At 73.6% G+C, this 112,433-nt stretch carries 109 protein-coding genes (1 of these 109 cut by a window edge); 37 read left to right on the forward strand and 72 right to left on the reverse strand.

Annotated elements, in window-relative coordinates:
- The 16 genes from DFJ68_RS11630 to DFJ68_RS11705 all read right to left on the reverse strand — a co-directional run.
- Positions 1–247 carry the 5' portion of an NADH-quinone oxidoreductase subunit M gene (locus tag DFJ68_RS11630; RefSeq protein WP_121035317.1) on the reverse strand. 1,367 nt of this gene lie to the left of the window's left edge, so 247 of the gene's 1,614 nt are visible here — the first part of the coding sequence; its start codon is at positions 245–247; its stop codon lies off the left edge, out of view.
- A gap of 20 nt (positions 248–267) precedes the next feature.
- Entirely contained in the window at positions 268–2,268 is a 2,001-nt protein-coding gene (gene nuoL / locus DFJ68_RS11635) for an NADH-quinone oxidoreductase subunit L (RefSeq protein ID WP_121033376.1), read from the reverse strand.
- A 16-nt stretch (positions 2,269–2,284) separates the two neighbouring features.
- Complete coding sequence (gene nuoK / locus DFJ68_RS11640; RefSeq protein ID WP_121033378.1) at positions 2,285–2,584, reverse strand: NADH-quinone oxidoreductase subunit NuoK; 300 nt, start codon at positions 2,582–2,584, stop codon at positions 2,285–2,287.
- Complete coding sequence (locus DFJ68_RS11645; protein ID WP_121033380.1) at positions 2,581–3,369, reverse strand: NADH-quinone oxidoreductase subunit J; 789 nt, start codon at positions 3,367–3,369, stop codon at positions 2,581–2,583. The genes nuoK and DFJ68_RS11645 overlap by 4 nt, the downstream gene beginning before the upstream one ends.
- Positions 3,366–4,145: an NADH-quinone oxidoreductase subunit NuoI gene (nuoI, locus tag DFJ68_RS11650; RefSeq protein WP_121033382.1), complete on the reverse strand. Its 780-nt coding sequence runs from the start codon at positions 4,143–4,145 to the stop codon at positions 3,366–3,368. The genes DFJ68_RS11645 and nuoI overlap by 4 nt, the downstream gene beginning before the upstream one ends.
- Positions 4,138–5,592: an NADH-quinone oxidoreductase subunit NuoH gene (nuoH, locus tag DFJ68_RS11655; RefSeq protein ID WP_121033384.1), complete on the reverse strand. Its 1,455-nt coding sequence runs from the start codon at positions 5,590–5,592 to the stop codon at positions 4,138–4,140. Before nuoH ends, nuoI begins: the two co-directional genes overlap by 8 nt.
- Positions 5,589–8,078 carry an NADH-quinone oxidoreductase subunit G gene (locus tag DFJ68_RS11660; RefSeq protein ID WP_121033386.1) on the reverse strand — a complete coding sequence of 830 codons (2,490 nt, stop codon included), beginning with the start codon at positions 8,076–8,078 and terminating at the stop codon, positions 5,589–5,591. The genes nuoH and DFJ68_RS11660 overlap by 4 nt, the downstream gene beginning before the upstream one ends.
- Entirely contained in the window at positions 8,075–9,433 is a 1,359-nt protein-coding gene (gene nuoF / locus DFJ68_RS11665) for an NADH-quinone oxidoreductase subunit NuoF (RefSeq protein ID WP_121033388.1), read from the reverse strand. The genes DFJ68_RS11660 and nuoF overlap by 4 nt, the downstream gene beginning before the upstream one ends.
- Positions 9,430–10,386, reverse strand: coding sequence for an NADH-quinone oxidoreductase subunit NuoE (nuoE, locus tag DFJ68_RS11670; protein WP_121033390.1), 957 nt, complete (start codon positions 10,384–10,386; stop codon positions 9,430–9,432). Before nuoE ends, nuoF begins: the two co-directional genes overlap by 4 nt.
- Complete coding sequence (locus DFJ68_RS11675; protein ID WP_121033393.1) at positions 10,383–11,762, reverse strand: NADH-quinone oxidoreductase subunit D; 1,380 nt, start codon at positions 11,760–11,762, stop codon at positions 10,383–10,385. Before DFJ68_RS11675 ends, nuoE begins: the two co-directional genes overlap by 4 nt.
- Entirely contained in the window at positions 11,762–12,535 is a 774-nt protein-coding gene (locus DFJ68_RS11680) for an NADH-quinone oxidoreductase subunit C (protein WP_121033395.1), read from the reverse strand. The genes DFJ68_RS11675 and DFJ68_RS11680 overlap by 1 nt, the downstream gene beginning before the upstream one ends.
- Positions 12,532–13,086, reverse strand: coding sequence for a NuoB/complex I 20 kDa subunit family protein (locus tag DFJ68_RS11685; protein WP_121033397.1), 555 nt, complete (start codon positions 13,084–13,086; stop codon positions 12,532–12,534). Before DFJ68_RS11685 ends, DFJ68_RS11680 begins: the two co-directional genes overlap by 4 nt.
- A gap of 97 nt (positions 13,087–13,183) precedes the next feature.
- Entirely contained in the window at positions 13,184–13,546 is a 363-nt protein-coding gene (locus DFJ68_RS11690) for an NADH-quinone oxidoreductase subunit A (protein WP_121033399.1), read from the reverse strand.
- A gap of 79 nt (positions 13,547–13,625) precedes the next feature.
- Complete coding sequence (locus DFJ68_RS11695; protein ID WP_121033401.1) at positions 13,626–14,924, reverse strand: geranylgeranyl reductase family protein; 1,299 nt, start codon at positions 14,922–14,924, stop codon at positions 13,626–13,628.
- Positions 14,925–15,137: 213 nt separating this feature from the next.
- Positions 15,138–15,830, reverse strand: a complete 693-nt coding sequence (locus DFJ68_RS11700; protein ID WP_121035318.1) for a demethylmenaquinone methyltransferase — start codon at positions 15,828–15,830, stop codon at positions 15,138–15,140.
- Between the two features lie 63 nt (positions 15,831–15,893).
- Positions 15,894–17,186 (reverse strand): endo-1,4-beta-xylanase, encoded by a 1,293-nt coding sequence (locus tag DFJ68_RS11705; protein WP_211333351.1) that lies wholly within the window; start codon positions 17,184–17,186, stop codon positions 15,894–15,896.
- A gap of 142 nt (positions 17,187–17,328) precedes the next feature.
- On the opposite strand from DFJ68_RS11705, the gene DFJ68_RS11710 reads away from it, so the two are divergent.
- Together DFJ68_RS11710 and menD are read left to right on the forward strand one after the other, a co-directional pair.
- Positions 17,329–18,621, forward strand: a complete 1,293-nt coding sequence (locus tag DFJ68_RS11710; RefSeq protein WP_121033405.1) for an isochorismate synthase — start codon at positions 17,329–17,331, stop codon at positions 18,619–18,621.
- Between the two features lies 1 nt (position 18,622).
- Positions 18,623–20,341: a 2-succinyl-5-enolpyruvyl-6-hydroxy-3-cyclohexene-1-carboxylic-acid synthase gene (gene menD, locus DFJ68_RS11715; protein WP_245963607.1), complete on the forward strand. Its 1,719-nt coding sequence runs from the start codon at positions 18,623–18,625 to the stop codon at positions 20,339–20,341.
- Between the two features lie 4 nt (positions 20,342–20,345).
- Here menD and DFJ68_RS11720 read toward each other — a convergent pair whose 3' ends face one another.
- From DFJ68_RS11720 to DFJ68_RS11735, 4 genes are read right to left on the reverse strand one after another with little or no spacing between them, the layout of a single operon-like run.
- Positions 20,346–21,098 (reverse strand): 3-keto-5-aminohexanoate cleavage protein, encoded by a 753-nt coding sequence (locus DFJ68_RS11720; protein ID WP_121033407.1) that lies wholly within the window; start codon positions 21,096–21,098, stop codon positions 20,346–20,348.
- Positions 21,095–22,120 (reverse strand): o-succinylbenzoate synthase, encoded by a 1,026-nt coding sequence (locus DFJ68_RS11725; protein ID WP_121033409.1) that lies wholly within the window; start codon positions 22,118–22,120, stop codon positions 21,095–21,097. Before DFJ68_RS11725 ends, DFJ68_RS11720 begins: the two co-directional genes overlap by 4 nt.
- A gap of 13 nt (positions 22,121–22,133) precedes the next feature.
- Entirely contained in the window at positions 22,134–22,610 is a 477-nt protein-coding gene (locus DFJ68_RS11730; protein WP_121033412.1) for an NUDIX hydrolase, read from the reverse strand.
- 9 nt (positions 22,611–22,619) lie between these two features.
- Positions 22,620–24,581 (reverse strand): HNH endonuclease, encoded by a 1,962-nt coding sequence (locus tag DFJ68_RS11735; protein WP_121033414.1) that lies wholly within the window; start codon positions 24,579–24,581, stop codon positions 22,620–22,622.
- Between the two features lie 259 nt (positions 24,582–24,840).
- On the opposite strand from DFJ68_RS11735, the gene DFJ68_RS11740 reads away from it, so the two are divergent.
- The gene (locus tag DFJ68_RS11740; protein ID WP_121033416.1) at positions 24,841–25,788 is read left to right on the forward strand and encodes a 1,4-dihydroxy-2-naphthoyl-CoA synthase; all 948 of its coding nucleotides are present in this window, start codon (positions 24,841–24,843) and stop codon (positions 25,786–25,788) included.
- Between the two features lie 75 nt (positions 25,789–25,863).
- Here DFJ68_RS11740 and DFJ68_RS11745 read toward each other — a convergent pair whose 3' ends face one another.
- Positions 25,864–26,841, reverse strand: a complete 978-nt coding sequence (locus DFJ68_RS11745) for an alpha/beta hydrolase (protein ID WP_147431575.1) — start codon at positions 26,839–26,841, stop codon at positions 25,864–25,866.
- 97 nt (positions 26,842–26,938) lie between these two features.
- Between DFJ68_RS11745 and DFJ68_RS11750 the strand changes: the two genes are divergently transcribed.
- The 4 genes from DFJ68_RS11750 (at position 26,939) to DFJ68_RS11765 (ending at position 30,965) form a co-directional block, all read left to right on the forward strand.
- Complete coding sequence (locus DFJ68_RS11750) at positions 26,939–28,531, forward strand: MFS transporter (protein ID WP_245963608.1); 1,593 nt, start codon at positions 26,939–26,941, stop codon at positions 28,529–28,531.
- Complete coding sequence (gene menE / locus DFJ68_RS11755; protein ID WP_121033422.1) at positions 28,528–29,715, forward strand: o-succinylbenzoate--CoA ligase; 1,188 nt, start codon at positions 28,528–28,530, stop codon at positions 29,713–29,715. The genes DFJ68_RS11750 and menE overlap by 4 nt, the downstream gene beginning before the upstream one ends.
- Before the next feature lie 63 nt (positions 29,716–29,778).
- Positions 29,779–30,057, forward strand: a complete 279-nt coding sequence (locus DFJ68_RS11760; protein WP_121033424.1) for a PLD nuclease N-terminal domain-containing protein — start codon at positions 29,779–29,781, stop codon at positions 30,055–30,057.
- A 32-nt stretch (positions 30,058–30,089) separates the two neighbouring features.
- The gene (locus tag DFJ68_RS11765; RefSeq protein ID WP_121033426.1) at positions 30,090–30,965 is read left to right on the forward strand and encodes a 1,4-dihydroxy-2-naphthoate polyprenyltransferase; all 876 of its coding nucleotides are present in this window, start codon (positions 30,090–30,092) and stop codon (positions 30,963–30,965) included.
- Between the two features lie 33 nt (positions 30,966–30,998).
- On the opposite strand, the gene DFJ68_RS11770 is transcribed toward DFJ68_RS11765, so the two are convergent.
- From DFJ68_RS11770 to DFJ68_RS11875, 22 genes are all read right to left on the reverse strand, one after another.
- On the reverse strand, positions 30,999–32,222 hold the full coding sequence (locus tag DFJ68_RS11770; RefSeq protein ID WP_121033428.1) for a flavin-containing monooxygenase: 1,224 nt from the start codon (positions 32,220–32,222) through the stop codon (positions 30,999–31,001).
- Positions 32,223–32,244: 22 nt separating this feature from the next.
- On the reverse strand, positions 32,245–32,523 hold the full coding sequence (locus DFJ68_RS11775) for a DUF4229 domain-containing protein (RefSeq protein WP_121033430.1): 279 nt from the start codon (positions 32,521–32,523) through the stop codon (positions 32,245–32,247).
- 7 nt (positions 32,524–32,530) lie between these two features.
- Positions 32,531–33,565: a c-type cytochrome biogenesis protein CcsB gene (gene ccsB / locus DFJ68_RS11780; protein ID WP_121033431.1), complete on the reverse strand. Its 1,035-nt coding sequence runs from the start codon at positions 33,563–33,565 to the stop codon at positions 32,531–32,533.
- Positions 33,562–35,244 (reverse strand): cytochrome c biogenesis protein ResB, encoded by a 1,683-nt coding sequence (gene resB / locus DFJ68_RS11785; RefSeq protein WP_121033433.1) that lies wholly within the window; start codon positions 35,242–35,244, stop codon positions 33,562–33,564. The genes ccsB and resB overlap by 4 nt, the downstream gene beginning before the upstream one ends.
- A gap of 1 nt (position 35,245) precedes the next feature.
- Positions 35,246–35,998, reverse strand: a complete 753-nt coding sequence (locus tag DFJ68_RS11790; protein WP_121033435.1) for a cytochrome c biogenesis CcdA family protein — start codon at positions 35,996–35,998, stop codon at positions 35,246–35,248.
- Between the two features lie 6 nt (positions 35,999–36,004).
- Positions 36,005–36,619 (reverse strand): TlpA family protein disulfide reductase, encoded by a 615-nt coding sequence (locus DFJ68_RS11795; RefSeq protein ID WP_121033438.1) that lies wholly within the window; start codon positions 36,617–36,619, stop codon positions 36,005–36,007.
- Positions 36,619–37,278, reverse strand: coding sequence for a histidine phosphatase family protein (locus tag DFJ68_RS11800; RefSeq protein WP_121033440.1), 660 nt, complete (start codon positions 37,276–37,278; stop codon positions 36,619–36,621). The genes DFJ68_RS11795 and DFJ68_RS11800 overlap by 1 nt, the downstream gene beginning before the upstream one ends.
- Before the next feature lie 123 nt (positions 37,279–37,401).
- Positions 37,402–38,193 (reverse strand): DinB family protein, encoded by a 792-nt coding sequence (locus tag DFJ68_RS11805; RefSeq protein ID WP_121033442.1) that lies wholly within the window; start codon positions 38,191–38,193, stop codon positions 37,402–37,404.
- 86 nt (positions 38,194–38,279) lie between these two features.
- Positions 38,280–39,614, reverse strand: coding sequence for a glutamate-1-semialdehyde 2,1-aminomutase (gene hemL / locus DFJ68_RS11810; protein ID WP_121033444.1), 1,335 nt, complete (start codon positions 39,612–39,614; stop codon positions 38,280–38,282).
- Positions 39,615–39,666: 52 nt separating this feature from the next.
- Positions 39,667–40,155 carry a MarR family winged helix-turn-helix transcriptional regulator gene (locus DFJ68_RS11815; RefSeq protein ID WP_121033446.1) on the reverse strand — a complete coding sequence of 163 codons (489 nt, stop codon included), beginning with the start codon at positions 40,153–40,155 and terminating at the stop codon, positions 39,667–39,669.
- Between the two features lie 29 nt (positions 40,156–40,184).
- On the reverse strand, positions 40,185–41,171 hold the full coding sequence (gene hemB / locus DFJ68_RS11820) for a porphobilinogen synthase (protein ID WP_121033448.1): 987 nt from the start codon (positions 41,169–41,171) through the stop codon (positions 40,185–40,187).
- Between the two features lie 10 nt (positions 41,172–41,181).
- Entirely contained in the window at positions 41,182–42,828 is a 1,647-nt protein-coding gene (locus DFJ68_RS11825; RefSeq protein WP_121033450.1) for a bifunctional uroporphyrinogen-III C-methyltransferase/uroporphyrinogen-III synthase, read from the reverse strand.
- Positions 42,825–43,775, reverse strand: a complete 951-nt coding sequence (gene hemC, locus DFJ68_RS11830) for a hydroxymethylbilane synthase (protein ID WP_121033452.1) — start codon at positions 43,773–43,775, stop codon at positions 42,825–42,827. Before hemC ends, DFJ68_RS11825 begins: the two co-directional genes overlap by 4 nt.
- Complete coding sequence (gene hemA, locus DFJ68_RS11835) at positions 43,772–45,163, reverse strand: glutamyl-tRNA reductase (protein WP_121033454.1); 1,392 nt, start codon at positions 45,161–45,163, stop codon at positions 43,772–43,774. The genes hemC and hemA overlap by 4 nt, the downstream gene beginning before the upstream one ends.
- A complete protein-coding gene (locus DFJ68_RS11840; RefSeq protein WP_121033456.1) occupies positions 45,160–45,840 on the reverse strand; it encodes a redox-sensing transcriptional repressor Rex in 681 nt (226 codons plus the stop codon). Before DFJ68_RS11840 ends, hemA begins: the two co-directional genes overlap by 4 nt.
- A 157-nt stretch (positions 45,841–45,997) precedes the next feature.
- Positions 45,998–46,255, reverse strand: coding sequence for a glutaredoxin family protein (locus DFJ68_RS11845; RefSeq protein WP_121033459.1), 258 nt, complete (start codon positions 46,253–46,255; stop codon positions 45,998–46,000).
- On the reverse strand, positions 46,255–48,075 hold the full coding sequence (locus DFJ68_RS11850) for a lysophospholipid acyltransferase family protein (RefSeq protein ID WP_245963609.1): 1,821 nt from the start codon (positions 48,073–48,075) through the stop codon (positions 46,255–46,257). The genes DFJ68_RS11845 and DFJ68_RS11850 overlap by 1 nt, the downstream gene beginning before the upstream one ends.
- Positions 48,072–49,118, reverse strand: coding sequence for an NAD-dependent epimerase/dehydratase family protein (locus DFJ68_RS11855; protein WP_121033461.1), 1,047 nt, complete (start codon positions 49,116–49,118; stop codon positions 48,072–48,074). Before DFJ68_RS11855 ends, DFJ68_RS11850 begins: the two co-directional genes overlap by 4 nt.
- A 146-nt stretch (positions 49,119–49,264) precedes the next feature.
- Complete coding sequence (locus tag DFJ68_RS11860; RefSeq protein ID WP_003792170.1) at positions 49,265–49,363, reverse strand: 30S ribosomal protein bS22; 99 nt, start codon at positions 49,361–49,363, stop codon at positions 49,265–49,267.
- 210 nt (positions 49,364–49,573) lie between these two features.
- Positions 49,574–49,774: a helix-turn-helix domain-containing protein gene (locus DFJ68_RS11865; protein ID WP_121033463.1), complete on the reverse strand. Its 201-nt coding sequence runs from the start codon at positions 49,772–49,774 to the stop codon at positions 49,574–49,576.
- Between the two features lie 215 nt (positions 49,775–49,989).
- On the reverse strand, positions 49,990–51,336 hold the full coding sequence (gene aspS, locus DFJ68_RS11870) for an aspartate--tRNA(Asn) ligase (RefSeq protein ID WP_121033465.1): 1,347 nt from the start codon (positions 51,334–51,336) through the stop codon (positions 49,990–49,992).
- Between the two features lie 242 nt (positions 51,337–51,578).
- Positions 51,579–52,775: an acetoin utilization protein AcuC gene (locus DFJ68_RS11875; protein WP_121033467.1), complete on the reverse strand. Its 1,197-nt coding sequence runs from the start codon at positions 52,773–52,775 to the stop codon at positions 51,579–51,581.
- An 85-nt stretch (positions 52,776–52,860) separates the two neighbouring features.
- On the opposite strand from DFJ68_RS11875, the gene DFJ68_RS11880 reads away from it, so the two are divergent.
- Positions 52,861–53,529, forward strand: a complete 669-nt coding sequence (locus DFJ68_RS11880; RefSeq protein WP_121035321.1) for a potassium channel family protein — start codon at positions 52,861–52,863, stop codon at positions 53,527–53,529.
- Positions 53,530–53,576: 47 nt separating this feature from the next.
- Here the strand turns inward: DFJ68_RS11880 and DFJ68_RS11885 are convergent, their stop codons facing one another.
- The 3 genes from DFJ68_RS11885 to DFJ68_RS11895 form a co-directional block, all read right to left on the reverse strand.
- A complete protein-coding gene (locus DFJ68_RS11885) occupies positions 53,577–54,182 on the reverse strand; it encodes a GNAT family N-acetyltransferase (RefSeq protein WP_121033469.1) in 606 nt (201 codons plus the stop codon).
- A 112-nt stretch (positions 54,183–54,294) separates the two neighbouring features.
- On the reverse strand, positions 54,295–55,101 hold the full coding sequence (gene proC / locus DFJ68_RS11890) for a pyrroline-5-carboxylate reductase (protein WP_121033471.1): 807 nt from the start codon (positions 55,099–55,101) through the stop codon (positions 54,295–54,297).
- 3 nt (positions 55,102–55,104) lie between these two features.
- A complete protein-coding gene (locus DFJ68_RS11895; protein ID WP_121033473.1) occupies positions 55,105–56,055 on the reverse strand; it encodes a proline dehydrogenase family protein in 951 nt (316 codons plus the stop codon).
- Positions 56,056–56,138: 83 nt separating this feature from the next.
- Between DFJ68_RS11895 and DFJ68_RS11900 the strand changes: the two genes are divergently transcribed.
- The 5 genes from DFJ68_RS11900 to DFJ68_RS11920 are packed head-to-tail and all read left to right on the forward strand — an operon-like array spanning position 56,139 to position 61,347.
- Positions 56,139–56,972, forward strand: a complete 834-nt coding sequence (locus DFJ68_RS11900) for a maleylpyruvate isomerase N-terminal domain-containing protein (RefSeq protein WP_170165756.1) — start codon at positions 56,139–56,141, stop codon at positions 56,970–56,972.
- Entirely contained in the window at positions 56,969–58,285 is a 1,317-nt protein-coding gene (locus DFJ68_RS11905) for an alpha-hydroxy-acid oxidizing protein (RefSeq protein WP_121033477.1), read from the forward strand. Before DFJ68_RS11900 ends, DFJ68_RS11905 begins: the two co-directional genes overlap by 4 nt.
- Positions 58,275–58,634, forward strand: coding sequence for a TIGR04076 family protein (locus tag DFJ68_RS11910; RefSeq protein ID WP_121033479.1), 360 nt, complete (start codon positions 58,275–58,277; stop codon positions 58,632–58,634). The genes DFJ68_RS11905 and DFJ68_RS11910 overlap by 11 nt, the downstream gene beginning before the upstream one ends.
- A complete protein-coding gene (locus tag DFJ68_RS11915) occupies positions 58,631–59,608 on the forward strand; it encodes an LLM class flavin-dependent oxidoreductase (RefSeq protein ID WP_121033480.1) in 978 nt (325 codons plus the stop codon). Before DFJ68_RS11910 ends, DFJ68_RS11915 begins: the two co-directional genes overlap by 4 nt.
- Entirely contained in the window at positions 59,605–61,347 is a 1,743-nt protein-coding gene (locus DFJ68_RS11920; protein ID WP_245963610.1) for a DUF885 domain-containing protein, read from the forward strand. The genes DFJ68_RS11915 and DFJ68_RS11920 overlap by 4 nt, the downstream gene beginning before the upstream one ends.
- 90 nt (positions 61,348–61,437) lie before the next feature.
- On the opposite strand, the gene DFJ68_RS11925 is transcribed toward DFJ68_RS11920, so the two are convergent.
- Genes DFJ68_RS11925 through DFJ68_RS11955 form a run of 7 tightly spaced genes read right to left on the reverse strand, consistent with a single transcriptional unit; the run spans position 61,438 to position 68,878 of the window.
- Positions 61,438–61,929 (reverse strand): YybH family protein, encoded by a 492-nt coding sequence (locus DFJ68_RS11925; protein ID WP_121033482.1) that lies wholly within the window; start codon positions 61,927–61,929, stop codon positions 61,438–61,440.
- Positions 61,926–63,179 (reverse strand): metal-dependent hydrolase family protein, encoded by a 1,254-nt coding sequence (locus DFJ68_RS11930; RefSeq protein ID WP_121033484.1) that lies wholly within the window; start codon positions 63,177–63,179, stop codon positions 61,926–61,928. The genes DFJ68_RS11925 and DFJ68_RS11930 overlap by 4 nt, the downstream gene beginning before the upstream one ends.
- Positions 63,176–64,171 (reverse strand): oligopeptide/dipeptide ABC transporter ATP-binding protein, encoded by a 996-nt coding sequence (locus tag DFJ68_RS11935; protein WP_121033486.1) that lies wholly within the window; start codon positions 64,169–64,171, stop codon positions 63,176–63,178. The genes DFJ68_RS11930 and DFJ68_RS11935 overlap by 4 nt, the downstream gene beginning before the upstream one ends.
- Positions 64,168–65,283: an ABC transporter ATP-binding protein gene (locus DFJ68_RS11940; protein ID WP_245963611.1), complete on the reverse strand. Its 1,116-nt coding sequence runs from the start codon at positions 65,281–65,283 to the stop codon at positions 64,168–64,170. Before DFJ68_RS11940 ends, DFJ68_RS11935 begins: the two co-directional genes overlap by 4 nt.
- Positions 65,280–66,155 (reverse strand): ABC transporter permease, encoded by an 876-nt coding sequence (locus DFJ68_RS11945; protein ID WP_121033488.1) that lies wholly within the window; start codon positions 66,153–66,155, stop codon positions 65,280–65,282. The genes DFJ68_RS11940 and DFJ68_RS11945 overlap by 4 nt, the downstream gene beginning before the upstream one ends.
- Positions 66,152–67,237: an ABC transporter permease gene (locus DFJ68_RS11950; RefSeq protein WP_211333352.1), complete on the reverse strand. Its 1,086-nt coding sequence runs from the start codon at positions 67,235–67,237 to the stop codon at positions 66,152–66,154. The genes DFJ68_RS11945 and DFJ68_RS11950 overlap by 4 nt, the downstream gene beginning before the upstream one ends.
- Positions 67,238–67,279: 42 nt before the next feature.
- Positions 67,280–68,878: an ABC transporter substrate-binding protein gene (locus DFJ68_RS11955; protein WP_170165757.1), complete on the reverse strand. Its 1,599-nt coding sequence runs from the start codon at positions 68,876–68,878 to the stop codon at positions 67,280–67,282.
- Between the two features lie 193 nt (positions 68,879–69,071).
- Here DFJ68_RS11955 and DFJ68_RS11960 point away from each other — a divergent pair, with 193 nt between their 5' ends.
- The 9 genes from DFJ68_RS11960 to DFJ68_RS12000 all read left to right on the forward strand — a co-directional run bounded on the left by DFJ68_RS11960 (position 69,072) and on the right by DFJ68_RS12000 (position 80,257).
- Positions 69,072–69,824 (forward strand): SAM-dependent methyltransferase, encoded by a 753-nt coding sequence (locus tag DFJ68_RS11960; protein ID WP_121033492.1) that lies wholly within the window; start codon positions 69,072–69,074, stop codon positions 69,822–69,824.
- Entirely contained in the window at positions 69,821–70,312 is a 492-nt protein-coding gene (locus DFJ68_RS11965) for a nucleoside deaminase (protein WP_121033494.1), read from the forward strand. The genes DFJ68_RS11960 and DFJ68_RS11965 overlap by 4 nt, the downstream gene beginning before the upstream one ends.
- Before the next feature lie 353 nt (positions 70,313–70,665).
- Positions 70,666–71,592, forward strand: a complete 927-nt coding sequence (locus tag DFJ68_RS11970) for a hypothetical protein (protein WP_245963612.1) — start codon at positions 70,666–70,668, stop codon at positions 71,590–71,592.
- A gap of 605 nt (positions 71,593–72,197) precedes the next feature.
- On the forward strand, positions 72,198–74,810 hold the full coding sequence (locus DFJ68_RS11975; RefSeq protein ID WP_121033496.1) for an ATP-dependent Clp protease ATP-binding subunit: 2,613 nt from the start codon (positions 72,198–72,200) through the stop codon (positions 74,808–74,810).
- A 136-nt stretch (positions 74,811–74,946) separates the two neighbouring features.
- Positions 74,947–75,825 carry an ABC transporter ATP-binding protein gene (locus DFJ68_RS11980; protein ID WP_372498844.1) on the forward strand — a complete coding sequence of 293 codons (879 nt, stop codon included), beginning with the start codon at positions 74,947–74,949 and terminating at the stop codon, positions 75,823–75,825.
- Positions 75,822–77,207: an FtsX-like permease family protein gene (locus tag DFJ68_RS11985; RefSeq protein ID WP_121033498.1), complete on the forward strand. Its 1,386-nt coding sequence runs from the start codon at positions 75,822–75,824 to the stop codon at positions 77,205–77,207. Before DFJ68_RS11980 ends, DFJ68_RS11985 begins: the two co-directional genes overlap by 4 nt.
- A gap of 22 nt (positions 77,208–77,229) precedes the next feature.
- Positions 77,230–78,537, forward strand: coding sequence for an LCP family protein (locus DFJ68_RS11990; protein ID WP_121033500.1), 1,308 nt, complete (start codon positions 77,230–77,232; stop codon positions 78,535–78,537).
- Positions 78,534–79,037, forward strand: a complete 504-nt coding sequence (locus DFJ68_RS11995) for an amino-acid N-acetyltransferase (protein ID WP_121033502.1) — start codon at positions 78,534–78,536, stop codon at positions 79,035–79,037. Before DFJ68_RS11990 ends, DFJ68_RS11995 begins: the two co-directional genes overlap by 4 nt.
- Positions 79,034–80,257 (forward strand): MFS transporter, encoded by a 1,224-nt coding sequence (locus DFJ68_RS12000; RefSeq protein WP_121033504.1) that lies wholly within the window; start codon positions 79,034–79,036, stop codon positions 80,255–80,257. Before DFJ68_RS11995 ends, DFJ68_RS12000 begins: the two co-directional genes overlap by 4 nt.
- 12 nt (positions 80,258–80,269) lie before the next feature.
- Here DFJ68_RS12000 and DFJ68_RS12005 read toward each other — a convergent pair whose 3' ends face one another.
- The 3 genes from DFJ68_RS12005 to DFJ68_RS12015 are packed head-to-tail and all read right to left on the reverse strand — an operon-like array spanning position 80,270 to position 82,930.
- Positions 80,270–81,247: an ABC transporter ATP-binding protein gene (locus tag DFJ68_RS12005; RefSeq protein ID WP_121033506.1), complete on the reverse strand. Its 978-nt coding sequence runs from the start codon at positions 81,245–81,247 to the stop codon at positions 80,270–80,272.
- Positions 81,244–82,104, reverse strand: a complete 861-nt coding sequence (locus tag DFJ68_RS12010; RefSeq protein ID WP_245963613.1) for an ABC transporter permease — start codon at positions 82,102–82,104, stop codon at positions 81,244–81,246. The genes DFJ68_RS12005 and DFJ68_RS12010 overlap by 4 nt, the downstream gene beginning before the upstream one ends.
- Entirely contained in the window at positions 82,097–82,930 is an 834-nt protein-coding gene (locus tag DFJ68_RS12015; protein ID WP_245963614.1) for an ABC transporter permease, read from the reverse strand. Before DFJ68_RS12015 ends, DFJ68_RS12010 begins: the two co-directional genes overlap by 8 nt.
- Positions 82,931–82,985: 55 nt before the next feature.
- Here DFJ68_RS12015 and DFJ68_RS12020 point away from each other — a divergent pair, with 55 nt between their 5' ends.
- The 3 genes from DFJ68_RS12020 to DFJ68_RS12030 are packed head-to-tail and all read left to right on the forward strand — an operon-like array spanning position 82,986 to position 85,476.
- Complete coding sequence (locus DFJ68_RS12020; protein WP_121033510.1) at positions 82,986–83,534, forward strand: gluconokinase; 549 nt, start codon at positions 82,986–82,988, stop codon at positions 83,532–83,534.
- The gene (locus DFJ68_RS12025; RefSeq protein ID WP_121033512.1) at positions 83,531–85,078 is read left to right on the forward strand and encodes a GntT/GntP/DsdX family permease; all 1,548 of its coding nucleotides are present in this window, start codon (positions 83,531–83,533) and stop codon (positions 85,076–85,078) included. Before DFJ68_RS12020 ends, DFJ68_RS12025 begins: the two co-directional genes overlap by 4 nt.
- Positions 85,075–85,476, forward strand: a complete 402-nt coding sequence (locus DFJ68_RS12030; protein ID WP_276330701.1) for a pyridoxamine 5'-phosphate oxidase family protein — start codon at positions 85,075–85,077, stop codon at positions 85,474–85,476. The genes DFJ68_RS12025 and DFJ68_RS12030 overlap by 4 nt, the downstream gene beginning before the upstream one ends.
- Positions 85,477–85,712: 236 nt before the next feature.
- Here the strand turns inward: DFJ68_RS12030 and DFJ68_RS12035 are convergent, their stop codons facing one another.
- From DFJ68_RS12035 to radA, 3 genes are read right to left on the reverse strand one after another with little or no spacing between them, the layout of a single operon-like run.
- Positions 85,713–86,612, reverse strand: a complete 900-nt coding sequence (locus tag DFJ68_RS12035; RefSeq protein ID WP_276330702.1) for an HhH-GPD family protein — start codon at positions 86,610–86,612, stop codon at positions 85,713–85,715.
- 4 nt (positions 86,613–86,616) lie between these two features.
- A complete protein-coding gene (disA, locus tag DFJ68_RS12040; protein WP_121035330.1) occupies positions 86,617–87,693 on the reverse strand; it encodes a DNA integrity scanning diadenylate cyclase DisA in 1,077 nt (358 codons plus the stop codon).
- Positions 87,694–87,749: 56 nt separating this feature from the next.
- Positions 87,750–89,165: a DNA repair protein RadA gene (gene radA, locus DFJ68_RS12045; RefSeq protein ID WP_121033514.1), complete on the reverse strand. Its 1,416-nt coding sequence runs from the start codon at positions 89,163–89,165 to the stop codon at positions 87,750–87,752.
- Positions 89,166–89,308: 143 nt separating this feature from the next.
- Between radA and DFJ68_RS12050 the strand changes: the two genes are divergently transcribed.
- The 3 genes from DFJ68_RS12050 to DFJ68_RS12060 all read left to right on the forward strand — a co-directional run bounded on the left by DFJ68_RS12050 (position 89,309) and on the right by DFJ68_RS12060 (position 91,160).
- Complete coding sequence (locus DFJ68_RS12050; protein WP_121033516.1) at positions 89,309–89,554, forward strand: hypothetical protein; 246 nt, start codon at positions 89,309–89,311, stop codon at positions 89,552–89,554.
- Between the two features lie 165 nt (positions 89,555–89,719).
- A complete protein-coding gene (locus DFJ68_RS12055) occupies positions 89,720–90,052 on the forward strand; it encodes a histone-like nucleoid-structuring protein Lsr2 (RefSeq protein WP_121033517.1) in 333 nt (110 codons plus the stop codon).
- A 331-nt stretch (positions 90,053–90,383) separates the two neighbouring features.
- Entirely contained in the window at positions 90,384–91,160 is a 777-nt protein-coding gene (locus DFJ68_RS12060; protein WP_147431576.1) for a VldE C-terminal domain-containing protein, read from the forward strand.
- 52 nt (positions 91,161–91,212) lie between these two features.
- On the opposite strand, the gene ligD (DFJ68_RS12065) is transcribed toward DFJ68_RS12060, so the two are convergent.
- Entirely contained in the window at positions 91,213–92,097 is an 885-nt protein-coding gene (gene ligD / locus DFJ68_RS12065; RefSeq protein WP_121033521.1) for a non-homologous end-joining DNA ligase, read from the reverse strand.
- Positions 92,097–93,041 carry a non-homologous end-joining DNA ligase gene (gene ligD, locus DFJ68_RS12070; protein WP_170165758.1) on the reverse strand — a complete coding sequence of 315 codons (945 nt, stop codon included), beginning with the start codon at positions 93,039–93,041 and terminating at the stop codon, positions 92,097–92,099. The genes ligD (DFJ68_RS12065) and ligD (DFJ68_RS12070) overlap by 1 nt, the downstream gene beginning before the upstream one ends.
- An 18-nt stretch (positions 93,042–93,059) precedes the next feature.
- Here ligD (DFJ68_RS12070) and ku point away from each other — a divergent pair, with 18 nt between their 5' ends.
- Positions 93,060–94,049: a non-homologous end joining protein Ku gene (ku, locus tag DFJ68_RS12075; protein WP_121033523.1), complete on the forward strand. Its 990-nt coding sequence runs from the start codon at positions 93,060–93,062 to the stop codon at positions 94,047–94,049.
- A 47-nt stretch (positions 94,050–94,096) separates the two neighbouring features.
- On the forward strand, positions 94,097–94,828 hold the full coding sequence (locus tag DFJ68_RS12080; RefSeq protein ID WP_121033525.1) for an SDR family oxidoreductase: 732 nt from the start codon (positions 94,097–94,099) through the stop codon (positions 94,826–94,828).
- Between the two features lie 32 nt (positions 94,829–94,860).
- Here the strand turns inward: DFJ68_RS12080 and DFJ68_RS12085 are convergent, their stop codons facing one another.
- The 3 genes from DFJ68_RS12085 to DFJ68_RS12095 all read right to left on the reverse strand — a co-directional run bounded on the left by DFJ68_RS12085 (position 94,861) and on the right by DFJ68_RS12095 (position 99,213).
- On the reverse strand, positions 94,861–97,353 hold the full coding sequence (locus DFJ68_RS12085; RefSeq protein ID WP_121033527.1) for an MMPL family transporter: 2,493 nt from the start codon (positions 97,351–97,353) through the stop codon (positions 94,861–94,863).
- 83 nt (positions 97,354–97,436) lie between these two features.
- Entirely contained in the window at positions 97,437–98,234 is a 798-nt protein-coding gene (locus DFJ68_RS12090) for a sugar phosphate isomerase/epimerase family protein (RefSeq protein ID WP_121035332.1), read from the reverse strand.
- 46 nt (positions 98,235–98,280) lie between these two features.
- A complete protein-coding gene (locus tag DFJ68_RS12095) occupies positions 98,281–99,213 on the reverse strand; it encodes a Ppx/GppA family phosphatase (RefSeq protein WP_121033529.1) in 933 nt (310 codons plus the stop codon).
- Between the two features lie 169 nt (positions 99,214–99,382).
- Between DFJ68_RS12095 and DFJ68_RS12100 the strand changes: the two genes are divergently transcribed.
- Both DFJ68_RS12100 and DFJ68_RS12105 read left to right on the forward strand, forming a co-directional pair.
- Positions 99,383–100,204 (forward strand): DUF3109 family protein, encoded by an 822-nt coding sequence (locus DFJ68_RS12100; RefSeq protein WP_121033531.1) that lies wholly within the window; start codon positions 99,383–99,385, stop codon positions 100,202–100,204.
- Positions 100,205–100,208: 4 nt separating this feature from the next.
- Complete coding sequence (locus DFJ68_RS12105; protein WP_121033533.1) at positions 100,209–100,898, forward strand: class I SAM-dependent methyltransferase; 690 nt, start codon at positions 100,209–100,211, stop codon at positions 100,896–100,898.
- Positions 100,899–100,927: 29 nt separating this feature from the next.
- On the opposite strand, the gene nadC is transcribed toward DFJ68_RS12105, so the two are convergent.
- From nadC to DFJ68_RS12120, 3 genes are read right to left on the reverse strand one after another with little or no spacing between them, the layout of a single operon-like run.
- Positions 100,928–101,848: a carboxylating nicotinate-nucleotide diphosphorylase gene (nadC, locus tag DFJ68_RS12110; protein ID WP_121033535.1), complete on the reverse strand. Its 921-nt coding sequence runs from the start codon at positions 101,846–101,848 to the stop codon at positions 100,928–100,930.
- Entirely contained in the window at positions 101,845–103,584 is a 1,740-nt protein-coding gene (locus DFJ68_RS12115) for an L-aspartate oxidase (RefSeq protein WP_121033537.1), read from the reverse strand. Before DFJ68_RS12115 ends, nadC begins: the two co-directional genes overlap by 4 nt.
- Before the next feature lie 31 nt (positions 103,585–103,615).
- Complete coding sequence (locus DFJ68_RS12120; RefSeq protein WP_121033539.1) at positions 103,616–104,524, reverse strand: Rossmann-like and DUF2520 domain-containing protein; 909 nt, start codon at positions 104,522–104,524, stop codon at positions 103,616–103,618.
- Between the two features lie 89 nt (positions 104,525–104,613).
- Here DFJ68_RS12120 and DFJ68_RS12125 point away from each other — a divergent pair, with 89 nt between their 5' ends.
- Positions 104,614–105,618, forward strand: a complete 1,005-nt coding sequence (locus DFJ68_RS12125) for an SAM-dependent methyltransferase (RefSeq protein WP_121033541.1) — start codon at positions 104,614–104,616, stop codon at positions 105,616–105,618.
- Between the two features lie 4 nt (positions 105,619–105,622).
- On the forward strand, positions 105,623–106,156 hold the full coding sequence (locus DFJ68_RS12130; RefSeq protein ID WP_121033543.1) for a copper resistance CopC family protein: 534 nt from the start codon (positions 105,623–105,625) through the stop codon (positions 106,154–106,156).
- Between the two features lie 17 nt (positions 106,157–106,173).
- Here DFJ68_RS12130 and DFJ68_RS12135 read toward each other — a convergent pair whose 3' ends face one another.
- From DFJ68_RS12135 to DFJ68_RS12150, 4 genes are all read right to left on the reverse strand, one after another.
- Positions 106,174–107,412 carry a cytochrome P450 gene (locus tag DFJ68_RS12135; protein ID WP_121035333.1) on the reverse strand — a complete coding sequence of 413 codons (1,239 nt, stop codon included), beginning with the start codon at positions 107,410–107,412 and terminating at the stop codon, positions 106,174–106,176.
- Positions 107,409–107,624: a hypothetical protein gene (locus tag DFJ68_RS12140; protein ID WP_121033545.1), complete on the reverse strand. Its 216-nt coding sequence runs from the start codon at positions 107,622–107,624 to the stop codon at positions 107,409–107,411. The genes DFJ68_RS12135 and DFJ68_RS12140 overlap by 4 nt, the downstream gene beginning before the upstream one ends.
- Before the next feature lie 15 nt (positions 107,625–107,639).
- On the reverse strand, positions 107,640–107,921 hold the full coding sequence (locus DFJ68_RS12145; RefSeq protein WP_121033547.1) for a three-helix bundle dimerization domain-containing protein: 282 nt from the start codon (positions 107,919–107,921) through the stop codon (positions 107,640–107,642).
- Positions 107,922–108,087: 166 nt separating this feature from the next.
- Positions 108,088–108,744, reverse strand: coding sequence for a hypothetical protein (locus tag DFJ68_RS12150; protein ID WP_121033549.1), 657 nt, complete (start codon positions 108,742–108,744; stop codon positions 108,088–108,090).
- Between the two features lie 60 nt (positions 108,745–108,804).
- Here DFJ68_RS12150 and DFJ68_RS12155 point away from each other — a divergent pair, with 60 nt between their 5' ends.
- Genes DFJ68_RS12155 through DFJ68_RS12165 form a run of 3 tightly spaced genes read left to right on the forward strand, consistent with a single transcriptional unit; the run spans position 108,805 to position 111,475 of the window.
- Positions 108,805–110,082 carry a lanthionine synthetase LanC family protein gene (locus DFJ68_RS12155; RefSeq protein WP_121033551.1) on the forward strand — a complete coding sequence of 426 codons (1,278 nt, stop codon included), beginning with the start codon at positions 108,805–108,807 and terminating at the stop codon, positions 110,080–110,082.
- Positions 110,079–111,266, forward strand: a complete 1,188-nt coding sequence (locus DFJ68_RS12160; protein ID WP_121033553.1) for an NADH-quinone oxidoreductase subunit D — start codon at positions 110,079–110,081, stop codon at positions 111,264–111,266. Before DFJ68_RS12155 ends, DFJ68_RS12160 begins: the two co-directional genes overlap by 4 nt.
- On the forward strand, positions 111,263–111,475 hold the full coding sequence (locus DFJ68_RS12165; RefSeq protein ID WP_121033555.1) for a hypothetical protein: 213 nt from the start codon (positions 111,263–111,265) through the stop codon (positions 111,473–111,475). Before DFJ68_RS12160 ends, DFJ68_RS12165 begins: the two co-directional genes overlap by 4 nt.
- 98 nt (positions 111,476–111,573) lie before the next feature.
- On the opposite strand, the gene DFJ68_RS12170 is transcribed toward DFJ68_RS12165, so the two are convergent.
- Complete coding sequence (locus DFJ68_RS12170) at positions 111,574–112,392, reverse strand: hypothetical protein (RefSeq protein WP_211333353.1); 819 nt, start codon at positions 112,390–112,392, stop codon at positions 111,574–111,576.
- Positions 112,393–112,433 lie beyond the last annotated feature (41 nt).

A 112,433-nucleotide genomic window follows, 5' to 3' on the forward strand; every position in this document is an offset into this window, starting at 1 on the left:
CGTCGACGCCCAGGGCGTAGCTGACCCCGAACTGCGGGATCCACGAGTACTGCTCCCCCAGCTGGAACTGGGCGCTCGAGCCGCGGTCGAACTGCAGCGCGGCCACGACGCCGACCACGAGGGTCAGCAGGGAGACGCCGAGCGCGAGCCGCTTGGCCATGAGGGCCGAGCCGGGGACGAAGGCGACCAGCAGCGACCCCACGAGGGGGATGACACCGAGGATGGTCAGCCACGGCACGCTGGACATGATGGTCGTCGAGGTCGTCATCAGGACATCACCCACAGGGCTCCGAGAATGGCGACGACACCGGCGAGCATCGTCAGGGCGTACGAGCGAGCGAAACCGTTCTGCAGCCGGCGCAGGCGCGACGACGTGCCCCCGACGAGGGCGGCGAGACCGCCGGCGGCGCCGTCGATCCCCTTGCCGTCGAGGAAGACGAGCGAACGGGTCAGGTGGATGCCGGGGCGCATGAGCAGCGCCTCGTTGACGGCGTCCTGGTAGAGGTCACGGCGGGCGACCTGCGTGGCGAGGCTGCCGGCGGGCTGCGCGACGGGGACGTCCTCGCGGACGTAGCGCAGGAAGGCCAGACCCGCCCCGGCGGCGACGAGCACGAGGGTGGCGACGGTGATGACCGGGATCGGCAGCACCGGGTGCACCCCCTCCGGCTCGGCGCCGGTGACCGGCTCGAGCCATGAGGTGAAGGCCCCGGTCGGGCCGAGCACGAGGCCGAGCAGGGCGGAGCCGACGGCCAGGACCATCATCGGGACGAGCATGAGCATGCCCGACTCGTGCGGGTGCTTGTTGTCGTCGGTCCAGCGGCGCTTGCCGTGGAAGGTCATGAAGAACAAGCGCGACATGTAGAAGGCGGTGACGCCGGCGGCCAGCATCGCGGTGAGGCCGAAGACCCACGGCCGCCAGCCCTCGCCGATGAACGCGGCCTCGATGATCTTGTCCTTGCTCCAGAAGCCGGACAGCAGCGGGAAGCCGATGATGGCGAGGTAGCCGAGGCCGAACGTGACCCACGTGATCTTCATGACCGCCGAGAGGCCGCCGAAGCGGCGCATGTCGACCTGGTCGTTCATGCCGTGCATGACCGAGCCGGCACCGAGGAACATGCCGGCCTTGAAGAAGCCGTGCGTCAGCAGGTGGAAGATCGCGAAGGCGGCACCGACCGGGCCGAGCCCGGCGGCGAGCATCATGTAGCCGATCTGGCTCATCGTCGACGCGGCGAGGGCCTTCTTCAGGTCGTCCTTGGCGCAGCCGACGATGGCACCGAAGACGAGGGTGATCGCACCGACGATGACGACGACGAGCTGCGCGTTCGGCGTGGCCGTGAAGATCGGGGCCGAGCGCACGACGAGGTAGACGCCCGCGGTGACCATGGTCGCGGCGTGGATGAGCGCCGACACGGGGGTCGGGCCGGCCATGGCGTCACCGAGCCAGCTCTGCAGCGGGAACTGCGCCGACTTGCCGCAGGCCCCGAGCAGGAGCATGAGGCCGATGGCGGTCATGAAGCCCTGGTTGACGCCGTTGACAGCCTCCGCCCCGGCGAAGACGGTCGTGAAGTCGACCCCGCCGAACTGGAAGAACATGATGAACAGGGCGATCGACAGCCCGAGGTCACCGACGCGGTTCGCGACGAACGCCTTGTTCGCGGCGCTCGCGTAGGCCGGGTTCCAGTTCCAGAACCCGATGAGCAGGTAGCTCGCGAGGCCGACGCCCTCCCAGCCGACGTAGAGCAGCAGGTAGCTGTCCGCCAGGACGAGCAGGAGCATCGCCGCGACGAAGAGGTTGAGGTAGGCGAAGAAGCGTCGCTTGTCGGGGTCGTGCTCCATGTACCCGAGCGAGTACACGTGGATGAGCGAGCCGACGAAGGTGATGAGCAGCACGAAGACGAGCGAGAGCTGGTCGACGAGCAGGCCCGCGCTCAGCTTGAAGGTGCCGGCGGTGACCCAGTCGAAGAGCTGCACGTGCTGGGCCCGCTGCTCGCCGTCGCGCCCGAGCATGGCGAGGAAGACGACGGCGCCGACGACGAAGGCGCCCCACGACAGGGCGGTGGCGAGCACGGGGCCGAAGCGGTCGGTGCGCCGGCCGCCGAGCAGCAGCACGGCGGCGCCGACGAGCGGCAGCACCACGAGCAGCCACGCGAGCGAGGTGGCGCCGGTCGCGGCGGCCACCTCACCGTCGGCCGCGGCCCGGGCGGCGTGGGCGGCGTGCGCACCGACGCTGCTCGGCGCGGTCGCGAGCGTCTGGACGAGTGATGTCATGGAAGGCCTGTGCTCCTTACAGCTTCAGCAGGTTGGCGTCGTCGACCGAGGCCGACCTGCGGGCACGGAAGATGGCCATGATGATCGCGAGCCCGACGACGACCTCGGCGGCGGCCACGACCATGACGAAGAGGGCCATGACCTGGCCGTCGAGCTGGCCGTACATGCGCGAGAAGGTGACGAGGGCGAGGTTCGTGCCGTTGAGCATGAGCTCGACGCCCATGAAGACGATGATCGCGTTGCGTCGCAGCAGCACCGTGGCGGCGCCGACGGCGAACAGCAGCACCGAGAGGTAGACGTAGTTCATCGGGCTCATCGCTCGCTCCCCTCCTCGATCTCGCGGTCAAGGTGACGCTCGACGTCGCGGTAGCCGTCGGCCGTCGCGACCTGGTCACGGGCCACGAGCACGCGCGAGACCGACAGGTCGCTCGGCGTGCCGTCGGGCAGCAGGGCCGGGGTGTCGACCGCGTTGTGGCGCGCGTAGACACCGGGCGCGGGCAGGCCGGCGACGTTGGCGTTCTCGCGCACGCGGCGGGCGGCCCACTGTGCTTGCGTGACCTTCGGCGAGAGGCGCTCGCGGTGGGCGAGCACCATCGCGCCGAGGGCGGCGGTGATGAGCAGGGCCGAGGTGACCTCGAAGACCCACACGTACTGGCCGAAGATCAGCTCGGCCAGACCGGTGATGTTGCCCGTCTCGCGGTTGGTCGTCACGACCTTGTCGAGGCCCGTCTGCACGGTCGACTCGTCGAAGACGGCCGAGCCGATGGTCGAGAGCAGCACCCCGGCGAGGCCGAGGACGAGCACGAGCGAGGCCCAGCGCTGCCCCTTGATCGTCTCGACGATCGAGTCGCTGCTGTCGACGCCGACGAGCATGAGCACGAAGAGGAAGAGCATCATGACGGCGCCGGTGTAGACGAACACCTGCACGATGCCGAGGAAGTCGGCCTTCTGCATGATGTACATGACGCCGAGCAGCACCATGACGAGGGCCATGGCGAGGGCGGCGTGCACGGCCTTGCGGGCGAACAAGAGCCCCAGCGACGCGACGAACGCGAGCGGGGCCATGATCCAGAAGCCGACGGCTTCCGCGGTCGATGTCACGGGTTGGCCCCTTCCCTGGTCTCGGCGGCGGTCGGGTGCAGCGTGTGGCCCACGTCGTGCTGGCCCGGGACGCGCGCGCCGACGTTACCGGGTGCCTCGGCGTCACCGTCGGACGCCCCGCCGTCGTCGGGGTCACCGGCGCTGTCGCGCGCGTCGACGTAGGCCTCCTGGGCCGTCGTCGCCCCGGAGACCTTGCCCTGGTAGTAGTCGCGCTCCTCCATGCCGTCGGCCATGGGGAACGGCGGGGGCAGCATGCCGCCCTGCAGCGGCGCGAGCAGCTGGTCCTTGGTGAAGATGAGCTTGCTGCGGTCGTTGTCGGCCAGCTCGTAGAAGTTCGTCATCGTCAGGGCGCGCGTCGGGCAGGCCTCGATGCACAGCCCGCAGAAGATGCAGCGCAGGTAGTTGATCTGGTAGACGCGGCCGTAGCGCTCACCGGGGCTGAAGCGCCCCGCGCCACCCGGCGAGTCGTCGTTGTCGGCGCCCTCGACGAGGATCGCGTCGGCCGGGCAGGCCCACGCGCACAGCTCGCAGCCGACGCACTTCTCGAGCCCGTCCGGATGCCGGTTCAGCTGGTGGCGTCCGTGGAAGCGCGGCGCCGTGGGGCGCGGCTTCTCGGGGTACTCCTCGGTGGCGACCTTGCGGAACATCGTCGAGAACGAGACGCCGAACCCGGCGACCGCGTCGAAGAGCCCGGGCGTCCGGTCCGACGCCCTGCCGTCACCGCTGCTGCCGCGCTGGACGTCCTTGCCGGGCCTGCCGGCGGTGTCGTCAGCCATGGTCATCCTCCTTGACGACGGTGGTGCCACCGCCGGTCGAACGGGTGGTCGGGCGGGAGCCGCCCGAGCCGGAGCCGGACAGCACCGGCTCTCGGTCGTCGCCGGTGCCGGAGCCGATCATCGGGCCGGGCTCGACGAGGCGCTGGCCGGGCAGCGGCGGGACCGGGTAGCCGCCCGCGAACGGGTCGACCTCCTCCGGCGGGGGCTCCTCGGCGGCGGCGAGCCTGGCCGCGCGGCGGTCGTCCCAGATCCACGCGGCCGCGAGGGCGATGACGGCCACGACGCCGACGATGGTGAGGGTGGCGAGGCTGAGGTCGCGGCCGGCCACGGTGATCGTCGTGCTGCCGAGGAAGCCGAGCTGGGCGCCGCGGATGAAGGCGACGGCCACGACCCAGGCGAGCGTGATCGGGATGAGGAACTTCCAGCCGAAGCGCATGAACTGGTCGTAGCGCACGCGCGGCAGCGACCCGCGCAGCCACACGAAGACGAAGATGAAGCTCCACATCTTGAGCGTGAACCAGATCAGGCCCCACCAGCCGCCGTCGAACATGTTGTCGTTGATGAGCGACACGATCGGGGGCGCCGCCGGACCGCCGAGGAACATCGTCGTGGCCAGCGCCGAGACGGTGAACATGTTGACGTACTCGCCGAGGAAGAACATGGCGAAGCGCATCGAGCTGTACTCGGTGTGGAAGCCACCGGTGAGCTCGCCCTCACCCTCGGCGAGGTCGAACGGCAGGCGGTTGGTCTCGCCGACCATGGTGATGACGTAGACGGCGAAGGAGAAGAAGGCCGGCAGGATGTACCAGAGCGAGCTCTGGGAGCTGACGATCTGCGAGGTCGACATCGAGCCGCTGTAGAGGAAGATCGCGACGAGCGAGAGGCCCATGGCGATCTCGTAGCTGATGACCTGCGCGGTCGAGCGCAGCCCGCCGAGCAGCGGGTAGGTCGAGCCCGAGCTCCAGCCGGCGAGCACGACGCCGTAGACGCCGACCGACGCCACGGCGAGCACGAGCAGCACGGCGACGGGGACGTCGGTGACCTGCAGCGGCGTCGTGTGGCCGAAGATCGTGACCGTCCCGCCGAGCGGGATGATCGAGAAGGCGACGAAGGCCATCGTGGCGGTGATGAGCGGCGCCAGCGTGTAGATGAACTTGTCGGCCTTGGCCGGGGTGATGTCCTCCTTGAGCATCGACTTCGCACCGTCGGCGAGCGTCTGCAGGAGGCCGAAGGGGCCGTTGCGGTTCGGGCCCGGTCGCTGCTGCATGCGTCCGATGACGCGGCGCTCGAACCAGATGACGAGCAGCGTCGAGACGAGCAGGTAGACGAAGACGACGACGGCCTTGAGCAGCGCGAGCCACCACGGGGTGTCGCTGAAGTCGGCCGTCGGGTTGTCGGCGGCGGGCAGGGCGGCGGGCACCGCCGCCGCCAGCGTGAGCAGGCTCATGCGGCCCCTCCCTTGGTGACGGTCACGTGGTGACCGGAGTCGGCGCCGAGGCCGGTGCGCACGGCGCACCCGCGGGCGTTCGTGGGCAGCCACACGACACCGTCGAGCATGCCCTCGGTGACGGCGACGGGCAGCGTGGCCGCGCCGCGGGGTCCGCTGACGGTGACGAGGTCGCCGTCGGCGACCGCGAGGGCGGATGCCGACGTGGCCGAGAGGCGTGCGACGGGCGCGGGGGCGGTGCCGGCGAGGAACGGCTCGCCGTCCTGCATGCGGCCGGCGTCGAGCAGCGTGGCCCAGGTGGCGAGGACGAACCGCCCCTCCCCCTCGCCGGTGGTCGCCGCCCGGACCGTGGCCTCGTCGATGGTCACGTGGTGCTCGCCCTCCCAGGCGCCGAGCGCCTCGAGCTGGGCGTGGATCTCGCGGCGCGTGCGCGTCTCGAGGAAGAAGCCCATCTCGGCGGCGAGCATGTCGAGCGCCCGGTGGTCGCTGACGGCGTTGCTGTCGAGCGCCTGCTCGAAGGTGCGCACGCGCCCCTCCCAGTCGACGAACGAGCCGCCCTTCTCGGCGTGGGCCGCGACGGGCAGCACGACGTCGGCCAGCTCGGTGACCGGCGACTCACGCAGCTCGAGCGAGACGACGAACGCCTGCTCGAGGGCCGTGCGGGCGTGCTCCGAGCCGATGTCGGCCGGGTCGACGCCACCGACGACGAGCGCGTCGATCTCGCCCCGCGGGACCGCGACGAGGATGCCCTCGGTGTCGCGGGCCGGGGTGTCGGGCAGGTGCTCGACCTCCCACACGCCGGCGACCTCACCGCGGGCGGCACGGTCGGCGACGGGACGGCCGCCGGGCAGCAGCGAGCCGAGCGCGCCGACCTCGAGGGCCCCGCGCTCCCCCGCCCGACGCGGCACCCACGCGAGGCGTGCCCCGGTCGAGGTCGCGAGCTCCGCCGCGGCGCGCAGGGCCCCGGGCGAGGTGGCGAGGCGCTCGCCGACGAGCACGACCGCACCCTGGCCGAGGGCCTCGCGAGCCAGCCGACCGGCATCCGACGAACCGAGGTCACGCAGCACGTCGGCCTCGTGCCCGGGGACGGCGGGCACGAGCCTGCCGCCCGTCTTCTCGAGGCCGCGGGTGGGCACGGCGCCCACGGAGAACACCTTGGTCTTGTTGTGACGCCACGCCTTGCGCAGGCGCAGGAACACGATCGGGCTCTCGTCCTCGGGCTCGAGGCCGACGAGCACGACGGCCGGCGCGTGCTCGAGGTCGGTGTACGTGACCGAGCCCCCATCGGGGCCGGTGCCGACGACGTGCTCGGCGAGGAAGTCGACCTCCTCGACCGAGTGCGGGCGCGAGCGGAAGTCGACGTCGTTCGTGCCGAGCACGACGCGGGCGAACTTGCCGTAGGCGTAGGCGTCCTCGCTCGACACGCGACCGCCGACGAGCACGCCGGCGCCGCGCGAGCGGGCGAGGCCGGCGGCGGCGAACTCGAGCGCCTCGGGCCAGCCGACGACGCGCAGCTCGCCACCCTTGGTGTCGCGCACCATCGGCAGGGTGATGCGGTCGGGCTGGGTGGCGTAGGTGAAGGCCCACCGGCCCTTGTCGCAGTTCCACTCCTCGTTGACCTCGGGGTCGAGGGCGGCGAGGCGACGCAGCACGACGCCGCGGCGGTGGTCGGTGCGGGTGGCGCAGCCGCTCGCACAGTGCTCGCACACCGACGGGGTCGACACGAGGTCGAACGGGCGCGAGCGGAAGCGGTAGGCCGCGCCGGTGAGCGCGCCGACCGGGCAGATCTGCACCGTGTTGCCCGAGAAGTAGCTCTCGAACGGCTTGTCCTCGTAGATGCCGATCTGCTGCAGCGCACCACGCTCGACGAGGGCGATGAAGGGGTCGCCGGCGATCTGGTCGCTGAACCGGGTGCAGCGGGCGCAGAGCACGCAGCGCTCACGGTCGAGCAGCACCTGCGAGCTGATGTTGACCGGCTTGGGGTAGGTGCGCTTGACGTCCTCGAAGCGCGACACCGACCGACCGCTGCTCATGGCCTGGTTCTGCAGGGGGCACTCGCCGCCCTTGTCGCAGACCGGGCAGTCGAGCGGGTGGTTGATGAGCAGCAGCTCCATGACGCCGTGCTGGGCCTTCTCGGCCACCTTCGAGGTCTGCTGCGTGTTGACGACCATGCCGGGGCTGACCGCCATCGTGCACGAGGCCTGCGGCTTCGGCATGGGACGCACGTTGCCCTCGCGGTCGGGCATGGCGACGTCGACGAGGCACTGGCGGCACGCGCCGACCGGGTCGAGCAGCGGGTGGTCGCAGAAGCGCGGGATCTCGATCCCGACGGTCTCGGCGGCGCGGATGACGAGCGTGCCCTTGGGCACGCTCACCTCGACGCCGTCGATCGTCAGCGTGACGTCGTCGGCCTTCTTCGGCGGCGTGGCGTCGCCACCCGAGTCGACGGCGTTGCCGCCGGCGCTGGGTGAGGTGGTCACGGTCATGCGGTCACCATCCCGGTGGGTTCCTTGGGGCCGGTGCCCGGGGCGGATGCCGGGTCGCTCGTCGCGAACAGCACCGACCTCTCGGGCGGGAAGAGGACGTGGGCCGGGGTGTGCATGCCGGCCTCGAACTCCTCGCGGAAGTACTGCACCGCGGACGTGATCGGGCTCGTCGCGGCGTCACCCAGGGCGCAGAAGCTGCGGCCGAGGATGTTGTCGCAGATGTCGACGAGCTTGTCGATGTCGTCCTGCGTGCCCTCGCCGTTCTCGATGCGGTTCATGATCTGGCGCAGCCACCACGTGCCCTCGCGGCACGGGGTGCACTTGCCGCACGACTCGTGGGCGTAGAAGTCGGTCCAGCGGGCGACGGCGCGCACGACCGAGACGGTCTCGTCGAACACCTGCAGGGCGCGGGTGCCGAGCATCGAGCCCGCTGCGGCCACCGAGTCGAAGTCGAGGGGCACGTCGAGGTGCTCGTCGGTGAAGATCGGGGTCGAGCTGCCGCCCGGGGTCCAGAACTTGAGGCGGTGGCCCTGGCGCATGCCACCGGCGAGGTCGATGAGCTCGCGCATCGTGATGCCGAGCGGCGCCTCGAACTGGCCGGGGTTGGCGACGTGGCCCGACAGGCTGAAGATGCCGAAACCGGTCGACTTCTCGGTGCCCATGCCCTTGAACCAGTCGGAGCCCTCGAGGATGATCCCGGGCACCGAGGCGATGGACTCGACGTTGTTGACCGACGTCGGGCGGGCGTAGAGCCCGGCCGCGCCGGGGAACGGCGGCTTGAGGCGCGGCTGGCCGCGGCGGCCCTCGAGCGAGTCGAGCAGCGCCGTCTCCTCACCGCAGATGTACGCGCCGGCGCCGGCGTGCACGGTGATGTCGATCGTGACGCCCTTGCCGCCGACGTCCGTGCCGAGCAGCCCGGCCTCGCGGGCCTCCTCGACCGCCCGCAGCAGGCGGCGGTAGACGTGCAGCAGCTCGCCGCGCAGGTAGATGAAGGCGTGCTCGCAGCCGATGGCGTACGAGCTGATGGCGACGCCCTCGATGAGGGCGTGCGGGTTGGCCATCATGAGCGGGGTGTCCTTGCACGTCCCGGGCTCGGACTCGTCGGCGTTGACGACGAGGTAGCGCGGGCCGCCGTCGGGCGGGCTCATGAACGACCACTTCATGCCGGTCGGGAAGCCGGCGCCGCCGCGGCCGCGGATGCTGGAGTCCTTGACGGCGTCGATGATGGCCTGCGGCTCCATGGCGAGGGCCTTCTCGAGCGCCTCGTAGCCACGGTGGCGGCGGTAGGTCTCGAGGGTCCAGGAGCGAGGGTCGTCCCAGAACTTCGTCAGGATCGGGGTGAGTGTGTCGGTCATCGCGACTCGTCCTTCCCATCGGTGGCCGCCGTGCCGGTGCTGCCCGTCGTGCCCGTGCCCCCCGTCGAACCGGGGGTCCTGCCCTTGCTCTCCTCGGCCGCCGTGGGGCCGGCGTCCTCGGCACCCGCGGGCGAGCCGTCGGGCGAGGCCGCCGGGACGTCCTGGGCGCCGCTCGCGCCACCGGCGGTGCCGGCGTCCGCGTCGCGCTCCTCCGGGGCGTGGCTGCCGTCGGGGCGCTGGTCGCCGGGGGCGACCCAGCCGCGGTCGTGCGCGATGCGCAGCCCGAGCAGGGAGGCCGGCCCGGCGCCGACGCCCTCGTCGGCGCGGCCGTCGCTGAAGCCGGCGAGCACCCGAGACATCTGCTTGAAGCTGCAGACGCTGTCGGCGCCCCGCGTCGGCGTGACGGTCCGTCCGGCCCGCAGGTCGTCGACGAGCGCCACGGTGCTCTCAGGAGTCTGGTTGTCGAAGAACTCCCAGTTCGTCATGACGACGGGCGCGTAGTCGCAGGCGGCGTTGCACTCGACGCGCTCGAGCGTGATGCGACCGTCGTCGGTCGTCTCGTCGTGCCCGATGCCGAGGTGCTCGGAGACCCGGTCGAAGATCGCGTCGCCGCCCATGATGGCGCAGAGGGTGTTCGTGCAGACCCCGACGGTGTACTCACCGTTGGGGTGGCGCTTGTACTGCGTGTAGAACGTCGCGACGCCGCTGACCTCGGCCTCGGTGAGGTCGAGCACGTCGGCGCAGAAGCTCACGCCACGGCCGCTGACGTAGCCGTCGACCGACTGCACGAGGTGCAGCAACGGCAGCAGCGCGGAACGCTTCTGCGGGTAGCGCGCGACGACCTGGGCGGCGTCCTCGTGCAGCCTCGCCAGCACGTCGTCGGCGTAGGGCGCCTTCGACTCGGGGCTGACGTGCAGGAACCCGGAGGCCGCTGCGGTGTCGTGTCCGCTCAACGGTCCACTCCTCCCATGACGGGGTCGATCGAGGCGACGGCGACGATGACGTCGGCGATCTGGCCGCCCTCGCACATCGCGGCCACGGCCTGCAGGTTGTTGAAGCTCGGGTCGCGGAAGTGCGCGCGGTAGGGGCGCGTGCCGCCGTCGGAGACGAGGTGGCAGCCGAGCTCGCCCTTGGCCGACTCGACGGCCTGGTAGGCCTGGCCGGGCGGGACCCGGAAGCCCTCGGTCACGAGCTTGAAGTGGTGGATGAGCGACTCCATCGAGGTGCCCATGATCTCGCGGATGTGGTCGAGGCTGTTGCCGAGGCCGTCGCCGCCGAGGGCCAGCTGCGCCGGCCACGCGATCTTCTTGTCGGCGACCATGACCGGGCCCTCGCCCGCCTGCAGCCGCTCGGTGCACTGCTCGACGATCTTGAGCGACTCGTACATCTCGTCGATGCGGATGCGCAGGCGGCCGTAGGCGTCCTGGCTCGTGCGGGTGATGACGTCGAAGTCGTAGGTCTCGTAGCCGCAGTACGGGTCGACCTTGCGCAGGTCGTGCGGCAGCCCGGTCGAGCGCAGCACCGGGCCGGTGATGCCGAGGGCCATGCAGCCGGCGAGGTCGAGCACGCCGACGTCGACGGTGCGGCCCTTGAGGATGGGGTTCTCGTTGAGCAGCGCCTCGAGCTCACCGAGGCCGCGACGCAGCTCGGGCACCATCTCGCGCAGGGCGTCGATCGAGCCGGGCGGGAGGTCCTGGGCGACGCCACCGGGGCGGATGTACGCGTTGTTCATGCGCAGGCCGGTGATCATCTCGATGACGCGCAGCAACCGCTCGCGCTCGCGGAAGCCGACGGTCATGACCGTCGTCGCACCCATCTCCATGCCACCGGTGCCGAGGCAGATGAGGTGGCTGCTGATGCGGGTCATCTCCATCATGAGCACCCGGATGACGCTCGCGCGCTCGGGGATCTCGTCGGTGATGCCGAGCAGCTTCTCCATGGCGAGGCAGTAGGCCGTCTCCTGGAACATGGGCGTGAGGTAGTCCATGCGCGTGCAGAACGTGACGCCCTGCACCCAGGTGCGGTATTCCATGTTCTTCTCGATGCCGGTGTGCAGGTAGCCGATGCCCGCGCGGGCCTCGGTCACCGTCTCGCCGTCGAGCTCGAGGATGAGGCGGAGCACGCCGTGCGTCGACGGGTGCTGCGGACCCATGTTGACGACGATGCGCTCCTCGTGGAGGGCGCTCGCCTCGTCGACGAGGTCGTCCCAGTCGCCGCCGGTCGCGTTGAAGACGTGCGAGGTGTCGCTCACCGCGTCGTCGGCCAGCGAGCTGGCGTAGGGGTCGTGCTCGGCGCCCGTGGGCGTTCCGGTGCTGGTCTGGGTGCTCATCAGTTGTACGACCTCCGCTGGTCGGGCGGTGGGACCGTCGCGCCCTTGTACTCGACGTCGATGCCACCGAGGGGGTAGTCCTTGCGCTGCGGGTGACCCGGCCAGTCGTCGGGCATGAGGATGCGGGTCAGGGCCGGGTGTCCGTCGAACTCGATGCCGAACATGTCCCAGGTCTCGCGCTCGTGCCAGTCGTTGGCCGGGTAGGTCGACACGATCGACGGGATGTGACGGTCGTCGTCGGGGCAGCTGACCTCGACCCGGACCCGCTTGCCGCCGTTGGTGATCGACAGGAAGTGGTAGACGGCGTGCAGCTCCTCGCCGGTGCGCTCGGGGTAGTTGACCCCCGACACGCCGGTGCAGATCTCGAAGCGCAGCGCCGGGTCGTCGCGCAGGGCGCGGGCGACGGCCGGCAGGTGCTGACGGCGCACGTTGAGCGTCATCTCGCCACGGTCGACGACGACGCTCTCGACCGCCTCGGCGAACGAGGCGGTGCCGCCGACGAGCGCCCGCTCGAGGTCGTCGGCGAGGGCGTCGAAGTAGCTGCCGTAGGGGCGGCTGGCCGCGCCCGCGACGAGGACGGGGCGACGGATGCCGGCGTAGCCGGACGTGTCGCCGCCCTGGGTGGCGCCGAACATGCCCTGGCGCATCCCGACGACGCGCGGCTCGCTGCCGCTGCCCTCGCGGCGCAGGTCGACCTCGCCCGGCGTCAGGCCGGTCGTCTGGTCACCCGCGCTGCCGGCCTCGGGGCCGGACTTCTTCTCGGCGTCGCTCATGCGAGCAGACCCTTCATCTGGTGCGTCGGGGTCGCGCTCAACGCTGCCGCCTCGGCGGCCTCGGCCGCCTTCTTGCGGTTGACGCCGAGCGGCGTCGACTCGATCTGGTGGTGCAGCTCGATGATGGCGTTGAGCAGCATCTGCGGGCGGGGCGGGCAGCCCGGCAGGTAGATGTCGACCGGGATGATGTGGTCGACGCCCTGCACGATGGCGTAGTTGTTGAACATGCCACCCGAGCTGGCGCAGACACCCATCGAGATGACCCACTTGGGGTTGGGCATCTGGTCGTAGACCTGGCGCACGACGGGGGCCATCTTCTGGCTGACCCGGCCGGCGACGATCATGAGGTCGGCCTGGCGCGGGGTCGCGGCGAAGCGCTCCATGCCGAAGCGGGCGATGTCGTAGTCGGGGGTGCCGACGGCCATCATCTCGATGGCGCAGCAGGCCAGCCCGAAGGTCGCGGGCCAGATCGAGGCCTTGCGCATGTAGCCGGCCAGGCCCTCGACGGTCGAGAGCATGAAGCCTGCCGGCAGCTTCTCTTCGAGACCCATTTCTTCTCCTCGTTGGTGCGTGCTGCCCCGTCGGCGCCGGCGTGGTGGGCCGGTGCGGTCGGCGGGAAGTCGGTGGGGTGGACCGGAGCCGGTGGGCTCAGTCCCAGTCGAGACCGCCGCGCCGCCACACGTAGGCGTAGGCGACGAAGACGGTGAGGATGAACAGGACCATCTCGACGAGCGCGAACAGGCCCAGCTTGTTGAAGGCGACGGCGAACGGATAGAGGAAGATCGACTCGATGTCGAAGATGATGAAGAGCATCGCCGTCAGGTAGTACTTGATCGGCACGCGGCCGCCGCCGGCCGCCTGGGGCGTGGGCTGGATGCCGCACTCGTAGGCCTCGAGCTTGGCGCGGTTGTAGCGCTTCGGGCCGACGACGAGCGAGGTGCCCACCGAGCCCGCGGCGAAGACGAGCCCGAGGGCCGCCATGAACAAGATCGGGACGTAGGGCTCGTTCATCCTTCGTCACTTCCCTTCCGCTCCGGGCGCCTCCGCGGCGCTTTCATCCTATGGGCCACCACCGACGGCGTGCTGGGCGTCATGCGCTCGGCGCGATCCGTGTGACGGCGTTCATGAGCCGGTCGCCGGCGCCGCGACCCGCGGGGTCGGGCAGGTTGGCCATGATCTTGAGCAGGAACCGCATGAGCGTCGTGCGCGGCAGCCCGTAGCGGGTGGCGAGGCGCATGACGTCCGGGTTGCCGATGGCGTGGGCGAACCAGCGCCCGAGGGTGAAGTAGCCGCCGAGCTCGTGCTTCATGACGGCGGGGTAGCGCGCGAGCACCCGCTCGCGCCCGGCGTCGGTGGGGCGTGCCATCGCCTGGGCGACGAGCTCGGCCCCGAGGCGGGCGGCCTCGAGGGCGTAGTCGATGCCCTCGCCGTTGAACGGGTTGACCATGCCGCCGGCGTCGCCGACGAGCAGCAGACCGTCGGCGTAGAGTGGGGTGCGGTTGAAGCCCATCGGCAGCGCCGCGCCGCGGATCGGCCCGGCCGACTCGTCGTGCTCGAGCTGCCAGTCGGCGTCGATGTCGGCCACCCAGCGCCGCATGACGTCCTTGAAGTCCGTCTTCTGGAAGGCCGAGGTCGTGTCGAGCGTGCCGAGGCCGACGTTGGTGCGGCCGTCCTCGAGCGGGAAGAGCCAGCCGTACCCGGGCATGAGGATGCGGTTGCCGCGGTCGTCGCGGGTCCACAGCTCGAGGTGGCTCTCGAGGTAGTCGTCGCGGCGCGGCGTGCGGTAGTAGGCCCGCACCGCCACCCCCATGACGCGGTCGTCACGACGCGGGCGGCCGACGCTCGTGGCCAGGCGCGAGGAGACCCCGTCGCTCGCGATGACGACCGGCGCGCGGTAGGTGACGGTCTCGCCCGTGGCCCGCCCCGCGTCGTCGAGACGCTTGGCCGTGACGCCGGTGACCCGGCCCGAGCCGTCGCGCACCGGCGCGGTGACGCTCGTGCGTTCGTGCAGCAGGGCGCCCCGCGACTCGGCGTGGCGCGCGAGGGCCTCGTCGAGCTGGGCGCGGGTGCGCACCATGCCGTAGCCCGGGAAGGCCGGGCTCTCGGGCCAGTCGAGCTGCAGCGTGTGGCCGCCGCCCTTGATGCGCAGCCCCTTGGTGCGCTGCCACCCCGTCGTGTCGACGCCGAGGGAGATGAGCTCCTTGGTCGCGCGCGGGGTCAGGCCGTCGCCGCAGATCTTGTCGCGGGGGAACGCCGCCTTCTCGACCATGACCACGTCGAGCCCGTGGTCGGCGAGGTAGGCCGCCGTGGCCGCCCCACCCGGACCGGCCCCGACGACCACGACGTCGGCGCGGTGCGCATCCGTCCCGATGGTCTCGGCGCTCGACATGGTCGTGCTCCCTGCTGCTCTGCGATGGGACCCGTCGCGCGTGGCGGGACGGGAGGTGCCGGGTCCGTGCGCGCCTGCTTGTGAACCGCTTCACGAACTCTGTGACGAGTGTATTCCCGGGTTTTCCGGCTTGTCAGATAAGGCGGACCTAACCCGAGGGTGCCGAGCGGCCCGCACGGACCGCCGGGACCGTGCGGACCGGCATCCGGTGGCTCAGCGGCGCGTGGCCGTGTGCAGCGCGACGATGCCGCCCGTGAGGTTGGTCCAGCCCACCTGCGACCACCCGGCGCGCTGCAGGATGCCGGCCAGCTCGCCCTGCGGCGGCCACGCGCGGATCGACTCGGCGAGGTACACGTACGACTCGGGGTTGCTCGAGGTGCGTCGCGCCACGGGGGGCAGCGCGCGCATGAGGTAGTTCGTGTAGACGGTACGGAAGAGCTTGTTCACCGGCTGGCTGAACTCGCAGACGACGAGCCGGCCCCCGGGGCGGGTGACACGCACGAACTCGCGCAGCGCGGACTCGGGGTCGCTGACGTTGCGCAGCCCGAAGCTCATCGTCACGACGTCGAAGCTCTCGTCGGCGAAGGGCAGGGCCATCGCGTCGGCGGCGGCGAAGGCCATGTCGGGGCGGCGGCGACGCCCGACGCGCAGCATGCCCAGCGAGAAGTCGGCGGCCACGACGTCGATCTCGGCGTCGGCCCAGGGCTCGCTCGAGGTCCCGGTGCCGGCCGCGATGTCGAGCACCCGCTCCCCCGGGCGCGCCGCGACCGCCGTGACGACGGCGCGGCGCCAGAGCCGGTCCTGCCCGAGCGAGAGCACGTCGTTGGTGACGTCGTAGCGGTCGGCGACGGTGTCGAACATCGACGCGACGTCGACCGGCTTCTTGTCCAGCTGCGCTCGGGTCATGACGGCATCCTCGCACTGCGGCCGCATCCCGCAGCGCGAGGACGTCGGTGGGGTCGGGTGCCGTCAGGGGGTGGGGCGCTGCGGGATGCGCCGCTGCACGAGCGGCGGCGCGCTGTAGGCGAGGTCGGCCTGCAGGGCCCGGTAGGCGGGCTTGGGCTGGTACCCGGTGTCGTAGATCGCGGCGAGCGCCTCCCGGCCGGGGCCGCTGCCGAAGTCCCACGTGTTGGTCCAGCTGTGGTTGTCGTCGAAGCCCCACACCGTGTACGAGATGCAGTGCCGGCTGGTGAGGCAGCCGGTGAGCAGCGCGCTGTAGTCGAACGCCTGGGCCTGCAGCAGCGGGTTGAGGGCGTCGGACGTGGCCTCGGCGGGCAGCAGGTTGCGCACGTCGACCTCGGTGAGGGCGGTGGCGACCCCGAGGCCGGCGAACCGCTCGAGGGTGTCGGCGATCTGGAACGCGGAGTAGTTGCCGTACCGCGTCGACAGGTGCGCCTGGCTGCCGACGCCGTCGATCGGCACGCCGTTCTCGCGCAGCCGCTTGACCATGCGGTAGACGAAGGCCGTCTTGTCGAGCGGCCCGCCGTCACCGAAGGCGTCGATGTTGTAGTCGTTGTAGAACAGCAGCGCCTTCGGGTCGGCCTCCCGCGCCCACCGGAAGGCGTCGGCCACGTAGCCGGGCCCGAGCTGCTCGGCCCAGAAGCCCTTGTAGCCGATGCGGCCGTCGACGGCGTCGTAGGAGTCGGTCACCGCCTCGTTGACGACGTCCCACTGCCAGACGCGTCCCTTGAAGTGGCGCACGGTGTCCTGGACGTGCTTCTTGAGGATGCCGCGCAGCTCGGCCCGGTCGATGGCGCCGGAGGCGACGCCCTCGGTGAGCCACGCCGGCAGCTGGTTGTTCCAGACGAGGACGTGGCCGCGCACCTTCTGGTCGTTGCGCTCGGCGAAGGCCATGAAGCGCTCGGCGGCCGACCAGTCGTAGGTGCCGCGCACGGGCTCGGTCACCTCCCACTTCATCGCGTTCTCGGCCGTGACGCTGGTGAACTCCGTCGACGCGATCGACCGGTAGCGCGGGTCGGTCAGGGCCGCAGGGTCGACCGCCGTGCCGATGGCGAGGTCATGGCGGGCGGCGAGGTCGCCGAGCGTGCGGCCCTGCGGCGTGCGGTCCTCGTGCACCGGTGCGGCCGACGCGGGCCCGGCCGGGCCCGCGGTGACGGTCACGGTGGCGGTCACGGCGGTGAGGGCGAGGCCCGCGAGCGTCGCGGCCAGGGCGCGGCCACGGCGACGGGGGTGGGTCGTGGTCCTGGTGCTGGTGGTGGTGCGGGTCGTGCGGCTGGCTCCGGGTGTGGAGGTACGGCTCACGGGTGCTCCCTTGCACGGTGGCTGTCGTCGTCGACATCGTTGTCGATAACGTTTTCTAGAGTGACGGCGACGGTACGTGGTGACGCGCACCACGGCAAGAGGTCCGGGGCGGCCGGCCGGCCCGCGGCCTAAGGTGGAACCGATGTCCATGCAGCCCGCCTCCCGCGCGACACCGGTGAGCGTCGTCGTGCGCACGGCGGCCCTCGACGACGCCGGCTCGCTGCTCGAGCACCTGCCCGCCGACGTCCCCCACGACGAGCTCGTGTCGTGGGTGCGCCGCGGCGACGGCCTCGTCGGCTGGGGCGAGGCCCTCGTGCTCGAGACGTCCGGCCCGTCCCGCTTCGCGGAGGCCGAGGCCTGGTGGGACCGGGTGCGTGTGGGCGCCGCTGTGCGCAACGAGGTGGGCGTCCCCGGCAGCGGCCTCGTCTGCTTCGGCTCCTTCCCCTTCTCCGACGACTCGAACGAGCCCGCGCGGCTCGTCGTGCCCTCGACCGTCGTCGGTCGCCGCGAGGGTCGCTCGTGGGTGACGCGCACGACCCTCGAGCCGCAGCTCTCCCCCCTCGGCCTGCCCGAGCCGTCGCCGCCGCCCGACGCCCCGACCGACCTCGCCTTCGCCGACGGCGACGTCTCCCCGTCCGACTACGCGCACGCCGTCGCCGAGGCGGTCGCGCGCATCGCCGCGGGTGAGATCGACAAGGTCGTCCTGGCACGCGACCTCGTGGCCACGTCGTCGACGCCGATCGACCCCCGGTGGCTGCTGCGCCGGCTGGCGGAGAGCTACGAGAACACGTGGGTCTTCGCCGTGGCCGGGCTCGTCGGCGCGACCCCCGAGCTGCTCGTGCGTCGCGACAAGGGGCTCATCACGTCGCGGGTGCTCGCCGGCACGATCCGCCGCACCGGCGACGACGAGGCCGACCTCGCGCTGGCGGGCTCGCTCGCCCGGTCGTCGAAGGACCTCGAGGAGCACGAGTACGCGGTGCGGTCGGTGGCCGACGCGCTGGCCCCGCACAGCTCGTCGATGAACGTGCCGGAGTCGCCCTTCGTGCTCCACCTGCCTAACGTCATGCACCTCGCCACCGACGTCGCCGCGGTGAGCGCCGACGACGCCTCCTCCCTCGCCCTCGCCGCCTCGCTGCACCCGTCCGCCGCGGTCGGTGGCACGCCGACCGCGGCGGCGGTGCGGCTCATCGGCGAGCTCGAGCACATGGACCGCGGTCGCTACGCCGGCCCCGTCGGCTGGATGGACGGCAACGGCGACGGCGCCTGGGGCATCGCCCTGCGCAGCGGCGCCATCGACCGTGACGACCCCCGGCAGATCCGGCTCTACGCCGGCTGCGGCATCGTCGCCGGGTCCGACCCCGAGTCGGAGGTCGCCGAGTCGACCGCCAAGCTCATCCCGATGCGCGACGCCCTCGCGCCCGACCACCACGCGTGAGGTGGCCGTGAACGACGAGGCGGATGCCGGTGGGCCGCGTCCGGCGTTCGCGCTCGCCCTCGCGCTGGTGCAGCGGCTCTGGGCGGGCGGGGTCCGCGACGTCGTGCTCGCCCCGGGCTCGCGGTCGGCGCCGCTCGCGCTCGTGCTCGACGCCGCCGACCGCGCCGGTGACCTGCGCCTGCACGTGCGGGTCGACGAGCGGTCGGCCGGCTTCCTCGCCCTCGGTCTCAGCGTCGGCTCGCACGCACCGGTCGCCGTCGTCACGACGTCGGGCACCGCGGTCGGCAACCTCCTGCCCGCCGTCATGGAGGCCTCGCACAGCGGCCGGCGGGTCGTCGTCGTCAGCGCCGACCGGCCCGCGCGGCTGCGGGGAACCGGAGCGAACCAGACGACCCTGCAGGCCGGCCTATACGGCGTCTTCGCCCCGTGCCACGACCTCGAGCCGGGCACGGACGACGACGAGCTCGACGCCGCCGTCGACGCCGCCCTCGCCCGACGCGGGCCGTCGCAGCTCAACGTGCAGCTCGACGGGCCGCTCGTGCCGCAGGACGACGACCCCGCGACGTGGTGGGCGCGCCCGACCCGGCTGCCCGGCATCCGCTCGGCCGAGGCCGGCGTTGACGAGGACGGTGGGGGCTCATCGCAAGAGACCGTCACCCTCCCCCGCGGCCCGCGGACGGTCGTCGTGGCCGGCGACGACGCCGGCCCGGCGGCGCGGCTGCTCGCCGAGGCTGCGGGCTGGCCGTTGCTGGCCGAGCCGACGTCGGGGGCGCGCATCGGCGAGCACGCCGTGCGCACCTACCGGCTGCTGCTCGGCACCGCGCTGCGCGAGCGCGTCGAGCGGGTGGTGGTCGTCGGGCACCCGACGCTCTCCCGGCCGGTGACCTCGCTCATCAGCGACGGAAGCCTCGAGGTGCTCGCCGTGCGCGGGCCCGCCGGCACGGCCACCGACCCGGGGCGGGTGGCGAGGGTGCTCGACGCGGTGCCCACGGTCGCGCCGTCCTCGGGCGAGCACGACGCGTCAGACCGGGCGTGGCTGGAGGCGTGGCGCACCGCCGACCGCGCGCTGTCGCAGGCGGTCGACGACCACGTCGCGGGCGAGCCGGCCGGTGAGCTCTCACCGCTGTCGGTGGCGGCGGCGGTGGGCCGGGCGGTGACGGCGGGCGCGACCTTCGTCGTCGGCTCGTCGAACCCGGTGCGCGACCTCGACGTGATGGCTCAGCCGTGGCCGCCGCACGAACGACGGCTCGTCGTCGGCAACCGCGGGCTTGCCGGCATCGACGGCCTCGTCTCCACGGCGGTCGGGGTGGCACTCGGCCGCGAGCACGCCTCCAGGACGGTCGCGTTCGTCGGCGACCTCACCTTCCTGCACGACACCAACGGCCTGCTCGTCGGGCAGGGCCAGCGGCGCCCGCTGCTGACGATCGTCGTGCTCAGCGACGACGGCGGCGCGATCTTCAGCACCCTCGAGCAGGGCGACCAGCGGTTCGCGGACTCCTTCGAGCGGGTGTTCGCCACGCCCCACGGCACCGATCTCGGGGCGCTGTGCGCGGCCCACCACGTGTCGCACGAGCGGGTGCACGACCTCCCCCGGCTGGAGTCTGCGCTCGCCGAGCAGCCGAGCGGCATCCGGGTGCTCGAGGTGGTCGTGTCGCGGGCCGGGCGTCGCAGCGAGGCCCGCCGGCTGGTCGACCTCGCCCGCCGGCTCGACCTCGCCTGAGACGTCAGGGCGGTGGCCACTGCGACGGGGTGCCGCCCTCGGTGCGCAGGGCCTCGGTGACGAGGGCGGCGTTGTCGTGGGCCTCGCGACCGGTGGGCAGCAGAAGGGTGTCCTCGAGCCCGATGCGGACGTCGTGACCCGCGGCCTGCGCCCAGCGCAGCACGGGCCAGGCCCAGTGCCTCTCACCGTGGACGACGAGTGGGGCGGTGCGCATGCCGAGGGCGGCGAGGACGCGGTCGGCCGCCCACCGCCCGTCGGAGCCGGGACTGACGCCGGGCATGAGCTCGACGAGCACGCGCTCGACCTCGAACGGCCAGTTGGTGGCGACGAAACGGGAGGCGGCGTACGGGGTCCAGATGCCCGCCTCGACGCCGATCCCACTGTCGCGCAACGCTTCCGCGACCTCGGCCGCGCCCTCCTCGTGCCAGTTGACGCTGGCGCAATCGGGCCCGCCCTTGTCGGCCGTCGGCCACTCCGCGATGTGCGCCGCCTTGGCCCGGGCGTTCTCGACGATGCCGTCGCGCGTGGAGACGCTGATGCGCACGTCGGGCAGCCGTCGGCGGATGGCGAGGCACGCTGAGACGATGTGCCGGGTGTCGAGTGTCTCGGCGCCCCAGTCGTCGCGCGGGTGGACGTGCACCATGAAGGCGCCGGCCTCGACCGCCCCGGCCGCCGCGGCGGCGAGCTCGGCCGGGTTGACGGGCACGCGCGGGTGCTCGCCCTTGGTGCGGGAGCCGTTGAGGCAGGCCTTGATCATGGCCGGGACGCGAGCCGCGACAGGGCGAGCGGGAGGCAGCGGGCGAGGCGCTCGCGCCACCACTGGTCTCGGTCGGCGGGGGCAGCGGCCCGGCTGAGCAGGTCGGGGTCGGGCGTGACGCGTCCGGGGTGCAGCAGACCGCGGACGGGCACGACCGGCGGGTCGACGACGTCGTGCTCGAGCAGGCCGACGGTGCCGAGGCCGCAGGCGAACGTCAGGTCGGGCAGGGCGGCGGCGAGGGCGACCCCGGCGGAGATGCCCACACCGGTGTCGAGGGCGGAGGAGACGACGGCCGGCAGCCCGCACGCGTCGATGATCTCGAGTGCGGGACCGACGCCACCCAGCGGCGCCACCTTGACGACGACGACGTCGGCCGCCTCGAGCCGGGCCACCCGGAGGGGGTCGTCGGCCTTGCGGATCGACTCGTCGGCGGCGACGCGCACGTCGATGCCGTTGCGGGCCAGCGTCTTTCGCAGCTGGGCCAGCTCGTCGACGGTGCGGCACGGCTGCTCGGCGTACTCGAGGCCATACCGGGACAGCCGGGCGAGGGCGTCGACGGCGGTGTCGAGGTCCCAGTGACCGTTGGCGTCGACGCGGATGCCGGCCGACGAGCCCATCGCCTCGCGCACGGCGGCCACGCGGTCGACGTCGTCGTCGACGGACTGACCGGGCTCGGCCACCTTGACCTTGGCCGTGGTGCAGCCGTCGAACCGCGCGAGGACGGCCGGTACGGCATCCGGCGTGACGGCGGGGACGGTCGCGTTGACGGCCACCGCGTCACGTCGGGGCTCCGGCCACGACGACCACCCGGACTCCAGCGCCGCGGCCAGCCACCGGCTCGACTCCTCGTCGTCGTACTCGACGAACGGGGAGAACTCGCCCCACCCGTGAGGACCCTCGAGCAGCAGCGCCTCGCGGGTGGTGATGCCGCGGAAACGGGTGCGCATCGGGAGGCTGACGACGTGGGCGCCGGCCACGAGAGCCGAGGCGTCGGGGAGGCGGTCCGTGTCGACGGCGCCCATGCCGGCGAGCCGCTCAGCCCAGCCGGACGTCGCCGGGCGCGGCCAGCGCGCAGGCGATGCGCTCGGTGAAGACGGGGCGCATGTCGGGCAGGTCGTCGAGGTCGAACCACCCGGCGTCGGTGGCCTCGTCGTCGCCCGGGGTCGGGTCTCCCGACACCCACCGGCAGCGGAAGGTGTGGTCGAGGTACTGGGCGATATCGCCGTTCTGGTGAGTGACGACCGGTGTCGCCCGGACCCACACGAGCCGCTCGACCTCCGCGACGACGCTGGCCTCCTCGAGCACCTCGCGCACGGCGGCGACGTGGGGGTTCTCACCGGGGTCGACGATGCCGGTGACGGGCGTCCAGGCGCCGTCGTCGCTGCGGCGGATGAGCAGCACCTGCGTGCCCCGCTCGCCCTCGCGGAGCACGACCGCGGTGATGCCAGGCAGCCACAGGAGGTCGTGCCCGATGCGCTCACGCAGCTCGACGATGAACGGTGGGATGGGCACGTCTCGACCCTAACCCCGGTGCTCTACGGACGCGGCGATGAGCTGCTCGAGCCATCGTTCGAGGCCGCTCTCGGGTGCGGTCGTGGACCGGGTGGGGTCGACGGGCAGCGGCCACAGGAGGGTCGGGAACGGGTGTCCCGAGTCGCGGGGTCGCTTCGGGGGTGGCGGTGCGCCGGGCAGCAGGGGTGGTGCTTCGGAGTCGTAGGTGTGCCCGGTGCCGGTGGTGACCCGCACGGTGTGCCCGCCACGGCCACGACCTCGGCGGTTCGGGGGCAGTGTGGTGCTGGTGAGGTCGGGGTGTTCCTTGGTGAGGTTGCAGGCCACGCACAGTCCCTGGCCGTTGGCCGCGGTGGTGGGGCCGCCGTCGGCGTGGGGGGTGACGTGGTCGATGTGTCGGGCGGGGGCGTCGCACCACGGGGTGCGGCAGGTCGCGGCGTCTCTGGTCAGGACGAACCGGCGCAGTCCGTCGCTGAAGAGGCGTCGTCGGGAGTCCATGGCGACGAGCTCACCGGTGTCGGCCCGGACGAACAGGCGCCGGATCCAGACCCGACCGGCGCGGGACAGACCACCCCCACGATCCGAGACCTGCCCGCCGCCGGGGTCGTCCGGCTCTGTGGGTCGGAGGTAGTCCCGGGCCCAGCCGGCGGGGACGGTGCCGTAGCCGAGCAGCTGGGCGGGTGTGTCGGCGCCGTTGCCGGTGTTGAAGAGCGCGTCGAGGCCCATGACGAGCTGCACCTCGACGTCCACCCCGGCCCTGTCGGCCGGCTCCGGCGCCTCGGCGTCCGGGCCCTGGTCGGGGTCAGACTCACCCGCCGTGCCAGCCGTGCCAGCCGTGCCGGGCGTGCCAGAGCCGTCAGCCGCGGGAGCGGCGGCAGCCGCGCCAGCCGGCTCTGCGGCGGCGGCGCCGTCAGCGGCGGCCCCGTCGGTGGCGGGGCTGTCGTCGTCACTGGTGGTGCGGCCCAGAACCCGGTCGACGAGAGTGTCGGCCATGACCTGGCCCTTGCCCCGCTCGTCCCCCGCCGCCTTCGCGCTCGCGGCCGCCCCGGTCAGCGCCGCGTACGCCGCCACCGCCTCAGCGGCCGGCAGCAGCGCGGTCAGGTACGCCATGGTGTCCGGCGCCGACTTCATCGTGACCCGCCGCTCCGACTCGGCCTTCCGGGCCCGGCGCAGCACGCTCTCCGGGTCGAGGCGGTACGCGATTGCGCGGACGAGCCGGTTCAGCTCCCGGTCACCGAGCCCGCCGAGGCGGTCGCCGTACGTGTCGTGCAGCTCCTGGTCCAGCAGGCGCCGGTGCTCGGGCGAGAGGATCGCTGCCTCCTTCGTGATGGACAACGCCCGCCACTCGCTCAACACGCCGGCTTCGAGCAGGGCGAGCGTGTGCGGCATATCGTGCGTCAACGTGAGGGAGAAGCGGATGCCCTCGGCGCCCTTGAACGGCGACAGGCGCCGCGCCAACGCCACCTGCGCCGCGACGCCACCCTTCGCGATCGTGTTCCGCCGGGAGGACGAGGCGGGCCTGTCAGCATCCGCCGCACGGCCCGACCCCGCGGCGTCCGCGTCTGACGAGTCCGCCGCCGTTGCGGTCGCTCGCGGGTCGGGGTGCGCGCCGAACTCCAACGCCGCCGCCCACGAGGCCAGGTCCGCCTTCTCCCGCGCCGCCCGCCACCCGTCGAAGTCCCCCGCCCCGGAGGCCGCCTCCGCCTCCTCCCGCCACGCCAGCGACACCCGCTCCTGCGACGCCACGAACCCCGCCGTCACCCGCACCTGCGCCGCCCCCACCGCCGCCTTGACCCGCTCCAACGCCGACAGCACGTCGATGCGCTCCGCATCGCTTAGGCACGTCGAACCGATCGACGCGGCGGTCGCCTCGGCGCCACTCGCCGGCGATGCCGACGCTTGCTCGACGCGGGCGAGAACCGCGAGCAGGCCCTCGAGCCCCACCGCCGTCACCGCCTCATCACTATCGAACATGTGTTCTATTCTAGCCGACGGCAGCCCTCGGCGCCAGAGTCGTGCACAGGCCGATCCGCCCGTGTCGCAGGCAGATCCGGCCACGACCGACGAACCAGATCACGATGTCTCGACGACCTCAGACCGCGAGCGCTGGCTCGCGTACGCACCCCCGGACAGACGCCTGCGCCGCACCACCCCCTCCCCCTCGAGCACCAGCCGACCCACCGTCAGACGCGACCCGGCCAAGCACCACGAGCGGCCTCACTAGGCTTCCGGCGTGACCAGCGAGCGCGTGTCCGACCTGTTCGACCCCGACGAGTGGGAGCCCGTCGACGGCTTCGAGCTGACCGACGTCACCTACCACCGACGGCGCCCGGTCGCGGGCGGCCCCTCCACGGCATCCGGCGTCGTGCGGGTGGCGTTCGACCGTCCCGAGGTGCTCAACGCCTTCCGCCCGCACACCGTCGACGAGCTCTACCGCGTGCTCGACCACGCGCGCATGACGCCCGACGTCGGGGTCGTGCTGCTCACTGGCAACGGCCCCAGCGCCACGGACGGCAAGTGGTCGTTCTGCTCCGGCGGCGACCAGCGCATCCGCGGGCGTTCGGGCTACCAGTACGCCGAGGGCGAGACCGCCGACACCGTCGACTCGGCCCGCGTGCGCGCCCAGGGCGGCCGGCTGCACATCCTCGAGGTGCAGCGGCTCATCCGCACCATGCCGAAGATCTTGGTCGCCGTCGTGCCCGGCTGGGCCGCGGGTGGTGGCCACTCGTTGCACGTCGTCTGTGACCTCACGATCGCGAGCCGCGAGCACGCGCGCTTCAAGCAGACGGACGCCGACGTGGGCAGCTTCGACGCCGGCTACGGCAGCGCCTACCTCGCCAAGATGGTCGGGCAGAAGTTCGCCCGCGAGATCTTCTTCCTCGGCCGCACGTACTCCGCCGAGGACATGCACCGCATGGGCGCCGTCAACGTCGTCGCCGACCACGCCGACCTCGAGCGCGAGGCGCTGCAGGTCGCCACCGAGATCATGGGCAAGAGCCCGCAGGCGCAGCGCATGCTCAAGTTCGCCTTCAACCTCACCGACGACGGCCTCATGGGCCAGCAGGTCTTCGCGGGCGAGGCCACCCGCCTCGCCTACATGACCGACGAGGCGGTCGAGGGACGCGACCAGTTCCTCGAGAAGCGCGACCCCGACTGGTCGCCCTTCCCCTGGTACTTCTGAGACCCGCCCGGATGCCGGGCACCGCGGTCGCGCTGCCCGCGCCGCCGCGTCGTGGCGGGGTCGACGAGCCCGCCCTCAGAGCGAGTCGAGCAGCGAGGTCGTCGCGGCGACGACCTGGCGCTGGGCGTCGGCCCGGCTGACGGTCGGCGTGCCGTCGCCGGGCTGCTCGCCGTAGTCACCGAAGAAGGCGTGCACCCCACCCTCGACGGCCGTGTAGGTCGTCGAGGCGGGCAGGTCCGACCGGCTCGCCGCGATGTCGGCCGGGGTCGCGAGCCCGTCGCGGGTGCCCGACACAGACGCGACGCGAAGGCCGCTGTCAGCGAGCGACCCGAGGGGGTAGGACGCCCACAGCACGAGCCCCTTCGCCGTGCCGGTGTTCGCCCCGGCCCAGCTGCTCGCCGCGACGCCACCGAGGCTGTGGCCACCGACCGCCCAGGCGGTCACCTCGGGGTGCGCCGCCACGACGGCATCCGGCGCCCCGACGGCGAGGAAACCGATGTCGAACGGCTGCTTCACCACGACGACGAGCACCCCGTCGGCGGCCACGCGCTCGAGCAGCGGCACGTAGGCGCGCGGGTCGACGCGGGCGCCGGGCTGGAAGACGAGGCCGCGCGTCGCCTGCCCTGACGTCGGCTCCAGCGTGATCGTCGTCGCCGCGTCGGTGACCCGCACGCCGTCGCCTCCGCCCATCGCCGCGACGGCCGCGGGGTCCGCGCCGAAGGGCTTGAGGTAGGCGAACGAGCCGACGACGACGGGCACCGCGACGAGGGCCGCGGCGCGCCCGAGCAGGCGCAGCCACCGACCGTGCCGTGGGGCGCGGGGGCGCCGGGCGAGGCGCACGGCCCGCCCGAGCACCAGCAGGCCGACGACCGCGGCCACCGCGAGCGCCACGAGGTGGGCCGGGTGTCCGGCGAGCAGCACCGACCAGCTGAGCGCCGCGAAGAGCACGGCCGACACGACGAGCACCGCCCCCAGCACCGCGGACCACCCGACGGCGAAGCACGAGCCGGATGCCGGTGGGCCGGGCGGTGCTCCGGCCGCAGGTTCACCCATGGTCGCGAGCGTAGACCGCCGCACCGGTCGACGGAGTGGGCCGTCGACCGGTGCGTCCCGACCCCGGAGGGCCACCGTGAGAGGGCAAGATGACGGGGTGGGCCCGTACGACCGCTCCCCCACCCCGGAGGCCGCCGAGGCGCCCGGGGTGGCTGCGGCACCCGGTGCGCCCCACGCTCCCGACTCGGCCACGACGGCATCCGACGGCACGCGACCCCCGGGACGGCGGCGGCTGCGCAGCGCGGGCGGGCACCTGCACCGCGCCACCCGTGGCGGCGCCCGGCTGACCGCGCGCTCCGGCCGGTACGCGGCGGCGAAGTACCACGCCTACACGCACTCCGGCGGGGCCGGTGAGAGCGGGCTGGCCCGCCTCACCGAGCTGCAGGCCAGCCACTCGGCCGGCGACGCGGCGATGATGCTCGCCCTCGCCGGCACCCTCTTCTTCGACCCCCAGACCGCGCAGGCCCGCGGGCAGGTCGCGATCTTCCTGCTGCTGACGATGGTGCCGTTCACGCTCGTGGCGCCGCTCGTCGGGCCGCTGCTCGACCGCTTCGGCCACGGCCGCCGCTGGGCGATCGGCTCGACCCTGGCCGTGCGCGCGTTCCTCTGCTGGGTGCTGGGCGAGGCCATCAACAACGACAGCGCGTGGCTCTACCCGGCCGCCCTCGGCTGCCTCGTGGCGAGCAAGGCCTACACGATCACGCGGTCCGCCGCCGTGCCCCGGCTGCTGCCCGCCGGCACCACCCTCGTGCGGGCCAACTCCAAGGCGTCGATGGCCGGGGTCATCGGGGCGGTGGTGGGCGGCGCGATGGGCGGCGCAGCCCTGCTCGCCGGGCCCTCGTGGGCGCTGCGCGTGGCCTTCGTCGTCTTCGTCGTCGGCACCATCCAGGCCATCCGGCTGCCGGCCCGGGTCGACTCGGCCGCCGGCGAGCTCGACCCGGAGCAGACCGTCGCCATCCCCGTGCAGCCGACGGCCTTGCCCACCGACCCGCCCACCGACCCGCCTACCGACACACCCAGCGACACACCCACCACCGAGCCGGCCAGCACCGACGCGTCCGGCCTCGTCGGCCGACTGCGCCGCCGGGTGCGAGCCATCCCGTGGCCGGTCATGCACGCCCTCTGGTCGACCGGGGCCACCCGGCTGCTCACCGGCTTCGTCCTGCTCTTCATGGCCTTCCTCGCCAAGGAGCGCCCCATCGGCGACCTGCACGCCGGCGTCGTGCTCGCCGTCCTCGCCGTCGCCATCGGCGTCGGCAACGCGTCGGGCAGCGTGCTCGGCAACACCCTGAAGGACTTCCACCCCCACCTCGTCGCGCTCACCGCCGCCCTGGCGACCGTGGCCGCGAGCGTCGCCGCGGCGGTCTCCTACGGGCTGGTCACCGTCATCGTCGTCGGTCTCGTCCAGGGCGTGTCGGCCCAGCTGTCCAAGCTGTGCTTCGACTCCCTCGTCCAGCGCGAGGTGCCTGAGCGGGTGCGCACGTCGGTCTTCGCCTGGAGCGAGACCGTGCTGCAGGTGCTGTGGGTGGTCGGGGGGACGCTCGGCATCGTCCTGCCCCTCGACCCGCGCATCGGCTTCGGGGCGTGCGCCGTCGGGCTGCTCGGCTGCGTCGTCATGGCCCTGCGCCAGCGCCGCCTGGCCGGCCCGCGCACCGCTCCGCACCGCGCGACGGGCAGGATGGGGCGATGACCAGCGCCGTCCCGGAGCCCCTCGCCGTCCCGGCCGGCCCGGACGTGCTCGGGCTGCTGCCCCGCCTCGAGTCGGCCCTCTCGGGCGGGCGGCCGGTCATGCCGCACGCGCACGACGAGCCCGCTCCGGCCCTGCCCGACCCCGTGCTCCCGGGCGACCTGCCCGACGGTCTCGCCCTCGCCATCGGCACCTCCGGCTCGACGGGGCGTCCGAAGCGGGCGCTGCTCACCGCCGAGGCCCTGCGTCGCTCGGCGGACGCCACCCACGAGTCGCTCGGCGGCAGCGGCGCGTGGCTGCTCGCCATGCCCGCCCACCACATCGCGGGGCTGCAGGTGCTGCTGCGCTCGGTCGCGGCGGGCACCGTCCCGGCCGTGCTCGACCTGCGCCCGGGCTTCACGCCGGAGGCGTTCGTGGCCGCCGCCCGCGAGGTGCGCCCCTCCGCCGGCGCCGGTCGTCGCTACACCGCGCTCGTGCCGACCCAGCTCGGCCGCATCCTCGAGCACCCGGCCGCGACCGAGGCCCTGGCCGGCTTCGACGCCGTCCTCGTCGGTGGGGCCGCGACCGCCTCGTCCACCCTCGCGCGGGCCCGGCGGGCCGGCATCCCCCTGCGCCTCACGTACGGGATGAGCGAGACCGCGGGCGGGTGCGTCTACGACGGCTCGCCGCTGCCGGGCAGCCGCGTGCACATCGACAACGACCACCACGTCGTGCTCGGGGGTGACACGGTGGCGCACGGCTACCTCGGCGACCCCGAGCGCACCGCCGACAGCTTCTCGGTCGACCCCGACGGGGTGCGCTGGTTCCGCACCGACGACCTCGGCCACTTCGACGACGACGAGCGGCTCGTCATCGACGGCCGCGCCGACGACGTCATCAACAGCGGCGCCCTGAAGGTCACCCCGGGCGTCGTCGAGGACGCGATGCTGCGCCACCTCCCCGAGGTGCACGACGTCGTCGTCGTCGGCGTGCCCGACCCCGAGTGGGGCGAGATCGTCTGTGCCGCGGTCACGCTCGCCGACCCGGCCGCGACGGTCGACGAGGCCGGCCTGCGCGAGCGGCTGCGGGGCATCCTGCCGGATGCCGCCCTGCCGCGGCGGGTGCTCGTCGTGACCTCGATCCCGCAGCGCGGCCCGGGCAAGCCGGACCGGGCGGCGATCCGGCGGGCCGTGCTCGCCGACGGTTGACTCGGTGGCAAGATGAGACCACCCCTCGCCCCACCCGCCTGACCTGGACCGGGAGTCACCCTCGTGCTGCGTGTCGTGTTCATCGCCCTCGTGGTGTTCGCGACGATCTACGCCCTCGTCGACTGCCTGCAGACCGACCGCCGTCGCGTCGCCGTCATGCCGAAGGGCGTCTGGCTCATCGTGGCCCTCGTGCCGGTGCTCGGCCCGGCCGCATGGTTCTTCATCGGGCGATCGGGCACCCTGGGTGGCTGGGGCGGCCGGTCCGGCCCGTCGAACGGCCGGCCGTCGCCACCCGGGCCGCGCGGCCCCGACGACGACCCTGACTTCCTGCGCAAGCTCTGACCCCCTCCCACCTGCCTGACCCACGAGGACGAATGGCCACCCTGAACGAGTGGATCGAGGGCGCCCGCCCCCGGACCCTGCCCGCCGCCGTCTCCCCCGTCCTCATCGGCACCGGGGCCGCGTACCAGGCCGGTGACCTCGTCGTCGCCTACGCGGTGCTCGCCCTGGCCGTCTCCCTGCTGTTGCAGGTCGGGGTCAACTACGCCAACGACTACTCCGACGGCATCCGCGGCACCGACGAGGTGCGGGTCGGGCCGGTCCGCCTCGTCGGCCAGCGGCTGGCCGCGCCGCGCAGCGTCAAGATCGCGGCCTTCACCTGCTTCTTCTTCGCGGGGCTGCTGGGGCTCGCCCTCGTCGCCCTCGCCGGGGTGTGGCTCATGATCCCCATCGGGGCGGTGTGCATCGCGGCCGCGTGGTTCTACACCGGCGGCAGCCGGCCCTACGGCTACCTCGGCCTCGGCGAGGTCTTCGTCTTCGTCTTCTTCGGGCTTGTCGCGACCCTCGGGACGATGGCGACCATGACCCCGCTCACCGCCCTCGGCTGGTACGGCGCAGTCGGCGTCGGCGCCCTGTCGTCGGCCATCCTCGTCGCGAACAACCTGCGCGACATCCCCACCGACCGCGAGCACGGCAAGCGCACCCTCGCGGTCCGCCTCGGCGAGCGGGGCACCCGCGCCCTCTACGTCGGCCTGCTCGCCCTCGCCGCCGCCATGGTCGTGCTGTCGGCCCTCGTCACGCCGTGGGCCCTGCTGGCCCTGCTCGCACTGCCGCTCGCGCTGCGCCCGCTGCAGGCCGTCACGGGCGGTGCGACCGGCCGCGACCTCGTCCCGGCCCTGGCCGGCACCGGCGTCTTCCAGCTCGCCTGGTCGGTGCTGCTCGCGCTCGGCCTCTCGCTCGGCCGGTCCTGACTCCCCACCCCGGTCACACGCGGTCAGGTCAGGTCAGGTCGGGCGGGCCACGCGCTCGGCGCACGCCGTCGCGTCGTCACCGACCCCGAAGAGCAGGGACGACCGGCGCCGTCGCAGGAAGTGGACGCCGACGAAGTGCAGCCCCGGTGCGACGACGCTCTCACCGTCGACGTGCACCGGGAAGCCGTGCTCGTCGACGACGCCCGGGACCTGCACCCACTTCGCGTAGCGCGACCGGAAGCCGCACGCGACGACGACCGCGCCGAAACCGGTGAGGTCGAGGGAGTCCGGAGCGGCGGCCACGAGGACCGCCGTGTCCGAGGGCGGCTCGATGTCGGGGGCCGGAGCGCCCTCGACCGCGCAGACCCGGCGGACGAGGGAGGCGACGACGGCGTGCCCCTCGTCGGCCGTGGCCAGCGTCTCGCCGAGGTCCGTGGCGACGCGAGCGGTCAGCCCGTCGACGGCGAGCAGGTGACCCGCCAGCTCGACCCCGAGGGCGTGCAGCGTGCGGTAGTGCAGGTCGTGCCCGCCGCGTGACCCGGTCGCCTGCACGTTGGCCCGGTGCCGCGCCGCCGGCGGCACGTCGCCCGGCGTCTGCTCGTAGAAGCCCGCGGCGATGAGCCACTCGAAGAGGTCGCGCCCGCCGACGCGACGTGGGAACCACGGGGCCCGTCCGCAGGCCATGACGACCCGGCGGCCGGCGAGCACCAGCTCCTCGGCGATCTGGCAGGCGCTCTGCCCGCTGCCGACGACGAGCACGGCCCCCTCGGGCAGGGCCGCCGGGTTGCGGTAGCCGGCGACGTCGACCACCGCGACCGAAGGGGCGAGCCCGGCCAGGGCCGGCAGGCGCAGCGGCCGCTGGAAGGCCCCGGTCGCGACGACGACCTGGCGCGCCCGGACCGCACCGTCGTCGGTGTCGAGCCGGTAGCCACCCCGGGCTGGCGTCAGCCGCCGGACGGGTGTCCCGGTGCGCAGCTCGGCCGGGAGCCGGGCGGCGTAGTCGCGCAGGTGCTCGGTGACCGCCGTGCCGGACATGAAGCCGCCCGGGTCGTCGCCCGCGTAGGTGGCGCCGGGCAGGCGCACCGTGTGGTTGGGGCCGACGAGCGTGAAGCTGTCCCGCCGCTCGCTCCACGACCCACCCGGCTGCGCCGCCTCGAGCACGACGTGCTCGACCCCTCGGGCGCTCAGCTCGTGGCTCGTGGCCAGACCGGCCTGGCCGGCGCCCACGACGACGACATCGAGCTCGTCGACGCCCACCGCGGTGACCCGCCCGGCCCCGTCAGCGCTCTCGGCGGTCGGACTCGATCTCGGCGTCCTCGGCCAGCTCGTCCTCGCCCCGCATCAGCTGCTGCTTCTGCTGCAGCCGGCTCTCGTGCCGCTGCACGAGCTTGGCCGTCATCTCGTCGCGCATGTCGCGCAGCAGCACGTACGACGCCGCGGCCGAGGCGATCGCCGCCGCGCCGACGAGGATGACGGGGTTGTTGCGCAGGCCGATGAGCCAGAAGAGCATGGTGAAGCCGAAGAAGATGAGCAGGCGCATCAGGGAGTAGCGGACCACCGCGGCGTCACATCCCCGAGTAGTTGTGCATGCCCACGAACGTCGAGACGAGGTTGACGAGCGTGAAGTTGATGATGACGCACACGAAGCCGGCGAGGGCGATGTAGGTCGACTTGCGCAGGTCGACACCCGCCGTGGCCCGGCTGTGCATGTACGCGGCGTAGACGGTCCAGATGACGAAGGTCCAGACCTCCTTGGGGTCCCACTGCCAGTAGGCGCCCCACGCCTGCTTCGCCCAGATGGCGCCGGCGATGAGCGTGAAGGTCCAGAGGATGAAGCCGACCATGTTGAGGCTGTAGGCCGTCCGCTCGAGGGCAGCCGACGACGGCAGCGACTCGATGAAGTTCGGGCGGGCCGGCGGCTTCTGCTCGCGGCGACGGCGCACGAGGTAGAGCATCCCGACGGCGAAGGCGATGGTGAAGAAGGCGACGGCGAGGAAGGCGACCGACACGTGGATGCCGAGCCAGTACGACTTGAGCGCCGGCATGAGCTCGCCGGCCTCCGTGTAGAGCACGGCCAGCGACAGGCCCAGCACGAGCAGCACGGGCGTGACGATGAAGACGCCGAGCCACTCCCAGCGGTTGCGCTTCGCGAGCAGGCAGTACGCGGCGCCCACGGCGGCGGCCGCGGCCGTCGCGAACTCGAACATGTTGCCCCACGGCGGACGCGAGACGGCGACCCCGCGCATGACGACCGACGCGACGAGCAGCGCCGTGGCGAGGTACGTGAGCATCAGGGCGATGCTGCCGCGCTGCCGGCTGCGCAGGCTCTCCGCGGGCGCCGGCCCACCGGCATCCGTCGACGCGGGGTGCGACGTCGTGCCCGCGCGCCCGACCCCGTCGGACGACCCGTCTCCGGCCCCGACGAGCACGCGCTCGCGCACGTCGGCCGACTGGCGGACCGTCTCAGCGGAGGCCCCGGCCCGGGCCGTCGTCACCTGCGGCACCCGCGCGGCCAGGTGCCAGGTGAACCCCAGCATGGCGAGGGTGTAGACGATCATCGACGAGTAGAGCGCGGCGTTGGCGGCGGCAGCGAGGTTCACGATGGGTCTTTCCGATCTGCAAGGGAGTCGCGCAGCGCCGCGACGATCGCGGCGAGCCCGGCGTCGGAGTCCTTCGACAGGCCTCCGATGCTCACCACGGTAGCCGCTCGGGCGGGCAAGCCGTCGGGCCGGTGAGCGTCGTCACGCCCGCCGGGTCCGTCGGGTCCGCCGCTGCCGCCGGCCGCGGCCGTGGTGTCGAGGGGCCGCACGCGCACGAAGACCCGGCGGCGCTTGACGGTGAGCCCGAGGATGAGCCCGCCCGTCGCGAGGATGGCGCTGACGAGGCTGATCGGCGCACCGGGGTCGGTGCGCACGGACAGCCCCGCGAAGCGCTTGACGCTGTCGAAGGTGATGGAGCCGCGGCCCCCCGGCAGCTCGTAGCTCTGGCCGGGGCGCAGGCGCACGAGGACGGGGCTGCCGTCCTCCTTCGTCACCTGCGTCATCTCCTTCGTGTCGAGCGTGTACACGCTCTGGGGCGCGCCGCCGGGGAAGAGGGTGCCCTCCCAGACCGACAGCGCGAGCTCGGGGTTGCCGAGTCCGGGGAAGATCGAGGCCGGGCCGTTGGCGAAGGTCGGCTCCGCCGTCGGCAGGAAGAACCCGGTGATGCCGAGCTGCTTGGGCGCCTTGAGCGCGCTCACCTTGACGACGCCCACCGACCGGTAGTTGGCGTCCTGCGCGAGGAAGGGCGTCGCCTCGCGGTAGAGCACCTTGCCCGCGGCGTCCTTGACGGTGATGACCGGCGTGTAGCCGTTGCCGAGGAGGAAGACGTCGGCGCCGTCGACCGAGATCGGGTGGTTGACCGAGATGCTCCCCGCGGATGCCGGTGCGCCCGGTGAGGGGGCCAGCGACGTGTACGCCGTGAACTCCCGGGGCTGGCCGAAGCCGCGGCCCGGGGTGGCGTTGAACTCGACGTCGAGGCGGTCCAGACCGAGCACGAACGGGGGCAGGGTCTCCTGGTCGACCCAGGGGCCGGGCGAGAACGTGTTGTACGTGCCGGCCGACGAGGCGAACTTCTCGCCCTCCGGGAGGATGACGTCGCCCCGCCACCCGAGCAGGTGGCCGACGGCCATGCCGATGATGATGCCGGTGAGGGCGAGGTGGAAGACGAGGTTGCCCGTCTCGCGCAGGTAGCCGGACTCGCCGCTGAGCGTCGTCGCGTCGTGCGAGTGCAGCCGGAACCGCTTGCGCTTCAGCGTCGCCCGGGCGAGGGCCAGCGCCTCGTCGGGCGAGAGGTCGGTGACGACCTCGGCGTGCTCGTCGAGGCGCTGCAGGCGCGCGGGCGCCTTCGGCGGTCGGGAGCGCAGGGCCTGCAGGTGCACCTTCGTGCGCGGCACGATGCAGCCGATGAGCGAGACGAAGAGCAGCAGGTAGATGGCCGAGAACCACGGCGAGCTGTAGACGTCGAAGAACCCGAAGCGGTCGAGCCACGGCGAGGTCGTCGGGTTCTGGGCGATGTAGTCGGCCACCCGGCCCGCGTCGATGTTGCGCTGGGGGAAGATCGAGCCCGGCACCGCCGCGACGGAGAGCAGCAGCAGCAGGAACAGCGCGGTGCGCATGCTCGTCAGCTGGCGCCACACGAAGCGGGCGAGGCCGAGCGGGCCCAGCTCGGGCAGGGCGGGCTCGGGGCGACGACCGGGGTTGTCGGGCGAGCGGCGGCGGGTCGGGGTCTCGGTGGTCATGTCAGAGCGCCGTCGTGAAGGAGTCGACGAGACGGGTCTGCAGCCATACGACCACCGTCTCCCACAGACCTGTGACGAGCAGGATGCCGACGAGGAGCAGCATCGTGCCCCCGGCCAGCTGGATGCCGCGGCGGTGGCGGCGCAGCCAGTCGCCCGCGCGCCCGGCCCGCTCGTACAACGCGGCCATGAGCACGAAGGGCACTCCAAGGCCGAGGCAGTAGAGCCCGGCGAGCACGACGCCGCGGGTGATGGTGCCCGACTCGGCGCTCAGCGGCGTGGCCATCGCCATGATGGCGCCGAGGGTCGGCCCTTGGCACGGGCCCCAGCTGAGGCCGAAGACGACGCCGAGCAGCGGCGCCCCCGCGAGGCCGGCGCGCGGTCGCCAGCCGACCTTCGCGGTGAGGCCGGAGCCGAGGCCGCCGACGCCGAGGAAGATCAGCGCGGTGACGATGACGACAACGCCGCCGAGGCGCATGAGCAGGCTGCGGTGCTCGGCGAGGGCGAGCCCGAGCGAGCTGAAGGTCACCCCGACGAGGAGGTAGACGGCGGTGAAGCCCAGCACGAAGAGCAGCGCGCCGAGCACGAGCCGGCCGCGCGACCGCTGCCCGAGCGAGACGTCGGACAGGCCGGTGACGTAGCCGAGGAAGCCCGGCACGAGGGGCAGCACGCACGGCGAGGCGAACGAGACGAGACCGGCGGCGACGGCCACGACGGCCGCCACGAGCAGCGACCCGTTGACGAGCTCGGCGCCCACGACGGGTCAGGCCCCCTGCGACAGCACGTCGTCGACGAGCCCGACGAGCGTCGAGGTCGTGACCGGTCCGGAGACGCGGGCCGCGATGCGGGCCTGCGGGTCGAGCACGAGCGTGGTGGGGGTGGCCGCGGCCTTGCCCTGCAGGGAGAGGATCGGCACTCCCCCGTCGTAGGCGAGGGAGGGGTAGGTGACCCCGTTGGCCTCCTGGTAGGCGAGGCCGGTGGCGGCCCCCTCCAGCTTGTCGAGGCCGAGGAACGCGACCTTCTTGCGCTCCTTCTGCAGCCGCACCCAGGCGGCCTGGAGGTCGTCGGTCTCGTCGATGCACGGCGGGCACCACGAGCCCCACACGTTGACGACGAGCACCGCGCCCGCGACGTCGTCCATGCTCCACGGCTTGCCCTCGAGGGTGGTTCCGGTCAGTGACACCGGCTCGCCACGGCTCTCCGGAGCGAGCTGCTCGATCGAGCCGTCGCCCGCCACGTAGTTCTTGTCGTCGCCCGCCTTGGCCTGCTCGGCGACGGAGTTCGGGTCGCTGCTGCACGCCGCGAGCAGCCCGGCGCCGGCGGCGGCCAGGGTGGCCCCGCCCCAGCGCAGGACGGTGCGGCGGTCGGGCTGCGACATCAGGCGCCCACGCTCTTGCTCGCCCGGGCGAGCAGGGCCGCGGCCGGCTCGGAGTACGACACCGACTGCAGCTCGTCTCCGTCGTAGGTCAGGCTCGTCAGCGACGCGAGCGTGCACTCACGCTTGCGCGGGTCGTGCCAGAGGCGGCGGTTCTCGAGGCGGTTGCGGGCGGTCCACACCGGCAGCTGGTGCGAGACGATGACCGCCTCGTGGCCGGCGGCGGCCCGGCGGGCGTCGTCGACCGCCGCGAGCATGCGGGCCGCGATCTGGGTGTAGGGCTCACCCCACGACGGGCGCACGGGGTTGAGCAGGTGCCGCCAGTTGGCCGGTCGCAGGATGTCGCCCTTGGCGACCGTGCGGCCCTCGAAGACGTTCTCCGACTCGATGACCCGGGCGTCGGTGACGATCTCGACGTCGTGCGAGTCGGCGATGGGAGCCGCCGTCTGCTGCGCCCGCTCGAGGGGCGACGCGACGACGTGCACGATGTCGTTCGGGGCCAGGTGCCGCGCGACCGTCTCGGCCATCTCGCGGCCGAGGTCGGACAGGTGGTAGCCGTCGAGCCGGCCGTAGAGCACACCCTCCGGGTTGTACACCTCACCGTGGCGCATGAGGTGCACGACGGTGGTCGTCGGCGCCTCGCCCGGGGTGCTCTGGCTCATGCCCCCAGTGTCTCAAACCAACGCCGGTCGACCCAATCCACGACCGCCCTCCCAGCGCGCTCCCGGCGGGTCACCAGCGTGCCCGCGACGCGCTGTGGGCGGACTCACACGGACCCGCGCGACTCACCCGGACCCACCGGCCGTCTGGCGCTGCTCGAGCACGGCGAGGTCGCGCTCGGCGTAGAGCCGGTGGCACCACTCCTCGTTGAGCACGATGCGCAGGCACTGCGCGACCGGGTAGCTGCGCGCCTCGGGCCAGCCGGGGCCCTCGACCGGAGTCGTGTCGGCCGCGAGCTGCTCGGGCGTCAGGTCGGCGAGGTAGCGGGCGACGAGCTGCCGGCTGCGCTCGCGCACCTCGAGCGCCTCGTCGAGCGTGGGCCGCGCCTCACGGTCGCGCGGCACCCCCGGGGTGTCGGGCATCTGGTCCCACGGGAGGTCGAGCGGGTGCCACGGCGAGGGGTCGCCGAGGATGGCCCGACCGACCCACGAGTCACTCGCGAAGGCGAGGTGGCGCAGGGTCTCGACGAACGACCACTCGCCGTCGACCGACTCGTGCAGCGCCTCGGGGGGCAAGGCCCGGGCCCGCCGCATCGTGCCTTGCCACAGCCCGTCAAGCACCTCCCAGGCCTCGCGGTACCCGTCGGGGTCGTCGGGTCGCATCTTGGCCCGGAGCGGCTCGCGCCGGTCGAGCTCGGCCTCGACGAGCGGCGCGATGTCGACACCGTTGACGAAGACCCGCTCGACGTCACCCTCGATGGTCACGTCGTAGAGCTCGACGCCCTTCATCGTGACGCGGTGCAGGTCGGTGTTGTCGATGTAGGTGTCGCTGAGCGAGCACGACGTGAGCCGCGCACCGCCGAACTCCACCCAGTCGAAGTGCTTGCCCCGGAAGTCGGTCCCCTCGTAGTCCGCCATGGCGGGACGCTAGCGCCGACCACCGACAGCCGTCACCCCCTCGCGGATGCCGGCCGGCCGGCATCCATGTCAGGGCTCGGGTGGGCTCAGTCGGGCGTGCCGGCGGCGCGTGCCGCGGCGGGCAGCGCGTCGAGGACGTGCGACACGGCGGCGTCGTCGTGGCTGGCGGAGACGAACCACGACTCGAAGGCGCTCGGGGGCAGGTGCACGCCCTGGGCCAGCATCGAGTGGAAGAACCGGCGGAAGGCGGCGGAGTCCTGGTCGCGCGCGTCGTCGTAGTCGCGCACCTCGCCGTCGCGGAAGAAGACCGAGAACATCGATCCGGCCCACTGCACCGTGTGCGGCACCGAGGCGGCAGTGAGGGCCTCGGACGCGGCGCCGGCGATCGCGGTGGCGACCGTGTCGAGCCGCTCGTAGACGTCGGGGGTGCAGCCCTGCAGCGTGGCGAGCCCCGCCGCCGACGCGACCGGGTTACCCGAGAGGGTGCCTGCCTGGTACACCGGGCCCTGCGGAGCGAGCAGCGCCATGACGTCGGCCCGGCCACCGAAGGCCGCGGTCGGGAAGCCGCCGCCCATGACCTTGCCGAAGGTGAAGAGGTCGGGCGCCCCCGAGGGCGCCACGCCCTCGCGGCCGAGCCAGCCCGAGGCCGAGCAGCGGAAGCCGGTCATCACCTCGTCGGAGATGAGCAGCGCGCCGTGGGCGGCCGTGACGCGGCGCAGCCCCTCGGTGAACCCGGGGGCGGGCGGCACGACGCCCATGTTGCCCGCGGCCGCCTCGGTGATGACGGCCGCGATCTCGTGGCCGCGCTCGGCGAAAGCCGCCTCGAGGGCGCCGAGGTCGTTGTAGGGCAGCACGATCGTCTCGCCGGCGCTCGAGCGCGGCACGCCGGCGGAGTCGGGCAGGGCGAAGGTCGCGATGCCCGACCCGGCGGACGCGAGCAGCGCGTCGACGTGCCCGTGGTAGCAGCCGGCGAACTTCACGACGACGTCGCGGCCGGTGTACCCGCGGGCCAGGCGCAGCGCCGACATCGTCGCCTCGGTGCCGCTGTTGACGAGGCGCACCTGCTCGAGCGGTGCGACCCGCGAGACGATCTCCTCCGCGAGCTTCACCTCGTTCTCGGAGGGGGTGCCGAACGAGAACCCCTGTGCGGCAGCGTCCTTCACCGCCTCGAGCACCGACGGGTGCGCGTGGCCGAGGATCATCGGGCCCCACGAGCAGATGAGGTCGACGTACCGGTTGCCGTCGGCGTCGGTCAGCCACGGCCCCGTGGCGCTGGCGATGAAGCGGGGGGTTCCGCCGACGGCGCGGAACGCGCGCACCGGCGAGTTGACCCCGCCGGGGATGACGCGGCTCGCCCGGTCGAGCAGGGTGGCGGATGCCGTCGTGGTCTGGGTCGGCGCGGCCGTGGGCTCGGTGCTCATGGCCCCATCCTCGCAAACGCCCGCACCCCACCGGCATCCGCTCGGCGCCCGCTCAGCGCCCGCTCAGCCCGTCGGGGTCGAGGTGGTCACGGATGATGGCCATCGCGTCGCCGAGCGCCTGGAACTGCTCGGGCGTCATGATGTCGGTGAGGTGCTCGCGGACGCTCGCGACGTGGATGCGCGACATCTCGCGGATGGCGCGCAGCCCGGCGGCGGTGAGCACGAGCTCGACGCCGCGACGGTCGTCGAGGCAGGGCTCGCGGGTCACCCAGCCGCGCAGCTCGAGCCGCTTGGCGGTGTGGGTGAGGCGGCTGCGCGACTGCACGACCATGGCGGCGAGGTCGGACATCCGCAGCCGGTACGACGAGCTCTCGGAGAGCATCGAGATGATCTCGTACTCGCTGAGCTGGATGTCGTGGACATGGAGGGCCTGGTCGAGCGCCTGCTCGAGCAGGCGGGTCCCGCGCAGCACGGCGCGCCACGACGCCTGTTCACGCTCGTCGAGCCACCTGACGTCGTCCCCCGACGGTGCTTGCGTCACAGCGCACCTCCTTCGTACCGCATCGGATCCTAGTGGCGTGCGGGTCGCAGGCCCGACAGCCGCTCCGCGAGCTCGAGGGCGAAGTACGTCAGCACGACCGAGGCGCCCGCGCGGCGGATGCAGAGCACCGACTCCATCGCCGCGGCGTCACCGTCGATCCAGCCGCGCTCGGCGGCGGCGCGCACCATCGCGTACTCCCCCGACACCTGGTAGGCGGCGACGGGCACCGGCACCCGCGCGGCCGCCGCCGCGACGATGTCGAGGTAGGCGAGGGCGGGCTTGACCATGACGAGGTCGGCCCCCTGCTGGACGTCGAGGTCGATCTCGCGCAGCGCCTCGAGCCGGTTGGCGGGGTCCTGCTGGTACGTGCGGCGGTCGCCCTCCAGGCTCGACTGCACCGCCTCGCGGAAGGGGCCGTAGAACGCCGACGCGTACTTCGCGGCGTAGGCGAGCACGACGGTGTCGGTGAGGCCGGCCCCGTCGAGCGCGGTGCGGATCTCGCCGACCTGGCCGTCCATCATCCCGGAGGGGGCGACGACGTGGGCGCCGGCGCGGGCCTGCGCGACCGCCATGGCCGCGTAGATCTCGTTCGTCAGGTCGTTGTCGACCCGACCGCGGTCGTCGAGCACGCCGCAGTGGCCGTGGTCGGTGAACTCGTCGAGGCACGTGTCGGCCATGACGAGCAGGTCGTCGCCCACCGTCTCGCGCACGACGCCGAGCCCGACGTTGAGGATGCCGCCGGGGTCGGTCGCGCCGCTGCCGACGGCGTCCTTGTGCTGCGGGACGCCGAAGAGCATGAGGCCGCCGAGGCCGGCGTCACGCGCCTGCTCCGCCACCGTGCGCAGCGAGGCGAGCGAGTGCTGCGAGACCCCGGGCATGCTCGAGATCGGTCGCGGCGCGTCGAGGCCCTCGGCCACGAACACCGGAAGCACGAGGTCTCGCGGGTGCAGCCGGGTCTCGGCCACCATCTCTCGCACGACGGGGTTCTGGCGCAGCCTCCGGGGTCGCTCGATCACACCGGCCGCCTCAGCGGGCGCGGCGACGCGAGGCCGGCCGCTTGTCGCTCGGGCGCTGCACGGGCTGGCCCGACTCGGCCGCAGCGACCGCGATGCCGACGCCGTGGCCGGCCAGGGCGTCGACGAGGCTGAGGGCAGAGGCCTCGGGCGCGAGCACGTCGACCCGCAGGCCGTGCTCCTGCGCCGTCTTCGCCGTGGCCGGGCCGATGCAGGCGACGACCGTCGCCGGATGCGGCTTGCCGGCGATCCCGACGAGGTTGCGCACCGTCGAGCTCGAGGTGAAGACGACGGCGTCGTAGTCGCCGCCCTTGATGGCGTCGCGGATCTCGGCGGCCGGCGGCGCGGCCCGGACCGTGCGGTAGGCGGTGACGTCGTCGACCTCCCAGCCCATGTCGCGCAGGCCGGCGACGAGGGTCTCGGTGGCGATGTCGGCGCGCGGCAGCAGGACCCGGTTGATGGGGTCGAGCAGCTCGTCGAAGTCGGGCCACTCCTCGAGCAGACCGGCGGCCGACTGCTCCCCGCTCGGCACGAGGTCGGCGTTGATGCCCCACTCCCGCAGGGCCTCGGCGGTCACCCCACCGACGGCGGCGACCTTGAGCCCGGCGAAGGCGCGGGCGTCGAGCCCGAGCTCCTCGAAGCGCTCGCGCACCGCGCGCACGGCGTTGACCGACGTGAAGCCGATCCACTCGTAGCGACCCGTGACCAGACCCTTGACGGCCTTCTCCATCTGCTGCGGCGTGCGCGGCGGCTCGACGGAGATCGTGGGCACGACGTCGGCGGTGGCGCCGTAGCCGGCGAGCCGGTCGACCATCGTGCCGGCCTGGGCCTGGGTGCGCGGCACGAGCACCTTCCAGCCGAAGAGGGGCTTGGTCTCGAACCACGACAGCTCGTCGCGCAGGCCCACGGTGCTCGACACGACGGCCATGGCGAGGTCGTCGTCGTGTCCCTCGAGGGTGTCGTCGACGGCATCCAGGGTGACGACGTGGGAGGTCTGGCCCACGGTGGTGCCGTTGAAGGTGAGCGAGACGAGGGTGTCGGCGTCGCGACCGGCGGCCGCGAGAGCGCGCAGCCCGGTGCGGATGGCGGCGGTGCCACCGAGCACGACGACCGTGTCGTCACCGACGGCGTAGCGCGGCCACGAGACGCCGGGCAGGTCGGCGCTGACGATGTGCACCGCCGAGGTGCCCTTGGCGGTGAGCGGGATGCCGGCGTAGGTCGGCACCGCGCTCACGGCGCTGACACCGGGGACGACGTCGAAACTGAGCGAGGCGCGCCGGCAGGCGCGGACCTCCTCGACGAGACCGCCCCAGAGGCTGGGGTCGCCGTCCATGAGGCGCACGACGAGACCGCCCGGGCCGACGGCCTTGGCCGCCTTGACGAGCAGCTTGGCCCGCACCGCGTGGGTCAGCTCCTGGCCCTGCTCGCCGTGGCCGGCGTCGATGACCTCGACGTCGGGGCGGGCGTGGCGCAGCACGACGTCGTCGCGCGAGATGCGGTCGATGACGACGGCGTCGGCGGCGGCGAGCAGGTCACGGCCGCGCACGGTCATGAGCCCGGGGTCTCCGGGGCCGGCACCGACGAAGGCGACACGCGCCGGCGTCGTCGGCACCGTGGGGGTCGAGACCGTCTGCTCTGACGGCTGGCGAGAACGAGTCACGAGACATGCTCCGAACGGCTTGTGGCGGTGGTGGTGGTGCCCTCGATGTCGGCCGCGCCGTCGTCGAGGAGGATCTGGGCGAGCCGGGCGCCGAGCGCCTCAGGCTCTGTGTACGGCCCCACGAGGGAGCGGCGCAACTCGATGGTCCCGTCGTCGCTGCCGGCGAAGGCGCGCAGCGACAGCTCGAGCCCGTCGTCGCCCTCGACGACCTCGGCCAGCGCCCCGACGGGGGCGGTGCAGCCGGCCTCGAGCGCGCGCAGCAGCGCCCGCTCGGCGGTCACCGCGACGCGGGTGTCGGCGTCGTCGAGCGAGGCCACGGCGTCGAGCACGTCGGCGCGGTCGCTGCGGCACTCGACGGCGAGCGCACCCTGACCGGGAGCGGGCAGCACCTGGATGGGGTCGATGACCTCGGTGGCGTCACCGAGCCGGCCGAGACGGGACAGGCCCGCGCGGGCCAGCACGACGGCATCCAGCAGCCCCTCGGTGACGAAGCCGATGCGCGTGTCGACGTTGCCGCGGATGGGGCGGATCTCGAGACCGAGTCCGAGGGCGGCGAGCTGCGCGGCCCGTCGGGGCGAGCCGGTGCCGACGACCGAGCCCTGCGGCAGCTCGCCGAGGGTGAGGCCGTCTCGGGCGACGAGGACGTCGCGGCTGTCCTCGCGGACGGGCACCGCCGCGATGGTCAGGCCGGGCTCGGGCGCGGTCGGGAGGTCCTTGAGCGAGTGGACGGCGACGTCGATGCGCCCGTCGAGCAGCGCATGTCGGATGGCCGAGGCGAACACGCCGGTGCCGCCGATGGCCGTGAGGGCCTGGGCGGAGACGTCGCCCTCCGTCGTGATCTCGACGAGCTCGACCTCGTGCCCGGCGGCCTCCAGCTGGTCGGCGACCCACTGCGACTGCGTCGTGGCCAGGCGTGAGCGGCGCGTGCCGAGGCGGAGCGTGGTCATGCGCGGCCACCTCGCTTCGGCGGCGTCGACACGTTGGCGATGTCCTTGGGTTCGAGGTCGAAGAGCTCGCGCAGGGCCGCGGCATAGTCGGCGCCGCCCTCCTCCATGGCGAACTCCTTGACCCGCACGGTCGGGGTGTGGAGCAGCTTCTCGACGATGCGGTGCACCGCGAGGCCGACCTCCGAGCGGGTGGCGTCGTCGAGGTCGGGCAGCCGCTGGTCGAGGCGGGCCATCTCGGTGGCGACGAGGGCTGCGGCGCGGGCGCGCAGGGCCGCGACGGTCGGGCCGACCGACTTCTCGACGCGACGGGTCAGGTGGGCCGCGACCTCGCCGGTGACCATGTCGCGCACGCGCCGGAGCAGGGCGCCGTCGGTGCGCCCGTCGAGCAGCCGGCCGAGCTGCTGCAGGTCGATGACGGTGACGCCGTCGACGGGGGCTGGCCACGTGTCGGCGGGCGCGACGTCGCGGGGCAGGGCGAGGTCGACGAGCACCTGGGCGCGACCACCGCGGCGGCGCGAGCTCTCGAGCACGTCGAGGGCGGTGACGACGTGGCCGACGGCGCCGGTGCAGGAGATGACCAGGTCGCTCTCGGCGACGACGTCGACGAGCTCGGCCCAGGGTCGGGCCGTGGCGCCCGTCGTGGCGGCGAGACGCTGGGCCCGCTCCGGCGTTCGGCCCACGACGGTGAGCGAGCCGGCACCGGCCCGGCGGGCGGTCGCGGCCGACAGCCCGCTCATGCCGCCGGCGCCGACGACGGCGACGCGCAGGCCCGACAGCGGGCCGAGGGTGCGGGCCGCCTCCTCGAGCGCCATCTGCACGAGCGAGACGCTGTGCTGGTCGATCTCGGTCTCGGAGTGGGCGCGCTTGCCGACCCGGAGGGCCTGCTGGAAGAGGGAGTTCAGCGACTCGCCCGCCTGGCCGGCCGCCTGCGCCGAGGCGAGGGCCTCGCGCATCTGGCCGAGGATCTGGGCCTCACCGACCGCCATCGAGTCGAGCCCGCAGGCGACGGTGAAGGCGTGGGCGACGGCGCTGTCGTCGAAGCGCACGTAGAGGTGCTCGGCCAGCCCGGCGGCGGTGGCCGCGAGCTCGTCGCGCGGGTCGCCCGGGGTGGCGGGCGCGACCCGCGGGTCGAGCGCCGGGCCGGGCGCCGTCGACCCGGCCGCGACGGCGAGGGCCTCGCCGATGGCGGCCACGGCGGGGTGGAAGGCGGGGGCCTCGGCGTAGACCTCGAGGCGGTTGCACGTCGTGAGCACGACGACCTCGGTGGCCGTGGCGGAGCCGATCACGTCGGTCGCGATCTCGCGGGCGCGTTCGGCACGCTGCGCGAGGTTCTCGAGCACCGTGAGGGGGGCCGTGTGGTGCGACAGGCCGATGACGAGCAGGCTCACCGGGCCACCGCCCCGTCGAGGTCGCCGGCCGCGAGCGACTTGCGCTGCGCGTGGAAGGCGAGGATCTGCAGCTCGGTCGAGAGGTCGACGCGGCGCACGTCGACGCCGTCGGGCACCGACAGCACCGAGGGCGCGAAGTTGAGGATCGAGGTGATGCCGGCCTCGACGAGCGCGTCGCAGACCACCTGCGCCGCCGAGGCGGGGGTGGCGATGACGCCGATGGCGATCGGCTCGGCGGCGTGCGCCTCACGCAGGCCCGACAGCGGGCGGATCGGCACGCCGAGGACGACCTCGCCCTCGACGGCGGGGTCGTCGTCGAAGAGGCCGACGATGCGGAAGCCCTTCGTGACGAAGCCGGAGTACGACGACAGGGCCCGGCCGAGGTTGCCCATGCCGACGATGGCGACGGGCCAGTCGGTGCTGAGGCCGAGGGCTCGCGAGATCTCGAGGGCCAGCATCTCCACCTCGTACCCCACGCCGCGCACGCCGTACGAGCCGAGGTGGCTGAGGTCCTTGCGCAGCTGCGAGCTGCGCACGCCTACGGCGCTGGCCAGCTCTTCGGAGCTCACGGAGAGCACGCCGTCCTCAGCGAGGCGGGAGAGCGTCCGGAGGTATCCGGGGAGCCGCGCGACGGTCGCGTCGGGGATCTCTCGACGCAGTGCAGGGTCGGCGGACACGCTTGCTCACCGGCTCCTCTCGCTGGGACGTCCGGGGCGGACGCGGAGGGCTTGGGACCTGTTCAGGCTAGACGTTTGTGAAGGCATGCACAAAGTCGAGGAGCTGCGTATACCACGCCCCGGACGGTGCCCGGGACACACCCCCGGGGGTGTGGGCTCAGGCGAGCGCGCGGCGCAGACGCTGCTCGTCGACGCGCCAGAAGTCGTGGCGGCGGCCGTCGACGAAAGTCACCGGCACCTGGTCGCCGTACGTCGCGCGCAGCTCGGGGTCGTCGTCGACGGACCGCTCGGCCCAGGCCACCCCGAGGTCGGCGGTCACCCGCTCGACGACCGCGCGGGCCTCGTCGCACAGGTGGCAGCCCTCGCGGCCGAGCAGGACGACCCGCACGCCGTCGGACGCCGGTCGGCGGGCCATCAGAAGAACACCGACGTGCGCTGCATGAGCAGGCTGTAGAGCGTCTGCTGGATCGTCTCGCGCACCTGGTCGGTGAGGTCGAAAACGAGCATCGGGTCGTCGGCGGCCTCGGGCCCGAAGCTCGTCGTCTCGATCGGCGGGCCGAACTCGATGAGCCACTTGCTCGGTAGGGGCACGAGCCCGAGCGGCCCGAGCAGCGGCCAGGTCGGGGTCACCGGGGCGTAGGGCACCCCGAGCAGCCGCGCCACCGCGGGCAGGTCGCCGAGGATGGGGTAGATCTCCTCGGCCCCGACGATGCTGACCGGCACGATGGGCACCCCGGAACGCAGCGCCGCCGAGACGAACCCGCCGCGGCCGAACCGCTGCAGCTTGTACCGCTCGGTGAACGGCTTGCCGGTGCCCTTGAACCCCTCGGGCCACACGCCGACGAGCTGCCCGCCGGAGAGCAGGCGCTCGGCGTCGGTGTTGGCCGCGAGCGTCGTGCCGGAGCGGCGGGCCATCGTGCCGAGGAACGGCAGCCGGAAAATGAGGTCGGCCCCGAGCATGCGCAGGTGCCGGTGTCCGGGGTGCTCGTCGAAGACCGCGACCTGCGTCATGAGCGAGTCGAGCGCGACCGTGCCCGAGTGGTTCCCGACGAGCAGGGCGCCACCCTCCGCCGGGACGTTCTCGATGCCCCGCACCTCGACCCGGAACCACGACCGGTAGAGCGGGCGCAGCAGCGGCAGGTGGACGTTGACGGTGTAGTCCTCGTCGAAGCCGAACTCGTCGACGGTGTAGTCGCCGGTGAGCCGGCCGCGCAGGTACGCCAGTGACTCGGCCACCTGGCGCTCGGCCTCGTCGGCCGGCAGCCCGGCCGCTGTCGCCGCGCTGCGCAGCACGTCGACCGCGAGCTGCACGAGCTCGGCGGGCCCGGGGCTCGCCTCGGAGACGAGGTCGGCGCCCTCGAGCACGGAGCCGAGCAGGCGCCCGGCCCTCGCCTGCACCGAGGCCACGAGCGAACCGCCGTCGGATGCCGGGGAGCCGGCGACGCCGTCGACGCGACCCGCCGCGGCGGTCGGGCTCGCGGACGCGGCGGCGGTGGTCGGGCCGGCGCCGGACGCGGTCGCCGGGCGGGGCGGGCGCGCGGGCCGTGGCCGGGGGTCGCGGGTCGGTCGGGGCCGTGGCCGGCGGACGGGGGCGTCGGGGACCGCGTCGCCCGTCGGCACGGCGCGCAGGCGTCGGGCCCGGCGGCTGATGTCGGCGGCGGTAGGGGTCGGAGCGTCGTCGGGAGCGACCGGGTCCGCGGCGCTCCCGCCCGTGTCGAGGGTCGCGTCGGGTGCCGTGTCGGAGGTGGGGTCCGGGTCGCGGCGGGGCACGTCCGCACCCGTCGGGCCGACCGGCATCCGCTCGGGCGCGGTCTCGACCGGGCGCTCCGTCTGCGCGACGGGAGGCAGCACGTGCGTCTCGACGTCGGGGATCGGCGGGGTGGCGTCGGCGGCACGACGGCGGGGCGCACTGGCGTCCACCGTCGAGCCCTCGATGAGGGGGGTGCCGGTGCGGCGGCGTCGCTCGCCGGTGGCGCGCGCGGCCCCGCTGGCGAAGGAGCCGGCGCGACGCGGCGGGCGAGCCTGCGATGCCGGGCGACTCGCCTCGGGCGCGGTGGCGGCGGCTGCCGTGGTCGTCGCCTTCTTCGCCGTGGCCTTCTCCGTCGTGGCCTTCTTGGCCGCAGGCTTCTCGGACGTCGCCTTCTTCGCCGTGACCTTCCTGGCCGTCGACGTCGTGGCCTTCTTCGCCGTGGTCTTCTTCGCGGACGCGGCCTTGCGGCTGGCGGGCGGGGTCACGACTGGATCCGCTCGAAGACGCGACCGAGGGCCGCCGCGGTGCCGCCGGCGGCCTCGGTGACGACTCCGCCGACGGCGTCGACGCCGGGCACGACCGGGCGCAGACCCCGGGCGAAGTCGAGGAAGGTCTCACGCGTCGTCCAGCGGGGCTCGAAGCCGAGCACCTCCCGCATCCGGTGGGTGTCGAGGCCACGACCGAAGGCGAGGAAGCTCACCTGGTCGGCGGAGAAGTCGGCGAGACCGCTGCGCTTGACCATCGTCCCGATGAGGCCGGCGGCCGACATCGGCACCGGCAGGATCGGCCGCCGCACGAGGGCGGCGCACTGGTTGACGGTGAGGAAGCCGTCGCCCGCGACGTTGACGATGCCGACGGACGGCCCGGTCGTGGCCAGCATCACCGCGGCGATCGAGTCCTCCTCGTGCACGAACTGGAAGCGGGCGTCGAAGCCGGCAGGCACCGGCACGACCGGCAGGGCGAAGTAGTCGGTGATGGCGGTGCGGATGTTCGGGCCGATGATGTTGGCGAAGCGCAGCATCGTGATCTCGACGTCGGGGCGTCGGCGCGAGAAGCCGCGGACGTAGCCCTCGACCTCCACGGAGTCCTTGCCGAAGCCGGTGCGCGGCATCGACTTCGGGTTCATGTCCTCGCTGAACATGGCCGGGTCGCGCGGCGAGCTGCCGTAGACCGCGGCCGACGACTTGACGACGAGACGCTGAACGGACTCCGACTTCTGGCACGCCGCGAGCAGCTGCATCGTGCCGATGACGTTGATCTCCTTCTGCGTCCCGCGGCCCCCGGTGTCCCTGGGGGTGGCGATGACGTTGAGGTGCACGACCGTGTCGACGCCCGACTGCGCCATGATGCGCCCGATCATCGGGTTGCGGATGTCGGCCCGTACGAAGTCGGCCCGCCCGATGGAGTGCCTCGGAGGTACGACGTCGACGCCGAGGATGCGCTCGATCGATGGGTCGAGACTGAGGCGGCGGGCGAAGAGGCCGCCCAGGTGGCGCGACACGCCGGTGACCAGAACGACCTTGGCCATCGTGTCTCCGTCCCTCGCCCTGACCCCGCCTCGCTCTCGTGCGGGCCCGCACCGGAAGCCTACCCACGGCGGACACGGAACGACCCCCGGCCGGTGCGGACGGGGGTCGTGCGGTGCGACCGTTCAGCGGGCGGGGCCCGCGACGGTCACTTCTTGTTGCGGCGCTGGTGGCGCGTCTTGCGGAGCAGCTTGCGGTGCTTCTTCTTCGCCATCCGCTTGCGGCGCTTCTTGATGACAGAGCCCATGGTGTCCTCGATCAGTTGACGGGTTGGTGCCGACCTTCGCCGACGCCCCGCCTAACGGAGGGCGAGCGTGATGAGCCGAACTGAGGTGCCACCCTAGCGCGTCGCCCGCGTCGGACCCAAAGCGGGCCGCGCCATGCGGAGGGCGCCCGCCCGGACGCAGCGGGGCGACCGGCCGCTACGGCCGATCGCCCCGCTGCGCGTGCGGTTCGCTCACGCCGTGTCGATGTACGAGGTCTGGAGGTAGGTGTGCACCGCGTCCTCCGGAACCCGGAACGACCGGCCGACCCGTACGGCAGGCAGGTCGCCCCCGTGGACGAGGCGGTAGACGGTCATCTTCGACACACGCATGATCGAGGCGACCTCGGCGACGGTGAGAAACCGCACCTCGGCGAGCTTGCGCTCATTCGGCATTCGTGACCCCGATCTGTGTACGACACCCCCGCGTCGCCGGCTTCCCCTCCGGCGAAACGTCACGCGGGCGCAGAAGGCAACATTAGGGGCAGTTGTGACGTGGGGGAAGGCTGTGAGAACGCTCCGGGCCCGAAAGGCAACCCGACACGCCGGACGCTCGGCGATTTCTTGCCCGAATAGTCCGACGTGTCGGATTACCCTGTTCGAGAGAGGTCCTACGGGGTGAGCCGGTGGAGGTCGCGCGGGAAGAGCGTGACCTCGCGGACGTTCTCGACGCGGGTGAGCCGGGCCACCCACCGCTCGAGCCCGATCGCAAAACCGCCGTGGGGCGGCATCCCGTGGGCGAAGGCGTCGAGGTAGCCCGCGAGCAGCGCCGGGTCGGTCCCCGTGCGCTCGAGCGCGGCCGCGTAGTCGGACGGCCGGTGCAGGCGCTGGCCGCCCGTCGTCAGCTCGAGACCCCGGAAGAGCAGGTCGAAGCTGTTGCTCCACTGCGGGTCGTCGGGCTGCGGGTGTGTGTAGAACGGCCGCTTGCCCATCGGGTAGCCCTCGACGGCGAGGAAGTCGGAGCCGTGCTCGGCGAGCGCCCACTCCCCCAGCGCCCGCTCGTGGGCCGGGCTGAGGTCGGGCTCGTCGGGGTCGGCGCCGACGATCGCCAGGGCCTCGCTGAAGTGCACGACCGGCAGCTGCTCGGGCACGACGGGCAGGTCGACCTCGAGCAGGCGCACCGCGTCGGCGGCGTCGCGCCGGACCGCCTCGACCATGCCGGCGAGCACCTCGCGCAGGACGGCGAGGACGTCGCGGTGGTCGCGCACGAAGCCGAGCTCGGCGTCGAGCGAGGTGTACTGGGCGAGGTGACGCACGGTGTCGTGCGGTTCGGCGCGGAACACCGGCCCGACCTCGAAGACGCGCTCGAAGACCCCGACGAGCATCTGCTTGTAGAGCTGCGGGCTCTGGGCGAGGTAGGCGGTGCGACCGAAGTAGTCGACCGTGAAGACGTTCGCCCCCGACTCCGTCGCGGTGCCGACGAGCTTCGGCGTGGCGATCTCGGTGAAGTCGAGCGCGCCCAGGGCAGAACGGAACCCGGCCGTCGAGGCGCTGGCCAGCTGCCAGGCCGCCCGGTGTCGAGGATGCCGCAGGGTGACCGCCGCGTGGTCGAGGTGCGTCGGCAGACCCGCCCCGAAGGTGGGTCGCCACAGCTCGACCGGCGGCGGCGTCGCCGGCTCGGTCAGGGCCTCGAACGTCGGCTCGACGAGCTCGGCGCCCCCGGGGGCGGCCGGGTCGAGACGCACCGTGCCGGTGACCTCGACGACCGTCTCCTCCGGGAGTCCGGCGAGGGCGGCGAGCGCCTCCGGCTCGCGCACGACGACCTGGGCCAGGCCAGTGCGGTCGCGCACGACGACGAACGTCAGCCGCGCCAGGGCCCGCCGGCGGTGCACCCAGCCGGCGATGCGGGCGAGGCTCCCCTCGGGCAGGCCGGCGAGGTCGCGGGCGAGGGTGCGCGGCGGTCGTGCGCCGGGCGGGGCTGGTCGAGCGGGATGCTGCTGGTGCTGATGGGTGTGCATGTCCGTCACCTCCGTGGGGTCGAGCCCCGGAGGTGTGGGCGATGGGGAGAGTCGCTGTGCCACCACACCTTCGCCGCCGCGAGTCGCGATCGGCCTCTGGTCGTGCTCGGCTCAGGATCGTCAGGCCCGTCGTCGCCGTGCCGACACTGTAGGCCCCCGGCCCGCCACCGCCGCAACCCGATTCGACCGACCGGCCGAGCGCGACGAGATACCTCGAACCGGATGCCGGCCGAGCGGGTCCGTCAGTCGAAGTGGACGTCGAGCCCCAGCAGCGGGAAGACGGCGCTGCGGGTGGCCATGACGGCGCGGTCGACCTCGTTGGCCGGGTCGTAGCCCATGTCCCACGAGCGCCACCACAGCGGGCCGTCCTCCGTGGTGAGGTCGCCCATGCGCCCCGGACCGGGGCGGCCGGTGACGTGCTCGACGTACTCGCTCCACTCCGCGGGCACGGGCACCGAGACGGCGACCGGCTGGTGCGCGGCGATGGCCGTCAGGTGGGTCCACGTGCGCGGCACGACGTCGACGACCTCGTAGCCGCCCCCGCCGAGAGCGACCCAGCGGCCGCCGCACACCTCGTGGGCGAGCCGGTGCATGGCGTCGGCCGCGGCCCGCTGGGCGTCGACCGTCACGGCGAAGTGGGCGAGCGGGTCCTCGGCGTGGGTGTCGCACCCGTGCTGGGTGACGAGGACGTCGGGGGCGAAGGCCCGCACGACGGGGCCGGCCACGGCGTGCACCGCCCGCAGCCACCCGGCATCCGAGACCCCCGGCGGCAGCGAGACGTTGACGACGCTGCCCTCGGCGTCGGGGCCGCCGACGTCGGTGGGCCAGCCGGTGCCCGGGAAGAGCACCCGGCCCGACTCGTGGACCGAGACGGTGAGCACGCGCGGGTCGTCCCAGAAGATCTTCTCGACGCCGTCGCCGTGGTGGACGTCGACGTCGACGTACGCGACGCGCTTCGCCCCGTTGTCGAGCAGCCACCGGATGCCGACGGCCGCGTCGTTGTAGACGCAGAACCCGCTCGCGGCGTCGGCCATGGCGTGGTGCAGGCCGCCGCAGAAGTTGACCGCGTGCTCGGCCTCCCCGCGCCAGACCGCCTGGCAGCTCTCGAGGGTGCCGGTGACGACGCGGGCGCTGGCCTCGTGCATGCCGGCGAAGGCGGGGTCGTCCTCGGTGCCGAGGCCGTAGCGGGGCTCGGCCCGGGAGGGGTCGGCCGAGGCGGCCCGCACCGCCGCGATGTAGTCGGGGTCGTGCACGGTGGCCAGCTGGGCGTCCGTCGCCGGCTCGGCTCCCGTCACCTCCACCCCGTCGGCCGCGAACACCCCGAGCGCGTCGCAGAGACGGGCCGTGAGGTCGAGGCGGATCGGTGCCATCGGGTGGTGGGGCCCGAAGTCGTACCGGGTGAAGGACTGGTCCCAGACGACTCGGGCCTGACTTGGCATGATGATGACGCTATCGCGTCACACCAGCCTCGACCCCACCCACGACCTCACCCACGACCTCACCCACGACCTCCAGGAGCGACCCATGGCCCGCAACCGGCTCTTCGACGACGACGTGCTCGTCATCGGGCTCGGTCGCTTCGGCGCCGCGGTCGCGCTCGAGCTGACCAAGCTCGGTCACCGGGTCGTCGCGGTCGAGCGCGACAACGCGATCGCCGAGAGCTACGTCAACAAGGTGGCCAAGGTCGTGCACGCCGACATGGCCCAGTCGACGGCTCTCGACATGATCCGCAGCGCCGAGCCGAAGATCGCCATCGTCGGCATCGGCTCCTCGGTCGAGTCGTCGGTGCTGGCGGCGGCCAACCTCGTCGACGCCGAGGTCCCCTCGATCTGGGCCAAGGCGCTCACGCCCGAGCACAAGCGCATCCTCACCCGCATCGGGGTGCACCACGTCATCTCCCCCGAGGCCGACTCCGGCCGGCGCGTGGCCCACCTCGTCAACGGCAAGATGCTCGACTACATCGAGTTCGACGACGGGTTCGCCATCGTCAAGCTCAAGCCGCCGAGCGAGGCCATCGGCTTCACGCTGGAGCAGAGCCAGATCCGCCGCAAGTACGGCGTGACCGTCGTCGGGGTCAAGGCGCCCGGCGAGGACTTCACCTACGCCGTACCGGCGACGAAGATCTCGCAGCACCACATGCTCATCGTCAGCGGCCCCGTCGAGCTCATCGAACGGTTCGCCGCCCGGCCCTGACCGGGCGCGGGGCTGTCGGGGGCTGTCGGGAACCGCGGGCCCGCCCCTCAGAAGCGCGGGTGCGGGCCGACGTCCTGGCCGAGCGGGAGGACCATGGCGAGCTCCTCCTCGCCGTCCTCCTCGCTGACGACGCCCATCGGGCGGCGGTAGTCGGTGGGCAGGAAGCCCATGCCGCTCGCGAAGGCGACGGCGCGGCCGTTCTCGGTGCCGACCCAGTAGACGACGTGGCTGCGGCCGCTGTCACGGGCGTGCTGCGCGGCCTCCTTGACGAGGCGGGTGGCGACGCCGGACCCACGGGTCGAGGGCCGCACCCAGAGCCCGAAGATCTCCGCGACCTCGGCGGACTCGTCCGACCCGTCAGAGGGGGCCGCGTCAGCGGCGTCAGCGGCGTCGTTCGCGTCGTCCGCGTCGGGGTTCGTCGGCGTCGTCTTGGCAGACCCGATGCTCAGCACCCCGACGGCCTCGTCACCGCGCTCGGCGACGAGCCGCTCCGAACGGGTCATGCGGTCGCGCCAGAGGTCGTCGTCGAACGCCTCCTCCTCGCCCGCGGTCGCCGCGAAGGCCTCGGGTGACTCGCGCAGGGCCGCCAGCCGGACGGCCTTGTACTCCTGCCAGTCGTCCTCGCCGAGACGGCGCACGGTGATGTCGCTCATGGGTAAACCTTGGCATGCGGTCGGTTCGGACGCACCCGCGGCCCGAGGGGTGTCACCGGATCGTCGCCGGGACGTCACCGTCCCCTCGCCGACACCGCCCAGACGCCGCCGCTCAGGCCGTGCCGGACGCCAGCTGCCGCGACCGGGCCGCTGCCGCCTCGATGGCCGTGACGAAGGCCGCCCGCACCTTGTGGTCGTCGAGCTGACGCAGCGCCGCGACCGTCGTGCCGCCCGGCGAGCTCACCTGCTCGCGCAGCACCGTCGGGTGCTCGCGGGTCTCCTTGAGCATCGTCGCGGCGCCGTAGAGCGTCTGCACGACGAGCTCGGTCGAGGTGGCGCGCGGCAGGCCGAGCACGACGCCCGCCTCGATCATCGCCTCGACGACGTAGAAGACGTAGGCCGGGCCGCTGCCGCTGATCGCGGTGACGGCGTCGAGATGCTTCTCGGCCAGGCGCACGACCCGGCCGCACGAGCTGAGCAGCTGCTCGGCCTCGGCCAGGTGGTCGTCGGTGCAGTGGCTGCCGGGGGCGATGGCGGCCATCCCCTGGTCGACGAGCGCGGGCGTGTTCGGCATGACGCGCACGACCGAGGTCCCCTCGGGCAGCCGCGACTCGACGAAGGCCGTCGTGATGCCGGCCGCGAGCGACACGACGACGGCGTCGGGGCCGACGTGGTCGCGGACCTCGTCGAGCAGCCCCTCCATGTCCTGCGGCTTGACGCACAGCACCACGGTCTGGGCCGCGGCGGCCGCCTCGGCGTTGCCGAGCGAACGCACGCCGTGGCGCTCGACGAGCTCGGCCACCCGCTGGGGGTTGCGTCCGGTGACGACGATGTCACCGGCATCCCGCCCCGACCGCAGCAGTCCCGAGAGCAGCGTCTCGCCCATGACCCCGGCGCCGAGGATCGCGGTGACCGTCACGGCTCAGCCCTTGGTCGCGACGCCGCGCAGGAAGAACATGACGTTGGCCGGGCGCTCCGCCATGCGGCGCATGAGGTAGCCGTACCACTCCTGGCCGTAGGGGATGTACACGCGCAGCTGGTCACCGCGGTCGGCGATGCGCTTCTGCTCGTCGGGCCGGATGCCGTAGAGCATCTGGTACTCGAACGAGCGGGGGTCGCGCCCGGCCTGGCCAGCGAGCGCCCCGGCGATCTCGATGAGGCGGGGGTCGTGGGAGGCGACCATCGGGTAGCCCTCGCCCTGCATGAGCACCTTGAGGCAGCGGACGTAGCTCTTGTCGACCTCGGCGCCCGACTGGAAGGCGACCGACTCCGGCTCCTTGTAGGCGCCCTTGCACAGCCGCACGCGCGACCCGGCGTACGCGAGGTCGCGGCAGTCGGCCTCGGTGCGGTGCAGGTACGACTGCAGGACGGCCCCGACGAACGGGAAGTCGGCGCGCAGCTCGCGCAGCGCCTCCAGCGTGCGGTCGGTCGTCGTGTGGTCCTCCATGTCGAGGGTCACCGTCGTGCCGGCATCCTTCGCGAGGGTGCAGATCTCGCGGGCGTGGTCGAGGGCGACGGCGTTGCCGTCGCCGGGCAGCGCCTGCCCGAGCGCGCTCAGCTTGAGCGACACCTCGACGGTGCCGCCCTCGGTGAGGCCCTGGTCGCGCAGCGCGGTGAGCAGGCCCACGTAGGCGTCGCGGGTGTGCCGCGCCTGGGCGAGGTCGAGGGTGTCCTCGCCGAGGTAGTCGATGGTCGACAGGCGCCCGGAGGCGGAGATCTCGGCCGCAGCGCCCACGACGTCGGCGCGCTCGGCGCCGGGCACGAACCGCCGGACGACCGCCCGCGACACGGGGGCCTTCTCGACGACGTCTCGGATGCGTTCCTGCTTGCTCAGCTGCAGGAGCGAGTTGCGCAGCAGGTCGCTGGCGTCCACGGGGTCCTCCGTCGGTCTCGGGGTGCTCGCTCGAATCTACCTCCGTCGGCGGGCGGCTCAGGACGTGGGACACAATGGCGCCCATGCGCCTGCCAGCGGAGCCCGGCCTCGACGAGCTCGGCGACGGTATCGGCGCCGCGGCCACCGTGCTGCGGGCCAACGCGGGGGCCGCCGGCCTCGACGCCCCGGTGCCGACCTGCCCCGGCTGGACCGTGCGCGACCTCGTCGCCCACGTCGGCGTCGTGCACCGCTACGCCACCCGCGTCGTCTCGGGCGGGCGTCCCGACGTGACCGAGGCGCCCGCCGCCGCGGACGACGACCTGCTCGGCTGGTTCGACGACGGCGCCACGGCCCTGCTGCAGGCGCTCGCCGACGCCCCCGACGACCTCGACGCGCCGGTGTTCCTCGAGAACGCGCCCGCCCCGCGCCGGTACTGGGTGCGCCGCCAGTGTCACGAGACGTCGGTGCACGCCGTCGACGCCCTCGCCGCGCGCCTCGGCCGGGCGCCCCGCCCGGAGGAGACGTGGCTGCGGCCCGCTCTCGCCCTCGACGGGGTCGACGAGCTGCTGCGTGGCTTCGTGCCCCGTCCGACGTCGACGACGGTGCAGGTCCCCCGGCCCACGACCGTGCTCGTGCGGCCGATCGCCGCGGCTCCGTCGAGAGACGACCAGACGGGTCGGACGCCGGTGCGCTGGGTCGTGCGGGCCCGCCAGGACGCGCCCACCGACGTCGAGGTGCAGACGGCCGACGACGCGGCCTGGTGCGAGGACGTCGTGGCCGACCACGTGCTCGAGGCTCCTGCCGTCGAGCTGTACCTGCGCCTCTGGGGTCGGGCGACGCCCGTCGGGGCCGACGCGGCGGACGGGCCCGACGGCGCCGCGCGCTGGTGGACCGAGCACGTCGAGGTGCGGCCGTGAGCGGTTTCGGGCGCGCGGCCCAGGCGGCCGTGTACCGCGCCGGCGTCACCGGTCGCCGGCCGCTCGTGCCCACCGACGGGCACCGGCTCGAGGCGGCGGCCCGTCCGCACCTCTCGCGCCGGGCCCGCGCCTACGTCGACGGCTCGGCCGGCGCTGAGGCCACCGCCCGCGCCAACCTCGCCGCCTTCGACCGCCACCGCGTCGTCCCGCGCGTGCTCGCCGGCCACGGCGGCGCAGACACGTCCGTCGAGCTGTTCGGGCGCCGGCATCCGAGCCCGTTGCTCACGGCCCCGATGGGGGTGCTGTCGCTGGCCCACCGCGACGCCGACGTCGGGCTGGCCCGCGGGGCCGCCGCGCAGGGCGTCACCCACGTCATCAGCACGCAGGCGTCGGTGCCGATGGAGCAGATCGTGGCCCGTGCCCCGTCGGACGCCGGCCACTGGTACCAACTGTACTGGAGCCGCGACGAGGACCTCGCCGAGAGCCTCGTCCGGCGCGCGGAGGCGTGCGGCAGCGAGGCGGTCGTCGTCACCCTCGACACCGGCCACCTTGCGTGGCGGCCACGCGACCTCGACCTCGGGCACCTGCCGTTCGCGCGGGGCGAGGGCATCGCCCAGTACACGTCCGACCCGGTGTTCCGACGGCTCGTGCAGCAGCGGATGGCGGCGGCCGGCCGGGACACCGGCGGCGACGCCGGCAGCGACGGGCGGACCCGCCCGACACCGGCCGCCGTCGCCGCGCTCGTGTCGATGAGCCGGCGGCACCCGGGGGCGACCGCGGCGAACCTGCGCTCGCCGGAGCCCCGGGCCGCGGTGCAGACCTTCCTCGACGTCTTCTCGCGACCCGACCTCTCGTGGGCCGACCTCCCCCGGCTGCGACGCATGACGAGCCTGCCGGTCGTCGTCAAGGGGGTGCTGCACCCCGACGACGCCCGCCGGGCGGTCGACCTCGGCGTCGACGGCATACAGGTGTCGAACCACGGCGGGCGGCAGGTCGACCGGTCGGTCGCGGCGCTCGACGCGCTGCCCGCGGTCGTGGCGGCGGTACGCGCGGCGGGTTCGCAGGTGCCCGTGCTCTTCGACAGCGGGATCCGTTGCGGCGCCGACGTGTTCGTCGCCCTCTGCCTCGGCGCCACGGCCGTCGCGGTCGGGCGACCGCTGTTCCACGGCCTCGCCATCGCGGGCGCCGACGGCGTGTCCGAGGTGCTGCGCAACCTGCGGGCCGAGCTCGACCTCATGATGTCCCTCACCGGCTGCGCGAGCCCGGCCGACCTCACCCCCGACCGCCTGAGCAGGAGTGGCGATGACCACTGACGACCGCGCGAGCGGACCCACCCCGGCCCCGACGGCCGACGTCACCGAGCTCGCCGACCTGCGGGTCGTCGTCGACCGCATCGAGGGTCGCTCGGTGTGCGGGCTGTCGGTCGGCGACCACCTCACGGTGACGCGGTCGAGCCAGCTGCGCCTGCCCGAGGGCGGCCACTTCTGCATGTACGCCCTCGCAGCGCTGCTGCCGCTGCTGCCGGCCAAGCAGCGCGCCCTCGCGGACGGCGACTGGCTGGCCCGCGACTGCGAGGTGGCCTGCCCCGACCCGCAGGAACGGCTCGTCATGCGCATCGAGGCCGGACCCGTGCACCGCCTCGCCACGGACGAGCTGACGTGACGCGCGCCCGCGAGGTGACGGTCGCCCTGCAGACCGACAAGGGCCCGGCCGAGTACGCCACCCTGGCCCGGGCCGCCGAGCAGCTCGGGTTCGACGGCGTCAGCGTCTTCAGCGACCTCGGCTACCAGTCGCCCGCGCTGGCCCTCGCCACCATCGCCGCCGCCACCAGCCGGGTGCGCATCGGCGCGGCCTGCCAGAACCCGCTGCTCACGCACCCCGTCGAGATCGCCGCGCAGGCCGCCGCCCTCGCCCTCGCCAGCGACGGCCGCGCCTACGTCGGGCTCGCCCGCGGCGCGTGGCTCGACGGGCTGGGGATCGACACGAGCCGCCCCCTCGCGCGTCTCGCCGACACCGCGGAGATCGTCACGCGGCTGCTGTCGGGCGACGACTCCGGCTACGAGGGCACGGTGCTGGGCCTGCCCGCCGGGACGCGGCTGCGGGTGCCCCTGCCCACGGAGCCACCGCCCCTGCTCGTCGGCACGTGGGGCCGGCGGACGGCCGCGTGGGCCTCGACCTGCGCCGACGAGGTGAAGATCGGCGGCACCGCGAACCCTGACATGGTGGCCCTCATGGCCGGCTGGCTCGACGGCACCCCGACGCGCGTCGTCGCCGGCGCCGTCACCGTCTGCGACCGCGACCGGGGGGTGGCGCGGGCCCTCGCCCGGGCCGAGGTCGCCCTCTACCTCGACGTCGTCGCCGGGCTCGACCCCACCGTCGAGGTGCCCGCCGACGTGCGCTCACGCATCGCCGAGGCGGTGCGCGCCGGCGACGCCGAGACGGCCGGGCGCGCGGTGCCCGACGACCTGCTCGACCGGTTCGCCTTCAGCGGCACGCCCGCCGACATCGCGGTCCAGGTCGAGGCCCTGTTCGACGCCGGGGCCCACCGGGTCGAGCTGGGCACCCCCCACGGGGTCTCGGCGCTCGACGGCATCCGGCTGCTCGGTGAGCAGATGCTGCCGCGGGTGACCCGGTGACCGGGCCCACGCCGGACCACGACCGCCCGGCCGCCCCCGACGTGGCCGACGTGGCCGACCGCTACATCGTGGCCCTTGCCCGTACCGACGTCGCGGCCGCCGACCTCGCCCGCCGGGAGGGCATCGTGGTCGGGGACGAGACGTCGCCGGTCCTGCCCGCGCTCTCGCCGGACGCCTTCGACGACCGCTCCGACGCGGCCCGGGCCGCGCTCGCGGCGCTGGCCGCCCTGCCTCGCAGGGGTGACGACGACACCTTGGCCCTCGTGCTGCGCGAGCGGCTGCAGGCCGAGGTCGACCTCGTCGACGGCGGTTTCACCGAGAGCCTGCTCGCCCCGCTGGCGACGCCGGTCGACGCGGTGCGGGCCACCTTCGACCAGCTGCCGACGGAGACCGACGACGACTGGCGCCACGTCGCCGACGCGCTGCGGCGGGTCGGTGGTGCCCACGACGACTACGTCGACACCCTGCTGCGCTCGGCCGGCCGCGGTCACGTCGTCTCGCGCCGACAGGTGTCCGGGGTCGCCGCGCGCTGCCGCCGCTGGGTCGACGACGGGTTCTACGCATCGCTGGCCGGGCGGGCACCCGCGGCCCTGCGCCCGGTCGTGACGGAGGCCGCCGACGCCGCCGCCCGAGCCACCTCGCGCCTCGCGGACGACCTCGAGCAGCGCCTCCTGCCGCTGGCCGGCGGGTCGGATGCCGTGGGGCGCGAGCGGTACGAGCTGACCGCCCGCGCCTTCCTCGGCACCACGGTCGACCTGGATGAGACGTACGCGTGGGGCTGGTCCGAGCTCGACCGCATCGCCGCCGAGGCGGAGCAGGTCGCGGCGCAGGTCGGACCCGGCGGGTTCGCCTCTGTCGCAGCGCGGCTCGACTCCGACCCAGCCACCCGGATGGACACCGGCGAGCAGATCGAACGGTGGCTGCGCGAGCGCATGGCCGGGGTCGCCGAGACGCTCGACGGGCGGCTGCTCGACCTCCCGCCGCACCCCCTGCGGCTGCCGGAGTGCCGCATGTCGACCGCGGCCTCGGGCGTCATGTACTACGCCGAGCCCGACCCCGGCCTGACCCGGCCCGGGCGGGTCTGGTGGACCGTCGACCCCGCCGTCGGGGCGCGCACCTGGCGCGAGGCGACGACCGCCCACCACGAGGGGGTGCCGGGCCACCACACCCAGATCGTCACCGCCATGACCGCGCCCGGCCTGCACCCCTGGCAGCGGCACCTGTGCCACGTGCACGGGCACGCCGAGGGCTGGGCGCACTGGGCCGAGGCGTGGTGCGCCGAGGTGGGGCTGCTCGACGAGCCCGCCGAGCGGCTGGGCATGCTCGTCGGCCAGGCGTGGCGGGCCTCCCGTATCGTCATCGACATGGGCCTGCACCTGGGCCTGCCGATCCCGGCCGACCGACGCCACCGCACGGGTCTCGCCGCCGGCGCGGCCCTGGGCGACGCGACCGCGTGGTCGTACGACGTGGCCGTCGAGTTCCTCACCGCCGTCACGGGGCTCGGACCGCAGATGGCCCGCTTCGAGGTCGACCGCTACCTCGGCTGGCCGGCGCAGGCCCTCGCCTTCCGGGTGGGGGCCCGCGAGGTCGAGTCGGTGCGCCGCCTCGCCCGTCACGAGGCCGGCGGGGCGTGGGACGAGCGCCGCTTCCTCACCGCACTGCTGCGGCTCGGGCCGATGGGCCTCGGGCCGCTGCGCGAGCTCGGCTCCCGCCTCGCGAGGGAGCAGGCGGCCGGCTGAGCGCCGGTCGCGCCCGAACGGGGCGCGCCCCTCGTGGAGGACCGTCGTCGTCAGGGCGACGCGAGGCCTCCACGGCCCCCGGTGAGGCGGTCAGCCGACCGACCGGACGGCCAGCCCGCGGCCGGGCCCGACGATGAGCTCCTCGTGGTGGTGCACCACGACCCACCGGCCGTCCTCGGGCCGGCGGCGCAGCACCGACGTGCAGCGCAGCTGCTCGTCGAGGGCCGGGTCGTCGAACCCGGCGAGCAGCAGGTGCGCCTCCCACGCGGCGTCGTCACCGAGCAGCCCGACCACCGGCTCGGTCGCCTCGAGCCTGACCGGCGAGGGATAGCCGGCCACCTCGGATGCCGCGGGCGACCCGGGTGCCCGCCCACCGGCATCCGACGGGGTCGTCGTGCCCGCCTGCAGGTCGGCCTTGGTGCGCAGCGAGGGCAGGGTCGAGTCCCACATCGTGCAGACCTCGTCGAGGTGGGCCTCGAGGCGCGGACGGTCACCGGCGAGGTAGGCCTCGTAGAGGTCCTGGAGCACGGCGAACACCTCGGCCTCGCGCGGCTCCAGCGGTTCTCGCGACGTCGTGCTCATGTCGTGCCCCTCGCGTCGGTGGTGGTGTGGTCGAAGAGGCCGAGGTCGTCACGGACGACACGACCGCGCGACACGACGGCGCGCACGGTGCGCAGCGCCGCGACGTCGGCGCACGGGTCGTCGTCGAGCACGACGAGGTCGGCGGCCAGCCCGGCGGCCACCCGCCCGGTCTCGGCGTCGACGCCGCACATGCGGGCGGGCACCAGGGTCGAGGCCGCGAGTGCCCCGGCGGGGGTCAGGCCGGCCTCGACGAGCAGCTCGGCCTCGCGCACGACCGCGGTCGTGCCCTCGGTGCGGTCGCCGGGCGGCAGGTCGGTGCCGTTGGTCAGGGCGACCCCCGCCGCGGCGAGCCGCCGGGCGGAGGCGAGGTGCTCCACGCTCGCGCGCGCGGCGTTCTCGCGGGAGTGCGCCTCGAACCCGTGCTCGGCCATCCAGTCCTGCGACCGGGTCACGGCGAGGGTGGGCGAGACGAACACCCCCGGGCGGGCGAGCAGCCGGGCCGTCGGCTCGTCGACGACGTAGGCGTGCTCGAAGCTGCGCACGCCGGCGTCGAGGGCGCGGCGGATCGCCTCGTGGTGACCGGCGTGGGCGACGACGTAGGTGCCGTGGTCGTCGGCCGCGCGCACGACGGCCCGCATCTCGGCGTCGGTCATCTCGGGGTCCTCGGGCCGCTCCCCCGCGTGGGCGAGGCCGCCGGTGATGAAGATCTTGACGTGGTCGGCGCCCGCCTCGAGCTCGGCCCTGGCCGCGGCCTCGAACTCGTCGGGCCCGGTGCAGTAGACCGACCCGGAGCCCTGCCCGTGACCGCCGGGCGCCGACAGCGCCCGCCCGCCGGCGAGGATGCGTGGCGCGGTGAACCAGCCGCGACGGTCGGCCTCGCGCAGGGCGATGTCGACGCGGTGCTGCTCGTGCACGCAGCGCACGGTCGTGACCCCCGCGTCGAGGGCTTCGCGGGCTCGCGTCGCCGCGCGGAAGGCGGTGAGCATCGGGTCCTCGTCCTCGTCGGTGTCGCTGAAGGGGAAGACGATCGACAGGTGCATGTGCACGGTGACGAAGCCGGGCGCGAGCACCCGCCCGCCGAGGTCGAGCACGCGGGTGCCGGGAGGCGTGGCGTCGGTCGCCGTGCCGGCGGCTCCCTCGGGCGTCACCGCCGCGATGCGGCCGCCGTCGAGCAGCACCGACGCCGGCGACGTCGTGCCCGCCTCGACGTCGACGACCCGGGCATTGGTCAGCAGGGTCGGGGGCGTCATGCCCCTCCTCTCGGGGCGGAGACCACCGTGTCGGATGCCGGCGCGTCGGCGTGGGTGTGCAGGTGACAGGCGGCCGCGTGGCCGGGCTCGACTGCGAGCAGAGACGGTTCGCTCGTCGGGCACGGCGCGAAGGCGCGGGGGCACCTCGGGTGGAACCGGCATCCGGTCGGCGGGGCGGCGGGGTCGGGGACGTCACCGGGCAGGTCGTCGGGCAGGCGCCCCGCCTCGAGCGACGGGATGGCGCCGATGAGGGCGCGGGCGTAGGGATGGGCCGGGGAGCCCCACACCGTGTCGGCGGGCCCGGTCTCGACGACCTTGCCGAGGTACATGACGGCGATGCGGTCGCTCAGCTGGCGCACGATGCCGAGGTCGTGCGAGATGAAGAGCAGGCCGACGTCGAGGTCGGCGGCGAGCGACGCCAGCAGGTTGGCGATGGAGGCCTGCGCCGAGACGTCGAGGGCCGAGATGGCCTCGTCGGCGACGATGAGGCGGGGCTCGGCGGCGAGGGCCCGGGCGATGGCGATGCGCTGGCGCTGCCCACCGGAGAACTCGTGCGGGAACCGTCGGGCGAAGTCGGTCGGGAGGCCCACGCGTTCGAGCAGCTCGCCGACACGGCGCCTGCGCCCGGCGGCGTCGAGGCGTCGGCCCGCCCCCAGCTCGATGCCGTCGGCCACCTGGTCGCCGACCCGGCGCCGGGGGTTGAGCGAGCTGTAGGGGTCCTGGAAGACCATCTGCATGCCGCGCAGCCCCTGCTCGCGCGCCCCGCGTCCGAGCGGCTGCACCGGGCGGCCCTCGAACTCGACGCTGCCCGACTCGAGCGGCACGAGCCCGAGCACCGCCTTCGCGAGCGTCGACTTGCCGCAGCCCGACTCGCCGACCAGCCCGACGACCTCGCCGCGCTCGACCGACAGGCTGGCGCCCGCCACCGCCCGCACGAGCTGACGGCCGCGACGGTAGACGACCTCGGCGTCGGTGACCGTGACGAGGCTCATGAGCGGCTCCGCTCCGTGTCGTGGTCGGGTGGCGCCGTGCCCCTGGCCGTGGCCGGGCCCGCGCCCGCGAACGGGTCGACGGGGCAGGCCAGCTCGCGGCGGGTACCCGACAGCGGCAGCAGCGCCGGGCGGTCCTGTGCGCACGACGGGCGGGCGTGGGCGCACCGCGGGTGGAACGGGCACCCGGCCGGCACCGAGCCGAGCCGGGGGGCCGAGCCGGGGATGGCCGTCAGCGAGCGCCGGCGCCCTGGCGCGTGGGCGGCGCCCTCGGCCCCGGCGGCGCTCTCGCTCTCGTGGTCGGTACTCGGCAGCGAGTCGAGCAGCCCGCGGGTGTACGGGTGGCGCGGCGCCGCGAGCAGCTCGGCGGTCGGACCGGTCTCGACGACCCGGCCGGCGTACATGACGGCGAGCCGGTCGGTGAGCGCCGACATGACGCCGAGGTCGTGGGTGATGAGCAGGATGCCGACGCCCTCCTCGCGGCGCAGCCGGTCGAGCAGACGCAGGATGCCGGCCTGCACGGTCACGTCGAGGGCGGTCGTCGGCTCGTCGGCCACGAGCAGCCGCGGCGAGCACGCGAGGGCGACGGCGATGGCGGCCCGCTGGCGCATGCCGCCCGAGAGCTGGTGGGGGTAGGCGTCGAGGGTGCGGTCGGGGTCGGGGATGCGCACCTGGCGCAGCAGCTCGGCGGCGCGCTCGCGTGCAGCCCGTCGGCCGACCCTGCGGTGGTGGCGCAGGTGCTCGGTGACCTGGCGACCGACCGTGAGCATCGGGTGGAGCGAGGTCATCGGGTCCTGGAAGACCATGGCCAGCTCGTTGCCGCGCAGCGACCGCAGCTCGCGGTCGCGCATGCGCAGCACGTCACGGCCGCCGACCTCGAGCCGGCCCTCGGTGCGAGCCCCGTGGGGCAGCAGGCCGAAGAGGGACAGGGCCGTCAGCGTCTTGCCGCTGCCCGACTCCCCGGCGACCCCGACCACCTCGCCCGGGCGCACGACGAGGTCGACGCCGTCGACGGGGACCAGCCCACCGGGCAGGACGACCCGCAGGCCCTCCGCCCGCACGAGCGGCTCGGCGCCGGTGTCGGACGCGGCCCCCGTCACGGGCACGGTGCTCACGGGGTGCCGCCCAGGGCGCGGGCGGTGCGGGGGTCGAGCGCGTCGCGCAACGTGTCTCCGAGGAAGTTGAAGGCGAGCACCACGGTGAGGATGGCCAGGCCGGGGAAGACCCCGATCCACCAGGCGTCGAAGTTGCGGGCCCCCTCGCTGACCATGGCGCCCCACTCGGCGTCGGGAGGCTGGGCGCCGAGACCGAGGAAGGACAGTCCCGAGAGCAGCAACACGGCGTTGCCGACCTCGAGGGCGGCGAGCACGAGCACCGGCCCGGCGACGTTGGGCCGCAGGTCGACGACGAGCGTGCGTCGGGCCGATGCGCCGAGCAGCCGTGTGGCGGAGACGAACTCGGCCTCGCGCAGGCCGAGCAGCATCGAGCGCACCACCCGGGCGTACGACGGCCACATGACCACCGTGAGGGCGAGCACCGCGTTGCGCAGCCCCGGTCCGAGCGCGGCGGCCGCGGCCATGGCGAGGATGATGCCGGGGAAGGCGAAGACGAGGTCGGCGAGGCGCATGACGACGGTGTCGGCCCAGCGGCCGAAGTAGCCGGCCACGGCGCCGAGCACCGTGCCCACCGTCGTGGCGAGCACGACGAGCAGCACCGCGAGCGGCAGGGTGATCCGGGTGCCGTAGAGGATGCGGCTGAGCACGTCACGACCGAGGCCGTCGGTGCCGAGGAGGGTGTCCCCGCCCGGCGGCTGCAGGCGGGCGAAGTCCTGCGCGTTGGGGTCGTGCGGCGCGAGCAGCGGCGCGGCGAGGGCGACGAGCACCCACAGCACGATGACCACGGCCCCGACGACGGCGAGCGGGCGCGACCACGGCGACCGACCGGCATCCGCCCCGGCTGGTGACAGGACCCGTCGCAGCGTCCTCATGAGAGCCGGATCCGCGGGTCGATGACCCCGTAGAGGACGTCGACGACGAGGTTGATGACGACGTAGACGACGGCCACGGTGATCGAGACGCCCATGACCGCAGGCAGGTCGAGGGCGAGCGAGCTCTTGTAGGCGTACTGGCCCAGGCCCGGCCACGAGAAGATCGACTCGACGAGCACGGTGCCCGAGAGCAGCGACCCGAAGGCCAGGCCGGAGACGGTGATGATGGGCACGAGGGCGGGCCGCAGTACGTGGCGCAGGATGACCGTGCGGCGCGGCAGCCCCTTGGCGTGGGCGGCGCGCACGTAGTCGTTGCCGAGCACCTCGAGCACGCTGGCGCGGGTGAAGCGGGTGATGAGCCCCACGGTGTACGCGGCGAGCACGCAGGCCGGCAGCAGGATGTGGTGCAGCGCCATCTGGAAGGTGAAGGGGTCGTTGTCGAGCAGCGAGTCGACGAGCAGCAGCCCCGTCACCTCGGGCGAGCGCGGGTAGCCCGGGTCGAGCTGGCCCGTCGAGCTGAACCACCCGAGGCGCACGCTGAAGATCAGGGATGCCGTCAGGGCCAGCCAGAACGTCGGCACCGACACCCCGGCGAGGCTGACGACGCGGATGAGCTGGTCGGGCCAGCGGTCGCGGTACAGGGCGGCGAGGGTGCCGAGCGTGACACCGAGCACGAGCGAGATGACGATGGCGACGAGGGCGAGCTCGATGGTCGGGGGCAGGTAGTCGCCGAGGTCGGTGAGCACCGGTCGGCGGGTCTGCTGCGAGATGCCGAGGTCGCCGTGCACGAGGTTGGCGAGGTAGGTGACGTACTGCCGCCACAGCGGGTCGTCGAGCCCGTACTGGGCGCGGAACGCGGCGACCGTCGCGGGGTCCTCGATGGCGCGCTGACCGAGGGCGGCCGCGGCCGGGTCGCCGGGGACGACGTGGGTCAGCACGAACGCGACGAGGGTGATGCCGAGCACGAGCAGGATGCCGGCCCCACCCCGGCGCAGGAGGAACCCCCCCAGCCCCGCCCCGCGCCGGGCCGTCTCGCGACGGTCGGCTGGGGCGGCGACGGGGTCGGCGACCGGCGCGCTCACCCGGCGCTCACGGGTGGCGGCGCGCGGTGGAGGTCACCGGCATCAGCCGAGCTCGGCGACGTTGACGGTCCACACGAGGTTGTAGCTGAGGTTCTTGAGGTCCTTGCTCGCGAGGAAGACCTGGGCCGGCTGGATGAGCGACATGACGGGGCCGGCGTTGAGGCCCTTCTGGAACTCCTCCATGAGGGCGGCACGCTTGCTCTCGTCCTTCTCGGTCGCCGCCTGCTTCATGACGGTCTCGAGCTGGGGGTCGGAGCCGGCGGTCCAGTTGACGCGCTTGCCGCCGACGATGCCGCCGGGGCCGAAGGCGAGGTAGTTGCTCGAGTCGGGGAAGTCGGGGCCCCACAGCCAGACGCCGACCTGCTGCTTGCCGCCGCGGGCGAGCTCGAGCACGGTGGCGACGGGCGCGCCCTTGAGCTCGGTCTTGATGCCGATCTTGTTGAGGTCGGCGGCGATGCGGGTCGACATGTCGGTGAACGAGACACCGTTCTGGGTGAGGTCGGACGGGAACGAGACCTCGATGGGCGTGCCGTCGTACCCCGACTTGGCCAGGGCGGCCTTGGCGGCGTCGGCGTCGTACGTCGGGCCCTGGCCCTCGGGGAGGGAGCCGGCGAACTGGACCGGCACCATGCCGTCGGCCCGGCGCGAGCCCTTGCCGGCTAGCTCGAGGAGGCCGCTGTAGTCGATGCCGCGCCGCACGGCCTCCTGGAAGTCGGGGTTGGCGGTCCACGTGTTCACCGACGGGTTGGCGTTGGTGAAGAGGTAGAAGGTGTACTGCGACGGGACCGAGCTCGACACCGCGCCGCTGCCGACGGAGGCGACCTGGTCGGGCGAGAGGTCGAGGGCGAGCGAGCTCTCGCCCTTCTCGACGTTGTTCTTCTGCTGGGCCGCGTCGACGTTGCGGATGACGACCCGCTGGTACGTCGGCTTGGTCGCCCCCCAGTAGCTCGGGTTCGCCTTGAGCACGACCTCGGTCGAGAGCCCGAACGACTCGAGCACGTACGGGCCGGAGCCCATGGAGGCCTTGGCGAAGGCGTCCTCAGCCTTGTCCGCGGTGGCGGCATCCTCGGCATCCGATGCCCCGGCGGCCTTGGCGGCCTTGGAGTTGACGACACCGAGCGACGGGCTGGCCAGCTTTCCGAGCAGGGCCGGGTCGTAGCTCGCGGTCTTGACCTCGACGGTGTCGGGGTCGGTCGCGGTGACGGTGAGCCCGTCGGCGAGGAACGACGGGTTGCCCTTGACCCGCTGGACGCGGTCGAGCGAGAAGACGACGTCGTCGGCGGTGATGTCGGAGCCGTCGCTGAACTTGGCGTTCTTGTCGAGCGCGAAGGTCCACGTGAGGCCGTCGGCCGACTGCTTCCACGACGTGGCGACCGACGGCACGGGCGTCTTGAGGTCGGCGCCTTTGAAGGTGACGAGGGTGTCGTAGAGGGCGCGCGCGACGATGTTGCCGGTGGGCTCGTAGTTGCGGGCCGGGTCGGCGCTCTTGAGGACGAAGACGGTGTCGACGACGAGGGGCTTGCTCGCGGCCGCTCCCGCGGTGCCGCTCCCCGTCGACGTCTTGGGCGCGGGGTTGCAGGCCGTGACGGCGAGCGCCGCGGCGAGGACGACGGAACCGGTGACGAGCTTGCTGGCAGCCATGGGCCACATCCCTTGTCGAGGAGGGTGACGGCATCCGCATCGGTGAGACGACGGGACCCGTTGGCACCCGGTCGATCTCGTGCGACGAAGACGTCTGACGGCATCCCCGTCGGACGCCACGGGGATGGTCTACCACAGGGACGAGGCGTGATACCCGGTTGGACACGCGCGTGTCAGTGGGCAGGATCGAGCGGTGCCCGCCCTCGACCACCTCAGCCGCCCCGAGTACCCGCGATCGGCGACCTACGACGCGCGGTGGCTCGTGGACCTCGACATGGGTCCGCACCCGCTGTGGCTGCTCGAGGACCTCGCCGGTGACCTCGACCTGCGGCCCGGGATGCGCGTGCTCGACCTCGGCTCGGGTCTCGGTGCGACGTCCGTCTTCCTCGCCCGGGAGTACGGCGTGCAGGTCGTCGCGGCCGACCTCTGGGTCGACCCGAGCGAGGCCGCGCGCGTCTTCGACCGGGAGGGCGTCGGCGACCGCGTGCTGGCGATGCGGGTCGACGCGCACGCCCTGCCGTTCGGGCGGCAGAGCTTCGACGCCGTCGTCAGCGTCGACGCGTGGGAGTACTTCGGCACCGGTGACCACTACCCCGGCTACCTCGCGCGCTTCGTGCGCCCCGGCGGCCAGCTCGGTGTCGCGACGCCGGCCCTGACGACCGAGGTGCGCGAGCTCGGCGCCCTGCCCGAGCACGTCGACCACGTCGTCGGGGCCGAGGCGGCGGCGTGGCACACGCACGAGTGGCTGCGCACGCAGTGGTCGCTGTCGCGCGCGTTCACCGAGGTGACGGCGCGCTCGCAGCCCGAGGGCGCGGCCAACTGGCTGCTGTGGGAGCGGGCGGTCAACGAGCTCAAGGGCCAGCAGAGCTCCCCGGTGCAGGGGATGCTGGAGGCCGACCAGGGCGCGTTCCTCACCTTCGCGCTCGTGACCGGGAGGGTGGCATGACGATCACGCGGACAGACCTGACGCACCTGAGGCGGGCCGTCGAGCTGGCCCGGCTGGCGCTCGAGCGGGGTGACGAGCCGTTCGGCTCGGTGCTCGTCGGCGCCGACGGCGACGTGCTCTTCGAGGACCACAACCACGTCGTCGAGCAGGACGCGACCCGCCACCCCGAGCTGGCAATCGCGCAGTGGGCGGGGGCGAACCTCGACGCCGCGGCGCGGGCGGCGGCGACGGTGTACACGTCCGGGGAGCACTGCCCCATGTGCAGCGCGGCCCACGCGTGGGTCGGGCTCGGCCGCATCGTCTACGCCGCGAGCTCGGCGCAGCTCGGGCAGTGGCAGTCGTCGTGGGGTGGCGGGCCGGGGCCGGTGCGTCCGCTCGCCGTGCAGGACGTCGCCCCGGGGGTGCCCGTCGACGGTCCGGCACCCGAGCTGGCCGACGAGGTGCGGTCGCTGCACGAGGCGTTCGCCCGGGGGTCGCGCACCCCGTGAGGCAGGACCGGCCGGGCGCCTGACCCGGCCCCCCGGCATCCTGCGCCCGCCTCCATCTCCGCCACGGCCCGATTTCGGACACTGCGATCCGTAGCCGCCCTCCCCTTCTTCGCCACGGCCCGATTTAGGACACCGGGATCAGGAAACGATGTCCGCTCCGTCGCCACGGCCCGATTCCGGACACCCCGACCCCGAGACCACGCCCCCTCTTCGCCACGGCCCGATTGTGGACACCACCCGCATCGCCCAACGAGCGCCGGATGCCGGGTAGCCCGCGCACGCGGAACGACGCGCGTCGCGGCCCTGTGCACAACCTCCGCGGACGCCGGCCGACATCGGCCACGCTGCTGAGCATGTCCAGCCCGACCGTGCTCGCGCCGTTCCGCCTGTGCGACGTCGACGGCGGCCCGTCCGTGCTGCGTTCGATGCGCCGACGTCATCGCATGCTCTTCCAGGGCGTCTACGTCGACCGGACCGTCGCCCTCACGACCGAGCTGCTCGCCCGGGCGGCCCTGCTGGCCTCGGAACCGGACAGCTACCTCTCGCACCACACGGCAGCGCGGCTCTGGGGCGCGGTGGTACCGGACAGCCCGGACGTCCACGTGACCACCCCGGGGCTACGGTCCAAGAAGCACGGCATCGCTGCCCACCGGGTCAAGGCCGGCCAGCGCGTCGTCACCTGGAAAGGGCTACGCGTGACGGCGCCCGGCCAGACCTTTCTCGACCTTGCGCACCGGCTGGGCCTCGTCGACCTCGTCGTGCTCGGCGACTCGCTCGTCCGAGCCGGGCGAGTGACGGTCGACGAGCTGGTCGAGCTCACGGCTGGGCGGTGCGGGCCGTACTCCACCAGCGCTCGCAGGGCGGCCCTGCTCGTGCGCAAGGGCGTGGACTCGCCGATGGAGACGCGTCTGCGGCTGCTCATCGTCCTGGCCGGTCTGCCCGAGCCCACGGTGGACCACCGCATCCACACTCGGGACGGCGTCCTGCTCTACCGCTTCGACCTGTACTACGCAGCGGCACGCCACATCATCGAGTACGACGGCAAGCAGCACGAGAAGGACAGACAGCGTCGGTCGGACATCCTGCGCGACGAGCAGTTCGATGCGTGGCGGCTGCGCAAGGTCGTGACGGTGGCCGACGACATCTACGGCGTGCCGGGTCAGACGCTGTCGCGCATCTGTCGGGCCATGCGCGAGCAAGGAATGACCGTGTCCACGTTGTCCGACGAGTGGCGCCGCCACTTCCCGAGCCGAGGCGACGACGTGTCCAACCCCGGGTGACGGGGGCTGCCGCCTTCCTTCGCTTCTCACCGGACGCCGCGCGATTTCCGTCAGTCCTCGTCTCACAGCGCGCCGCACCCCGGTTTCGGATGAGCGCGGCGAGCGCCGACGGATTCGTCGGACCCTGGCGTAGGCATCGACGGAGGTCCTGGCGCGAGGTCGTGTCCCATATCGGGCCACGGCGCGGAAGTGGACGGTGCGGGCGGGGGAGGGTGTCCGTTATCGGGCCACGGCGCGGTCACGGACAGTGCCGGCAGGAGAACCTGTCCGTTCTCGAGCCACGGCGCGGTCACGGACGGTGCCGGCAGGAGAACCTGTCCGTTATCGGGCCGCGGCGCAGTCATGGAGGCCCGGGGAGTGTGGCGGATGCCGGGGGCGGGGTTGAGCGGTCCCGGGCCGGCCGTGGCGCCGAGGTGCGGGCGGGTACGAGACCCGCGGACCGGCATCCGGGCGGCTGTCCGCTGGCAGCGAACAGACGGTCGGAGTTGAGCCGACGGGGCTCAGGATGGGAACACGTCCCGGCGGCGCGGCGTTGGTCAGCATGTGCCCGACGTCAGTGGGCACGGTTAGCATCGAGGTGACTCTCGATCAGTCAGGAGAAGAGCATGTTCGAAAGGTTCACCGACAGGGCCCGGAGGGTGGTTGTCCTCGCGCAGGAGGAAGCACGCCTGCTCAACCACAACTACATCGGGACCGAGCACATCCTCCTGGGTCTGATCCACGAAGGCGAAGGCGTCGCCGCGAAGGCCCTCGAGTCGCTTGACATCTCGCTCGAAGCGGTCAGGGCCCAGGTCCAGGAGATCATCGGCCAGGGCCAGCAGGCCCCGACCGGACACATTCCCTTCACGCCCCGCGCGAAGAAGGTGCTCGAGTACTCGCTGCGCGAGGCGCTGCAGCTCGGGCACAGCTACATCGGCACCGAGCACATCCTGCTCGGCCTCATCCGTGAGGGCGAGGGCGTCGCGGCCCAGGTGCTCGTCAAGCTCGGCGCCGAGCTGAACAAGGTGCGCCAGCAGGTCATCCAGCTGCTCTCGGGCTACCAGGGCAGCGGGCAGGGCGACAAGGCCGGCGCCGGCGTCGGCCCGGGTCAGGCCGAGGGCACGCCCGCGGGATCCCTCGTGCTCGACCAGTTCGGCCGCAACCTGACGCAGGCGGCCCGTGAGGGCAAGCTCGACCCGGTCATCGGGCGCACGAACGAGATCGAGCGCGTCATGCAGGTCCTGTCCCGCCGCACCAAGAACAACCCGGTGCTCATCGGCGAGCCGGGCGTCGGCAAGACGGCCGTCGTCGAGGGGCTCGCGCAGGACATCGTCAAGGGCGAGGTGCCCGAGACGCTCAAGGACAAGCAGCTCTACACCCTCGACCTCGGCTCGCTCGTGGCCGGCAGCCGCTACCGCGGTGACTTCGAGGAGCGGCTGAAGAAGGTCCTCAAGGAGATCCGCACGCGCGGCGACATCATCATCTTCATCGACGAGATCCACACCCTCGTCGGTGCCGGTGCCGCCGAGGGCGCGATCGACGCCGCGAGCATCCTCAAGCCGATGCTGGCCCGTGGTGAGCTGCAGACCATCGGCGCGACGACGCTCGACGAGTACCGCAAGCACATCGAGAAGGACTCCGCCCTCGAGCGGCGCTTCCAGCCGATCCAGGTGCAGGAGCCCACGCTCCCGCACACGATCGAGATCCTCAAGGGGCTGCGCGACCGCTACGAGGCGCACCACCGCGTGACGATCACCGACGCGGCGCTCGTCGCCGCGGCCAACATGGCCGACCGGTACGTCAACGACCGCTTCCTGCCCGACAAGGCCATCGACCTCATCGACGAGGCGGGCGCGCGACTGCGCATCCGCCGCATGACGGCTCCGCCGGACCTGCGCGAGTTCGACGAGAAGATCGCCGCCCTCGTGCGCGAGAAGGAGTCGGCCATCGACGGCCAGGACTTCGAGCGTGCGGCCAGGGCCCGTGACGACGAGAAGCGCCTGCTGCGCGAGAAGTCCGAGCGTGAGGCGCAGTGGAAGTCCGGTGACATGGACGTCGTCGCCGAGGTCGACGAAGAGCTCATCGCCGAGGTCTTGGCGGCCAGCACCGGCATCCCGGTGTTCAAGCTGACCGAGGAGGAGAGCAGCCGACTGCTCAACATGGAGGATGAGCTGCATAAGCGGATCGTCGGCATGAACGACGCCGTCAAGGCGCTGAGCCAGGCGATCCGACGCACTCGCGCCGGCCTCAAGGACCCGCGTCGCCCCGGCGGCTCGTTCATCTTCGCCGGCCCCACCGGTGTCGGTAAGACCGAGCTGGCCAAGACGCTCGCCGAGTTCCTCTTCGGCAGCGAGGACGCGCTCATCCAGCTCGACATGTCCGAGTACTCCGAGAAGCACACGGTCAGCCGCCTGTTCGGCTCGCCTCCCGGCTACGTCGGCTACGAGGAGGGCGGCCAGCTCACCGAGAAGGTGCGTCGCAAGCCGTTCTCGGTCGTGCTGTTCGACGAGGTCGAGAAGGCCCACCCGGAGATCTTCAACTCGCTGCTGCAGGTGCTCGAGGACGGCCGCCTCACCGACTCGCAGGGCCGGATGGTCGACTTCAAGAACACGGTCATCATCATGACGACCAACCTCGGCACGAGGGACATCAGCCGCACGTCGCTCGGCTTCTCGGCCGGCCCCGACACCCTCTCGGACTACGAGCGGATGAAGAACAAGGTCACCGACGAGCTCAAGCAGCACTTCCGGCCCGAGTTCCTCAACCGTGTCGACGACACGATCGTGTTCCCGCACCTGACCAAGGACGAGATCACCCAGATCGTCGACCTCGAGATCGCCAAGCTCGACAAGCGGCTCAAGGACAAGGACATGGGCATCGAGCTCACGCCCGCGGCCAAGGACCTGCTGGCGAAGAAGGGCTACGACCCCGTGCTCGGTGCGCGACCACTGCGTCGCACCATCCAGCGCGAGATCGAGGACGCCCTGTCGGAGAAGATCCTCTACGCCGAGTTCCTCTCCGGCCAGTGGATCCGCGTCGACACGGAGGGCGAGGGCAAGGCGGAGAAGTTCATCTTCGTCGACATGGAGCACCCCGACCCCACCCACCGTCCGGCCGACGAGCTGCAGGACATCGCCGACGGGCCCGCCCTCGACGAGGCCCTGAGCGTCAACGTGACCGGCGGGTCGTCGGTCCCCGACGACCAGTTCCCCGACAGCGCGATGGGCAACGAGCGCTGACGACGAACGCCTGAGGACGAAGGGACCGCGGACACCGTCCGCGGTCCCTTCGTCATACCGGGGTCGTACAGCGCCCGTGCACGACGCGACCGCGGGCCGACGCGCCACCCACGCCACGGCGGACAGAGTGGCAGTCATGAGCGAGAACGCCACCTCCCACCTGCCGCCGCACACCCCTGAGCCCCGGATGCCGGTGAGCGCGCCGGGTGCGCCCCGACCCGTCGCCGGCGCCACCACGGCCGGCTCCCCCGACTCCCCCGACTCCCCCGTCTCGGCCACCGCGCGCGACCTCGTGGCCCGAGGGCTCGTCATGCGCTACGGGTCGGACTCCACCGCGCCCCCGGCCCTCGGCGGTGTTGACCTGCGCATCGAGGCCGGGGAGACGGTGGCCGTCATGGGTCCGTCGGGCTCCGGCAAGACGACGCTGCTGCACGTGCTGGCCGGCATCGTGCGCCCCACCGAGGGCCAGGTGCTCTGGCGCGGCCGGGACGTCGCCCGCCTCGGCGACGCCGACCGCACCACGCTGCGCCGCAAGGACTTCGGCTTCGTCTTCCAGCAGGGGATGCTGCTGCCCGAGCTGCCCGCGGTCGAGAACGTCGCCCTGCCCCTGCTCATCGACGGCACCCGCCGGGCGGCGGCGCTCGCCCGCGCCGCCGCGCTCTTCGCGCCGCTCGGCCTCGCCGGCTACGAGAAGCGCCGACCCGGAGAGCTCTCCGGCGGCCAGGCCCAGCGCGTGGCCATCGCCCGCGCCCTCGTCGCCCAGCCCGGCGTCGTCTTCGCCGACGAGCCGACCGGTGCCCTCGACCAGACCACGAGCGCCGAGGTCATGGGTCACCTCACCGCGCTCGTCCGCCACACCGGGGCCTCCCTCGTGCTGGTCACGCACGACGAGAACGTCGCCGCCTGGTGCTCCCGGGTCGTCAGCGTGCGTGACGGTCGCGTCGTCGGCGACGCCCGCACCGGCACGACGACGCTGCACCCCGCCGGCCTCACCACCGACGGGGCGCTCCGATGAGGGCCGCGCTGCAGCTGTCCTGGCGGCTGCGGGCCGCCGGAGCGCGCGAGAACCGCACGCCGGGCGCCCTCGCCGTCATCGCCTTCGCCGTGGCCACCGCGGCCCTGCTCGTCTGCCTCGGCGGCCTGGGCGCGTTCACGGCCCGGGCCGCCCAGGCCGACACGGCCCTCGCCGCGATCGCCGCCTCGAACGCCGGCGCCGGCCCCGACCTGCCCGCCGTCGACGACCTGTCCTTCCTCGCCGAGATGTACGTGACCCTCGCGTGGGTGGCGACGACGTGCATGGTCGTCCCGATCCTCACCCTCGGCGGTGTCGCGGCCCGTCTCGCGATCGCCCGTCGCGACCAGCGGCTGGCCGCCCTGCGTCTCGCCGGCGCGACGTCCGCCCAGGTCACCGTCATGACCCTGGCCGAGGCCGCGCTCCAGGCACTGCTCGGCGCCCTCGGGGGCGTCGTCCTCTACGCCGCTGCCCTGCCGCTCGTCGCGCGCCTCGAGTTCCAGGCCACCCCGTTCGAGCTGCGCGAGCTCGTCGTGCCGGTGTGGCAGCTGCTCGCCGTCGTCGCCGGGGTGGTCGTGCTCGCCATGGTCTCGGGGCTGTCCAGCCTCGCCCGCGTCGTCGTGAGCCCGCTCGGCGTCGCCGCCCGCACGACGCCGAAGCGCCTCAGCCTGCTGCGCGTCGTCGTGGCCGCTGTCGCCGTCGGCGCCTGGGTCCTCGTGATCTCGCCGATGGACGACCCCGAGGCCGGCAACGACCAGCGCGGCCTCATCGTGCTGCTGCTCGGCGGGCTCATCCTCGCCGTCAACACCGTCGGGCCGTTCGTCGTCATGCTCGTCGGTCGCCTCGTGGCCCGCTTCGCCCCCACCGCGCCGGTGCTGCTCGCCGCCCGTCGCATCGTCGACGACCCCCGCAGCACGTGGCGCGCGGTCGGCGCCCTGGGCCTGGCCATCATCATCGTCGGCTTCACCAACGTCGTCAGCGCGGCCGAGCGCCAGTCGGGTCCGGACGCCGTGTTCACCGCCGACCTGCGCACCGGCGCCCTCGTCACGCTGACGGTCATCACGATCGTCGGAGCCACCTCGACCGGTGTCGTGCAGGCCTCGCGGGTGCTCGACCAGCGCGCCCAGTACCGGTCGCTGTCGCTCGCCGGAACGAGCCTGCGCACCCTGCACCGGGCCCGCACCGTCGAGGTCGCCCTGCCGCTCGTCGTCACGGTCGTCGTCTCGGCCGGCTTCGCCCTCGCAGTCGTCGCTCCCTTCGCGAGCGCCCAGGACGCCGGCCTCGTCACACGGTTCGCCGTCGCCGTCACCGCCGCGAGCGGGCTCATGCTCGCGTCGGTGCTCGCCTCGCGCTCCCTCGTGCGCCAGGCCGCGCTGGCCGGGTGAACCGGTCCTCTACGGTGGACCGGTGAGCACGACCACCCCCACCGCCCCGGATGCCGGTCGGCCCGGTCCGACCGCGGCCCGCGGCCGGCGGTGGGCCCCGTCCGCCGCCGCTGCGGCGGCCGCAGCCCTGCTGCTGGCCGCCTGCACGGGCGGCGAGGGCGCCACGTCGTCCGCGGCCACCGGCGCCGCGTCGAATGCCACCACGGGCACCACCCCCGCCGCGTCGAGCCCGGCCCCGTCGAGCCCGACCCCGTCGATTCCGGCGACGGGCGACGGCGCGACGACCCCGGCATCCGGCTCGAGCGACGCCACGGTCACGGGCGCACCCGCGGCCCTCGGCGCCCTGGTCGGTCGGCTGTACGCAGGACAGGGTCTCGGGGCCGGCGCGACCGCGACCGTGGCGGCAGCCCTCGAGGGCGCCACCCCCGCCGCGCTGCCGGCCGGGGCGAAGGCCACGACCGGCACGTGGTTCGGCACACCGGTCGCCGTCGTGACGGCCGGACGTGACGTCACGCTCGCCGTCGGGCCGACCTGGAGGGTCGTCGGCGGCTGGTGGCCGTCGCTCGGGGTCGACGCGCCCAGCCTCGGCCGGCCCGGGCCCCGCTTCGTGCTCGCCGTCGGCTCCGACGCCCGCCGGGGCGAGCCGCTCGACCGCACCCGCGCCGACGTGCTGCAGGTGGTCGGCACCGACGGTTCCGGGGGCGGTGGCGTCCTGGGTCTGGCCCGCGACCTCTGGGTGCCGCTCAGCACCGGCGGCAAGGGAAAGATCAACGCCGCCATGGTCTTCGGCGGCCCCGAGGCCCAGCGGAGGACGGTGCGGGCCGCCACCGGGCTGCCCGCCGAGGGGTACGTGCTCGTCGGCTTCGGCGGCTTCACCCGCGTCGTCGACGACCAGGGCGGCATCCCGATGGTCGTCCCCGAGCGCGTCGACGCCTCGCACGCCGACCTCGTCATCGAGAAGGGGCCCCAGACCCTGACGGGCAAGCAGGCCCTCGCCTACGCCCGCGAGCGCAAGACCCTGCCCGACGGTGACTTCGGCCGGTCACGGCACCAGGGCCAGATCATCCTCGCGGCGGCGGTCAAGGCGAAGCTGGCCGGGCCGCAGGCCATCCCGGCGGCCTTCACGAGCTTCAGCGGCGTCGGGCGCAGCGACCTGTCGGCCGAGGCGATGCTCACCTACGCCGCCCGCCTCTACGCCCTCAACCCGCTCGAGGTGGGCCGCGGGGTCGCCAAGGGGGCGTTCGGCACCGCGTCGGGGCAGTCGATCGTCGTGCTCGGCGAGCAGGCGCGGCGACTGTTCGCCGACTTCCGCGACGGGAGGCTCTCGTGACCGCCACCCCCGTCATCCGGCGCGCGCGCACGGCCGACGTCCGCGGCATCCGGGCCCTCGTCGCGCCACTGGCCGAGCGACGCGTGCTCGTGGCCAAGGAGGCGGTCACGTACTACGAGACGCTGCAGGAGTTCCGGGTCGCCGAGCAGGACGGCCACGTCGTCGGCTGCGGCGCCCTCCACGTCATGTGGGAGGACCTCGCCGAGATCCGCACCCTCGCGGTCAGCCCGTCGACGCTGGGCACCGGGCTCGGCGGCCGCATCCTCGACGAGCTGGTCCAGGACGCCGTCGAGCTGGGGGTGCGCCGCCTGTTCTGCCTCACCTTCGAGACCGCCTTCTTCGAACGGCACGGGTTCACCGAGATCGAGGGGCAGGCGGTGTCGGCCGACGTGTACGCCGAGCTGCTGCGCAGCTACGACGAGGGTGTCGCCGAGTTCCTCGACCTCGAACGGGTCAAGCCGAACACGTTGGGCAACCACCGGATGCTGCGCACGCTGTGACGACGGGGCGGGCGCGCCACGCGCAGGGGTTCTGGGTCGTCGTCGCCGTCTTCGGCCTCGTCATGGCCTTCGCCACGCTGCCGACGCCCCTCTACCCGCTCTACCAGCAGCGCGACGGTTTCCCGACCGCGGTCATCACGCTCATCTTCGCCGCCTACGGGGTCGGAGTCATGGCCGGCCTCTACCTCACCGGCCACCTCAGCGACCACCTCGGCCGGCGCCGGGTGCTGCTGGTGGCGACGGCGGTCGAGCTCGTCAGCGCGGCCATGTTCGCCCTGTCGGCGGGCACCGCGGTGCTGCTCGTGGCCAGGCTCGTGTGCGGGCTCGGCATCGGGGCGCTCACGTCGACCGCCACGGCGCACCTCGGAGAGCTGTGGTCGGTGGCCCGGCCGGACGACGGTGGCCGCTTCGCCGGTGTCGTCGCCGGTGCGGTCAACACCGGTGGCCTCGCCCTCGGGTCGGTGGCCGCCGGGCTGCTGACCCAGTGGCTGCCCGCCCCGCTCACGCTGCCCTACGTCGTCTGGGCCGTGCTCATCGCGCTCGCCCTGGTCGCGCTGACCCGGGTGCCGGAGACCGTGCCCGACGAGACCCGGGCCCCGGAGAACCGGCCGCCGTACCGCCCCCAGCGCGTCGGCGTCGAGCCGTCGGCCCGCCCCGCCTTCACGGCGGCGGCCGTCGCCGCCGCGGCCGCCTTCTCGGTGCTCGGACTGTTCACCTCGCTCACCGCCAGCTTTCTCGGCACGACGCTGCACGAGCAGTCGCGCCTGCTCAGCGGCGCCGTCGTCTTCGGCGTCATCGGCGCCTCGGCCCTGTCGCAGATCGCCCTGGGATCGGCCTCGCTGCGGGCCCGCACGGCATGGGGCCGGGGGCTGCTCGTCGGTGGCCTGCTGCTCGTCGCCGCCGGCAGCCTCGCCCTGTCGCTGCCGCTGTTCGTCGTGGCCGGGGTGCTCGCCGGCGCCGGCGTCGGGCTCGTCTTCAACGTCGCCCTCGCCTCCGCCGCCACCGCGTCCTCCCCCGAGCACCGGGGCGAGACGCTGGCCGGCATGTTCCTCTTCGCCTACACCGGCATCACCGTGCCGGTCGTCGTCGCCGGCCTCGCCATCACGTGGGTCGACCCGCGACTCGTCATCGTCGTCTACGCGCTCGTGGCGCTGGTCGGGGCACTGGCCGGCACGACCCGGCTGCTCCGCCTCGGCGACACCGCCGCCGGCCACCCCTGAGGCAGCGCCGGGTCAGCGAGACGCGGCGTAGATGCGGCGCACGACGTCCTCGATGTCGGGCTCCTCGATCGTGAGGTCGCGCACCTCGGCTCGCGCGCTGACGTGGGCCAGCACCTCGGCCGCCGTCGTCTCCGCCGGGTCGAAGGCGAGCCGCTGGCGCAGCCCGTCGGGCTCGCCGGCGAGCAGGGCCGTGCCGGGGATGCCCTGCAGCGGCGCGGTCGGGGCGGCGAGGTCGACGACGAGCACACGCCGGGCGCCGACCGTGGCGGCCAGCCCGGGGAGCGTGCCGTCGAAGGCGAGCCGCCCGTGGTCGACGACGAGGACGCGGTCGCAGAGCCGCTCGATGTCGCCCATGTCGTGCGTCGTCAGCAGCAGCGTCGTGCCCCGCTCGCGGCGCTCGGCGACGAGGAACTCACGCAGCCGCTGCTTCGAGAGCACGTCGAGCCCGATCGTCGGCTCGTCGAGCACGAGCAGCTCGGGCCGGTGCAGCAGCGCGGCCGCGACCTCCGCCCGCATCCGCTGACCGAGCGACAGCGAGCGCACCGGCGTGCTCAGCTGCGGCCCCATCTCGAGCTGCTCGACGAGGCGCGCCGCCCTCGCCCGCGCCGCGGCCGGCTCGAGCCGGTGGATGGCGGCGAGGATGGTGAACGACTCCCCCAGCGGGAGGTCCCACCACAGCTGCGAGCGCTGCCCGAAAACGACACCGACCCGCCGCGCCACCTCGACCCGGTCGGTCAGCGGGTCCCGCCCGCACGTGCGCACCGTGCCCGACGTGGGCTTGAGGATGCCGGTCAGCATCTTGATCGTCGTCGACTTCCCGGCGCCGTTGGCACCGATGTACCCGACGGCCTCCCCGGCATCCACCGTGATGCTCAGGTGGTCCACCGCGCGGGTGCGCTTGAAGTCGCGCACGAGGTCGCGGGTCTCGACGACGGGCGAGCCGCCGCGCCGGGTCGTGGGGGTGGTGGGGGTGGTGGGCGTGCCGGTCATCCGCCTGCTCCTTGGTAGTGACGGGTCCCGAGGCGCCAGCACGTCGCGGCGACGGCCCACGTGAGCAGGGCCGCGACCGGGGTCAGCCACCCCGCCCAGCCCGGCAGGAAGCCGTCGTCGCGACCGAGCAGGGTCAGGGCGGGCTGGTAGGCGACGAAGGCGGTCGGGACGACGAAGGTCCAGAAGACGCGCAGCGGGTCCGGGAAGACCTGCTGGCTTTGCTGCGCGGCGTAGGAGCCGCCGTACGTGAAGGAGTTCGTGACCTCGGCGCCGTCGACGACGAAGAACTGCAGGGCGCCCGCCGTCGTGAAGAGGCCGGCGAAGACGGCCGTGCCGCTGACGATCGTGAGGACGAGCAGGGCCGCGGCCGCGACCGACCACTGGACGCCCGCGGTCGCGAGCCCGACGACGAGCGCCACGAGGGCGACGGTGAGCCGCCCGACGCGACGCAGCGAGATGTCGCTCGAGACGAGCTGGGCGAGCAGCGGCAGCGGGCGCACGTAGAACGCGTCGACGGTGCCGGCGCGGATGTACGTGGGCAGGCTGTCGAGGTGGCCGACGAGCAGGTCGGCGACCGCGAAGCAGACGTTGCTCAGGGCGAAGACGAGCAGCGCCGAGGCGAAGTCGAGGCCGCCGAGGGTGTCGACGTTGTGGAAGATGACCCACACCTCGGCGAGCTCGACGAGGCCCACGACGAGGGTGCCGAGGACGTCGGTCGCGAACGAGGTGCGGTAGGTCAGCTGGGACCGCAGCCGCGAGGCGAGCAGCACGCGGTAGGGGTGGAGCGGGCGCAGGTGGTCGGGCCGGCGCGACCGGCGCGATGGGCGCGGTCGGGGCCCGGTGAGCGGCTCAGCCACCCTGCACCTCCAGGGTGCGCCGGCCGCGGCGCAGCAGCACCTGGCCCAGCGCGAGCAGGGCCCCGGCCCACGCCAGCTGCGTGACGACGGTGGCGACGGCATCCGCGCCGATGACCCGCCCGGTGAGCACGTCGAGGGGGTTCTGCAGCATGGCGGGGAACGGTGACCAGCGGGCCAGGGTGCCGAGCCAGTCGGGGAACCACGGGACGGGCACGTACAGACCACAGAGGAACCCGCCGAGGACGGTGTAGAGCATGCGCAGCCCGCGGATCTCGACGAGCCAGAAGGCGAGCAGGTTGACGGCGAACCCGCCGGCGAACGCCGCGACGACGGCGACGAGCACCGAGACCACCCCCAGCAGCCACGACAGCGGCCCCGGCGGCCACGAGAAGGCCGACAGCAGCCAGCCGATGGCGAGCACCGGCAGGCCCCGGGCCAGCAGGTTGATGCCGGCCCGACCGAGGTCGCCGGCGAGGTAGACCAGCTGCGGGTCGAGCGGCCGCAGGAAGTCGACGGCGATGTCGCCGGTGCGCACCCGGTCGGCGACCTCCTGGAACCCCCAGAGGTTGACGGTGCCGAGCAGCGCCTGGCCCCACCACACGAAGGCGAGCACCTGTCCCGTGTCGTAGCCACCGACCGCCGCCCCGGCCGACGCCACGGTGGCGGAGAGGATCGACGCGCGCACGAGCCCGAAGACGGAGTTGGTCGTCAGGCCGGCGAGCAGGGCCAGTCGGTAGGTCGAGTGCCGCCGGAACCCGGCCGCGACGAGGAGGGCGAACACCCTCACCCCCGAGCGCAGTCCGGGTCGCTCGTCGGTGGCAGGCACGAGGGGCGACCTTACCCAGCGAGGCCCGGACGGACAACGGGCTATGTTCGGGGGCATGCCCGCGAACGACGACGACCCCGACCGCACTCTCGACGTGATCATCGTGATGGGGGTGTCGGGGTCGGGGAAGTCGACCGTGGCCAAGGGCATCTCGACGGTGATGCGCTGGGAGTTCGCGGAGGGCGACGCCTTCCACTCCGACGCCAACGTCGAGAAGATGCGCAGCGGCCAGCCGCTCACCGACGACGACCGCTGGCCATGGCTCGAGTCGATCGGCGACTGGATCAGCGGCAAGGAGGCGGCCGGCGAGAGCGCCGTCGTCACCTGCTCCGCGCTGCGCCGGGTCTACCGCGACCTCCTGCGCCGCGACCGGCCGTCGGTGCGCTTCCTGCACGTCGAGGCGCCGAGCACCGTCATCGAGGACCGCATGAACCACCGGCCCGGGCACTACATGCCCTCGTCCCTGCTGCCCAGCCAGCTCGCCACCCTCGAGCCGCTGGAGCCGGACGAGCCGGGAGTGGAGATCACCAACGAGGGCACGGCGGCCGCCGTGCTCGACCGGGCGCTCGGCGCCCTCGGACTGAGCAAGGACTCCCGCGCATGAGCCTGACCCTGCTGACCCCCGCCCTCTCGCCCGCCGCCGCCCCCATCACCACGCTGCTCGCCGACCCGCCCGAGGTGCCCTACGCGGGCGACGGCCAGCTCGTCGTCGCCTGCCTCGCCGGCATCCTCGCCGTCGTCGTGCTCATCACGTGGGCCAAGCTGCACCCGTTCCTGTCCCTCATCCTCGGCTCGGCGGTGCTCGGTCTCGTCGCGACGATGCCGCCCGGCACCATCGTCACGAGCTTCATCGCAGGCTTCGGCTCGACGACCGGGTCGGTCGGTGTGCTCATCGCGCTCGGCGCCATGATCGGCAAGATGCTCGAGGCCTCGGGCGGGGCCAACCGCATCGTCGGCACGCTCGTCGGCCGCGTCGGCCCGAACGGGCTGCCGTGGATGATGGCCGCGATCGCCGCCATCCTCGGCCTGCCCCTCTTCTTCGAGGTCGGCGTCGTGCTGCTCGTGCCGGTCGTCATCATGGTCGCCAAGCGCACCGGCGCCTCGCTCATGAAGGTCGGCATCCCGGCCCTCGCCGGCCTGTCGGTGCTGCACGGTCTCGTGCCACCGCACCCCGGCCCGCTCACGGCCATCGGCCTGCTCAACGCCGACCTCGGGCGCACCCTGCTCTTCGGGCTGCTCGTCGCCATCCCGACCGTCGTCGTCGCCGGGCCGGTGCTGGCCCGCTTCGTCGACCAGTGGGTGCCCAAGCACGCGGACTCCCTGGTGCTCGCCGGGGCCGGAGGCGCCGCGACCGGCACCGCCGGCGGCGGTCGCGAGAAGGGTCGCAAGAACGGACGCGAGCGCAGCCGCGGCGCAGCCGGCGGACGTCAGGTCGACGACCTCGACGCCCTCGACCCCGCGAACCAGCCCGGACGCCGCCGCATCGGCTTCGGGTCGGCCATCGTCGCGATCACCCTCCCCGTCGCCCTCATGCTCATCGACGCGATCGTCAAGCTCACCGTCACCGACGCGGAGAACGGGCTGCGCAAGGTCGTCGACGTCATCGGCACCCCCGTCGTCGCGCTGCTCATCGCCGTCATCTTCTGCTACTTCCGGCTCGGACTCGCCTCCGGCATGAGCCGCTCGACGGTGAGCGACACGTTCGGCTCCAGCCTGCCGGGCATCGCCGGCATCCTGCTCATCGTCGCCGCGGGCGGTGGCCTCAAGCAGACCCTCATCGACGCGGGCGTCGGCAACGTCATCCGCGACTGGGCGACCGGGGTCAACATCTCGGCGCTCGTGCTCGGCTGGCTCGTCGCCGTGCTCATCCGCCTGGGCACGGGCTCGGCCACCGTCGCGACCATCACCGCGGCCGGCATCGTCGGACCGCTCGCCGCATCGCTCTCGACGAACGAGCTGGCCCTGCTCGTGCTCGCCATCGGGTGCGGCTCGCTGTTCTTCAGCCACGTCAACGACGCGGGATTCTGGCTGGTCAAGGAGTACTTCGGCCTCACCGTCGGCGAGACGATCAAGTCGTGGTCGGTCATGGAGACCGTCATCTCCGTCGTCGGCTTCGCCCTCGTCATGCTGCTCAGCGTCGTGGTGTGACGGTGAGCGAGCGCCCCGACCCCGTCACCCTGCCCGCCCCCGCGGTCGAGTTCGTCACCGTGCGTCACCTCGCCACCCTGACGACGCTGCGGCCCGACGGCTCGCCGCACGTCGTGCCCGTCGGCTTCACGTGGGACGCCGACGCCGGGGTGGCCCGCGTCATCACCAACGGCGGCAGCCGCAAGGTGCGTAACGTCGAGGCCGGATGCCGGTCGGTGCTCTGCCAGGTCGACGGACGGTACTGGCTCTCGCTCGAGGGACCGTCACGCGTGCTGCGCGACCCGGCATCCGTGCACGACGCCGAGCGGCGCTACGCGGCGCGCTACCGCGAGCCCCGGGAGAACCCTCAGCGCGTCGTCATCGAGATCACCGTCGACCGCGTCCTCGGCACCTTCTGACCCCCCCGCGCCCCTCCACTCCCCCGTCGAAAGGCCAAATAGGGTTCGTCGAAAGGCCAGCTCGAGGTCGTCGGAAGGCCAGTTCTGGTCGGGGGCGGCGTCGGGAAGTGGCCACTCGACGGTGGAGGACGACGACCCAGCGTCTCGAACTGGCCACTCGACGGTGTGGGTTGTCGGGCGGCGTCGGGAAGTGGCCTTTCGACGGTGTCTATTTGGCCTCTCGACGGGGGGCGAGGTCAGGCGGGGAGGCGGTAGCGGTCGCCGTCGATGGGCTCGAGCAGGCCGTCGGCCACGAGGGAGTCGAGGCAGCGCATCACCTGCGCCGCGTCGGGGCCGCTGTCGGCGAGGGCCGCGAGCGGCAGCGGGTGGTCCTCGGCCCGCAGCCGGCGCAGCACCTCGCCGCGCACCTGCCGGTCGGTGCCGTGCCAGGCCTGCCCGCGGCGCGGCGGCCCGTCGTGGGCGGGGCGACCGGCCCGGTTCCAGGCGCAGAGGTCGGCGACGGGGCACTCGCCGCACCGGGGACCGCGGGCGACGCAGACGAGAGCACCGAGCTCCATGACGGCGACGTTCCAGAGGTTGGCGGCGTCCCGTTCCGTCGGCTGCACGTCGTGGGCGAGCTGCGACTCGGCGCGGGTCAGGGTGGGGGCGGGCAGGGCGAGACCCGTGACCGTGCGGGCGATGACCCGGCGCACGTTCGTGTCGACGACGACCTCGGGGACGCCGAAGGCGAAGCAGGCGACGGCCGCCGCGGTGTAGGCGCCGACGCCGGGCAGGGCGAGCAGCTCGGCGTGCGTCGACGGCACCCGGCCGTCGTGCCACTGCACCATCACGGTCGCGGCCTCGTGCAGGCGCAGCGCCCGCCGGGGGTAGCCGAGCCGCTTCCACCGGCGCACGGCCTCGCCGGGGGCGTCCGCGGCGAGGTCGGCCGGGGTGGGCCACCGCTCCATCCACTCGTGCCAGACGGGCTCGACCCGGGCGAGCGGGGTCTGCTGCGACATGACCTCGGAGAGGAAGACGCCCCAGGGGCTGCAGTCGGGCCGCCGCCACGGCAGGTCGCGCCCGGTCTCGAGGAACCAGGTGTTGACGCGCTCGTGGAGCAGGGCGAGCGGCGGGCCGGTCGGGAGGGTCACGACCACCCGCTCAGACGTAGCGCTCGAGGATGCTCGACTCGGCGAGGCGCGACAGCCCCTCGCGCACGGCGCGGGCGCGGCCCTCGCCGACGCCCTCGACGAGCATGAGGTCGTCGATGCCGGCCGCGAGCAGTCGCTGGAGCGACTCGAAGTGCACGACGAGACGGTCGACGATGGCGGCCGGCAGTCGCGGCACCTTCGTCAGCAGCCGGTACCCGAGCGGGCTGACCGGGGCGTCGAGGCTGTCGCCCACGACGGAGAAGCCGACGGCCCGGGCGCCCGCAGCGAGGTCGAGCAGGTCGACGGAGTTGAGGGCCTCGAGGCGGCCCAGGGCCTCCTCGACCGTGAGCTCGCTCTTCGTCGTGGGCAGGTAGTCGCGGATGACGAGCTCGCGGTCGTTGCCGAGCCCGCCGATGAGCTCCTCGAGCTGGAGGCTGAGCAGGCGCCCGTCGGTGCCGAGCTCGACGACGTAGTCCTGGATCTCCGCGGAGATGCGACCGACCATCTCGAGGCGCTGCAGCACGGCGGTGACGTCGCGCACGGTGACGAGGTCCTCGATCTCGAGGGCCGAGAGCGTGCCGGTGACCTCGTCGAGGCGCGACTTGTAGCGCTCGAGGGTCTGCAGCGCCTGGTCGGCGCGCGACAGCGTCGTCGGCGAGCCCTCGATGACGTGCCGGATGCCGCCGACGTAGAGGGCGACGACGCCCATCGACTGGCTCACGGAGATCACGGGGAAGCCCGTCTGCTTCGCGACGCGCTCCGCGGTGCGGTGCCGGGTGCCCGACTCCGTCGTCTCGATGCTCGAGTCGGGGACGAGCTGCGTGGCCGCCCGTAGGATGCGGGTTCCGTCGGTGTCGAGCACGACGGCGCCGTCCATCTTGCACAGCTCGCGCACGCGGGTGGCCGAGAACTCGACGTCGAGCTCGAAGCCGCCCGTGCAGATCGACTCGACCGTCTTGTCGAAGCCGTGCACGATGAGGGCGCCGGTGCGGCCGCGCAGGATGCGCTCGAGGCTGTCACGCAGCTCGGTGCCGGGGGCGACGGCGGCGAGCTCCATGCGCAGGAGCAGCTCGTCGTTCCTCTCCATCACGTCCCGTTCGCCGAGGGTCACGGGCCGTCGAGGCCCTTTGGTCCACGCGAAGTCTAGACGCTGGGCAGGGCCGCGGCGTCGTCCGTCCGTGCCCCTGCGAGGCGCCCCATCGCCTCGATGGCCCGCGGCACGTCGCGCACCTCGACGGCCCGGATGCCGGGTGGCACCGTCACGTCGTCGAGCGACCCCGCGGGGACGAGCGCGTGCCGGAAACCGAGCCGCGCCGCCTCCGCCAGGCGACGCTGCAGGCCGGTCACCCGACGCACCTCCCCCGCCAGACCGACCTCACCGAAGGCGACGACGTCGGTGGCGAGGGCCTGGTCGACCACCGAGCTGGCGAGGGCGCAGACGATGGCGAGGTCGGCGGCGGGCTCGGTGACGCGGACCCCACCGACGGTGGCGGCGAAGATGTCGCGCTGGGCGACGGGCGCCCCCGCCCGCTTGTCGAGCACCGCGATGATCATGGCCAGGCGAGCGTTGTCGAGGCCGCTCGACGTGCGCCGCGGTGACGGCAGGGTGGAGGCCGCCACGAGGGCCTGGACCTCCGCGACGAGGGGGCGGCGACCCTCGAGCGTGACGGTGACGCAGGTACCCGGCACGGCGTGGTCGCGCTGCGACAGGAACAGCCCGCTGGGGTCGGACAGACCGGTGATGCCGCCGTCGGAGAGGTCGAAGCAGCCGACCTCGTCGGTGGGGCCGAAGCGGTTCTTGACCGCCCGCACGAGGCGCAGGCGCGAGTGGCGGTCGCCCTCGAACTGGACGACGACGTCGACGAGGTGCTCGAGCACCCGGGGCCCGGCGATCGAGCCGTCCTTGGTCACGTGCCCGACGAGCAGCACCGCGGTGTGGCTCGCCTTCGCCGCGGCGATGATGCTCGCGGTCACCTCACGCACCTGCGAGACGTTGCCCGCCTGCCCCTCGACCTCTGCGCTCGACACGGTCTGGACGGAGTCGACAACGAGCAGCTGCGGGTCGACCCGGGCCACCTGGCCCAGGACGGCGCCGAGGTCGGTCTCGGCCGCGAGGTAGAGGGTGTCGGCCATCGCGCCGATGCGCTCGGCGCGCGACCGCACCTGGGCCGCCGACTCCTCCCCGCTCACATAGAGCACCGGACCGCCCTGACGCGCGGCCCGGGCGGCGACGTCGAGCAGCAGCGTCGACTTGCCGATGCCGGGCTCACCGGCGACGAGCACGACGGCGCCGGGCACGAGCCCGCCCCCGAGCACCCGGTCGAACTCGGCCACCCCGGTGGGCCGGGCCGTGGCCCGCGTGAGGTCGACGTCGCCGATGCGCTGGGCGGGGGCCGTCACGGGAGCGGCGGTGGTGCGGGCGGCCGCGACCCCACCGACCTCGGCGACGGTGCCCCACGCCTGGCACTCTCCGCAGCGCCCGACCCACTTGGCCGTCTGCCAGCCACACTCGGCACAGCGGTAGCCGGCGGTCCGACGGGTCGTGGCGGTTCGAGGCATGCGAGCAACCTAGACGCCGCCGCCGACAGCCCGGGACGCGTGCCACCCCGCCGGTGGGCGACGGTCACCACGACGGAACGAGCGACGCGGTACTGCACAGTCAGGAAGGGGGCTCGCGCGCCGGTGCGTGCGACCATGGAGGCATGGACGCCGTCATGCCCTACGTGCTCGCCCTCGTCCCGACGATCGGCGTCGGCGCCCTCTTCTACGTCGTCATCAAGAACCTCCTCGAGGGCGACCGCCGCGAGCGCCTGGCCCAGGCGCGCTGGGAGGCCGAGCACCGCGACACGCCCGCCCCGCCGCCGGCGCGGACCGCGTCCGGCGGCGACGAGGGAAATCTGGCGGCGCCGTCGGCGAAAAGCCCGGAGAACGACACCCGATCGTCCTGACATACCCGCTTATTGTCGCTTTGGTAAAAGCGGTTGACGGAACACCTATTCAATTCTGGTGCCATTCGCGTGTACATTGTTCATCGGCGAACAATGCATTAGCGCCATCCCCAACCCATCCCCCTCATGGGCGCTCGACAATGGCCTGCACAGAAGTGGAGAACAATGGCACAGCGTGTTGAAGTCGTGCTCATCGACGACGTCGACGGCGGTGACGCCGCCGAGACCGTCACCTTCGGACTCGACGGCGTCACGTACGAGATCGACCTTTCCGACAAGAATGCCCGCAAGCTCCGCGACGACTTCGCGACGTGGAGCGGGCACGCCCGCCGTGCCGGCAGCGCCGGCCGGTCCGTGAGCCGCAAGCGGCCCGGCACCTCGGCCAAGCGTTCCGACCTCAGCGCGGTGCGCGAGTGGGCGCGGCAGAACGGGCACAACGTGTCCGAGCGCGGCCGGATCTCCGCGGAGGTCCAGGAGGCCTACGACAAGGCCCACTGAGCCGTCGACATCTCGCAGGCGCCTCGACCGGCGCCCGCACCGGAGTCACCGACGAGGCCCGGCACCCGACAGGGTGCCGGGCCTCGTCGCATCCCACCGCGCCTCCGGCCTCGGCCCCGGGCCTGCTGTCCGACGCCTGTCGCGCCCCTGTCCGGCCGTTGTGGCCGACCTTGGCAGTGCCGGTGAAAACCGTTGTCCTGCAATGCGATCCGGAGTCTGTGAATGTCCGCCGCCGGCTTGGTGACCGCCTCTTGACGTGCCTATGGTCGGGGCTCCCAACGGCCGGTCGCCCGGCTCGCGGGAGGTCAGATCCCCCATCGAGAGGCACACCATGCGGCACCACACGAAGCGCACCGCCACCACCCGGGCCGTCGTCGCCGGCGCCCTGGCCGTCGGGGTCGTCGCGGTCGGGGCGTCCACGGCGTCCGCCACGCCGCACCACCGCCCGTCGACCGAGCGGTCCGCGACGGTGGCGAGCGGGGGCACCACCGACCCGGACGCAGATCGGGGTCGGCCACGCCACGCCGCTCCCGAGCCGCCGTCGGACCGGCCGTCGGAGCGCCCGTCGGCCCACTGGTCGACGACGGATGCCGGTGAGCGGCCGTCGCGCTGGCAGCGCACCGACGCGCGGGGTGCGCTCGGTGCCACCGGCGTCACACGGTCGAGCACCTCCGGGTCCGCCGACACCGCGGCCACGACGGCATCCGCCAGCCCGGCCACCTCGGTCACCTCCACCGCGACGACGGCGGGCACCTCCGGCGGTCTGTCGGGGCTGAGCGGCAACGCCGAGGGCATCCGCCGGCTCGTGCTCGAGCGCTGGCCCGCGCTGACGAGCTTCAGCGGCTACCGCGCCGGCGCCGGAGACCACGGCACCGGGCACGCCGTCGACGTCATGATCCCCTCGTGGACGACGGCATCCGGTCGGGCGCAGGGTCAGGCGGTCGCCGACTACGTGCGGGCCCACGCGTCCGAGCTCGGCGTCACGTACGTCATCTGGCGTCAGCACATCTGGAGCGTGGCGCGGGCCGACGAGGGGTGGCGGCTCATGGAGGACCGCGGCTCGGCGACGCAGAACCACGACGACCACGTGCACGTGTCGGTGAGCTGACGCGGACTCACCCGGTCGAGGGCTGCGGCCGGCGACCTCGCGAAGGACCCGCCTACGTGACGAGGTCGGCCGCGAGGTCGCCGTGGCGCTCGACGCGTTCGAGCACCTCGGCGGCGCGCAGCTGCAGCAGGTCTCCCCGGGCGGCGCCCTGCTCGACCTCGTCCCACGTACGCGGCGCGGCGACGGTCGGGGCGTCGCGCCCGCGCAGGGAGTACGGGCAGATGGTCGTCTTGGCGGCGACGTTCTGGCTCCAGTCGAGGAACACCTTGTTCGGCCGCAGCTCCTTGGCCATCTTCCAGACCACGTGGTCGGGGTGCCGTTTCGTCAGCTCCTGCGCGAGCTGCTGCACGGTGTCGCGCACCTGGTCGCTCGACAGCGACCCCGGGAGCACGGCGTAGAGCTGCATCCCCTTGCTGCCGCTCGTCACGGGCAGGGTGTCGAGGCCGAGCGACCCGAGGCGGTCGCGGACGAGGAGCGCCACGCGGGAGCACTCGGTCAGTCCCGTGCCCGGCCCCGGGTCGAGGTCGATGACGAGCCGGTCGGGGTGCCGGGCCACGGCGTCGCGCCCCTCCCCCTCGTAGCGCCACTGCGGTACGTGCAGCTCGAGGGAGTTGAGGTTGACGAGGAAGGTCACGCCGGCGAGGTCGTCGACGAGCGGGAACACGGGGTCTCGCCCCGCGCGGCGCAGCCACTCGGGCGTCCCGGCCGGGATGTTCTTCTCGAAGAACTGCAGGTCGCCGGTGCCGTGCGGGAACCGGACCCGGGTGACCGGACGGCCGGCCAGGTGGGGCAGCAGCACCGGCGCGATGCGGGCGTAGTAGTCGAGCACCTGCGCCTTGGTCGTCCCCGCCTTGGGGTACATGACCTTGTCGAGGCTCGAGAGCCGCATCCGCCGGCCCTCGACCTCGACCGTCACCCGCGCCGGCTCGGCCGCCATCACAGCCCCTCGGGGGGTTCGACGTCGCCCGGCGTGAGGTCGTCGCGCAGACCCTTCCAGGCGGGCTGGCGCAGCCGTCCCTGCCCGCCGAGACCGAGCGACTGCACGTCGGCGACGAGCACCGGGTGCACCCAGCGCGTGCCCAGGGCGTCCACGCGTGGCACCTCCGTCCCGAACGGCGACTCGGCCGCGGTGAGCGGCTCGAGGTCCTGCAGCAGCGCCTGCCCCGTCCGGCCGGCCAGGCCCGAACCGACCCGGCCGAGGTAGCGCAGGCCCCCGGGGCCGGGGACGCCGACGAGCACCGCGCCCAGCCGGGACGCGACCGTACCCGTCGACTCCGGGCGCCAACCGCCGATGACGACCGATACCGTCGCACGGTGAGGAGCCTTGAGCCACAACGCACTTCGCTGTCCCGGGAGGTACGGCGAGTCGACCCGCTTGCTGACGACGCCCTCGAGGCCCTGGTCGCGGGTGGCCGCGTGCAGCACCCGGCCGTCGTCGAACGTCGGCGGCGTCTGCCAGCGCGCACCCTCGAGCTCGAGGCGTTCCAGGGTCGCCCGCCGGTCCGACCACGCCCGCGCCATGAGGTCGACGCCGTAGAGCCGCAGGAGGTCGAACGACATGAGGGTGGCCGGGTTCGCCTCGGCGAGCCGGGCGGCCCGGCGGGCGTCGGTGACGTGGAAGCGGTCGGCCAGCGCGGCGAACGAGGGGATGCCGTCCCGCAGGCACACGACCTCACCGTCGAGCAGCATGTCGGCGAACTCCGCCGCCAGCGGCAGCAGCTCGGGGAAGGCGACGGTGACGTCCCGCTCGGTGCGGGTGAACAGCTGCAGCCGCCCCTCCGAGACGTCGGCGAGGACCCGCATCCCGTCCCACTTCACCTCGTGCGCCCAGCGGGGCCCGTCAGGGACGGTCGCCGTGGCCGTCGCGAGCATGGGGCGCATGGGTGCATTCTTGTTCCCATGCGAGCCATCTGGAAAGGCGCCGTGTCGTTCGGGCTGGTCAACGTGCCCGTGCGCCTCTTCGCGGCCACCGAGAACCACGACGTGCAGTTCCGGCAGGTCCACGAGAAGGACGGGGGCCGCATCAAGTACCAGCGCGTCTGCTCCATCGACGGCGAGGAGGTCGCCTACAGCGACATCGCCAAGGGCTACGAGGCCGCCGACGGGCAGATGGTCGTGCTGTCCGACGAGGAGCTCAAGAGCCTCCCGTCGCGGTCGTCGAAGGAGATCTCGATCGAGAAGTTCGTGCCGAGCGAGCAGATCGACCCGCTGCTCTTCGACAAGAGCTACTACCTCGAGCCCGACAAGACCGGCCTCAAGCCCTACGTGCTGCTGCGCGACGCCCTGGCCAAGGCCGACCGCATGGCCCTCGTGACGGTTGCCGTACGCACCCGCATGACGCTGGCCGTGCTGCGGGTGCGGGACAACGTCATCGTCCTGCAGACCCTGCTGTGGGCCGACGAGGTGCGCGCGCCCGAGTTCGAGAGCCTGGGCGACGAGACGCACGCGAGCGCCAAGGAGCTCGCCATGGCCAGCTCGCTCGTCGACTCGCTCTCGGGCGACTACGAGCCCGACGAGTTCGAGGACGACTACGCCGAGGCCGTCACGCAGCTCGTCGCGACCAAGATCGAGGGCGGCGACATCACCGAGACGCCGGAGGCCAAGGAGGAGGACACCGAGGTCGTCGACCTCCTCGCGGCCCTGCAGCGCAGCGTCGACAAGGCCAAGGCCGCCAAGGGTGGCGGCGCCGCCGCCGCCGACTCGGGCGCCGACGACGACTCCGGCCCGGCGACGAAGGCCGCGGCGAAGAAGGCCCCGGCGAAGAAGGCCCCGGCGAAGAAGACGACCGCGAAGACCGCGAAGACCACGGAGAAGAAGGCGCCCGCCGCGAGGTCGGCCACGAAGAAGGCGAGCAGCACGCGCAAGAGCGCGACCCGCAAGTCGGCCTGACCCGTCCGCCCGGCGGAGCCTCCCACCCCGTTCCCTAGGGTAGGCCCATGGACGCACCCACCCGCCCCGTCGCCGTCGTCACCGGAGGCACGCGCGGCATCGGCCTCGGGGTGGTGCGAGACCTCGGCCGCACCCACCACGTCGTCGTCGGCGGTCGCTCGCAGTCGGGCGTGGATGCCGTCGTGGCCGGGCTGCCCTCTGCCGCGGGCTTCGTCGCCGACCTCGGTGACTGCGGGCCGGGCGGGTCGCTCGAGCGCGCGCTCGAGCGACTCGTGCCCACGCTCCCCCGGGTCGACGTGCTCGTGCACTCGGCAGGGGTGCTGCGGGCCGGCACCGTGGCCGAGGCGTCGACCGCGGACTGGCTCGAGTCGATGACGGTCAACGTCGTCGCGGTCGTCGCCGTCACCCGGGCCCTGCTGCCCGCCCTCAGGGCGGCGGGCGGCACGGTCGTCGCCGTGAACTCCGGGTCGGGCCTGACCGCCTCGGCCGACCAGGGCCCCTACTGCGCCAGCAAGTTCGCGCTGCGTGCGCTCACCGACTCCCTGCGCGACGAGGAGCGGGCGCACGGCGTGCGGGTGACCTCCCTGCACCCCGGACGCGTCGACACCGACATGCAGCACGAGCTCGTCGAGCACGAGGGCGCCCGGTACGACGCCGCCGCCTACCTCGACGTCGACACGGTCGTGGCCGCGGTTCGCACGGCCGTCGACGCGCCGGCCGGGGCGAGCGTCGACTCGCTGTCGGTGCGCCCGCGGGGCGGGCCGACGACACCGCGCTGACCGGCATCCGGTCGAAGCGGCGACGGCGCGGGTCAGGCGGGCGTGCGCTCCGACGACGACGAGCCTGCCGAGCCTGACGACGACCCGCGCTCCAGCGAGGCCCCCTCGACGTCGACGTCGGGCAGCACCCGGGCCAGCCACCCCGGAATCCACCACGCACTGCGCCCCAGCAGGTGCATGACCGCGGGGACGATGAGCAGGCGCACGAGGAAGGCGTCGACGAGCACGCCGAAGGCGAGGGCGAACCCGAACGACCGGATGATGACGGCGTCCGAGCTGATGAAGCCCGCGAACACGGCGACCATGATGACCGCCGCGGCGACGACCACCGGGCGCCCGGCCCGGACCCCCGCCGTGACGGCGGTGCGGGCGTCGGTGCCGTGGGCGTAGGCCTCGCGCATGCCCGAGACGAGGAACAGCTGGTAGTCCATCGCGAGGCCGAACATGATGCCGATGACGATGGTCGGCAGGAAGCTGAGCACCGGCCCGGGCGTCGTGATGCCGAAGACCGACGCGAGCCAGCCCCACTGGAACACGGCGGTGATGGCGCCGAGCGTCGCGAAGAGCGACAGGACGAAGCCGAGCGTCGCGGTGACTGGCACGAGCAGCGAGCGGAACACGACGACGAGGATGAGCAGCGACAGCCCGACGACGAGGCCGAGGTAGCCGGGGAGGGCCCCACCGAGCTGCTCGGAGACGTCGATGTTGCCGCTCGCGCTGCCGGCGACGCCGTAGCCCTCGGGGAGGGCGCGGATGTCCTGCACGAGCTGCTCGGTCGACTCGCTCGTCGGCCCGCCGGTGGGGACGACCTGGAAGGCGAGCAGCGTGCGGTCGTCGGACACCCCGACCGGGGCCACCGCCGCGACGTCGCGCTGCTGCACGAGCCGCTCGGCGACGCGCACCTGCTCGGCCGCCTGACCGGCCTCGCTGACGGGCTCGGCGAGGTCGGCGACGACGAGCAGCGGCCCGTTGAAGCCGGCGCCGAAGTACCGCTGCGTCAGCTCGAAGGCCTGGTACTGCGTCGAGTCCGCCGCCTCGGAGGACCCGTCGGGCAGGCCGAGTCTCAGGGAGGCCGCCGGCACGGCGAGCAGGCCGAGCACGGCCACCCCGAGCACGAGCGTCACGGCCGCGCGGGCCGTGCGCATCGGCCGCAGCCCGGCCGTGGCCGCGGCCTCCTGCAACTGCTGCGCCCGGCGCTGCTCCTCGGCGGCGTCGTCGTGCCGCTCGTAGAAGGCGCGCTCGCGCCGACGCAGGGCCCGGGTGCCGAGCAGGGACAGGAGCGCCGGCGTGAACGTCACGGCCATCGCGACCGCGACGAGCACGCAGAAGGCGCCGACGCTGCCCATGAGGCCGAGGAACCCGATGCCGGTGACGTTGAGGGCCACGAGGGCGATGACGACGGTCAGGCCGGCGAAGACCACGGCGTTGCCGGCGGTGCCGGTGGCGAGGGCGATCGACTCGCGCATCGGCATGCCGTGCAGCAGCTGACGGCGGTGCCGGTTGAGCAGGAAGAGCGAGTAGTCGATGCCGACCGCCAGCCCGAGCATGACGCCGAGGATGGGCGTCACCGAGATCATGTCGACGACGCCCGACAGCGAGAGCGCCGCGGTGACGCCGACGCCCACCCCGACGACGGCCGAGACGATCGGCACGGCGGCGGCGATGGCGGTGCCGAGCATGACGAGCAGGGTGATCGCGGCGACGAGCAGGCCGACGGCCTCGCCGGGGCCGAAGACCTCGGGCACCTCCTGCACGAGGTCCTGGCTGAGCGCGACCTGCACCCCCTGGAGGTCGGCGCCCTGCAGGGCCGCGGCCACGGCGTCCTTCGTCTCGGGGGTGACCTCGAGCTGCGGCTGGGTGAAGCGGACGACGCCGAGCGCGGTGCTGCCGTCGGTCGAGACCTGGCGGAGGCGCTCGGACACGGCGAGCAGCCGACCGCCCACGTCGACCTGCCCGGCCTGCTGCTCGAGCTGCGTGCGGCCGGCGTCGAGCGTGGCCTGCTGCTTCTCCAGCGCGGCCAGCTGCGCCTGCACCTGGGCGCTCTGCTGCTGCGCGGCGGGCAGGGACGTCAGCCGGGCCCGGGCGGTGTCGAGCTGTTGCTGACCGGCCGTCAGCTGCGTGCGCCCCTGGCTCACCTGCTGCTTCGCCGCGGCCAGCCGGTCGGCCTGCTGCTGACGCTGCGCCGTCGTCGCGAAGGGGTCGACGGTGCCGGCGACGCCGTCGAGGCGGCCCACGCGCTGCAGCAGCGCCGTGACCTGCGCACGCTGGGCCGCGGTGAGGGCGGCTCCGTCCTCGGCGTGGAAGACGACGGTGCCGCTGCCACCGCTCGCGGCCGGCAGCTTCTCGGCGAGCCGGTCGACGACCTTCGCCGTCGGGGTGCCGGGGAGCGTCACCTGCGCCGACAGCGTGCCGCCGAAGGCGAGGAAGCCGGTGACCCCGAGGGCCAGCAGCACCGCCCAGACGAGGAGCACCACCTTCGGCCGCCCCGCCGCACGCGAGCCGAGACCGTACAACCAGCGCGCCACGTCGGCACCTCTCCGTCAGGGCACCGCGGATGCCGGTGTCCGCCGCCACGATAACCGGGCGCCCCCCGGCATCCGGTCGACGGTCAGAGCCGCCCCTCCCCCCGGGTGGGCTCGAGGGCGAGGCGGGCGAAGGCGAGGGCCTCGGCGAGGTCGATCTCACGCTGGTCGGCCGACTCCTTGCGCGTGCCGACCTCGACGACGACGTCGCCCTGCCACCCGGTGTCGGCGAGCAGCTGGAGCACCGCCGCGCAGGGCTGGGCACCGCGGCCCGGGACGAGGTGCTCGTCCTTGAACGAGCCGAGGCCGTCGGCGAGGTGGACGTGGGCGAGTCGGTCACCGAGGGCCTCGACCATCGCGAGGGCGTCGGAGCCGGCGGTCGCGGTGTGGGACAGGTCGAGGGTGACGCTGTCGTAGGGCTGGTCGGTCGGGTCCCAGTGGGGAAGGTAGGCGAGCAGCTCGCGCCCGGCCGTGCGCCACGGGTACATGTTCTCGACGGCGAGTCGCAGGCCGCTGTCGTGCTCCCGCAGGGCGATGCCCTCGACGAACTCCGCCGCGTACTCGCGCTGCCAGCGGAAGGGCGGGTGCAGCACCACCGTGGGGGCGCCGATCTCGTGCGCCAGCTCGATGGAGCGGTCGATCTTGTCCCACGGCTCGGTGCCCCAGACCCGTTGCGTCAGCAGCAGGGTCGGGGCGTGCACCGACGCGACGGGCAGCCCGTGGTGCTCGGACAGGGCGCGCAGGGCCCCCGCCTCACGGGTGACGGGGTCGGTCCAGACCATGATCTCGACGGCGTCGTAGCCGAGGCGCAGCGCCGTGGCGAAGGCGGTGGCGGCGTTGTCGGGGTAGACCGACGACGTCGAGAGTCCGACCCGGACGCTCACCGCGTCACCCACCGGGCCCTCTGGGCCCAGAGGCCCTCGCGCGGCGTCACGCGCCGGCGAGGTGGTCGAGGCGGCGCAGGATGAGGCCCTCGCGCAGGGCCCACGGGCAGATGTCGAGGCGCTCGAGCTGGAGCAGGTCCATGGAGGCCTGCGCCACGAGCGCGCCGGCGAGCAGCTGGTGGGCGCGCCCGACCGACACGGCGGGCAGGGAGGTGCGGGCGACGGCATCCATGCCCGCGAGCTTCTCGACGACGACGGCGAGGTCGTCACGGGTCAGGTGGCGCGGGACGAACGGCCCCTCCTCGCGCGGGGCGGCACCGGCGATGCGGGCCAGCGATCGCAGGGTCTTCGACGTGCCGACGGCGCGGTCGGGCGGGCCGGCGGTAAGCAGCGGGCGCAGCTGCTCGGCGAGGGTCGTGCGCACCCAGCCGCGCACCGCCCGCAGCTCGTCGGCGGTCGGGGGGTCACCGGGCAGACGTTCGCGGGTGACCCGGCCGGCCCCGAGGGGCAGGCTGACGGCGACGTCGGGCTCCTCGTCGAGGCCGCCGGCGAGCTCGAGCGAGCCGCCGCCGATGTCGACGACGAGCAGCCGCCCGCTCGACCAGCCGAACCACCGCCGCACGGCGAGGAAGGTCATGCGCGCCTCGTCGCTGCCGGTGAGGGTCTCGAGGTCGACGCCGGTCTCGGCGCGCACCCGGGCGATGACGTCGGGGCCGTTCGGCGCCTCGCGCAGCGCCGACGTGGCGAAGGCGAAGAGGTCGTGGACGCCCTGGTCCTCGGCGATGACGAGGCACTCACCGATGAAGGCGACGAGCCGGTCGGCGGTGGCCGGGTCGATGCTGCCGTCGGGCCGGGTGCTCTCGGACAGCCGCAGCTCGGTCTTGTGCGACGACGCGGGCAGCGGGTGGGCGCCGGCGTAGGCGTCGACGACGAGCAGGTGAACCGTGTTCGACCCGATGTCGATGACGCCCAGCCGCATGACCTCACCCTAGCGGGGGTGGTGGCCGGGACCTTTTGGGAACGGACCCGCGAGAACCCGCACGAATCCCGCGTGGACCCGCACGCGAGGGGGCGGACGCCGCGGACCCGGCCGACCGGCATCCGACGGTGGTCGTGGCGGCGGGCGCCCTGCGGCATAGGGTGACCCGGTGGCCGAAGCACCCCTGGACCTCCCGCGCCTCTGGGTCGAGTTCACCGACCCGGCGGACGCCTCGCAGCGTTTCCGCTGCGACCTCACCTGGCTGACGAGCAGCTGGACGTGCATCTTCGGCAGCGGCTGCCAGGGCATCTACGCGGGCCGGCCCGACGACGGGTGCTGCACGCTGGGCGCGCACTTCACCGACAAGGACGACGTGCGCCGGGTAGCCGGCTTCGTCGCCGAGCTCGGCGAGGACGAGTGGCAGTACCACGCGCAGGGCACGGCGACCGGCCGGCGCAGCGACTGGACCGAGACCGAGGACGGCGCGCGCAAGACGAAGGTCGTCGACAGCGCGTGCATCTTCCTCAACCGCCCGGGCTTCCCCGCCGGCGCCGGCTGCGCCCTGCACCAGCACGCGGTGCTCACGGGGGTCGACCCCCACACGACGAAGCCCGACGTGTGCTGGCAGCTGCCGATCCGTCGCACGTACCGCACCGTCGAGCTGCCCGACGACACGAGCTACCTCGAGGTGACGATCACCGAGTACGACCGCCGTGGCTGGGGCCCCGGCGGCCACGACCTCGACTGGTACTGCTCGGGCAACCCCGAGGCGCACGTCGGCCGCGAGCCGGTCTACCGCTCGAACGCCCCCGAGCTCGTCGAGCTCATGGGCCAGGCCGCCTACGAGCAGCTCGTCATCCGTGCCGAGGCGCACCTCGCCCAGGTCAAGGCCGTGCGGGCCCGCGGCGCCCGCGAGCTGCTGCCGCTGCTCGTGCACCCCGCCACGCTGGCGGCCTCGCCCGCGCACCCCGCGCGCAAGCGGGCCCGGTGACGGCGTGAGCGAGGTCATCCCCTCCCCCAACATCTGGCACACGCCCGACGTCTACGAGGTCGAGAACCGCGGCGTCGACCGGGCCGGCGTCATCGACGCGGCCATGCGCTCGGTGCTCGACTGGTCGGGTCTCGACGTCGTCGACATCGGCTGCGGCACGGGCTACCACCTGCCGGTCTTCGCCCGCGACGCGCGGTCGGTCGTCGGTGTCGAACCGCACCCGCCGTTGGCTTCGCTTGCGGCAGAACGGGTCTCGGGGATGCCCTCGTGCTCGGTCCGCGAGGAGGGTGCCGCCGCGATCGGGGTGCCCGACGCCTCCTTCGACGTCGCGCACGCCCGGTGGGCCTACTTCTTCGGGCCCGGCTGCGAGCCGGGTCTGGCCGAGCTCGACCGGGTCATGCGCCCGGGCGGCGCGGCCTTCGTCGTCGACAACGACGCCACCCGCTCGACGTTCGGGCGCTGGTTCCGGAGGGCGCTGCCGGGCTACGACCCCCGGGCCGTCGAGCGCTTCTGGGAGCGGCAGGGCTGGTCACGCGAGCGCCTCGACATCGCGTGGACCTTCGACAGCCGCGACGACTTCGAGGCCGTCGTCGGCATCGAGTTCGCGCCGGAGCACGCCGACCTCATCCTCGCCGAGCACCCCGACGCGACCGGTGTCGACTACGCCGTCAACCTCTGGCACCGCCGCTACTGACCCCCCGCCCGGGCACTCCTCCCGACGGGTCAGTCGACGAGGTCGAGGGCGATGTCGACGATGGGGCTGCTGTGGGTGAGCCCGCCGACCGACACGTAGTCGACGCCGCTGCCGGCGTAGTCGCGCACGACCTCGAGCGTGAGCCCGCCCGTCGCCTCGATCTCGACCGGTTCGCCTGCAGCAGAGGCGTTCTCACGCAGGAGCGCCACGGTCGCGGTGAGCGTGGCGACGTCCATGTTGTCGCACATGACGAACCGCGCGCCTGCGTCCCACGCCTCCTGGGCCTCGTCGGGGGTCGTCACCTCGACCTGCACCGGCACGTCGGGGAAGCGCTCGCGCACGAGGGCGTAGGCCGCCGCGACCGACCCGGCTGCGAGCTTGTGGTTGTCCTTGATCATCGCGACGTCGTAGAGACCCATCCGCTTGTTCGTGCCGCCGCCGCAGCGCACCGCGTACTTCTCGAGCCACCGCATCCCGGGCGTCGTCTTGCGGGTGTCGAGCACCATCGTGCCGGTGCCCTCGAGCGCGTCGGCCCACCGGCGCGTGTGCGTGGCCACGCCGGAGAGCCGGCTGACGACGTTGAGCAGGGTGCGCTCGGCGACGAGCACGACCCGGGTCGACCCGACGACCCGCGCGATGGTGTCCCCCCGCTCCACGCGCGCGCCGTCGTCGCGGACCACCTCGACGCTCGGCACGTCGACGCCGAGGGTCTCGGCCACCTGCTCGAGCACGAGGGAGACGACGGGGATGCCGGCCACCACCCCGGGCGCGCGGGCGACCACCTCGGCCGTGCGCACCTGGTCGGCCGGGATCGTGGCCAGCGTCGTCACGTCGAGCCCGCGGGGGCCGAGGTCCTCGGCCAGTGCGACCTCGACGAGGGCGAGGGCATGCTCGAGGGGGAAGCCGCTGAGGCCGTCGTCCGTCGCCTGCGTCGTGTCCACCCGGGTCATCTCCTGTCTCCGACGGCGTCGAGGTCGAGCCCGTCGAGGTTCTCCTGAGGCACGGGCACCGTCTCGGTGACGAGCTCGCCGTCGCCCGAGCGCCGCAGCCACGTGTGGTGCAGGTACCGCGCGTCGTCGCGGTCGGGGAAGTCCTCGCGCACGTGGCCGCCACGGGTCTCCTCGCGCAGCCGAGCGACGTGGGTGAGGGCCCGGCCTAGGTGCAGCAGGTTGGTCGTCTCCCAGCTCTTCGGCCCGCCCTTCTTGGCCGCGTCCTCGTCGGCGCCGGTGCGGGCGAGGGCGGCCAGGGCCGTCTCGGTGCGGTCGAGGGAGGCGGCCGAGCGCACCGTGCCGGCGCCCGCGGTCATGGCCCGCTGGACCTCGAGCCGTCGACGTCCCCGCACGAGGGCGCGGTCGGCGTCGTCGACGACGTCGACCGGGCTCGACGGCGGCAGCTCTCCGGCCGCGAGCCGCGCGGTGAGGTCGTCGGCGATGCGGCGGGCGAAGACGAGCCCCTCGAGCAGCGAGTTGCTCGCGAGCCGGTTCGCGCCGTGCACCCCGGTGCACGACGTCTCACCGCAGGCGTAGAGGCCCTCGAGCGACGTCCGCCCCCGCAGGTCGGTGCGCACGCCTCCGGATGCGTAGTGCTGGGCCGGCGCCACCGGCAGCAGGTCGGTGGCCGGGTCGAAACCCAGCCCGCGACAGCGCTCGACGATCGACGGGAAGCGCTGCTCGAGGAAGGCCGCCCCGAGGTGACGGCAGTCGAGGTACACGTGGTCGGTGCCGGTCTCGCGCATCCGTCGGATGATCGCCCTCGCCACGACGTCACGCGGGGCGAGGTCGGCGAGCGGGTGCTGACCCTGCATGAAGCGTTCGCCCGCGCCGTCGACGAGGAACGCCCCCTCACCGCGGACCGCCTCGGAGATGAGCGGCTGCTGCCCCCGTGAGCCCTCGCCCAGCCAGAGCACGGTGGGGTGGAACTGCACGAACTCGAGGTCGCCGAGCACGGCGCCGGCCCGCAGCGCGGCCGCCATGCCGTCGCCGGTCGCGACCGGCGGGTTGGTCGTCGAGGCGTAGATCTGGCCGAGGCCGCCCGTGGCGAGCACGACGGCGCGCGCGTGCGCGGCGCCCACCCCGTCGTTCTGGCCCTCACCGATGACGTGGAGGGTGACCCCGCACACCCGCGACCGGGCATCCGTCAGCAGGTCGACGACGAGGGCATGCTCGATGACCTCGATGCCCGGGTCGTCGTTGACGCGACGCAGGGCGGCGATGAGGGCGCGCGAGATCTCCCGCCCGGTCGCGTCACCCCCCGCGTGCAGGATGCGGTCGCGGTGGTGACCGCCCTCGCGCGTCAGCGAGATCTGGCCCGTGTCGCCGCGGTCGAACTCGGCGCCGAGGGCGATGAGGTCCCACACGGCGTCCGTGCCCTCGCGAACGAGGGTCTCGACGGCCTCGACGTCGCAGAGACCGACCCCCGCGACGAGCGTGTCGTGCACGTGCTCGGCGGCGCTGTCCTCCGGCGACATCACCGCCGCGATGCCTCCCTGCGCCCACGCGGTCGAGCCCTCGTCGAGCACGGTCTTGGTGACGAGCAGCACGCGGTCGACGCGGCGGCGCAGCCGCAGCGCCGTCGTGAGCCCGGCGATGCCGGAGCCGACGACGATGACGTCGGCGGTCGTCGTCCACCCCGGCTCGCGCGAGCGGAGGCGGCGGGGGATGCGGATGCCGGTGGGCGCGGTCGTCATCGCGCCCCGCCCTCACGCTGGTGGTCGCAGGTCACGCGCTCTCCTCGTCGGGTCGGCCCGGCGCGAGCAGCTCGAGCAACGGCTCGGCCGCGGAGGGCTTGAGACGCCCGCTGAGCAGCGCGCGCTGCGCCGTCGCGCGGGCCAGGGCGAGGTAGGCCGGGCTGACGTCCGGCGCCACCCGCCGCAGCGCGGCGACGTGCCCGGACACCGTACCCGCATCACCTCGCGACACCGGGCCGGTCAGGGCGCCGTCACCACCCTGCAGGGTGTTCGCGAGCGCCGCCTGCAGGAGCGGCTCGAGCACCCGCGCCGGGTCGTCGATGCCGGCGGCCGCGAGCAGCTGCATCGACTGGGCGACGAGGGTGACGAGGTGGTCGGCGCCGTGGGTGAGGGCGGTGGCGTACGTCTCGCGGGCGTCCTCGGGCACCCACACCGGCTCACCGCCCATCTCGATCACGAGCGCCTCGGCGAGGGGGCGCGCGACGTCGACCGTCGTCACCCCGAAGCAGCAGTCGACGAGGCGGTCGAGGTCGACGGCGGTGCCGGTGAACGTCATGACCGGGTGCAGCGCGAGGGGGACGACGTCGGCGGCCGCCGCGGGTGCCAGCACCTCGGTGCCGTGGGTGCCCGAGGTGTGCACGACGAGCTGCCCGGGCGTGAACGTCCCCGTCGCGGCGAGACCGGAGACGAGCTCGCCGAGGGCGTCGTCGGGCACGGCGAGCAGCACGAGGTGCGCGCCCGACACGACGTCGGGGACCGGCCGGACCGGCACCCCCGGCAGCAGGGTCGCGGCCCGCTCGAGGCTCGCCTCGCTCACCGCGGAGACCGCGCGCACGTGGTGACCCGCCGCGCGCAGGGCGGCGCCGAGCACGGCGCCGACCCGACCGGAACCGACGACACCCACGTCGAAGCGGGCGGGGCGGTCGTGCGGGCTCGTCACGACCCGAACGGTATCGCCTAGCCTCCTGCCTCGTGGGTGCCGGCGACGATGACGACGAGAGGGACGGGACGAGAGCGGTCCCGGATGCCATGCCGTGGCGTCGGGCGTGGCACGACGCCCTCTACGCCTCCGGGTCGGGCTTCTACCGGTCGGGCGACGGGCCGGCCGCCCACTTCGCGACGGCGGCCAACGGGCCCGCCGGCGCGGCCCTCGCCGAGGCGCTCCTCGCCCTGTGGCACCGCTCACACCCCCGGCCACCGACCGTCGTGGTCGACGTCGGCGCGGGCCACGGCGAGCTGGCCGCCCACCTCGCGGCGCTGCTCGACCGGGCCGGCGACGGCGGTGCCTCGGCGACGACTCGGGTCGTGGCCGTCGACGTCACCGCGCGCCCGGCGGCGTTGCCCGACCGGGTCGAGTGGCTCGTCTCCCCCGGTGGCGCGGCGCTGCCCCACGCCCTCGACGAGGCTCTCGACGAGGCTTTCGTCGGGGCTCTCGTCGTGGCCCACGAATGGCTCGACGTCGTGCCCTGCACGGTCGCCGAGGTGGGCACCGACGGTGCGCTGCACGAGCTGCTTGTCGACCCGGCATCCGGCATCGAGACGCTCGGTGACGCCCTCGTGGGTGATGACCTCAGCTGGTGCGAGCGGTACTGGCGTGCAACGGAACCCGGTGACCGCGTCGAGGTCGGGAGGAGCCGCGACGAGGCGTGGAGCGGGCTGCTGGGGCGCGTCCGCAGCGGTCTCGTGGTCGCCGTCGACTACGGCCACACGACGGGCACCAGGCCGCCGGCCGGCACCCTCACCGGGTACGCCGGCGGGCGGCAGGTCGTGCCCGTGCCGGACGGCGCCTGCGACGTCACCGCCCACGTCGCCGTCGACTCCCTCGAGGCCGACGAGCGCGTGCGGCAGCGTGACGTCCTCGACGCGCTCGGCCTCACCGGCGCCACCCCGGCGCACGACCTCGCCCGAGCCGACCCGCTCGCCTACCTCTCGGCCCTGCAGCGGTCGAGCGCGCTCACTGCGCTGCGCGACCGGGAGGGCTACGGGGCCTTCTGGTGGGTGGTCAGGAGGGTCCGGCCGGCGGACGTACCCTGAGGCCATGCGCCGGTTCGTCGTCCTCCTGCTCGCCCTCGGCGCCGTCGTCGGGATGCCGCTCAGCGCGTCGGCGCACGACGTGCTCGAGAGCACCAACCCCGCCGACGGGGCCACGGTCGAGCGCATGCCGGCCGCCGTCGTGCTCACCTTCTCCGAGGACCCGCTGCCTCTCGGCACCCAGCTGCTCGTGCGCGGCCCCGGCGGCGACGTCGCCGAGGGGAAGCCGACCGTCAGTGGTCGCGAGGTGCGCCAGGCGGTCTCGTCGAGCGCACCGGGTGGCGACTACACGGTGACGTACCGCGTCACGAGCGACGACGGTCACCCCGTGAGCGGCACGTTCGCGTTCCGGGCCACGACCGGCCTCGACGGGTCGGCGGCGCCGGCCGCCACGGGCCCCGTCGGCGGGTCCGCGTCGGCGGCGCAGCCGGACGGGGGCGGCTCCTCGCTGCCGATCGTCGTGGGCCTCGCCGTCGTGCTCGTCGTCGTGCTCGTCGCGGTGGGCCTGCTGCTGCGCCGCCGTCGGCCCACCTCCGCCTGACCCGGCCTGAGCCTGCCTCAGCCCCTCGTCTCGCTCGTCGCGGCCGCTTCGGCGCGTCTCGCCACGACGAGGGTCTCGTAGCCGCGCAGGACGAAGGTCGGGCGGCGGTGGGCCTCGACCACCTCGACCGGGCCGGTGCGCCGGAGCAGCGCCCGGACGCTCTCCTGCAGCTCGAGGCGCGCCAACGGGGCGCCGAGGCAGAAGTGGATGCCGGCCCCGAACGCGAGGTGCGGGTTGGGGTCGCGGTCGGCGCGGAAGGCGTCGGGCTCGTCGAACACCTGGGGGTCCCGGGCTGCCGCACCGAGCAGGGCCGCGACCTTCTGGCCCTGTCGGATCGTGACGCCGTGCAGGGCGACGTCCTCGGTCGCGGTGCGCTCGAAGAGGTGCAGCGGGGCGTCGTGGCGCAGCATCTCCTCGACGAGCCGCTGCACGACGGCGTCGTCGTCGAGCCCGGCCACGACCGCGTCGAGCTGGTCGGGCGCGGCGAGCAGCGAGGCCACACCGTTGCCGAAGCCGTTCACGCTCGCCTCGTGCCCGGCGTTGAGCAGCAGCACGACCGTGGCGACGAGCTCGCGGGGGCTGAGTCGGTCGGAGCCGTCACGGGCCTCGACGAGCGACGTGAGCAGGTCGTCGCCGGGCTCCCCGCGGCGCTGCTCGGCGAGCTGCTCGACGTACGAGGCGAACTCGTGGCTGGCCACCTGTGCGCGCTGCTGCGCCTCCGGTGACGGACCGACCTCGTACATGGCGACGATGGCCTGAGACCAGTCACGCAGCCGCTTCCAGTCGGAGGTCGGCGCACCGAGCAGCTCGCAGATGACGAGCACCGGCAGCGGCTCGGCGAACCGGGCGATGAGGTCGACGCGTCCGGTCGCGTCGAGCTCGGCCACCGCGTCGTCGGCGAGCCCGCCCGCCAGCTCGACGACCCTCGGCCGCAGCCGCTCGACGTGGCCCCGGCCGAAGGCGCCGGCCACGAGGCGGCGCAGCCGGGTGTGCTTCGGCGGCTCGGAGTCGAGGATGGAGTCGGCGTGCAGCCAGTCGAAGACGGTCCACGGGTCGTCGTGGCCGGCGGCCCGCTCGCGGAAGACGCGGCCCAGGCCGCGGTGGCGCAGCACGTCGCTGGCCGCCCGGTGGGTCGTCGTCACCCACTCGCCCAGTCCGTCGTGCCAGACGATCGGCGCCTCGGAGCGCGCGGAGGCCAAACCCGGGTAGGGGTCGGCGAGGAAGGCGGGGTCGGACAGCTCGAACGGTGCGCTCACGGGCGACACTCTGCCGCACGCCCGACGGCGCGGCCGCCGACCTCCCCGGAGCTGGGCGGCGTCGCCTCGGGTGAGGGGGTCGGGCCCGCCTCCTGCGCCGTGACGAGCAGGTCGTGGGTGAACTGCGCCGCGCCGACGTCGGACGTCCGGGAGGTGAGGTCGGCCAGGGCCTCCTCGTCGTCCGGCCCTGCGAGCCGGACCGTCACGTCCACCTCGCCAAGCCCCCGTCAGACCGGCTCGTCGGCCTCGGGCCCGCGCGAGGCGAAGGCCGCGATGCGGTCGCGCGCCGCGTGCTCGACGAGCACCGGGACGTAGTCGCGGATCGGTCCGTCGAGGTGCACGTGCTCGAGACGCACCGCCGCCTCGATCACCGTCGGGTCGACGGACGGGAACCGCTCGGCCAGGCGGGCGTAGACGTGGGTCAGCGCCTGCCGCTCCTGCTCGACCGGGCCCGGCTCCGGCCCGGCGTCCACGTCGGGCCGGGGGTGGTCGGCAGGGTCGGCGGGCATCTCCCGAGGGTGACGCCGTCGGACCCGAGCGTCAACCGTCTGCCCCGTCAGGTGGCGAACACACCGAGCAATGTCCAGATCGGCGAGCTGCAACCCGCCTATCTGGACATTGCTCGGTGTGTTCGTCGACGGGGTCGGCCGGCGGGTGGTCGGCGGTCCGGGGCCGTCAGTCGGTGGTGCGGAGCCGGTACCCGACGTCGGGGGCCATGTCGTCGAGGAAGCCGACGATGCTGTCGACGTGGTCGGCCACGCTCGACTCCACCGGGCCGGCGAAGCCGGCGAGAAAACCGTGCGGTCCGCCGGGGGCGTCCGGCCACTCGTAGTCGTAGGTACCGGGCTCGGCGAGCCTCGGGCGCACGACGAAGCGCTCGCCGCGCACCGTCAGCCGCAGCTCGTGGTCGACCACCCACGGACGCGAGGCACGCGACGGCTCGCGGACGGCATCCGGGCGGGGTGGGACGAGCGACACACGCGGGGTCGGATCCCCGGCCACCGGGTCGGCGAACAAGGCCGTCACCCGGTCGAGCTCGCTCGCGGCGGTGATGTCGAGACCGACGGTGCCGTCTGGCGTGGTCAGGGTGAGACCGTCGGGGTCGGCCGCGAGCGAGCAGTCGCCGAGCGGCCACCGGTGCACGGGCAGGGGCGAGGTGAACCACGGGCGGCGGCTCCCCGAGCGCCAGAGGGACCGGTCGGTCACGAGGTAGACGTGGATGCCGGTCAGCCCGTCGCCGGGTCGGTGCGAGGCCGTGAAGGAGTCGAGGTCCAGCTCGCCGACGGCCCTCGCCTCGGCGACGAGTTCGCGGTGCGCGACCTTGAGCGACATGCGGCGAGTATGGCGGAGGTCGCGGGCCCGTGCCCGGTGGCGCGGGGCTAGGTTCGGCACGTGGGCACCCCGGGCTCGGACCGCGCTGCCGTCGCCGAGGACCTCGCCCGGCGAGCGGTCGACTGGCTCGTGGCGGCACGGGAGCAGCAGGCGGACCGGGTGTCGACGGTCGGCAGCGACCCCGACCCGTCCCTCTACTCCGGGGACGCCGGGGTGCTGCTGGCCCTGCACGAGGCGGCCGAGCACACCGGGTCGGCTCGGCTGCGCCGCCTCGTCGACGAGGGCGCCGACCGTCTCGCCGCACAGGTCGACGACGTCGACGTCTCCTCGCTCTACTTCGGGCTGACCGGCATCGCCTTCACCCTGCACGTCCTGATGCGCGAGGACGCAGCCGCGCACGCGCTCCGGCTGGTCCGCAGTCGCGCGGTCGACGGCCGCTGGGGGCCCATGTTCGAGCTGCTGGCCGGCAACGCCGGGATCGCCCTGGGCGCCCTCCGCGCGGGTGACCACGACCTCGCCGTCGCGGCGGTCGAGCACTACCTCTCCGAGGCCACCCCGACGGCATCCGGCGTGAACTGGGCGGTGCGCCCCACCCCGGCGAGATCGCACCACGTGGCGCACGGCACCCTCGGCATCGTGCTGGCCCTGGGCACGGTCGGCTCGGAGGTCGGACGCGGCGACCTCGTCGAGCTCGCGCTGCGGGGAGCCGCCGACGTGGTCGGCCGCGACGAGCAGGGCCCCGAGGGCTTCCTCGTCCCCCACTCCGACCCACCCCACCGCCCCGACCTCATCGAGCGCTACAGCCTCGGGTGGTGCAACGGGCCGGCCGGCGACGCGCAGACCTTCCGGCTGCTGCACCAGGTCACCGGCGACGACCGCTGGCGCGCGCTCGGTGACAGGTGCTGGCACACGGTCGTGACCTCCGGCCTGCCGGCGCGCCTGCGTCCGGGGTTCTGGGACAACAGCGGTCGCTGCTGCGGCACCGCCGGAGTGCTGGCCCTCGCGCTCGACCGCGTGGTGGAGCGGGGCGACCACGGCGACCACGGCGGCCACGGCGGCCACGAGGACCCCGGCGTCTTCGCCGACGTGCTCGTCGACGACCTCCTCGCCCGCGCGACCGTCGACGAGGACGGGGCCCGGTGGAGCAACCACGAGCACCGGGACGACCCGCCCGACCTCCGGCCCGAGCGCGGCTGGGCGATGGGCTCGGCCGGCATCGTGCGTGAGCTGCTGCGGTACGCCCGCGTCCGCGTCGGTCGTGACGACGCCTACGCCGTGCCGTGGCCCGACCACCCGACCCGGCCACGACGGCATCCGGCGGGCATACTCGGAGCATGACCGAGACGACGGCGGCCACCCGCGGGGGCGAGCGCGCCCTCACGGTCGGCGTCGGTGCGGGCGGGCTCGCGACCGCCGACATGGTGCTCAACATCGGCCCACAGCACCCGGCGACGCACGGGGTGCTCCGGCTGCGCATCGTCGTCGACGGCGAGCGCATCGTCAGTGCCGAACCGATCGTCGGCTACATGCACCGCGGCGCCGAGAAGCTGTTCGAGGTGCGCGACTACCGGCAGATCCTCGTGCTCGCCAACCGCCACGACTGGCTGAGCGCCTTCAGCAACGAGCTCGGGGTCGTGCTCGGGGTCGAGCAGCTGCTCGGCATGGAGGTGCCCGAGCGCGCGGTCTGGGCGCGCACCGTGCTGGCCGAGCTCAACCGGGTGCTCAACCACCTGATGTTCCTGGGCAGCTACCCGCTCGAGCTCGGCGCGATCACCCCCGTCTTCCACGCGTTCCGCGAGCGCGAGGAGCTGCAGGCCGTCATGGAGGAGATCTCCGGCGGGCGGATGCACTACATGTTCAACCGCGTCGGCGGCCTCAAGGAGGACCTCCCCGCCGGCTGGCTGGGTCGCGCGCACCACGCCGTCGCGGCGGTGCGCCGCCGGCTGCCGGACCTCGAGCGGCTCATCGTCGGCAACGAGATCCTCGAGGCGCGCACCCGTGGCGTCGGGGTCCTGCCGCTCGAGGCGGTGCTCGCCCACGGCGTCAGCGGGCCGATCGGCCGGGCCAGCGGCCTCGACGTCGACCTCCGCCGCGACACCCCCTACCTCGCCTACGGTGAGCTCTTCCCCGACGGCGGCCCGGGCCGGGTCGTGACCCGTACCGCCGGCGACTGCCTCGCCCGGCTCGAGGTGCTGCTCGAGCAGGTGCACGTCTCGCTCGACCTCGCCGACGCCGCCCTCGACCGGCTCGCGCTGCTGCCGCAAGGGCCCGTCAACGTGCGGCTGCCCAAGGTGCTCAAGGTGCCCGAGGGCCACATCTACTGCGCCACCGAGAACCCGCTCGGCTTCAACGGCTACTACCTCGTCTCGCGCGGCGAGAAGACGCCGTGGCGGCTCAAGCTGCGCTCGGCCTCGTTCAACAACGTCTCGGTGCTCGCGAGCATGCTGCCCGGCCAGCTCATCGCCGACATGGTGGCCATCCTCGGCTCGATGTTCTTCGTCGTTGGGGACATCGACAAGTGAGCGCACCGACGAACCGTCCCGGCCGTGCGACCTGGCTGCGCGCCACTGCCGTCCTCGCGATCACGGCGAGCGTGACGCTCGCGGCGGCCTGCAGCGACGAGGACACCGTCGACACCGTGCCGCCGGCCTGGCCGACCCCCACGGTCGACCTGCCCACCGTGCCGGTGGTGCCCCTGCCGTCGGTGTCCGGGACGGGCGACCTTCCCTAGGTCACCTCGTCGTACGTTCACGGATGCCGGGTGGCCCGCCGGGACGCCCGAGCACGGATGCCGGGCGGTCGGCTGTCCAGCCCGTGACCGCCGTGCGATCAGGAGCGCTCGGGCCCCAGGAGGCGACCACTGACGACCTCGACGACCGGACGGCCGTCGAGCGGCCGCGCCAGCCGGACCTCGGCCGGGGTCGCCATCAACATGGCCGGGCAGGCGGCGACCCCGCCCCACCCTCCCGTCGTCCCCCCGACCACCACGACGTCGTCGGCCTCCCACACGTGGGCCTGCAGGTCGACCTCGCAGGCGCTCGAGTACACACGCACGGTCAGCGAGGTCGGTCCCGTCGCCGTGGCGCTCGCGGCTCCGAGGAGGTCGCCGTCCTGCGGGCTCGGAGCACCCCCGGCTCCGGGGGCCTCGGTCAGCACTCCTGGCGGGAGCGCGACGACGACGAGGGGGTCGTCGATCCCGGACCCGGTGAATCGCCAGACCGGAGCCGTCATCGCCCCGCGCTGGGTCAGCACGGAGACGGAGCCGCGCTCGGCACCGGTGACGGTCAGGCCGCACCGTTCCTGACCCCGCCCGCCGCAGGGCTGCAGGTGGGTGGCCAGCTCGAGGGTCTCGCGGGGCCCGAGGGTGACGACGTCCCGGGGCGCCAGGCCGGGCGGCCGCAGGGTCACCGGCCAGCCCGCTCCTGTGACCCGCGGGGAGAGTCGGACCAGCCCGGCGAAGAAGGTCTCCTTGGCCACGCCGTCGTCGCCGAAGCCGCCGCCGACCATGACGGGCTGCATGAGCACGACGGCGTCGTGCAGGTGCTCCAGGGTGCCGCCGCTCCGCAGCGACGCGGCGGTCTGTTCGGCGCGCACCCGAAAGCGGTCGGGGGCCGCCACGACCGGCAGGGCGGTCGGGCTCGAGGTCATGTCGACGCCCGGTCCGTGCGGCGCCTGGGTGGAGCAGCCGG

Source organism: Terracoccus luteus (assembly GCF_003635045.1).
Taxonomy (GTDB): Bacteria; Actinomycetota; Actinomycetes; order Actinomycetales; family Dermatophilaceae; genus Terracoccus; species Terracoccus luteus.

Bases quoted from the DNA above. Each gene is read 5' to 3' on its own strand.
- nuoL (WP_121033376.1), bottom strand. From the start codon at position 2,268: ATGACATCACTCGTCCAGACGCTCGCGACCGCGCCGAGCAGCGTCGGT.
- nuoK (WP_121033378.1), bottom strand. From the start codon at position 2,584: ATGAGCCCGATGAACTACGTCTACCTCTCGGTGCTGCTGTTCGCCGTC.
- nuoI (WP_121033382.1), bottom strand. From the start codon at position 4,145: ATGGCTGACGACACCGCCGGCAGGCCCGGCAAGGACGTCCAGCGCGGC.
- nuoH (WP_121033384.1), bottom strand. From the start codon at position 5,592: ATGAGCCTGCTCACGCTGGCGGCGGCGGTGCCCGCCGCCCTGCCCGCC.
- DFJ68_RS11660 (WP_121033386.1), bottom strand. From the start codon at position 8,078: ATGACCGTGACCACCTCACCCAGCGCCGGCGGCAACGCCGTCGACTCG.
- nuoF (WP_121033388.1), bottom strand. From the start codon at position 9,433: ATGACCGACACACTCACCCCGATCCTGACGAAGTTCTGGGACGACCCT.
- DFJ68_RS11675 (WP_121033393.1), bottom strand. From the start codon at position 11,762: ATGAGCACCCAGACCAGCACCGGAACGCCCACGGGCGCCGAGCACGAC.
- DFJ68_RS11680 (WP_121033395.1), bottom strand. From the start codon at position 12,535: ATGAGCGACGCCGAGAAGAAGTCCGGCCCCGAGGCCGGCAGCGCGGGT.
- DFJ68_RS11685 (WP_121033397.1), bottom strand. From the start codon at position 13,086: ATGGGTCTCGAAGAGAAGCTGCCGGCAGGCTTCATGCTCTCGACCGTC.
- DFJ68_RS11690 (WP_121033399.1), bottom strand. From the start codon at position 13,546: ATGAACGAGCCCTACGTCCCGATCTTGTTCATGGCGGCCCTCGGGCTC.
- DFJ68_RS11695 (WP_121033401.1), bottom strand. From the start codon at position 14,924: ATGTCGAGCGCCGAGACCATCGGGACGGATGCGCACCGCGCCGACGTC.
- DFJ68_RS11700 (WP_121035318.1), bottom strand. From the start codon at position 15,830: ATGACCCGAGCGCAGCTGGACAAGAAGCCGGTCGACGTCGCGTCGATG.
- DFJ68_RS11710 (WP_121033405.1), top strand. From the start codon at position 17,329: ATGTCCATGCAGCCCGCCTCCCGCGCGACACCGGTGAGCGTCGTCGTG.
- DFJ68_RS11720 (WP_121033407.1), bottom strand. From the start codon at position 21,098: ATGATCAAGGCCTGCCTCAACGGCTCCCGCACCAAGGGCGAGCACCCG.
- DFJ68_RS11725 (WP_121033409.1), bottom strand. From the start codon at position 22,120: ATGGGCGCCGTCGACACGGACCGCCTCCCCGACGCCTCGGCTCTCGTG.
- DFJ68_RS11735 (WP_121033414.1), bottom strand. From the start codon at position 24,581: ATGTTCGATAGTGATGAGGCGGTGACGGCGGTGGGGCTCGAGGGCCTG.
- DFJ68_RS11745 (WP_147431575.1), bottom strand. From the start codon at position 26,841: ATGGGTGAACCTGCGGCCGGAGCACCGCCCGGCCCACCGGCATCCGGC.
- menE (WP_121033422.1), top strand. From the start codon at position 28,528: ATGACCAGCGCCGTCCCGGAGCCCCTCGCCGTCCCGGCCGGCCCGGAC.
- DFJ68_RS11765 (WP_121033426.1), top strand. From the start codon at position 30,090: ATGGCCACCCTGAACGAGTGGATCGAGGGCGCCCGCCCCCGGACCCTG.
- resB (WP_121033433.1), bottom strand. From the start codon at position 35,244: ATGACCACCGAGACCCCGACCCGCCGCCGCTCGCCCGACAACCCCGGT.
- DFJ68_RS11795 (WP_121033438.1), bottom strand. From the start codon at position 36,619: ATGTCGCAGCCCGACCGCCGCACCGTCCTGCGCTGGGGCGGGGCCACC.
- DFJ68_RS11800 (WP_121033440.1), bottom strand. From the start codon at position 37,278: ATGAGCCAGAGCACCCCGGGCGAGGCGCCGACGACCACCGTCGTGCAC.
- DFJ68_RS11805 (WP_121033442.1), bottom strand. From the start codon at position 38,193: ATGGCGGACTACGAGGGGACCGACTTCCGGGGCAAGCACTTCGACTGG.
- hemL (WP_121033444.1), bottom strand. From the start codon at position 39,614: ATGAGCACCGAGCCCACGGCCGCGCCGACCCAGACCACGACGGCATCC.
- hemC (WP_121033452.1), bottom strand. From the start codon at position 43,775: ATGACCACGCTCCGCCTCGGCACGCGCCGCTCACGCCTGGCCACGACG.
- DFJ68_RS11845 (WP_121033459.1), bottom strand. From the start codon at position 46,255: ATGGCCCGCCGACCGGCGTCCGACGGCGTGCGGGTCGTCCTGCTCGGC.
- DFJ68_RS11855 (WP_121033461.1), bottom strand. From the start codon at position 49,118: ATGGCCAAGGTCGTTCTGGTCACCGGCGTGTCGCGCCACCTGGGCGGC.
- DFJ68_RS11860 (WP_003792170.1), bottom strand. From the start codon at position 49,363: ATGGGCTCTGTCATCAAGAAGCGCCGCAAGCGGATGGCGAAGAAGAAG.
- DFJ68_RS11865 (WP_121033463.1), bottom strand. From the start codon at position 49,774: ATGCCGAATGAGCGCAAGCTCGCCGAGGTGCGGTTTCTCACCGTCGCC.
- aspS (WP_121033465.1), bottom strand. From the start codon at position 51,336: ATGCACACCCATCAGCACCAGCAGCATCCCGCTCGACCAGCCCCGCCC.
- DFJ68_RS11875 (WP_121033467.1), bottom strand. From the start codon at position 52,775: ATGCCAAGTCAGGCCCGAGTCGTCTGGGACCAGTCCTTCACCCGGTAC.
- DFJ68_RS11880 (WP_121035321.1), top strand. From the start codon at position 52,861: ATGGCCCGCAACCGGCTCTTCGACGACGACGTGCTCGTCATCGGGCTC.
- DFJ68_RS11885 (WP_121033469.1), bottom strand. From the start codon at position 54,182: ATGAGCGACATCACCGTGCGCCGTCTCGGCGAGGACGACTGGCAGGAG.
- DFJ68_RS11900 (WP_170165756.1), top strand. From the start codon at position 56,139: ATGCGCCTGCCAGCGGAGCCCGGCCTCGACGAGCTCGGCGACGGTATC.
- DFJ68_RS11910 (WP_121033479.1), top strand. From the start codon at position 58,275: ATGACCACTGACGACCGCGCGAGCGGACCCACCCCGGCCCCGACGGCC.
- DFJ68_RS11925 (WP_121033482.1), bottom strand. From the start codon at position 61,929: ATGAGCACGACGTCGCGAGAACCGCTGGAGCCGCGCGAGGCCGAGGTG.
- DFJ68_RS11930 (WP_121033484.1), bottom strand. From the start codon at position 63,179: ATGACGCCCCCGACCCTGCTGACCAATGCCCGGGTCGTCGACGTCGAG.
- DFJ68_RS11935 (WP_121033486.1), bottom strand. From the start codon at position 64,171: ATGAGCCTCGTCACGGTCACCGACGCCGAGGTCGTCTACCGTCGCGGC.
- DFJ68_RS11945 (WP_121033488.1), bottom strand. From the start codon at position 66,155: ATGAGGACGCTGCGACGGGTCCTGTCACCAGCCGGGGCGGATGCCGGT.
- DFJ68_RS11955 (WP_170165757.1), bottom strand. From the start codon at position 68,878: ATGGCTGCCAGCAAGCTCGTCACCGGTTCCGTCGTCCTCGCCGCGGCG.
- DFJ68_RS11965 (WP_121033494.1), top strand. From the start codon at position 69,821: ATGACGATCACGCGGACAGACCTGACGCACCTGAGGCGGGCCGTCGAG.
- DFJ68_RS11970 (WP_245963612.1), top strand. From the start codon at position 70,666: ATGTCCAGCCCGACCGTGCTCGCGCCGTTCCGCCTGTGCGACGTCGAC.
- DFJ68_RS11975 (WP_121033496.1), top strand. From the start codon at position 72,198: ATGTTCGAAAGGTTCACCGACAGGGCCCGGAGGGTGGTTGTCCTCGCG.
- DFJ68_RS11980 (WP_372498844.1), top strand. From the start codon at position 74,947: ATGAGCGAGAACGCCACCTCCCACCTGCCGCCGCACACCCCTGAGCCC.
- DFJ68_RS11985 (WP_121033498.1), top strand. From the start codon at position 75,822: ATGAGGGCCGCGCTGCAGCTGTCCTGGCGGCTGCGGGCCGCCGGAGCG.
- DFJ68_RS12005 (WP_121033506.1), bottom strand. From the start codon at position 81,247: ATGACCGGCACGCCCACCACCCCCACCACCCCCACGACCCGGCGCGGC.
- DFJ68_RS12020 (WP_121033510.1), top strand. From the start codon at position 82,986: ATGCCCGCGAACGACGACGACCCCGACCGCACTCTCGACGTGATCATC.
- DFJ68_RS12025 (WP_121033512.1), top strand. From the start codon at position 83,531: ATGAGCCTGACCCTGCTGACCCCCGCCCTCTCGCCCGCCGCCGCCCCC.
- disA (WP_121035330.1), bottom strand. From the start codon at position 87,693: ATGGAGAGGAACGACGAGCTGCTCCTGCGCATGGAGCTCGCCGCCGTC.
- radA (WP_121033514.1), bottom strand. From the start codon at position 89,165: ATGCCTCGAACCGCCACGACCCGTCGGACCGCCGGCTACCGCTGTGCC.
- DFJ68_RS12050 (WP_121033516.1), top strand. From the start codon at position 89,309: ATGGACGCCGTCATGCCCTACGTGCTCGCCCTCGTCCCGACGATCGGC.
- DFJ68_RS12055 (WP_121033517.1), top strand. From the start codon at position 89,720: ATGGCACAGCGTGTTGAAGTCGTGCTCATCGACGACGTCGACGGCGGT.
- DFJ68_RS12060 (WP_147431576.1), top strand. From the start codon at position 90,384: ATGCGGCACCACACGAAGCGCACCGCCACCACCCGGGCCGTCGTCGCC.
- ligD (WP_121033521.1), bottom strand. From the start codon at position 92,097: ATGGCGGCCGAGCCGGCGCGGGTGACGGTCGAGGTCGAGGGCCGGCGG.
- ligD (WP_170165758.1), bottom strand. From the start codon at position 93,041: ATGCGCCCCATGCTCGCGACGGCCACGGCGACCGTCCCTGACGGGCCC.
- ku (WP_121033523.1), top strand. From the start codon at position 93,060: ATGCGAGCCATCTGGAAAGGCGCCGTGTCGTTCGGGCTGGTCAACGTG.
- DFJ68_RS12080 (WP_121033525.1), top strand. From the start codon at position 94,097: ATGGACGCACCCACCCGCCCCGTCGCCGTCGTCACCGGAGGCACGCGC.
- DFJ68_RS12095 (WP_121033529.1), bottom strand. From the start codon at position 99,213: ATGCGGCTGGGCGTCATCGACATCGGGTCGAACACGGTTCACCTGCTC.
- nadC (WP_121033535.1), bottom strand. From the start codon at position 101,848: ATGACCCGGGTGGACACGACGCAGGCGACGGACGACGGCCTCAGCGGC.
- DFJ68_RS12115 (WP_121033537.1), bottom strand. From the start codon at position 103,584: ATGACGACCGCGCCCACCGGCATCCGCATCCCCCGCCGCCTCCGCTCG.
- DFJ68_RS12125 (WP_121033541.1), top strand. From the start codon at position 104,614: ATGCCGTGGCGTCGGGCGTGGCACGACGCCCTCTACGCCTCCGGGTCG.
- DFJ68_RS12130 (WP_121033543.1), top strand. From the start codon at position 105,623: ATGCGCCGGTTCGTCGTCCTCCTGCTCGCCCTCGGCGCCGTCGTCGGG.
- DFJ68_RS12145 (WP_121033547.1), bottom strand. From the start codon at position 107,921: ATGCCCGCCGACCCTGCCGACCACCCCCGGCCCGACGTGGACGCCGGG.
- DFJ68_RS12150 (WP_121033549.1), bottom strand. From the start codon at position 108,744: ATGTCGCTCAAGGTCGCGCACCGCGAACTCGTCGCCGAGGCGAGGGCC.
- DFJ68_RS12160 (WP_121033553.1), top strand. From the start codon at position 110,079: ATGACCGAGACGACGGCGGCCACCCGCGGGGGCGAGCGCGCCCTCACG.
- DFJ68_RS12170 (WP_211333353.1), bottom strand. From the start codon at position 112,392: ATGACCTCGAGCCCGACCGCCCTGCCGGTCGTGGCGGCCCCCGACCGC.